Below are 113,699 nucleotides of genomic sequence, written 5' to 3'. Positions count from 1 at the left end.
GCTACATGTCGGTGAACGCATTGACGTCGATCTGGTGGTGGGACGCAACCTGACGGGGGAACGTGATCAGTGGCTGACCACCGGCGCAACGCTGCGGTTTTGAACGATATCGGGCGCGGATAACGCATCGACAGGGAACTCCTGACCTTCGCCGGGCATCCTAAATGATGAGGTACTTCCTTTTTTGCTTCACGCTTCAGAGGACACCGCTATGCGCCGTCTGATTATCATCTCCTCTTTCATGTTGTGTTTGCCCGTCGGTTCGGCCTTCGCCAAAGTGGACGCAGGCGATGTCGCCACCTCTGCCGGGGTTTCCGCATCGCTGTATTCGACGTTCAAGGATAACAAACTGGCGATTCCCGCCCGTGATGACGCCTCCAGCTTCGTGGCCAGTGGCGGTACGATTCGCGGTGTGTACCTGGAGTCGGTGTTGAATCAGATTCGCCAGGAAAATCCCGGACTCAAAGCCAGCGACGAAGAGCTGGCCAGAGCCATCCTCATCCAGGAAGGCGCTGCTGCTGGCCAATGAAGATTTGAAAAGGTAACGGTGGGGCTCGCGACAACCGGATAGTCTGCAGCCCTGCCTTGCTTCACCCCGCGGACAAGCGCGCCCATCCGGCCACCAACTGCGCGCTGATGCTGACCCCGCCACACACCACAATCACCACGTCATGGGCTTCGGCGATCGCCGGATGGTCCAGGTACGCCACCGCCAATGAAACGCCGCACGCCGGTTCGACCAACTGGCGCAGGTCGTTGGCGAAACGCACCACGCCCATGATTGCCTCGTCGTCACTGAGCACCACGCATTCGTGAGAAAAGTCGAGGATGTGCTGCACTGGCCACGCGGCCACTTTGGCAGCGCCCAGCGATGTCGCGACGGTGTCGATGCGCGGTAGCCTGACGGGATGTCCGGCTTCGATGGCGGCGGCGAAGGATGCCGCGCCTTGGGTTTCGCAGGTGATGATCCGGCAATCCATGCGCCGGTGGCGAATCAATCCGGTCAGCAGGCCCGCCAGCAAACCGCCGCCGCCCACCGACGTGACGAACGCATCGACTTGGGGACAATCCTCGAGGACTTCATCAATCAGGGTGCTGTGCCCTTCCCACAACACGGGATGATCGAAGGCTGGCACGTACTCGGTTTCCGCGTCCTGTGAAAGCGCTTTGGCCCGTTGATTGGCCTCGTCCCAGACCTTGCCGTGGACGATCACCTCGGCGCCGGTTTTCCTGATCCTGGCGCGGGTGGTTTCCGGGGTGGTGTGCGGCACAATAATGCAGGCTTTCAGCCCGAGGGCTGCGGCCGCCATGGCGGTGGCAAACCCGGCGTTGCCGCCGGAAGGACAGACGACTTTGCGTTTGCCCTGGGCCTTTGCCTGACTGCACAAAAGGCCCATGCCGCGCAATTTGAACGAGCCGCTGGGTTGCAGGTTTTCCAGCTTGAGCCAGATGCGCCGGGTCGACGTTGACAAACCTGGGTGCAGAATCAAAGGCGTTCTGATGTGAAGCATCGCGAGCTCCCTTTGGCAGCACCGGCCTGTCGAGATTTCGACGAGCCGGTGATGAACGATCCTTATCCAAGCTTAGTTCACCCTGCCCCAGGCTTATCGGTTCAGCGGTAACGCGGTGCCGCCGATGAGTGGCCGAACGAGCCTGACAGCACCTGGCGCTGGGCTTCATAAGCGTCCCATTTGTCGCCCTCGTGCAGACCCGGAATGGTCACCACTTCACCCTTCGCCAGACCGACCAACGCGGCATCGACCATGTTCTCGGCAGACATAACGATCTCTTGCGGCAGGTTTTCCACCGGGTTGCCGGCCTCGCTCCAGAAGTCGGTGGCGGTGGCGCCGGGCAACACCGCCTGAACGCGAATGCCCTTGTCGGCCAACTCATGGTGCATTGATTGACTCAGGCCCAGCACGAAGGCCTTGGTCCCGCCGTAAACGCCGTTGAGGATTTCCGGCACGACTGCGACGATGGAGGAAATGTTGATCACGGTGCCGGTGCCTCGCGCGATGAAGCCAGGTACCACGGCATAGGACAGACGCATCAGCGCAGTGACGTTGAGGGTAATCATGTCTTCCATGTCGTCCACCGGACTGCCGAGCAACGGCATGACACCGCCAACACCGGCGTTATTGACCAGCAAGGTGATGCTCGCGTCGTTTCGCAGAATGCTTTCAACCCGCAGCAGGCCGGCCTTGTCTTTCAGGTCGGCGGCGACCACTTCCACGGCGCGGCCGGTTTCGTTGCTCAGGTGGTTGGCCAGGGCGTTGAGTTTGCCTTGGCTGCGGGCGACCAGGATCAGGTCGTAACCCTGTCGGGCGAGACGGTCGGCGTAGACCGCGCCGATGCCGGAAGAAGCGCCAGTGATCAGTGCAGTGCCTTTGGATGAAAGAGCCATGTTCAATTTCCTTCACAGTGAGGCGATAAGGTCGCCGGGTGTGAACCGTTATAAATTGACTGACGCTCGTCTCAAATGACGTTTAAAGTACGTTTTTCGGACATTGGCTTTTGAGGGCACCATCATGACTTCCGTGGCGTTCGTGGTTTTTGAGGGGTTCCAGTCCATGGCGCTGGCGGCCATGCCGGTGTTCGAGTACGCCAATTTCAGCGCTGGCGAAGCGCTTTATGAGGTCAGCGTGATCTCTGAGGAGGGTCGCTCCCTGCGGGCTTCCGGCGGTTTGAGTGTCGGCACCCAGGCGTTCGATGAGCGGGTGTTCGACACGGTGATTGTGGTCGGCGGCGATTCGATCCTCGAGCAGGCGCCCGAGGGTGTGCTGGCGTACCTGCGCGACAACGTGAAAACCGCCCGGCGCACGGCGTCGATCTGTTCGGGGGCGTTCGTGCTGGCCCAGGCCGGCCTGCTCGACGGACGACGAGCCACCACACATTGGGCCTATGCGCGAGAACTGCAAGCGCGGTTTCCATCGATCAAAGTGGAAGAGGACCGTATTTACGTGGTCGACGGTTCCATCTGGACCTCCGCCGGCATGACCGCTGGTATCGACCTGGCGCTGGCCATGGTTGAAAAGGATCATGGCGCCGACCTGGCCCGTGCCGTGGCGCAGAAACTGGTGATGTACCAGCGCCGCGCAGGCGGCCAGTCGCAGCATTCGGCCTTGCTGGAACTGGAGCCCAAATCCGACCGCATCCAGACCGTTCTCGGCTACGCCCGGGAACACCTGACATCTGCGTTATCGGTGGAGCAGCTGGCGGAAGTGGCACGCCTCAGCCCAAGACAATTCAGCCGGACCTTTCGCGCCGAGACCGGACAGTCCCCGGCCAAGGCCATCGAAAACCTGCGCCTGGAAGCGGCGCGGCAGATGCTCGAACGCGGGCGCCTGACCCTCGACCAGATCGCCGCCGAGGCCGGCTTCACCGACCGTCGCCGCATGCGCGAAGCCTTCCTTCGCGCGTTCGGCCAACCACCACAGGTGATTCGGCGTAATGCCAGGTCGCAGATGACAGCGTGAGCGTTAGCGCGCTGGACTTTTGAATGGGTACCTGCCGATTTTCGTCAGGCGGATATGGTTGTCGGGGGCCACTTGCGCCGCAACGGAGTCATAGCCGGCCAATGTCGCATGCGCCGTCTGAATCGGATGGTCGTGGGTTGAAGTGATTATCACAAGGTCCGCCCCAGCCGCCTCCGCCGCAAGAATCCCCACTGTGGCATCTTCAAAGATCAGGCAATCGGTCACCTCGACACCTAACCGTTGAGCCGCCAGTCGATAGCCCTCAGGATCCGGTTTGCCGGCGCTGACATCTTCGGCGGTGACCATGACTTCGGGTTCGGGAATCCCCGCCGCCGCCATCCGCCGCAACGCCAGTGCCCTTGGCGCAGAGGTGACGACCGCCCATTGCTTCGCCGGCAAAGACCTGAGGAAATCCGCCGCGCCGGACACCTCGACAATCCCTTCCACGTCTTCGATTTCCGCTTCGGTAATCCAGTTGGCTTCTGCCTCGGCATCCACCCCGGGCAACGCCAGACGGTTGATGGTGTCGATGGCGCGGGCGCCGTGAATGGTCGGCAGGAAAGACTCGACATCCACACCGTGGCGCAAGGCCCAGGTGGTCCAGATCCGCTCGGCGGCGGCGATGGAGTTGAGGACAGTGCCGTCCATGTCGAACAGGAACGCGCGATACGGCGTACTAAAAACGGATTCGTGGGCAGACAAGGATGAGCTTCCTTCGTATGTCAGGCAGGTCCGTCAATGTACACGACCTACACCGACCGCCGCGACTTGAAGGCCCCTTCGACACAATCCAGCAGTTGCCCCAACGCCCAGGGTTTCTTGATGAACGACACCGCATGCCGCACCCCGGCGGATTCGGGGGTTTCAAAACCGGACATGATCATGATCGGCTTTTCAGGCCAGCGATCGCCGAACTCATTGGCCAGATCCGCGCCGTTACGCTTTCCGGGCATGGTGATGTCCGTCAGCAACAGACCCACCTCGTTGGCGTGCTGTTCCAGGTACTGGGACGCGGCGTCCGCGCTGACGTGCGGTTCAACCTTGAAACCTTCTTCCTGAAGAATTTCGCAGAGAAATTCAAGAATCAGCGGGTCATCTTCAACCACCAGAATCAACCCATCAGGAAGTTGCTCGCCCGCCATCGATATTGGACACATGACCTTGCCACTCCCTGATCGCATAAATGATTTCGCGGGCTCAAATCCGCTGCCTACAGGTATGAGCAGCGGACTCGGCGGAAATTCATTTTTGATACAGGAAGGTGATGAAATCAGGCGTCCTGCAGAATCAGATCGGCTCCTTTCTCCGCCACCATCAACACCGCCGCGTGGGTATTGCCGGAGGTTACGTTGGGGAAAATCGATGCATCGACAATGCGCAAACCGTCCAGACCATGGACCTTGAGGCGCTTGTCGACCACCGACCGCTGCTCGTCCGCGCCCATCGCGCAGGAGCCGCACAGGTGATAAATCGAACCGCTGTTCTCCCGAAAATACTGCAGCATCTGTTCATCGCTTTCGATGGCCGGGCCGGGCAGCACCTCATCGACGGTGATGCGTTTGAGCGCCGGCGCCTGCATGATCCTGCGCATCAGGCGGCTGCCCTGGATCACTTCGTCGATATCCTTTTGCGTGCTCAGGTAATTGGGGTCAATCAGTGCGGCGTCCCGCGGGTTTTTCGAGGCGATCTCGATGTGCCCGCGACTGGTTGGCCGGCACGGGTTGAAGCACAGCAGGAAGCCTGAGTACGGTTCGGGCTTGAGGCTGGCTTTGTTGTTTTTCGGGATCTGGTAAGACAGCGGGTTGAAGTAAAGCTGCAGGTTCGGATGGTGCTGCTGCTCGTTACCCCGGAAGAACCCGCCGGCCTGGTTGACGCTCATCGCCAGTGCGCCCTTGCGGGTGAACAGGTATTTGAGGCCCAGTTTGAACTGACCGAACAGCGAGCTGAGTTGGTCATTGAGCGTCGGGATGTTGGCCTTGTAGTAATAACTGGCGCACAGGTGGTCTTGCAGGTTCTGCCCCACCGCCGGCAGGTGTTTGACCAACGGGATGCTGTGCCTGGCCAGCAGCGCCTGATCGGCGACACCGGACAATTGCAGAATCTTTGGCGTGTCCACGGCACCGGCACACAGAACTACTTCCTTGTTCGCGGCGAAGGTGCGCACCACGCCGTGCTGGGTGATGGAGATCCCGGTCGCACGACCATTGTCGAACAGCACCCGGTCCACCAGCGCGTAGTGCTCGACCGTCAGGTTCGGCCGGCTCAATGCCGGATGCAGGTGCGCAAAGCTGCTGGAACAGCGTTGGCCGTTGCGGGTGTTGACATCGTAGATCCCCGAACCTTCGAATTTCGGCCCGTTGAAGTCGTCGCTGTGCGGGTAGCCGAGTTCGTCGCAGCCTTTGAGGAACACATCGCAGATCGGATGGGTCTGGCCCTTCATCGGCGTGATGCTGATCGGGCCGCTGCCGCCGTGGTATTCGCTGTCGCCCAGCGGATGGTTTTCCAGTTTGCGGAAGTACGGCAGCACATCCTTGAAACCCCAGCCATCGTTGCCGTTGGCCGCCCAATCGTCGAAGTCATGGGCCTGGCCGCGAACGTAGATCATCGCGTTGATCGAACCCGAACCGCCCTGGACCTTGCCACGCGGGGCATAGATTTCGCGGTTGCCCAGCTGCTTTTGCGGCTGGCTGTAGTACATCCAGTTGAAGGTCGGGTTGTAATACATTTTGGCAAAGCCGACCGGGATCTTGAACCACAGGGAACTGTCCTTGCCACCCGCCTCCAGCAGCAGCACCGAGTACTTCCCGGATGCCGAGAGCCGATTGGCGAGAATGCAGCCCGCGGCGCCAGCGCCAGCGATGATGTAGTCGTAAGTCATGCACGGTTACCGCGTAAGTCGTTGTACAAAAAAAACCGAGCGCCCCTCCTGTAGGAGCGAAGCTTGCTCGCGAAGGCGTCGCATCAGTCAACATTGATATTGGCTGACCCACCGCTTTCGCGAGCAAGCTTCGCTCCTACAGAGGGGTTGCGCCCTCTCCCGTCAGCCTCTGGCTGGCGAAGTGTCTTTGACGTCTGCCGGGGTCGGGGTCATTTGCAAATGCAAACGCTCACCGTTGTACGGCGAATGCCGGCGCACCACGTCCATATTCAGCTCTACACCCAGACCCGGTTCGGTGGACGGAATGATGTAGCCGTCCTCCCATTGCAACGGTTTTGTCAGGACTTCGGCATGGAAACCGCCCCAGGTCATGATGCTTTCCTGAATCAGGAAATTCGGCGTGCAGGTGGCCAATTGAAAACTCGCCGCCGCGCCAATCGGCCCGTTGTAGAGATGCGGCGCGATCTGCGCGTAATAAGCCTCGGCCATGCTGGCGATTTTTTTCGCCTCCAGCAGACCACCGCAACGGGCGACGTTCATTTGCAGAATCGACGCGCCGCCAGCCTGCAGTAATTTGAAAAATTCGTACTTGGTGGTCAGCCGTTCGCCGGTGGCAATCGGGATGCTGGTCTTGGCCGCGACTTGCGCCATGGCTTCTTCCTGTCCCGGCGGCACCGGTTCTTCGAACCACAACGGATCGTATTTCTCCAGGCGTTTGGCCAGGCGAATCGCCGAGGACGGCACCATCTGCCCGTGCGTGCCAAACAGCAAATCGCACTTGTCGCCCACCGCTTCGCGGATCTTGCGGCAGAAGGTTTCGCAACGTTCCAGCACTTCCAGGGAAATCTGGTGCCCGGAGTACGCTGTGTACGGTCCGGCCGGGTCGAACTTCACGGCAGTAAAGCCTTTGTTCATGTTCTCGATGGCGCACTCGGCCGCCAGGTCCGGGTCGTCGTAGTCGTACTCGCCCTTGCTGTTGACCGGGTACAAATAGGTGTAGGAACGCAGGCGTTCATTGACCTTGCCGCCGAGCAATTCGTAAACCGGCTTGTTTGCCGCTTTGCCGATGATGTCCCAGCAGGCCATCTCCAGGCCGCTGACCACGCCCATCATGGTCAGGTCCGGACGCTGGGTGAAACCGCTCGAATAGGCCTGACGGAAGAAGCGTTCGATGTGATGCGGGTCGTGGTTGAGCAGGTAGCGTTCGAACACGTCTTCGATGATCGGCAACATGGCTTTTGGGCCGAAGGTCGCGGCGTAGATCTCGCCCACGCCTTCGATACCGCAATCGGTCTTGAGCTTGACGAACAGCCAGTACATGCCGCCGATGTGCGGTGGCGGTACGGCAACAATATGGGTTTCAAGGGCGACGATTTTCATCTCAGGCACCTGTCTTGTTCAAAGATTGACGATTGATTCGAGCACGCAGGATCAGGGCCGCCAGGGTCCCGAGCAGGCCGACGAAAGCGATGTAACCGAAATACAGCTTGTAACCAAAGGCCCCCGGGAAATGCTCGGTGAGGTAGCCGTTGATCAACGGAATAAAGGCATCCGGCAGGTAACCGACCACTGAGACAATGCCGATAGCCAGACCGGTGATGCGCAACGGAATGTTGCAGGTGTCGAGGATCGCCCAGTACAAGCCGCGAATGGCATAGGTCATCAAACCGATGAAAATCACCGTTCCGATCAGCAGACCCATGCTGTTGAGTGCCGGGAACACGATCAGGCCGATCATCGCCAATGTCGCCAGGAACAGCGCCACGATCAGCACCGAAATGTTCGAGAACTTGTCACCGAGCCAGCCACCGCCAATCCCGCCAATCGGACGCATCCACAATTTGATGGTGGTGATGGTGCCGGCCATGACCGCGGTCATGCCGCCGCCCTGCAGGTAATCGGAGAAACTGTAGGTGGCCCAGAAGATGTGATAGCCGCAGAACACGATGGCCGTCACCAGCCACAGCTCGGGGATTTTCACCAGCGTGGTCAGGTCGCTGAGCAGGTTGTACTTGCCCTTCTCCACCGCCGCCGTGTCTTCCATCGACTTCGGGTCCTTGATCAGCACCAGCACACAGCCGATGGCGATACAGGTGAAGGCGTAGAGGTAGACCACGTGCTTGAAGCCTTCAGCGGCGGACTCGCCACGGGTTTCGGTGGCGAAGGCAAACAGCCCCAGCGCGACGGTCGCCAGCAAGGCTTCGACCAGTCCGCGACCGCCATCGAGGATGCCGAAGAAACGCCCTTGTTCAGTGTGATGAGCGATCATTTTCACGCGCTTGAGCACCGAGGCCCAGAACGTCAGGCCGGTGGTCAGGCCCCAGCAACCGAAGATGATCATCAAACCGGTCATCGACGGCGCGGTGGAATACCAAAGGCCCAGGGCGCCAGTGGCGACCAGCGAGAAGAAAATCAGGAATCGTGGGGCAATGCGATCCGCCAACCAACCGCTGGGCAGATACGACAACAGGAAAATCGTGCCGAGCATCGAGTACAGATAACCCAGTTCGCTGTGGTTGATCTGGAACACTTCGAGCATGGTGGTCTGGTAGACCTGGCGCAGGTACAGGATCGGATAGATCGCACCGGCGGCCAGCACTAATAGCATCAGTTGGAAATAGCGACTTCCCTTGTCACTGTGGACTTTTGAACCCGCGTTCGAACCCTGAACAGCGGCAGCAGTGGATGCATGCTTGGACATCTAGGAGACCTCGGGCAGCCCGGTGGTCCGGGCGCCCCTGATAATTGTTTTTATGGGTGCAGCGTGAGGCGTGTTGCGGGTGGATCAATACTTCATCACCACAAGACGGGTCTGGGTGAATTCGAGCATCCCGTGCTTGCCGTCATCGCCGCCCAGGCCCGAGCGTTTCCAACCGGCGTGGAAGCCCTGATACGGGTCCGCCGGGGTGCGATTGACGTACAACTCGCCGGCTTCGATGGCGTTGGCGACTTTCATCGTGGTGCGGTAGTTCTCGGTGTACAACACTGAGGACAGGCCGAACTGATGGTCGTTGGCCATGGCCAACGCTTCGTCGATGTCACGGTACTTGAGCACCGGCAGCACCGGGCCGAAGATTTCTTCCTGGATGATTTCCATGTCCTGACGGCAACCGCTGAGCAGGGTCGGCGGGTAGAAATGGCCGGGGCCTTGCGGGATAAAGCCGCCTGTTTCCAGTACAGCACCGTCGGCGACGGCGCGCTCGACCATGGCGTGGATGTTCTGTTGCGAGCTGGCGTTGACCAACGGCCCCATCAGGCCGGCATCGGTGGCACGGTCGCCGAATTTCACAGCGCTGATTTTGGCTTTGAGCAGGGCGAGGAATTTTTCGTAGACGCTTTCCTGAACATAGACCCGCTCCACCGCCGTGCACAACTGGCCACAGTGGGTGGTCTTGGAGGCGACTATCGCGGTGGCGGCGGCTTCAAGATCGGCATCGGCCTCGATGATTGCCGGGGTCTTTCCGCCCAGTTCCAGCGACGGCTTGGCGATGTTGGCCTTGCAGTAGTCGAGCACGATGCGCCCGGCGTTGACGCTGCCGGTCAGGGTGATCAAGCCGACGGCTTTGTGAGTGCACACCGCAGCGGCGGTGGCGTGGTCCATGGTCAGGATGTTGACCACGCCGGCCGGCAAACCGGATTGCTGCACGGCTTTGGCGATTTCGAACGCAGAGGTCGGGGTGTTGTTGCTCGGACGCACCACCACGGTGTTGCCGGCAATCAGCGCTGGGGCGATTTTGCGCAGCAAGGTGTAGACCGGGTAGTTGAACGGGATCAGGCAGGCGACCACACCGATTGGCTCACGGTGCAGAAAGAGGTTTTCGTTGGGGGAGTCGCTGGGGATGATCTCGCCTTCTATCCGCCGCGCCCACTCGGCGTGGTAACGGGTGATCTGTGCGGCGTAACGGGCTTCGTTGCTGGCGTCGCTGACGCTCTTGCCGGATTCGGCGGCCAGGGCTGCACCGATACGATCGGCACAGGCATCGAGGGCGCCGGCGAAGGAACGCAGGTGTTCGGCGCGTTCGATACTGGTGAGTTTGCCCCAGACTTTCTGGGCTGCGGCGGCGGCTTCGACCGCATTGACCGCTTCATCGGCGGTCGCGGCCGAGACGTGGCCTACCAGCGCTTCGGTCGCCGGGTTGAAGACTGCGATCAGCGCTTCGCCGGCAGGCTCTATGAAGTGACCATTAACAAAATTTCGCTCGAGTCGCATGTGCATCGCCCATCGTTGTTTTTATCCAGTGAATGCAGTCTTGTCATTGGACCGGTGTTGAACAAACGATTTATTGAGCGATGTAACATTCTAAAAATGCAGGTTACTTCCGAAAGTGATGGGATTCCCTGTAGGAGTGAGCCTGCTCGCGATGGCGTAGTGTCAGGCGATGACGTTGTCGACTGATACACCGTCATCGCGAGCAGGCTCACTCCTATAGGGGTTGTGTGTGAATTAGAGCGCGGCGGTAGACGGTTCGAGCTGCCGTTGCGCCAACCAGATCTCTTCCTGCAACCACTGACTGAACACCTGCAATTGCGGCATCAGCGTCTGCTCGGGCCGGGTCACCAGCCAGTAGGATTGATGCCCTTCCACATGCACGTTCAGCACCTGGGTCAGCTGCCCGTTGGCCAGTTCCGAAGCGACCATGTGCCAGTCGGCAATGGTAATGCCCAGGCCGTCGATGGCCGCGCGGATTGCCAGGTCCAGCAGGTCGAATTCATAACCGCCCTGGGTATCGACGCCGGTAATGCGCGCCGCGTCCAGCCAGTGTTTCCAGGTCAGGTAGCGTTGGTCTTCACGGGCCAGGACGTGCAACAACGTCAGGCGATTGAGGTCGATGCCCTGCCCGCTCCACTCCCGCGCATACAAGGACGGCGCGCACACCGCGATGTGCCGTTCCTGGATCAGCAGCGAGCTGTCCAGCCCGTCCCATTCGCCGTCGCCGAAACGGATCGCGCAATCGAGCGTGCTGGTTTCGGCCAGGCTGTCCTGCAACCGTGTGGTGATGCTCAGTTCCAGTTCCGGATGCTTTTCCCGCAATCGCCCCAGCCGCGGCATCAGCCAGCGATTGGTGAAGGTCGGCGGCGCGTTGATGTGCAGGCGATTGGAATGGGTTTTCTGCTGGATGCTGCGCACAGTCAGTTCGATCTTGTCGAAGGATTGATGCAGTGCCCGCAGCAGAATTCGCCCGGCGCTGGTCAGTTCGAGGTGATGGTGGCGGCGTTCCAGCAGCGTCTCGTCGAGCTGTTCTTCCAGCTGACGCACCTGGCGGCTGACGGCGCTCTGGGTCACGTTCAACAACTCGGCAGCGCGGGTGAAGCTGCCCGTGCTGCCAGCCACTTCAAAGGCTTTCAGCGCGTTGAGGCCGGGCATTTTGCGTTTCATGGAGGGCTCTCAATAGGGGTTACAAGGCACAAAGCATCCCACGCTCGCCGTGTATTGTCCTACAGGATTTTCTCAGTAACATGCATCTGGCGAAGGTTTACTCGCATTTTTTATCGTTTGTTCAACGCATCGCTGATCGCAAGACTTGCCGGCATCTCTAATAAAAATAACCGAGAGCTGCCCCATGCCCTTCCCTGCTTCTTTGCGCCTCAGTCCTCTGCACATCGCTCTACTATGCACCTTTTCGGCGCCTGCCATGGCGGTACAAGTGACCGACAACCTGGACCTCGGCGGTGCCATTCGTGCCCGATGGGATTACGACCCGGACCGTGACATTCAAAAGTTCGGCCTGGACACCATGTTCCTCAGCGCCAAGTACAACTCCGACACTTGGATCGGTGAGGCTCAATACCGTTTCTACGGGCGGTCCTACCCTTACCAGTACACCAGGAACTACGGTGACATCCAGTTCGCCAAGTTCGCGTGGGCCGGCTACAAGTTCAACACCGATCAGCAGGTGCAAGTGGGCCTGAACACGGTGCCGTTTGGTTTGCAGCCGTACTTCGGCAGCACGTTCTACGAAACCCTGGGCAACGTCATCGGCCTGGAAGATGTGCAACAGGTTGGCGCCAAGTACATCCAGCAATCGGGCGACTGGAACCTCCAGGCCGGTTACTACCTGCGCCCGGCGTGGCAAGGCAAAGGCACCAGCAACGGGGTCACCTACTCCAGTGTGGTGTCCGAAGCCGACAGTTACGTCGCCGACGGCAGCAACAACCAGGAGCGCAACACCGTGGTGCTGCGCGTGGCCAAGGCGCTGGACTTGGGACCATGGAACTCTGAAATCGGCCTTTCCGGCCTGACGTCGTCGCTTCAGAACAGGGACACCAATGACGATGGCCGGCGTAACGCCGTGGCCGTTCACTATTTGGGCAAGAACGGTCCCTGGGGTGTTCAGCTGCAAGCGGCGCGGCAACAGGTGTCGCCGCGCAATGCCGGCACTGATGAACTGGTGACGCTGGGCGGTTACGACGGCACGTACAACGTCGCCAGTCGCGGCAATCTGTATGTGGCGGATGTGAGTTATGACGTGGCCGGCAAATACCTGTTCGATCAGGTCAGCGGCGTGAAGCTGTACGTCAACTACAGCGCCTTCGATAAATCCGCCAACGACTTCAAGACCTCGCAACGGATGATCCTCGGCACCTCGTTCTCGTTGAGCAAACTCTGGATCGCGACGGAATGGATCTACGGCAAGAACGACCCGTACATCGGAGGCAGCAGCTACACCCAGAGTCTGGGTGCGGGTGGTAGTGACCAGTGGGAAAACCAGTTGTATATGAACATCGGCTATTACTTCTGATCCGGCATTTTTGGCGTCCTTGAGGACGCCATCGCGGGCAAGCTCGCTCCCACAGGATCACCGAACCTGTGGGAGCGGGTTGCCCGCGAAGACGCCCGTCCAGACAACACTTGCATCAGCCCCTTCCTGATAGTCAGATAGGCACCACAAACCCATCCAAAAACAATAAGCCGACCCGACGCAACACCCGAGGCCGGTGCGGAGCCATCCTCCCATGCGTCAACTGCCCTCGCTCAACATGCTGCGTGTCTTCGAGGAAGTCGCGCGGCATCGCAGCTTCAGCCAGGCCGCCCTGGGCCTGAACGTCACTCAGGGTGCCGTCAGTCGCCAGATCAAACAGCTCGAAGACTACCTCGGCGTGGCGCTCTTCAAACGGACGCCCCAAGGCTTGTCACTGACCGAAACCGGCACCGCCCTCTCCCCGCATCTGGCGGAGGCCTTCGACCACATCGAACGCGCCCTGCAAGCCGTGCGCGTGCCGAACCTGCGTCAGCGCCTGCGCATTCTCGCGCCACCAACCTGGGCCACGCGCTGGTTGTCGGCGCACTTGCGCGTGTTCTGCCAACGTTACCCGGACATCAGCCTGAGCGTGACCAACCAGGCCAGCCACGACAACCTCGCGGAAATTGATTGCCACATCCGCTTCGGCCTCGAAGCCGCCAGCCATTGCAGCAGTCAGTTACTGGTGATGGAACGGCACATCGCGGTGGCCAGTCCGGAACTGTTCAACGACGGGCAACCGCCGGACCTGAGGCAGTTTCCGTTGCTGCACATTTTGCACGACGGCAAGCGCTTGAAAGTCTGGGAAAACTGGCTGGCGGCGATGGACCGCGACGATGTGGATGCCGGGCAAGGGTTGGAATTCAGCACACTGGATCAGGTGATCCATACCGCGCTGGCGGGGGGTGGATTGGCGGTGATTGACCGGCAGATGATCGAGAAGGAACTGGCCAATGGCAGTTTGTTGCCGATCACCCCGGTGGAAGTGATCGGACCGTATGGCTATTGGCTGGATGTGGCGAACGACAAGCAAGGGTTGTCGAAAGTGCGGTTGTTTACCGATTGGTTGGGATTGGTCAGTAATCCCTGAAGCCACCGACATTGGAACTTTGACAGTCTGTTAAACCGGGGCAACCACTTTCACTGCCACCGCTGCCCCAGCTTCCACCGGACTCTGCGCCTTGCACGCCTGGCTCAACGTCAACGATTTAGTCTCCGGCGCCCAGGCCCAGGACAGCAACGCCCCCAGCGCCAGGATCGCCGCCAGAATGCCCATGGTCGGGCTCAAGCCGATACCCGCCACGCTGACCGGCAACAGAAACGTACTCACCGCCGAGCCCAAGCGACTGACGGCTGTCGCCAGGCCAATCCCGCTGGCCCGCACTTCGGTCGGGAAGCTCTCGGCCGGGAAGACCCCCACCAGGTTGCTCACCGCCGACAACACCAGGGTAAACAAGCCAAACACCAACACCATCAGGAACGCCGCGCTGCTCGGCAACACGGCCAACATGAACAACGCGACCGCCAGAATGATGAACGAGTTGATCAAGAACCCGCGGCGGGAGAATTTAATCGTGCACCAGATGCCGATCAGCGCCCCGAGGATCAGCAGCATGTTCAGCATCAGCTCCGTGCCAAAGCCTTCGGCCAAACCCATCTTTTGCAGGATCGAAGGCAGGAAGGTGTAAATGGCGAAGTACGGCATCACGATGCAGACGAAGAACAGGCAATTGAACGCGGTGCGTTTGCGGTATTCACGGCTGAACAGCACGGCGTAGCCGGAACGGGTTTCGGTGGATTGGGTTTCGTCGAGTTCGACGTTGTCACCCAGGTGTTTCTTGACGATCGCTCGCGCCTCGGCGATTCGACCCTGGTTCACCAGCCAGCGCGGCGACTCCGGTGTGCCAATGCGGGCAATCAGGATCAGCGCCGCCGGGATGGCCGACGAGGCCAGCATCCAGCGCCAGGCATCGTCGCCGAGGCTGAGCATGGCGGTGCCGACGAACGTAGCGGCAACGTAGCCGAAGGTCCAGATCACGCTGAACGAACCGAGCAGCACACCGCGATGTTTCTTCGGTGCAAACTCGGCCAGCATGGCGTGACCGACGCTGAAATCACCGCCCAACCCGATACCGATCAACACTCGGCACAGGAACAGTCCCATGGCTGTCTCGGCGTAGAACTGCATCACCGAGGCAATGGTAATCAGCACGAAGCTGACCAGGAAGATTTTCTGCCGGCCGACCTTATCGGAGATCCAGCCAAAAAACAGACTGCCGAGAAACAGGCCGATCAGTGCCGAAGCGCCAATCAAACCTTGCCAGAACGCATCCAGCTGCATTTGCGGACTGAGCAACGTGAACGCGATACCGATCAGGCCGAGGATGTAGCCGTCGGTGAAGTGTGCGCCGAAGGTCAGTCCGGCGATTTTGAGGTGAAAGCGCCCGATGGGCAGGTCGTCGATTTTTACCGGTTGTACGGACATGTAAGTCTCCAATTGTTGTTATTGACGGAGAAATGAAACCGATAGCTTTTTTGTGGGAGCGGGCTTGCTCGCGAAGAGGAAGTGTCAGTCGACATTTATGTTGCCTGACACGCCGCTGTCGCGAGCAAGCCTTCCCCCACAAGGTTTGGCGCCGCTACAGCCCGCCCATTAACAGGTATTTGATTTCCAGGTAGTCATCCAGACCGTACTTCGAACCCTCACGACCGAGGCCCGATTCCTTGATGCCACCGAACGGTGCCACTTCCGTGGAAATGATCCCTTCGTTGATTCCGACCATGCCTGCTTCCAGGCCCTCGGCCATGCGCCAGACACGGCCGATGTCACGACTGTAAAAGTAAGCAGACAAACCGTAGGGCGTGTCGTTGGCCTTTTGCAGCACTTCGGCTTCGTCCTTGAAGCGGAAGCACGCCGCCACCGGCCCGAAGGTTTCGTCCTGGGCGATCAGCATGTCGCTGGAGGCTTTGGCGAGGATGGTCGGCTCATAAAACGTACCGCCGAGTGCGTGGCGACGACCACCGCACAACAGCTTGGCGCCCTTCTCCAGCGCATCGCCGACATGCAGTTCAACCTTGGCCAGCGCCGCCGCGTTGATCAGCGGACCTTGCTCGGTTTCACCGTCCAGCGCACTGCCGACGCGCATCGCCGCCACGGCTTCAGCGAGCTTGCCGGTGAATGCTTCGTACACGCCGTCCTGGATAAAGAAGCGGTTCACGCAGACGCAGGTTTGCCCGGTGTTGCGGAATTTCGAGGCCATGGCGCCTTTGACCGCAGCGTCCAGATCGGCGTCGTCGAAGACAATGAAGGGCGCGTTGCCGCCCAGTTCCAGCGAGACTTTTTTCAGCGTGTCCGCTGCCTGGCGCATCAGTAATTTGCCAGTGCGGGTAGAGCCGGTGAACGACAGTTTGCGCACGATGCCGGAGGCTTGCAGCGCACCACCGATGGCCACGGCATCGCCCGAAACGATATTGAACACACCCGCCGGAATCCCGGCCTGTTCGGCCAGTACTGCCAGCGCAAAAGCCGACAACGGCGTCTCTTCCGATGGCTTGAGGATCATTGTGCAACCCGCCGCGAGTGCCGGGCCGACCTTGCGGGTAACCATCGCCAGCGGGAAGTTCCAAGGGGTGATCGCCGCGACGACACCGATGGCTTCCTTGACCACGATGATCCGCGCGTCAGTCTTGTGGCTTGGGATCACGTCGCCGTAAGCGCGCTTGGCTTCTTCGGCGAACCACTCCAGAAAACTCGCGGCATAAACCACTTCGCCCATGGCTTCGGCCAGTGGCTTGCCCTGCTCGCGGCTGAGCAGCGTCGCCAGATCCTTCTGGTTGCTCAGCATCAGCTCGCTCCAGCGCTTGAGCTTCTGGCTGCGTTCCTTGGCGGTCAACTTGCGCCAGGCTGGCAAGGCACGGTTGGCGGCATCGATGGCGCGGTTGGTTTCTTCGGCGCCAGCCTTTTGCACGTCGGTAATCAACTCACCGTTTGCCGGGTTGAACACCGGGTAGGTCGAGCCGGCGCTGGACCACTGACCATCGATAAAATTGCCATTGCGGATCAGCGCACTCATGCCACAGCCTCGGTCAGGTTGAAGCGTTCAAGACCTGGACGGGCCGAACGCAAGATTCGTTTGCCGGCGGTGTAATCGTTGATCACGTCGCACGGGGTGTAATTGCGTTCCAGTTCATGCAGTTCTTCGGCATCGAGTCGGGTTTCCAGCGCGGCCAGAGCGCTGTCGAACTGCTTGGTGGTGTCGGCGCCGACCAGCATGCAATCCACACCCGGATGGTTGGCGACCCAGGCCTGGGCGATCTGCGCGTTGGACACACCACGGGCACGGGCCACGCGCTGAACCGAATGCGCGATCTCGAACGAGGCTTCGTCGCTGTACATCTGCTGAGTAAAGAAGTCGGTCTGGTTGCGGGTCGACTGCACGTCACCGGTCAACAAGCCACGGGCCAGCGGGCTGAACACCGAGACGCCCAAGCCCTGATCGCGGCAGAACGGGAGCATCTCTCGCTCTTCCTCGCGGTAGGCGCAGTTCAGTTGCAGCTGCATGTTGATAGGCTTGACCCAACCATTGCGTTCGCAGGCCATGAGAATCTTCGCCAACTGCCCGGTGAGCATGGTCGACACGCCAATGTAGCGGGCCTTGCCGGAACGCACGATGTCGTTCATGGCGCTCATGGTTTCTTCAACCGGCGTATTCACGTCGAAGTAATGCAGCATGAACACATCGACGTAATCCATGTTCAGGCGCTTCAGCGAGGCGTCGATGCTGTCCATGATGTGCTTGCGTGAATGGCCGCTGGCGTTGATCCCGGTGCGGGTGCCGTAGCCGACCTTGGTGGTGATCACCAGGTCTTCGCGACGGGCCAGGCGCTTGACGATGCGCCCGACCACTTCCTCGCCGACGCCGGCGGAATAGAAGTCGGCGAGGTCGATGAAGTTCACACCGTTGTCCAATGCGTGCGCGACGATCGGCTCGCTCTTCTTCTCATCGAAGATCCACGGCTTCCAGTCCGGGGTGCCCATGTTCATGGTGCCCAGGCACAAGCGGGAGACTTGCAGGCCGGAGTGGCCAAGACGAATGTATTGCATGGCGCGGACCTCAGGCTTTTGGCGTGTAGAAAGGGTTGCTGATGTGATCGACCACATCCGCGAGTTGCGCGGTTTCCGGTTTGCCGGTCAGCGCAGCACGGATGGCCGTGCGGCAGGCGTTGTAGTTGTTGAGGTAGACCGCATCCAGGTCATCGCAGGCCGGGTTGACCCAGTTCGCGGTGACGATGGCCCACTCATCCTCGGCTTCCGGCGGCAAGGTGCCGTCGAGAAGCGCTTCCAGAACAGCCTTGGCGATCCCGGCCTGCGACGCGCCCCAGGTAGCGTTGCCATGCAAGTCGCTGCTGATCGCAGCCTTGTTGACATAAAGGGTCATCGGCTTGACCGGAATGTTCGGCTGGGCGATCACCATGAACGGACAATGGCCCTGGCTCGGCGACGCCAGGCTATTGGCAAACGCCTGCCCCGCCGGACCGTTACGCGGGCCGATCAGAATGTTGATATGCGCGGCGTTTATGCCCGGGCCTTCGAAACCTTCACCGATGTACAGGTCGAGTTCTTTCATGGGTCATTACTCTTCAGTGATTTTTTGGATGATCAGAAATGCACGCAGACTGTGGAGGTCGCATGGCAAATGTCAGGGGGCGAAGAGCGCGGGTCGTGGCGTAGAGAATCAGTCATAGGTGCAAACGCTCTTTTTTGTTGTTGATGAGCTGTGTTTGCAATTTTTTAACATTGGGGGATTGAGGGGCTGTAACCATTAAATGTCATGGGGGCATGAGGTTTGGTAATGCCCCGCAGAAACCCGGCGCAATTGTGTTTAAAATGCCGCCCCCCATCAAACTGCTGGCCCTGCCCGATGAACGCTGACGCTCTCTCCACCCTTCACGACCATTTGCTGAAAGCCCTGGCCGATGCACCCGCAGAAACCCGTCGGTTGTTCCATGGCCGGGGCCGGTGCTGGCCGGGGCTGGAACAAGTGACCGTCGACTGGCTGCAGGGCGTGCTGCTGGTGTCGCTGTTCAAGGAACCTGAAGCGGCGCAGCTGGAAGATTTGAAGCAATTGCTGATGGCGATCACTGAGTCGGCGCAGTGGCAACAATCAGGGGCGCAGACCCTGTTGCTGCAACACCGCTACCTGCTGCAAAGCACCACCGAGTGGTTGCTTGGGGAAGCGATCGAGGAACTGATCATCACCGAGGGCGGCCTGCGTTATCGAGTGGACCTGGGCCGCAAGCAGAACACCGGGTTGTTCCTCGACATGCGCTATGGCCGTGATTGGGTGCGCGCCAATGCCGAGGGCAAGCGCGTGTTGAATCTGTTCGCCTACACCTGTGGCTTTTCGGTCGCCGCCATCGAGGGGGGCGCCGAACACGTGGTCAATCTGGACATGTCCAGCCCGGCCCTGAACAGTGGTCGCGACAATCATCGACTCAACGGCCATGACATGAGCAAGGTGAGTTTTCTCGGCCATGACTTGTTCAAGTCCTGGGGCAAGGTGATCGGCAAGGGCCCTTACGACCTGGTGATCATCGACCCGCCGTCCTTTCAGAAAGGCAGTTTCCTGCTGACCAAGGATTACCAGCGTGTGTTGCGTCGGCTGCCGGAGTTGCTTAGCCCTGAGGGTACGGTGCTGGCGTGCATGAACGATCCGGCGTTCGGGGCGGACTTCCTCATTGATGGTGTGATGCGTGAAGCGCCGGGTTTGCGGTTTGAGCGGCGGCTGGAGAATCCGCCGGAGTTTCCGGATGCCGATGTTGAGTGCGGGTTGAAGGCGTTGGTCTTCACACTCGGGAGCTAAGTGCTGTTCACTGTGGGAGCGGGCTTGCCCGCGATGAGGCCGTCAGATCCAACATTCATTTCGTCATTACACTGCCATCGCGGGCAAGCCCGCTCCCACAGGGATCTGTAGCGGACCCAAGATAGGTGGGCGGCCTCGAATTCAACGCGGCTGCAACACCAGCGCAAACAGCTCGCCGTGACCGTTCACGTTGAGCTTGTGATAGAGATTGCGTCGATGCACTTTCACCGTCTCCGGCGAGATGCCCATTTGCTGGGCAATGGCTTTGCTGGAGAAGCCCTGGAGAATCAGTCGAGCCGTTTCGACTTCCCGTACTGACAATCGCGCATCGAAGCGATCCAGCAGGGTTGCCAGATCGCCGGCCACGGCTTCGGCAGTCGTGCCCTGCGGCGGCATCACTTGCAGGTGCCGGCGCATGGCCGACAGCACCCAGTCCCGCACGCACAGCAACCGCCCCTGCTCTTCGAGGGTGAACCGTGTCGAGCGCCCCAACGACAAACCGAGCACGGCGCCGTCGACGTTGACCATGAACTGCAACTCGTCACCGCCGACCACCGAACGAAAGTAGCTCAGGTAATACTCGCTCTGCTGAAACTGGTCGGGGGCCACCGAATCGAGGCTGTGCAAGCCATCGGCAATGCCCGCGCAAGCCGCTTGGTAAAACGGATCAAGCAGGTACATGCCAGCGCTGTAGTCCGCCAGTTCTTCGTGTTCGGTGGCGCCACCTTTTGAGTCGAAGTCGATCAGCAAGCGCGGCACTCGCCCCTCCCGCATCACCGCCACCAACGCGTTGTCCAGCGGCACCAGCAGCCGCAACGTGTCGACCAGCGCGCGCCAGAAACCGTCGTGACCCAACGCGCCAAATACCCGCGCCAGCCCCTGGTGCACCGGCAACTCTTTCAACAACGCGTCCACGCACTACCCCTTTCGAGTAACCCATGATGGGAATGGGTGTGTAACCCGCCTGCCGATACGCTGCAAGCACCTGTTCATCACCGGCCTGCAGCAGGCCAGGAGTGCCGCAACATGAGTCGTCGCCGTCAACAGATCAATCTTGGACTGAGCGCCTGTTTGTGCGTTTCGCTGTCGGCGGTCGCTGCCGAGGGTCCCACGGTTCATGTCTACAACTGGTATGACTACATCGGCCCCACCACCCTGCACGACTTCAAGCGCGACACGGGTATCGAGCCGGTTTACGACACCTTCGACAGCGCCGAAGTGCTGGAAGGCAAACTGCTGACCAGCCGCAGCGGATACGACGTGGTGGTGGCGAGTAACTTCAGCCTGCCGACCCTGATCAAGGCCGGTGCGCTGGCACCACTGCCTCGCGCACAGATGCCGGATTTCAAGAACATGGACACCGAGCTGCTGGCGAAACTGGCCCACAACGATCCGGGCAACCAGTACGCCGTGCCGTACCTGTGGGGCACCAACGGCATCGGCTACAACATCGACAAGGTTCGCGCCGCGCTGGGTGACAAGGCGCCGGTGGATTCCTGGGACCTGGTGTTCAACGAAGAGAACCTGGCCAAGCTCGGCCAGTGCGGCGTGGCGATGCTCGACTCGCCGTCGGAAATGCTACCGGTCGCCCTGCACTACCTGGGCTTGCCACCGAACAGCACCAACCCCGAGGACTACAAAAAGGCCGAAGCGTTGCTGCTCAAGCTGCGTCCGCACATTGCATACTTCAACTCCTCCAAGTTCATCAGCGACCTGGCCAACGGCAACATTTGCGTGGCGGTGGGCTGGTCCGGCGCGATGCTCGAAGCCAAGACCAACGCCGAGCAGGCCAAGAACGGCGTGAAGATCGCCTACAGCCTGCCGAAGGAAGGTGCGCCTGTCTGGTTTGACACGCTGGTGTTGCTCAAGGACGCACCGCATCCAGAGCAAGGCCTGGCCTTCATCGACTACCTGATGCGCCCCGAAGTCATCGCCCCGGTCAGCGATCACCTGTCTTACCCCAACGGCAACCGCAGCGCGACACCGCTAGTGGCCGAAGCGACCCGCAACAACCCCGCTGTTTATCCGTCGGCCGAAGCGCTGGCCACGTTGTTCACCCTTCAACCGTTGCCACCGGCCACTGAGCGAGTGCGCACGCGGATCTGGAGCAAGGTGAAGAACGGGCAGTAATGCGTAGATCCTGAGCTGGCAACAATCTGTGGCGAGGGGGCTTGCCCCCGTTGGGTCGCGAAGCGGCCCCAGTATCTGTCACCGAGGAATGTCAGACATACCGCGTGTAATGGTTTGCGACTGCTACGCAGCCGAACGGGGGCAAGCCCCCTCGCCACAGGTTCCGTGTCCACCGCGCCAGCTTTTCTGTCCGGCAATACCCTTTTTTCTGCCACGAATTGAAGATGAGAGAAACGATGAAACCACGTGCCCGCGACTTGAACATCCAGTTCGGCCAACTGCAACCCGGCCCCCTCAACGCCATCACCGATGTGCCCGGCGTGCGCGTCGGCCACAGCGATGTGCGCGGACGGACCGCCAATGGCCGCGACATCTTCACCGGCGTGACCCTGATCGAACCGCGTGCCGGGTCCACCAATCAGCAACCGTGTTTTGCCGGCGTCCATGTGCTCAACGGCAACGGCGACGCCACGGGTCTTGAGTGGATTCGTGAAGCCGGATTACTGACCAGCCCGATCGCCTTCACCAACACCCACAGCCTGGGCGTGGTGCGTGATGCGCTGATTGCCCTGGATCGTCAGGCCCAGCCCGATGACGGGCGACTTTACTGGAACATGCCGGTGGTGCTGGAGACCTTCGACGGTCTGCTCAGCGACATCAACGGTTTTCATGTGAAGCCCGAACATGTGGCCGAGGCCCAGCGCAATGCCGTCGGCGGACCGGTGACCGAAGGCGCGGTGGGCGGTGGCAGCGGGATGATCTGTCACGAATTCAAGGGTGGCATCGGCACGTCTTCGCGCCAATTGAGCAAGGCGCAGGGAGGCTGGACCGTCGGTGCGATCGTCCAGGCCAACCATGGCATTCGCAATGAGCTGCGTGTCGACGGTTACCCGGTCGGTCGCTATATGGAACAGGCTGACTCACCGTTCCTCAGGGCATCGCTGCCTTATCCGGGGATGGGCTCGATCGTCGTTTGCCTGGCCACCGATGCACCGCTGCTGCCGCATCAATGCACGCGCCTCGCACAGCGTGCCAGCCTCGGGCTTGCCCGTACCGGCGGCGGTAACGAAGACCACAGCGGCGACATTTTCATCGCCTTCGCCACCGGCAACCAACACGTGCCACCAGCCGCTTATGAAGGGAAAGGTGCGCCCACCTGCAACAACCTGAGCATGGTCAACAACGACCACATCAGCGAGTTGTTTTTGGCCGCGACTGAAGCGGTGGAGGAAGCGATCATCAACGCCGTGCTGGCCGCTGAAACGACTGAAGGTAACGGCCACACCGTGCCGGGGCTGGACGCTAAAACACTGCTCAAGGCATTGCGTCAGGCCGGTTGGCCGGGGGATTCAACGGTCGGGATCTGAAGACTCGGTTTAACGATGACGCCCGATGCAGTGCATCGGGCGGCTATCGCTTATTTTTCCAGGATCAACAGCGGTGTGTCTTTTTTCACGAGGTACGTCGCCAGCTCAGAGGCTTTGCCGTCACCGACGTTCTTCGCGACATGCGCAGTGCCTGCGGGGATGTACAAGGAGTCACCGGCCTTGAGCGTGACTGGCGCCCGCCCTTCGAGCTCATACACAAATGTGCCCGAGATGACGTAAGCGACTTCCACGCCTGGATGCGAATGCTTGGGGGATACGACGCCCGGGTCGAAATCGACACGAACCTGAATCACCTCACCCTTGGAAATGTCGAGGTCCTGGCGCACCAGGTCCGTGCGGTGAAGGCCTGTCTGCCAGCTTTTTGCCGGAGTGGCCTGCGCGGGAGCTTTTGCTTCTTCAGCCGCGAATGCGTTGAGTGATACGGCGGCAGCCAGGGCGATGCCGAGCAGGCCTGCGGTGTGACGGGATTTGATACGGGACATCGCAATTCTCCAATGAATGCCGCGGTTGCGGTGGCTTCATTACGAGGTCGCTGTGTATCGGGCAGGTGTCGGGAAACGCAGGGATTTGTATGCGCAGGTAACCCACGGCGCTGAGGATACGTTCGGATACAAACGTGGGCGCAACGTCAGTGCGGTACGCCCAGTTTGGTCACGATGTCTTCTGGCTTGAGATGTCGTCCGTCCGTTGAAACCAACTGCAGTTTCTGGATCGGCTGACGATCCTGTGCGTCGACCATGACGGATCCCGCTTCGCCGGGTTCGTACAAAAACTCGTTGCCCCACTGCGACAAGGCAATCAGGACGGTTTGCAAGGCCCTGCCCTTTTCAGTCAGCACGTATTCCTTGTAGATGCTCCCGTCAGCCGCCGGCTCCATCCGCATCACACCTTCAGCCACCAGGCCTTTGAGGCGGGTGCTCAGAATGTTTTTCGCGACATTCAGGCTTTTCTGAAAATCGCTGAAGCGCCGCGTGCCAGAAAGCGCATCACGAATGATCAACAACGACCACCAATCGCCAATGAGATCCAGGGATCGAGCAACCGGACACGGACTGCCCTGCAAGCTTTTGCGCTTCACGTAAACGAACCTCCACCAAAAGGGTGCCAACGCTGACGCTAATCCGTCAGATGGCAGGTGGTTGCATAATACAACCCATGCTGGTAAAAATCACTTCCATTGGTTTCATAATGAAACCGACAACCCGATTTCGAGTGATTCCCTGTGCCAGACGCACAGTGATTTCGCCCTCAATGGTTGCATGATAAAACCGTAGGAGATACCCAATGAAACTGGCTGGAAAAACTGCATTCATCACCGGCGGCAACAGCGGCCTGGGCCTGGCTACCGCCAAACTGTTCATCGCTGAAGGCGCAAAAGTGGCAATCACCGGGCGCAGTCAAAAAACCCTGGATGAAGCCCGGGAGGCGCTGGGGCCAAACCTGCTGGCGATCAAGGCAGACCTGACCGACGTGAAAGAGATCGAGCGCGCCGTATCAGAAGCCGTCGCGGCATTTGGCAAGCTGGATATTGTGTTCGCCAATGCAGGCATTGCGGGGTTGACCCCGGTTGGCGGCACGACGCTCGAAACCTTCCAGAACATCATCCAGACGAACCTCACCGGCACGTTTTTCACCGTGCAGGCAGCCGAGCCGCATCTCAACCCGGGCGCTTCGATCATTTTGAACGGCTCGGTGCACGCGGACATGGGCTGGCCTGCCTACAGCGCATATGCAGCCACCAAAGGCGCCGTTCGCTCCATGACCCGGGTGATGGCCGCAGAATTTGCCCCGCGTGGCATTCGCGTCAACCAGATTACGCCCGGGGCTGCGCGCACACCGGTCTGGAACCCTCACGCCGCCAAGGTTGGAATGGATGCGCTGGAGGAAAAACTGAAGACCACCATCCCGCTCGGTCGAATAGGTGAAGCTCATGAAGTCGCCACCGTCGCCTTGTTCCTCGCCTCCAGCGACTCTTCAAACATCGTAGGCGCTGAGATTGTCGTCGACGGCGGTGCAACCAGTTCGCCATTGGGCGCACCGGCTCACCGAAAAAACTGGCAGGCGTAACGGGTTTGTATCGGCGTGTATGTTCGCTGGCGATCTTACACAGCGATACACAACCACCGGATCAGGACACATAGGCATTACATAAAGGTGGAAAAGTGGGGGCTTCTCCCGTTCGTCCGTAAAGCGGCGACATAAACGGTGAGGCCCCCACCCCTTTAGCAGGAACCCGTCATGATCAATGAAATCGACACCGTGCTGTATACCGGCAAGACCCACACCACTGGCGGCCGCGACGGCCAATCGAAGAGTTCGGATGGACGTCTGGACATCAAGCTTTCCCCGCCTGGCTCTTCAGGGGCTGGCACCAACCCGGAACAGCTGCTGGCTGCCGGCTGGTCGGCCTGTTTCATCGGCGCGATTGGTAAAGCGGCTGCCGCGCTGAAGGTGACCCTGCCGAGCGGCGTCGCCGTTGATGCCGAAGTGGATCTGGGCAAGACCGAAAACGCCTTTTTCCTCCAGGCACGTCTCAACGTCAGCCTTCCGGGCCTCGATCCTGTCATCGCACGGACGTTAGTGGATGCCGCGCACCAGACCTGCCCGTACTCCAAAGCGACCCGTGGCAACATCGACATCACCCTCAACCTGGTTTAAGCCGGGGCCACATTGCGGCCGGCCTTCCCGGCAGGCTGTACCGGGTTGTTCCCTATAGCGTTTATCCATCCTGCCGACCTTGCCCAAGGACGAAATCGGTCTAAAAAGTCCGGCTTGCGTTTCGCAGCCTTTGCTATTCTAAACCTGTAGGTGAAGACGCAGACTGATGCGCAAGAGGATAGCGAGGAAGCGTGGGGCGCGCTCCTAAGGGTACACGGTTAGAAAGATCTCCGAGGTGAGGTCCAGCCCTTATGCCGTGTGAAGCAGGACAGCACAAAACTGTTCTGTCAGAAGCCTGATAAACCTTGTAAGCCAGAGACCAGCGCTGGCCACCTACTCAATTCCAAAGCCCGCCCTGTGCGGGCTTTTTCGTTGTGCTCTGAAAACGGGAGTCAATGCCACCTCCCCTAAATCTGACCGCTCGTCGCCAAGCAGGCCGTTCCCCTCTTGACTTCGACTGGCGACTGCGCGAATATTATTTCCATCGCATACGATACACGCGTATACGTCAGACAACCAAACCCTATTGCACCTTTGAGGATTCACCCCATGAGCAAGATTGAAAAAGTCCTGGCCTCCGGCAAAACCCACACCACCATGAGCAGCACCGGTACCACTTCGCGCGGCCATAACGGCAGCCTCGACATCGTGCTTTCTTCGCCCGGCAGCACCAAGCCAGTCCATGAATTCGAAGGCACCCAACCGCACCCGAAAGCCGAACAACTGTTTGCCGGTGCCTGGTCGGCCTGCTACATCGCCGCCGTCGGTCTTGCCGCCAAGCAGCGCAACGTTGAGCTTCCATCCGATTTGTCCGTCGATATCGAAGTCGACCTGGGCCAGACCGGCGCCGATTACTTCCTCCAGGCACGCCTGACGCTGCGCGCTCCAGGTCTGGATCAGGGCGTCGCGACAGAAATCGCCCACGCCGCAGACCAGATCTGCCCGTACTCCAAAGCAACACGCGGCAACATCGACGTGGCCCTGAACGTTCTCACGGCCTGATACACCGCGAAGCTTTGACATCAATTGGCTTTCTAGAAACATCACACATATCGCATGCGATGCAAGCGCATACGAACACAAACCTTATTGAAACATTCAGGTAATCATCCATGAGCAAGATTGAAAAAGTACTGGCCACCGGCAAAACCCACACCACCGCCAGCAGCACCGGCAACACCTCGCGCGGCCACAACGGCAGCCTCGACATCGCCCTCTCGTCGCCCGGCAACGCCCGGCCTGCGCATGTGTTCGCCGCCACCCAGCCGCACCCGGCCGCCGAGCAATTGTTCGCCGGCGCATGGTCGGCCTGCTACACCGCCGCCGTCGGGCTGGTGGCCAATGACCTGAACGTGGTGCTGCCGGCGGACATGTCCGTCGACATCGAAGTCGACGTCGGTCAGACCGGTGCGGAGTACTTCCTTCAAGCTCGCTTGACCCTGCGCGTACCCGGCCTGGCGGACGATATTGCAAAGACATTGGCGCACACCGCTGACCAGATCTGCCCGTACTCGAAGGCGACGCGTGGCAACATCGACGTGGACTTGAACGTCCTCACGGCGTGATGCATCGCGCGGCGGGTTCGACGTTGCCCTGCACGTCGACCCGCCGGAAAGCAGAAACGAGGTTCTCGGACGCGACCGGTCTGATGCAGAATGAGTTCACATCACTGCAGACGTCGATCAAGACTCTGTGCAACAACCTGATCACATCAATGAACACTGAGGAGCAAGCGATGACCACGCACACTGAAACCGCAATCCTGGCCGGTGGCTGCTTCTGGGGCATGCAGGACCTGATAAGGAAACAAAAAGGCGTGCTGTCGACGCGAGTCGGCTACTCCGGCGGCGATGTGCAGAATGCGACTTACCGCAACCATGGCACCCATGCCGAAGCGATCGAGGTTGTGTTTGATCCGGCCGTCACCAGCTACCGCCAGATCCTTGAGTTTTTCTTTCAGATCCATGACCCGTCGACCGCCAATCGCCAGGGCAACGACATCGGCCTCAGCTACCGTTCGGCGATTTTTTATCTGAACGAAGAGCAACAAGCAGTAGCCGAAGACACCGCGGCCGACGTCGATGCCTCTGGCCTGTGGCCCGGCCGGGTCGTGACTGAAATCGTCCCCGCCGGCCCGTTCTGGGAGGCAGAACCGGAGCATCAGGACTACCTCGAAAGACTGCCGACCGGCTACACCTGCCACTTCATTCGGCCGAACTGGAAACTGCCGAAACGAGCGTGATGCTTTGAGGCCTGGGTTCCGTTAATGGAACCCAGACACCTTTGCGTCAGGTATTGGTTTTCAACTTGGTCCACAGCCGTGTGCTCAGCCGTGCGATTGCGGCGGGCAGATCCTCTACCGTAAACAATTTATCCATCACGGTTTTCGGCGGGTAAATCGCCAGGTCCTGCTTCACCGCCGGATTGACCAGCGTGTCCGCCGCCAGGTTCGGGTTGGCGTAGTGAATGCTGTTGCTGATGTTGGCGATGACGTCCGGCTTCAACAGGTAATTCATGTAGGCGTAGCCGTTCTTCTCGTGGGGTGCGCTCTTGGGCATGACCACCATGTCGAGCCACAGGGTCGAGCCTTCGTCCGGGATCGAATAGGCGATCTCGATGCCGTTGTTCGCTTCCTTGGCGCTGGCCGCCGCTTGCACCACATCACCGTTGAAGCCAATCACCACGCAGACATTGCCATTGGCCAGGTCACTGACGTACTTGGACGCGTGGAAATACTGAACGTAAGGCCGGATCTTGAGCAGCGCCTGCTCGGCTTTCTTGTAATCCGCCGGCTCGTGGCTATGGGGCGGCAACCCCAGGTAATTAAGGGTGATCGGCAGGATTTGCGTTGGATTATCGATAATCGCCACGCCACATTCACTCAACTTCTTGATGTTGTTCTCATCAAAAATCAGGCTCCAGGAATGGGTGACGTCGGTGGTGCCGAAGATCGCCTTGATTTTCTCGACGTTGTAGCCAATTCCCGCCGTGCCCCACATGTACGGGTAGCCGTACTGGTTGCCCGGATCATTGACCTCGAGTTTTTTCAGCAGCGCCGGATCGAGGTTTTTCCAATTCGGCAACTGGCTCTTGTCCAGTTTCTGAATTGCGCCGGCCTTGATCAATCGCGACAGAAAATGGTTCGACGGGCTGACCACGTCATAACCGGTATTGCCGGTCATCAGTTTTGATTCCAGGACTTCGTTGCTGTCGTGGATGTCGTACGTCGCCTTGATCCCGGTTTCCTGGGTGAAGTTGTTCAAGGTGTCGTCGGCGATGTAGCCGTTCCAGTTGGAAATGTTGACCTCTTCAGCCGCATGAGTGGCGGCCGAAAATGCCGTGAGCGCAACCATCAGGGAAACAGTATGGACCTGCATGTTGAATCACCTTTTTGTTCTTTTGTGATAACCGGAATCTAGATTTCTGTCCTGGCCCGGACCGCTTCGACGCGCATCCGAAACAGGGCGCCGATGTCGAGCAAGGGGCGCGGCGGGAGCCAGCCGGGCTGGGCTCTGTCCATCACGGAGTCGAGCAACGGCGAGCCAACGCCCGATGCAAACTCGGCGAGCAATCGGCCCCAAAGCGTGCCGCGCGCCACGCCCGAGCCGTTGCAGCCGGCCACGGCAAACACGCCCTCTTCCACCCTGGAAAAAAACGGCTGCCCGGAGCGTGAGGCGCTCAGGTGTCCGGTCCAGGTGTGCTGGATATCCTGCTCGGTCAGCCACGGGAAACGCCGCTGCAAACCCAGCACATGATGCTGGCGACGGATCGCCAGTTCATGGCCGGACAAATCCCGCGAACGGTATTCCGCAGTGTTGCGGATCATCACCCGGCGATCAGGTGTCAGCCGCACCGTGGCGCCAAGCGGACGGGTGGACAGCACGCCCCAGGGCTCGACACTGCCGATGTTGCGAAACTCTTCCTCGCTCAACGGCCGCGTAAGGCTGGCGCTGAGTTCCATGGCAAAGGTGCCGCTGTCCTGGATGCCGGCGCGCGGCACGAAGGCGTTGAGGCAGATCAGCACCTGCTTCGCCTCAATGCTGCCATCGATGCCGTTGGCCCGCACCCGCCCTTTACCCAGACGATCGAGGCCGGTGATGTCGGTGTTTTCGTAGACGCTCACGGTCTCCGGCAGCGCTTCCAGCAAGCCCTTCACATATTTCGCCGGTTGCAGCAACGCATTGCCCTTGCCGCACCAGATCGCGGCGCGGTAATGCGGGGTGCCGAGTTTCTGCTTCAGTTGTTCGCCTTCGAAAAACTCCGCCGATGCACCGAGCGCCCGCAGGGTGTGCAGCTTGGCGTCGATGTGAGTCAGCTTGCCGGGATCACTGACGGCAAAGAAATAGCCCGAGTCCCGGAAGTCGCATTCAATGCCATGAAGGGCAATCACTTTGCGCACTTCCGCACTGGCGGCACGGGAAATCGTTGTGTCGACTTCAAACCCGGCGAACCCGGCGTTGCCGATCAGCTCATCATTGGCGGGATGTTCGTGGGCCACCACGAATCCGGAATTACGTGCCGAAGCGCCCTGCGCCGCGCGCTGCCGGTCGACCACCACGATACGCGCCAAAGGGTGCATCTGCGCCAGCGCATGGGCGGCACTCAGGCCGGTAATGCCGGCGCCGATGATTAGCCAATCGGCCTTTTGCGCGCCGATCAGACGATCACGCGCCGGAGCACTTCCTGCTTGCGCGATCCAGCCACATTCATTATTCATGCGTCACCTGCCTAAACTGTGGTTCTGCTAACCGACACATGCACTAATTGCATAGGCAATGGGTGATGGCGGCTGCTAGCGCTAGAATCTATTAGGTCTTCGGTGCTACAACCAACGTTATTAACTCATTGAGCCATTCATAAAACGCATGGATAAAATTCGCCACGTCCCTTCGCTCCACGCCCTGCAGGCGCTGGTGGAAGTTGCTGATTCGGGCAGCTTCACCCAAGCGGCGCATAAGCTCTGCCTGACCCAAAGCGCCGTCAGCCGGCAAATACAGCAGTTGGAAAGTCACTTCGGCGTGCCGATGTTCGTCAGGAGCAGCCGCAGCATTCGCCTGACACCGGAGGGCGAACAGGTATTGGCCAGCGCGCGCAATATCCTTGAACAACTGAAAACCCTTGAGGATCGGCTGTCGCCACAACAACGCCCGTTTCGCATCCGCATGCATGTATCGCTCGCGGTGCGCTGGTTACTGCCGAAACTGAGCGATTTCTATCGCTGTCACCCGGACATTTCCCTGTCGATCAAAACCGTGGCAACCGAGATCGTCGAACCGGCCAGCGACAGCGACGCCTACATCCTCTACCTACCCGAACCGTCCAGCGATCCCGCGTGCATGACCCTGTTCGAGGAAGCGCTGGTGCCGGTGTGTGCGCCCGCTCTGGCCAGCGCAACCCGGCCGCTGGCGTCGGTGGAGGATCTGGTGCGCTTCCCGCTGCTGCATCGTTCGGCCGACCAACAAGCCTGGATCGAATGGCTGGCGGCCAATGACGACAAGCCACTGGGAGACTATCGGCACATTCCCTTCAACCTCGACGAACTGGCGCTCGATGCTGCGGCGCGAGGGCTTGGGGTGGCGGTGACCGACCTGACCCTGGCGCAGGAATCGATCGATCGCGGGGTGCTGGTCGTTCCATTCGGCAGCCCGTTGAAGACCCAAGGCGTCTATTCGCTGTGCCTGCAACCATCGGCGACGACGCATCCGGCTTGCGCGCTGGTCATGCAATGGTTTGCCGCTCAGGCCGAATGACGCACGTATGGAGACCAATGTGGGAGCCAGCCTGCTGGCGATGAGGGTGTGTCAGTCAAAGAATTCATGACTGTCAGACCGCTATCGCGAGCAGGCTCGCTCCTACAGGGATTTGCGTCAGGCTTCTTGTTGCACCACACCGCGCTCTTCGAGCAAGCGCACAAACATGGTCAGGCTCTGCGACACCGTCCCTCTGCGCCACACCAGCCAGGTACACAAATACCGGAAGGATTGCGACAACGGCCAGACGCTTACGGTGGTGCAGCCCGGCATGCTCTCGAGCATGCTGCGTGGCATCAACGCCAGGCCGGCACCGGCGCTGACGCAGGCCAGCATGCCGTGATAGGACTCCATTTCGAAAATTTTGCCGGGCACCGCCGCGTCCTTGCTGAACCAGCTTTCGAAGTGGTGGCGGTAGGAGCAATTGGAACGGAACGCATAGATATTTTCGCCATTGACCTCCCGCGCGCGGTGGATCGGGGCATGGTGGAGCGGCGCGATCAATACCATTTCTTCCTCGAACGCCGGCACCCCTTCCAGTGCCGGGTGCAACACCGGTCCGTCGACAAACGCGGCGGCCAGTCGGCCCGACAGCACGCCGTCGATCATGGTCCCGGACGGTCCGGTGGACAGGTCCAGCTCGACCTTGGCGTGCTTCTGGTTATAGGCGGCCAGCAGCTCGGGAATGCGCACCGCCGCCGTGCTTTCCAGCGACCCCAACGCGAAGGTGCCCTGGGGTTCTTCACCGGCCACGGTCGCCCGGGCTTCCTGCACCAGGTCGAGAATGCGCCGGGCGTAATCGAGAAAACTCCAGCCGGCCGGCGACAGGCGCAGGCGGCTTTTCTCGCGAATAAACAGGTCCACGCCCAGGTCCTGCTCCAATTGTTTGATCCGCGTCGTCAGGTTCGATGGCACCCGATGGATGTGCTGGGCCGCCACGCTGATGCTGCCGTGCTCGGCCACTGCCTTGAAAATTTCCAGCTGAACCAGATCCACAGTCATTCTCCAAACGTGAACGATATGCTCAGCATTATTCAGTTTCCAGAAAACAAACGCCACCGTAACCTGAGCGCATTCCCACCTAGCAGGACAGTGCCATGACCAATGTTTCCAGCCTCACCCACGCGATTTCGATCAACCCCGCCACTGGCGAGCAGATCGGCCACTACCCGTTTGAATCCGATTCGGCGCTGCAGGCTGCACTGTCCCGTGCCGCTGCCGGGTTCCGCGTCTGGCGCAGCACAGCGGTTGCGCAACGCTCACAACTGTTGACCGCCCTGGCCCGGGCTTTACGCGACAACGCTGCCGCGATGGCGAACATGATCACCCTGGAAATGGGCAAGCCAATCACCCAGGCACGCGGTGAAATCGAAAAGTGTGCGCAGCTCTGCGAGTGGTACGCCGAACATGGCCCGGCCATGCTGACTGCCGAGCCGACCCTGGTTGAAGGTGGCAAGGCACGCATTGAATATCGTCCGCTCGGCCCGATTCTCGCGGTGATGCCATGGAACTTCCCGATCTGGCAGGTCCTGCGTGGCGCCGTTCCCGCGCTGATTGCCGGCAACACCTACGTGCTCAAACACGCACCAAACGTGATGGGCAGCGCTTACCTGCTGCGGGAAGCCTTTAAGCAAGCCGACTTCCCTGAAGGCGTGTTCGAGGTCATCAACGTCACGCCGGAGGGCGTTTCCACAGCCATCGCTGATCCGCGCATCGCCGCAGTGACCCTCACCGGCAGCGTGCGCGCCGGCATGGCCATCGGCGCGCAGGCCGGTGCCGCATTGAAGAAATGCGTACTGGAACTGGGCGGTTCCGATCCGTTCATCGTGCTCGACGATGCCGACCTCGACGAAGCGGTCAAAGCCGCCGTGATCGGTCGTTATCAAAATACCGGGCAAGTCTGCGCAGCCGCGAAACGCTTGATTGTCGAGCAAGGCATCGTCGAAGCATTCACGCGCAAGTTCGTCGAGGCCACACGCAAACTGGTGGTCGGCGATCCACTGGCGGCTGACACATACATTGGCCCGATGGCGCGCTTTGATCTGCGTGACGAACTGGATCAACAGGTGCGTGACACCTTGGAAGAAGGCGCGACGTTGTTGCTGGGCGGCAAGAAGGCTGAAGGCCCAGGCAACTTCTACGAGCTGACTGTTTTCGGTGATGTCACCGACCAGATGACCTCGTTCAAGCAGGAACTGTTTGGCCCGGTGGCCTCGATCATCACCGCACGCGATGCAGCCCATGCGCTGGAATTGGCCAATGACAGCGAGTTCGGGCTCGCCGCGACGATCTACACCGGCAACGTCGAACGTGCCCAGCAGATGGCCGGCGAACTGGAAACCGGTGGCGTGTTCATCAACGGCTACTGCGCCAGCGACCCGCGCGTCACCTTTGGCGGCGTGAAGAAAAGCGGGTTTGGCCGCGAGCTGTCGCACTTCGGCGTACGTGAGTTCTGCAACGCGCAGACCGTGTGGCTGGACCGCCGCTGATCGCCTCCAGTGGCCCGGGAGTCTTTCAACTCCCGGGCCACGCTTTACTCGTTCAAAAAATACACCTTGTTCACAATCATCCAGCGTTCATTGATTTTCAGAAACGACAGATAATCCGTGAACCGCATGCCGACGTAATCATCAATGACTTTCACGGCGGCGGCGTCACCCGTTATGTCGACGCTAACGATTTGCCAGAACGGTTCGACCTCTTTGGCCGCCGGGCCTTCGGCCTTGATCGCGCTGATAAAGTCCTCCAGCGATAACCATTCCAGCTTTTGTTGAAAGTGACCGATGATGCGACAAGCGGGATGAAAAGCCTGTCGCAACAACGCTTCGTCCGCGAAAACCATGCCCTCCACGTAGTGGCGCACCACAACGCTGATGTGTTCCTTGTCCATCGATTGAGCCGTCATGTCATACCTCCAACTGACTCATCCCACCTGAAAAGTCTAGCACTGCGCCCCGGACATTCTCCGGCGGTGGACAGAGTGATGAGGGCGCCTAACCGACGATATCGATCAACTGCTCGCGCTGCGCACCGGTCAGCATCGGCCCGAAACCGGCGCCGGCGTTGTCCGCCATGTAGCGCGGGTTGCCGGTGCCAGGGATTACGCAGGTCACCGCTGAATGCGACAGCAGGAACTTCAGCGCCATTTGCGCCCAGCTGTTGACCCTCACGTCCGCCGCCCAGCGCGGCAAGGATTTGTCCTTCAAGCGCGTGAGCAGGTTGCCGCCGCCGAACGGCCGATTGCAGATCACCGCCACCCCGCGTTCACGACACAGCGGCAGGATGCGTTTCTCGACGCCACGATCATCCAATGCATAGTTGATCTGCAAGAAATCCAACGGCTCGGCCTTGAGCACTGCTTCGACCTCGTCATACGCCGACGCCGTGTAATGGGTGATGCCGATGTAGCGGATGCGCCCTTCTTCCTTCCATTTACGCAAGGTCGGCAAATGGGTTTGCCAGTCCAGCAGGTTGTGGATCTGCATCAGATCGATGCGATCGGTTTGCAGCAACTTGAAGGACTGCTCCATTTGCGCGATGCCCTCTTCACGGCCCTGGGTCCAGACTTTGGTGGCCAGGAAGGCCGGTGAACGCGGCTCATGAATTGACAGCAATTCACCGGTCGTCTCTTCCGCCCGGCCGTACATCGGCGAGCTGTCGATCACCGTCCCGCCCTTCTCGAACAACGCACGCAGAACCGCAGGCAACTGCTTATAGGCAGGGCTCGATGGCTCGACATCAAACCCGCGATAGGTGCCCAACCCGACGATGGGCAATGGTTCGGAACTGGAAGGAATGGCGCGGGTCAGCATGGTCTTGCCTCCTGTTTCCTTCGACGGCGTGGTTGCAGCAAAGGCTGGGCCGAAGGTGAAAACCGCCGAAGCAGCGGCAGCCAGCGTGAGTATTTGGCGACGCGTGTATTCATCAGTGTGGCTCATGGAATGGCCCTTCCACCTTTTTGCTTTCAGCCCTTTGTCCCTGGCGCCTGGCCAGCCACAGGCATAACCAGCCCCACAGCCCGGCAAACGGCACGATCATCAGCGCCACCAGACCAAAACCGGCGCCCAGAGCCGTCAGACCGACCGACAACCAGCCACTGGCAGCATCTCCACCGCGGTACACCAGGGTTTCGATCACATTCTTGGCCTTGTACTTTTCCTCGCGGCTCACCACGGTCCACAACACTTCGCGCGCCGGCCGCACGATGGCGAACTCGACCGCACGACGCAGCCCCTGCGCCAGAGCGACGGTGGCGGGCACGGGCGTCAGGGCCATGGCGGTAAACGCCACAATCGTCGCCAGAGGCAACGCCACCAGCGCCCCGCCGACACCGACCAGACGAATCAACGGCGCGGTCAGCAGCAGTTGAAAGATTAAGGTCAGCGCCGACACGATCAAATCGACCACGGCGAAGAATTGCGTCCGGCTGGCCACATCAGCATAGCTACCCGCCACAATCCGTCCCTGCTCGAAATACAACAAGGTTGCGGCGCTGGTGTGCAGCAGCATGAACAACACCAGCCCCAGCAGATAAGGCGAACACACAATCAACGTGATCCCGGCCAGTATGCTGCCGCCCATGCGTCGATCATCCAGCAAGCGGCTACCGGACTGCGATTGGGTCCGGGAGAGCAGCGCCCGATAGCAGCGCACCGCGACTTCCAGCAGCAGCGCCGCCGCGACGGTCAACGCCACCGGGCCCAATCGCGTGGCCATGGTCGCGGCCAGCAACGGCCCGATGAACGTGCCCAGGGTGCCACCCGCCGCGATGAACCCGAACAGCCGCCGTCCTTGTTCGCTGGAAAACCGGTCGACCAGCACGCTCCAGAAAATGCTGACGATGAACAGGTTGTAAATGCTGATCCAGACAAAAAACACCCGCCCGACGGCGACCGGCGCGATGTGATTGGCGATCAACACACCAAACACCAGCATCGACGCGGCGATCACGCGATAGATCAGCGGCACGAAACGCGTCGCCGGCAACCGCGACGCCAGCGCGCCAAACACCGGGACCATCAACAGCATCACCACGAAGGTCGCCGTGAACAGCCACTGCAATTTGTCGGCTCCGCCCTCAAGACCCAAGGCATCGCGCAACGGTCGCACCAGGTAATAACTGGCCAGCACGCAGAAATGGAACGAGAACCCCAGCATCAGGGCGGTTCTTTCGCCGGGTTGCACGTTGAGCCACTTTGCAGCGATGGGCATGGGCGCCCTCCTCTGTAGCCGGGCTCGGTGTGCCCCGCTACCGATGAACTAAACTCTGGCTCCGATCCAGTGGATTGGGTTCTTCAGCCCAGAGCCGTCAATGTCGCCCACTAAAGTTAGCCGAATGCCACGAACCCTGGTGTTAATCGTCGTCATCCTTGCCGCGTTGTACCTGGCGCTCTGTGCGGCGCTGTTCGTGTTTCAGCGCGCGTTGATCTACTTCCCGCAGCCCAGCGCCATCGAGACACCCGAAACGCTGCTCAAGCTGACGGTAGACGATGCGGACGTGCGGGTGTCGGTCAGGCCCCACGACGGGCCGAAGGCGTTGATCTATTTCGGCGGCAATGCCGAGGATGTCTCTCGCAACCTGCCCGGGTTCGCCCAGGCTTTCCCGGACCATGCGATCTATTTGCTGCACTATCGAGGTTTCGGGGGAAGCTCGGGCTCGCCGTCGGAGGAGTCGATTCAGCGCGATGCCATGACCTTGTTTGACAAGGTCTACGACACTCATCCGCACATCGCCGTGGTCGGACGCAGCCTCGGTTCGGGCGTCGCCGTGCGCCTCGCCAGCCAGCGCCCGGCCTCCAGCCTGATTCTGATCACGCCCTACAACAGCCTGGAAGACCTCGCCGTGCGCCAGTTCCCGTGGTTTCCGGTGAAGTGGTTGCTACAGGAGCGCTTTGAATCATGGAAGTACGCGGCGCACATCACGATACCGACGCTGCTGATCGCGGCGGAGCACGACGAAGTCATACCGCGTTCAAGCACCGAGCAGCTCTACACGCATTTCGCCAAAGGCGTGGCCACACTGCGGGTCATACCGGGGGTGGGCCATAATTCCATTTCCGAGAGCCCGGAATACCTCAAGCTGTTGGGCGCTGCGCTGTGAACAACCCCACACCGCGAGGCTGCGCTCCGGCCCTGTGGCGAGGGGGCTTGCCCCCGTTGGGCTGCGAAGCAGTCGCAGATCGGCAAAAGCGATTTGCCTGATAAAACACGGTGCCTGGGTTGGGACTGCTGCGCAGTCCAACGGGGGCAAGCCCCCTCGCCACAGGAGACAAACGCAGCCTCGCAGGTTCTGCAGCTGCTACACAGTACGAGAGGGAGTGAGTCATAGAGACCATCGATCACTTGGTCATCAACAGTGATTGGACGGATTGCCCGCACGCTCTTTAGCCTGCGCCCGTTTTCTCCATAGGCGGAACACCATGATCGTCAGAACAAAACCGACTTTCCTCAACATAGCGAGTGCGATCAAGGGCTCAATCGCGAAAAAGATCGCCCTGCGCTGCCTGATGGTGACACTGCTCGCTTCGGGCATCGTGCTCGTCGAGACATTGCATCCAAGTTACTTCTCCAAGGTCAGCGCGACGCCCTTCACACTGCTGGGTTTGTCCCTGTTTTGCAGCAGGTCGGCCAGCAGCGCTCGACACTCAGCGAGTCCGGGGTGATCAACGAATGGCGCTACACGATCATGAGCAATCACCTGGCGCACCTGACCCAGGCCGTGTGTGAACGCATCAAACACACGCCGCTGCCCTTCGCGATGGCCGAACCGCTGGGATGGCTGACACCGATTTTCACCGCGATTGTCAGCTATATATTTTTCGGTCTGGATGCGATTGGCGATGAACTGGAAGACCCGTTTGGTCGCGACGAAAACGACCTGCCCATCGACGCAATCGTGCACAACATCGAGCGGGAAATTCTTGCAGCGCTGGGAGAAACACAGCTGCCTCCAGCACTCGAAGCGGTGGATTTCGTGTTGGAGTGAAGCAAAGACTCAAACCTCATAGAAGTCGCGATACCACTGCACAAATTGCCTCACGCCCGCTTCAACCTCCACGTGAGGCGAGAAGCCGACCCAGTCTGCCAACGCCGACACATCGGCCCACGTCTTGATGACATCACCCTGTTGCATCGGCAAATAGTTGCGCTGAGCTGTTATGCCCAATACGGTTTCCAGGCATTCGACAAAATCGAGCAACGCGACCGGTTGACCACGCCCGATGTTGAAAATCCGGTTGACGCCATTAGCCTCCTTGTCCGGGACCGGCGGCTTTGGAAGCAACCGGGCGATGCCTTCGACAATGTCGTCGATATAGGTGAAGTCACGCGCCATCTGGCCATGGTTGTAAATATCAATCGGCCGGCCCTTGAGCATCGCTTCGGTGAACGTGAACAGCGCCATGTCAGGACGTCCCCAAGGCCCGAACACGGTAAAGAAACGCAGGCCGCTGGCGCGAAGACCGTAGAGATGGCAGTAGCTGTGAGCAAGCAGTTCATTGGCGCGCTTGCTGGCGGCGTACAGCGAAACCGGTTGATCCACCGGGTCGTCGACGCTGAACGGGAGTTTGCTGTTGGCGCCATACACCGAACTGCTCGACGCATAGATCAGGTGCGCAGGCCGATAGTGTCGGCAGGCTTCCAGCACGTTCAGGAATCCCACCAGATTCGATTGTGCATACACATCCGGGTTATCCAGCGAGTAACGGACCCCCGCTTGCGCCGCCAGATGCACGACCTCGGTGAACTCACTGTCTTTGAATAACGCCATCAAGGACGGTTTATCGACAATATCCATCGCCTGAAAACGGAAACCGTGCAATTCGCTCAGTTGCTTGAGCCGAGCGTGTTTCAATTCCACGCTGTAATAATCGTTGAGGTTGTCGATACCAACAACTTCTCGCCCTTCCAGGCACAATCGTTTGACCGTGTGATACCCGATGAAACCTGCCGCGCCAGTCACGAGAATAGTCATAATGCCGCCCCCCTTGCCTAACTACAGGCAGTTAGTTATAGCGTTGCAATTGCAATGGATCCAGGTTTCATAACAGGCCCCATTATTGGGGAATCGTACCGGATTGTCCTGACCCTGCGACGACTACAAATAGCTAAAAAAGTTTAATCCGCTCGACGGAAAATAAATTGGCTTTAAAAACAATTGGTTGAGCACTACCGAATGCACTATTGGATGGAAGGCATGTTTTTTGACAAGGAACATTTGACAGTTTATCTAGAGTGGGCAATAACTACACAGGTCTGATGAAACAGAATACGAGTGCAGTTTGTTTGTTTATCGCTGCTTCCTCAGGCAACTTCTGAAGTCTTTGTTTTTTGCGGCCCCTTCGCAGGGACCGTGCGGTAGCTTTGTCTTCGGATAACGAATCAAGCCTTATATCCGACAGGCTGTCAGATATAGCGCAAACTCATTATCCTGCTGTTACACCCATGTAACACATTCTGACTCATTATTGACACACACCTTCTCACTTCACCTAAAAACAACAACTCTGTCTCGCTTAAATACTTCTCAGGCCTCAATAGAGCCACTGCCTGCCTAAACTTTCGATATTCACGGAGTTTACCAGCATGCCAGCAATCAATTCCGAACGCTCTAACTGGTACCTTCTACAGTGCAAGCCTCACCAGGATGAACGTGCCCGCCTCAACCTGCTTCAACAAAACTATGTGGTATTTCACCCTCAACTGTTGAGTGAACGCGTGATTCGCGGCAAACAACAGCGAGTGCAGGAATCCCTCTTTCCCGGGTATCTGTTTATCCATCTTGGCGGTAATGACAACTGGGCGCCCATACGCTCCACTCGGGGCGTCAGTCGTTTCGTCGAATTCAATCATGGTCCTGCGACGGTGGCCGAGAACGTCATCGAGCATCTGCGTGCGCGCTGTTTCGAATCCTCGATATCCCACGATGACCCGCCCCTTACGCCCGGCGACCACCTGCAAATAATCCGCGGCCCACTGTCGACACTCGAGGGGATTTTCATCACCTCGCATGGAGCTGAGCGCGTCATGATCCTGATGCAGTTTCTTAATCGGGACCAGGCGATCTGCGTGCCGTTAAATGACCTTGAACGTCAGCACCCCTCGTTTCAACCCAATATCTGACTGATAGCTTATTCCAGGAGCCAGGACATGGCCTTGAACTCACGCTGCCCTTTTGCACTGATCATGGCCTCTCTCTACCCTGGAATGGCCTGGAGTATTGATCCGGCACCTATTGATGTCTACGGGTTCGATTTCACACCCACCTTTCTGTTTTCAGAAAGCTATGACGATAACTTTCGAGAACTGGAGAACAACAAACAGTCCTCGATGATCACGAAGCTGGCGCCCTCCTTCGAACTCAAGGCCGAAGACCGCAACAGCGCCACCCGACTGATCTGGCAGCCCACCCGCTACATTTACCACGACGAGTCGGATGCCTCGAACACCGCACAACGGGTGCGGGCGGACAGCATCATGGAGTTCACCGACCGGCACCGTCTGAAGCTCGAAGCCGAATACCGCAAGTGGGAGCGCACCGAGGACACGGCGGTCGAAGACGTCAACGACAAACTCAACAACAAAAAAGTCGGCGGCCTCTATACCTATGGCGCCAAGAGCGCTGACAACCAGATCGATTTCGGCGCCAGTTACGCGGAACTTCGCTACGACAACGCCGACGGCGTCAATGACGACAAAGAGCGCAATACCACCGCCCTGACCAGTACCTGGTATCACCGCATCGGTAGCAATACCCGTGGCCTGCTCGAGTACGACCACACCAATTTTGACTATCTGGAACCCAACAGCCCGCGTAGCAGCAAATCCAACGCGGTACTTGCCGGTGCCGTCTGGGACGTTACCGCAAAGACCACCGGTAAAGTCCGTGTCGGTTATGAGAAAAAGGACTTCGACAGCAGCGAATCCAAAGACCTCGACAACCCCACGTGGCAAGTGGACTTGCAATGGAAGCCCCGCACTTATTCAACGTTCACCTTTGTGGCCCGCCAGGCCCTTGCCGAGGGCGACGACGGTGCCGATGCCGTCAAGTCCACCTTCACCCAGGTCGGTTGGCGCCATGGCTGGACCGAACGGATCACCACGGTGGCACAAGCCGGGTACGGTCGTTATGTCTACGAAGGCCAAAGCCGCACGGACGACTTACAGGACTACCACCTGGCCATGGTGTACGCGATGCGCCGATGGCTGGATATCGAACTCGGCTATCGGTTCCGCGATAACGACTCCGATGCCGACAACGAAAGTTTTACCCGCAACGTGGTTCAGATCAGTTTTAACGTAAGCCTCTAAGAGGGTTTCGACATGAACTCACATACGCTTGGCTTGTTGTTCGCACTGGCGGTTGTACCCAATACGTATGCAGCAGACCCCGGCACTCAATACAAACTGGCCGCTGGCGATGTCTTGCGCATCATCGTGTTCGGCGAGCCGGAGCTGAGCATTAAAAAAATCCGCCTCAGCGATGCCGGCACATTTTCCTATCCGTTCCTGGGTGAGATTTCCGCAAAGGGACTCACACCCGGCCAGGTCGAAAAGATCATCGTCAACGGGCTTAAACAAGGCTATCTGAACGACCCGAAAGTCAGCTTGAGCCAGATCGAATACCGCTCGTTCTATATCAACGGCGAAGTGAAAAAACCCGGCAGCTATCCCTTCATACCCGGATTGACCCTGGAAAAAGCCATCGCTCTGGGTGGTGGACTGACCGAACGAGCCTCCATCAAACGCGTGACCATCTTGCGCGGTGATGACGGCCCGACCCTCACCGATGAGGTCACACGAAACACCACGATTGCCCCCGGCGACACCATTTCCATTGCACAAGGCTTTTTCTAATCATGGACAACAGCCCTAGCACCTACGTCGAACGTCCTCTGCAAACGCATCTGCATCAGCAGTACAGCGAAGACAAGGACACCATTGATCTTCTAAAACTCTGGAGGGTGATCTGGCGCGCCAAATGGAGCATCGGATGGTTCGTCCTGCTGAGCGGTGTGCTGGCGGCCGTTGTGGTCTCGAACATCACCCCGCAATACATCGGCAGCACCACCTTGCTGTTCAACGATAAAACACCGCCGCTAATGTCCTTCCAGCAAGTCAAGGACTCAGGCAGCAACGCCACTGATTACTTGCAGACACAACAAGCGCTCCTGCAATCGCGGGACCTTGCCGAACGAGCGGTGAAAAAACTCGAGCTGACGACCCACCCGGTCACCGACCCGCGCCAGCAACCGAAGCCATGGTTCACGCCGCGCAAATGGCTGGCCGACCTGGACCTTGATCAATGGATCCCGGGACTGGGCGGCGTGTTGAAGCCGGTGAAAGCTACGCCAAGTGAAGAAGATGTCTTCAATGAGGTCACGCAGAACCTCATGCTGCACACCAGCGTCAAGTTCGTCGGCAAGAGCCAACTGCTCGAAATCGAGGTCGAGCTGCCAGACCCTGTCCTGGCGGCAGCGGCGGCCAACGCGCTGGCCCGTGGCTTTACCGACAGCCAGCTCGACACCAGCGAAAAGTCCTCGCAGACCACCACCGCCTGGATGAACACACGACTGGTCAAGCTGCGCGACAACCTGCGTGTTGCCGAGAAAAAGCTTCAAGGCTATCGGGAGGAGCAAGGCCTGGTGGACGTTGGCGGGGTTGCCACCATCAGCGCCAACGAACTGGAAATGACCGGCAATCGCATGGTCGATGCCCGTCGCAACCGCGCTGAAGCCGAGAGTGAATACCGGCAGGCGAAAGCCCTGAGCAACGGCGACCTGAGCCGACTCTCTAGCGTACCGGCGGTTTTGAGTAACCCGCTGGTCCAGCAATTCCAGGCGGATCGGGCCAAGGCGCAAGCCAAGGTCGATGAACTGTCGGGACGCTATGGTCCGAAACACCCCAGCCTGATTTCCGCACAGTCGGAATTGCGCGCCGCCACCACCAGCCTGCAATTGCAGGTGCAGCAGGTCGTCGCCGGGATCGAACGCCAATACCAGCTGGCCTCGGCCAGTGAAGCTTCGCTGCGCCAATCCTTCAACAGCAACAAGGCGCAGATCCAGGACATCGCCCGCAAGGAATTCCAGTTGCGCGAGTTCCAACGTGAAGTCGACAGCACCCGCGCACTGTATGAAACCTTCGTCACCCGCTTGAAGGAAACCGCGGCCACCGCCGACATGGACTCCACCAAAGTGCGCATTGTCGACCCGGCGATTGTGCCTGTGGAAGCGAGCAAGCCCCGTAAAACATTGATTGTGGGGATCGTCGGGTTAGTGGCAGCGGTGATCGGTGTCGCGTTGGCGCTGCTCTTCGACAGCCTGAGCAACACCTTTAAAACCGACGAAACGATTGAAAGCACGCTTAACATTCCTCTGCTCAGCGTGGTGCCGTTGGTGATGAAGAAAAGTCGTCGGCAACTGGCGCGCTTGTTCGAAGACAACGACAACCCGCGCTTTTCCGAGACCATTCGTAATCTGCGCACCTGGCTGATGTTGCAAAGCAGTGAAATGCCGTCGCAGGTGGTACTCGTGACATCGACCGTCGCCGGTGAGGGTAAAAGCACCATTGCCACCAACCTGGCCAGTTCGCTCACTTCGCTGGAGCGAGTGTTGCTGATCGATGCTGACATGCGCCAGCCAACCCTTTCGCTGAACTTCGATTTTCCGCCTGACAGCCCGGGGCTGGCCAATGTCATTGCGGGCACCGCCAGGCTTGAAGACTGCATCGTTTCGGTGGGCAATCTGGACATGCTCCCGGCCGGTATGGTCATGCCCCTTTCGCGGGATCTGTTCAGCGCGCCGCGCCTGCCTTCCCCCGCCGAATCGCTTAACCCGTCACGCCAGCCTCCGCCGCAGGATCTGCTCAGCTCGCCGCGCATGGCGCGCATGCTTGAGGCGCTGAAGTCGCGTTACCGCCACATCATTATCGACTCACCGCCTGCGGAAATGATCAGCGATGCACTGTTGCTGGCCCAGCATTCGGATGCGGTGATCTATGTGGTCAAGGCCGACAGCACGCCGATCAGTCAGGTGCAGAGGGGCATTGCCATGTTGCAGCAGAGCCATGTGCCGGTATTTGGCACCGTGCTCAACCAGGTAGACCTGCGCAAGGCGCGCAAGTACGGCTACCACCATTCCAAGACGTTTTATAACTACGACTTCGCCCCCCGGTAACGGCCGACGTCCGAGCCTGTCGTTACCCCTTTTTCTGCCAACACAACACAACACAACACATCGCTTCACCTCTGCCGAGCTACGGAAAAGCCTGCGGGAGCCACGCCGTGCGCGTCCATCAGCGCTGATGCATTAATTCTGCCTTGAGGTTAAGCCCATGACTCCTCTCTATACCGCTCACATGACACACCGCCGAGGCCTGACGTTCTGGGGGCAGTGGTTGTGTGCGCTGACGCTGGCGACTTCACTGCTGATGCTGCTCGTGTATTGGCGCGTTGGCAGCCTGACCAGCGAATACCGCATCCTGATGATTCTGACGGTGCTCGGCTCGGTGCCGATCTACAGCGTGATGCAGGTTTACCACAAGCGTCATGGCCTGGTGGTCGGGCTCGGCCGCTTACTGGCCGGCTGGTTGATCCTGCTAGCCGTTCTGGCGGCTATTGCCTTCATTACCCAGACCAGCGCGATTTACTCGCGCCAGGTCATCGTGGTCTGGGCGGTGCTGGGTTTCCTCGTCCAGGCGATGAGTTTTCTGCCACTGCATTACTTCGCCCGACTGCACTCGCGGATGGTCTGTAACGAGCGTCGTTCAGTGATCATCGGAACCTGCCCGACCGCCCATGAGCTGGCGAAAAAACTCTCCAGACCGAACCGCGCGCTGGCACTGGGGTTCATCGCCGCAGCCGATGACAGCGGCCCGGCCCCCAGCATTCTGCCGCTGCTCGGCCACGTTGACGCCATCCGCGAAATCATCACGCGCCTGGAGGTACGCCGCGTCTACATTGTCCTGACGATGGCGCATGCCGCCACCATCGAAGCGCTGTACATCGACCTGCTGGACATGAATGTCGATGTGGTGTGGATCCCGGATTTCGGCAGCATGGTATTGCTCAACCATTCGATCTCGGAAATCGAGCGAATGCCTGCGATTTACCTCAACGAGAGCCTGATCAGCTCGCACCCCGCCAGCCTGTTCTGCAAGGACCTGTTCGAACGCAGCCTGGCCGCCGTGGCCATTATTGTGCTCAGTCCGTTGCTGTTGGTGGTGGCGGTCATCGTCAAGCTGACCTCCGCAGGCCCTGTGCTGTTCAAACAGAATCGTCACGGTTGCAACGGTGAAGTGATCAAGGTCTGGAAGTTTCGCTCGATGCACGTCCATGACGATCTCGACGTGCATCAGGCCACCCGTGACGATGACCGCGTCACACCGTTTGGCCGCTTCCTGCGCCGCAGTTCCATCGACGAACTGCCACAACTGTTCAACGTATTGTTCGGCCAGATGGCCCTGGTCGGGCCTCGCCCGCATGCCGTCACCCACAACGTTTACTACACCGGCAAGGTTCACGCCTACATGGCCCGGCATCGCCTCAAGCCGGGCATCACCGGGTTGGCCCAAGTGACCGGCCATCGAGGCGAAACCGAGACGGTGGAAAAGATGCAGCTACGCGTCGCCCAGGACCTCAACTACATCAACCAATGGTCGCTCTGGCTCGACATCAAAATCCTCATCAAGACCCCCTTCACGTTGTTCTCGAAAAACATCTACTGACCCCTGCCCCCTCGTTGATCACTGTCACGCCGACCCGAGGTTTGATCATGAATGTGAGCGTATTTGGTATTGGTTACGTGGGCCTTGTCCAAGGCGCCGCACTGGCAGAGGTCGGGCACAGCGTGCTCTGCGTCGATATCGACGCTGCCAAGGTAGAGGCCCTGAAGGAAGGGACGCTGCCCATTTACGAGCCCGGCCTGAAAAACCTGGTCCGCGACAATTACCACAGTGGGCGACTGCAGTTCGGCACCGACCTGGCGAGCGCCGTTCACCATGGTGATGTGCTGTTGATCGCGGTCGGTACGCCGCCTGACGAAGACGGCTCGGCAGACCTCAGCTATGTGTTGAGCGTGGCACACACCATCGCGCTGAACATGGACCGTCACCACATCATCGTCAACAAATCCACTGTGCCGGTGGGCACCGGCGACCTGGTGCGCGCGTGCATCGAGCAGGTGCTGGCCGACAACGATCGCAGCGACCTGACGTTCGATGTGGTCTCCAATCCGGAGTTTCTCAAGGAAGGCTGCGCGGTCGACGACTGCATGCGCCCGGACCGGATCATCATCGGCACCGACAGCACGCACGCCGAAAGCGTCATGCGGGAACTGTACGAACCGTTCAATCGCAACCGCGAAAAAATCATCGTCATGGATGTTCGCAGCGCCGAACTGACCAAGTACGCCGCCAATTGCATGCTGGCAACCAAGATCAGCTTCATGAACGAAATGGCCTGCCTCGCCGAAAAACTGGGTGCTGATATCGAGCGGGTGCGCCACGGCATCGGCTCCGACCCACGCATCGGTTATCAATTTATCTACCCGGGCCTCGGCTATGGCGGTTCGTGCTTTCCCAAAGACGTGAAGGCCCTGATACATGCCGCCACCCACGTCGACTTTGACGCCCGGCTGCTCAAGGCCGTCGAGGCACGCAACCACGACCAGAAAGCCAGCCTGTACAGCAAGATTTTCAATCACTTTGACGGTGACCTTCGCGGCAAAACCTTTGCCCTGTGGGGGTTGAGTTTCAAACCCAACACCGACGACATGCGCGAAGCCCCCAGCCGGGTATTGATGGAGGCTTTGTGGCAGGCCGGCGCCAGCGTGCAGGCGTTCGACCCCAAAGCCATGGAAGAAGCCCAGCGCATTTACGGTTCGCGTGACGACATGTCCCTGGCCGGCACCAAGGAGGCCGCCCTGAAAAATGCCGACGCGCTGATCATCGTCACCGAGTGGCAATCGTTTCGGGCGCCGGATTTCGACTTGCTGAGTCAGCGGCTCAAGCAACCGCTGATTTTTGACGGACGCAACCTGTTCGATCCGCAGCGTATGAGCACACGCGGCTTCACCTACGTATCCGTGGGCCGAAAGACCCTTCCAGCCCTTTGAGCGGAGCCGCGCCATGATCAGGCTGGAATTAGTCGGGCAATTCTCACCGAAGTTACTGGAGGCCAACCAGGCCTATTCCTTCATCAACTTTGCGTCCATCGGCAGTGTCTTCGAGCAGGCCCCGGGCGCCGTCACTTATTTTTGCGACGGCATGCTGATGTCGACATTCATGTCGCGTGTCACCGGCAGGAGGATCGGACGGGTCAGCTTTGATTTCACGTCCATCGCCGACCTTGTCCTGCGCAGCGCCGAGCAACAGGGTAAGCGTGTTTATTTCGTCGGGGCCCGGCAAACGGAACTGGAACTGTTCGTCAGCAAGATCAAGGCCCTTTACCCGCGGCTGACCCTCGCCGGTTACCACAACGGTTACTTCAATGCGTCCCAGGCCGAGGGCATTCGGGCCGACATCTGCCGCAGCGAAGCGGACATCCTGATCGTGGGCCTGGGTGCCGGACTGCAAGAGCAGTTCGAGCAGGACGCGTTGCGAGCGGGGTTTCGCGGTGTCGCCTTCACCTGTGGCGGGTTCATTCGCCAGGAAGCCCTGGCCACGCACAACTATTACCCGGCGCTGATCAATCGCCTGCATATGCGCGCGTTTTATCGCATGTATCGCGAGCCCCATACGATCAAACGCTACCTCATCGACTACCCGAACAACTTTGTGCACCTGTTGGCGCTCATCGCGTCACGCAAAGTCGCCATCAGCGTTGAGGAATGACCATGCACATTCTGTTTATTCTCAAGGATTTCAAGGCGGGCGGCGGCGTAGAGCGCGTCCAGCAACGGCTGTCCGAGCAGTTTCTCAAGGATGGCCAGCGCGTGAGTTTTTTCGTCATGAACGGTGAGACGCCGGACACTGAAGGCGATCAACGCCACAACAACGGCGGTGGGAGCGGCATCGTCGGCCTGCTCAGGTCGATCGTACTATTGCGCCGGCTCATTCGTCGTGAGGACGTCACCCACCTCATTTCCGCCAAGGAACAGGCCAACATCTGCACCTGGTTCGCAACCTTGGGCAGTGCCTGCAAAGTCATCTATAGCCGGCACATTACGCTTGATTGCACTGAGCAGAAAACCGGCCCTTCAAGCCTGCGCCTGCTCTATGCCTTGTACCTCTGCGGCAGCGGAAAAGTGGTGACGGTCTCCACGGTACTGCGCCAGGCTCTCGTCGACTTACTCCCATGGGGCCAGCAGCGAGTTCGCTATTGCCCCAACGCGGTCATTACCGAACAACTATTTCAAGCCTCACAGGCGCCGCTGCCCGCCGGGTTACCCGGCGACTACTGGTTGGGCCTGGGTCGGCTGGCGGAGCAGAAAGGTTTTCACCTGTTGCTCGATGCTTACGCCCTGGCGTTGCACCGCCAAGCGCTGCCGGATTTGGTGATCGCCGGCGACGGCCCCTTGCGCGACGCACTGACTGCTCAGGCGCATCGCCTGGGCATCGTGCACCGGGTGCACTTTACCGGATTCCTGAGCAACCCCTATCCACTGCTCAGGCATGCACGCCTGTTCATTCTGAGTTCCCTCCATGAAGGCATGCCGACCGTACTGATCGAGGCGTTGGCATTGGGTACGCCCGTGCTGGCATGCGACTGCGAGACAGGCCCCAGAGAACTGCTGGACAACGGCCAGCTTGGCCAACTGGTCAAGGCCAACGACATACCGGCATTGGCCAATGGAATGCTGCGAAGCCTGACATCACGGGATCACGTTGCTCCAAGCGAAAAAATGGTCACCGACGCCATCCGCCCGTACACCAGCCAGCACGCGGCGCAGGCGTATTACCAGGTATGGAACCAATGAAAAAATTGCTGATTATCCTGCATGACCTCAGCGCGGGCGGGGCTGAAAAAATGATGACGCGCCTGGCCGGAGCGCTGGTCGACGCAGGCAATGACGTGACGTTGTTGATGCTTACCGGCGGCGGCATCAATGCGGCGCACCTCGACCCACGCGTCAAAAAGGTTGAATTGCGCAGCCCGCGCAGCTTTCGTGCGGTGCCGGCACTCGCGCGATTTCTTCGCGCCAATCGCTTTGATGCGCAACTGGCGGCCCTCACTCACGTCAACGTGGTGGCGATCGCCGCAGCCGTGCTGTCCGGCACGCTGGCACGGCTGCACGTCAGCGAGCGCAATGCCTTTTCCCATGACAAACACGTTAACCCCGACTTTATGGTGCGGGTTGCGTATCTGGTGGCCCCGCTGCTGTATCGGCTTATTCCCAACCCGGTGATCTGCGTCTCGCGCGGTGTCGCCCAGGACCTGGTCGATACCACCCTTGCGCGCCGTCAGGACGTGACCATTGCCGACAACCCGGTACTCGACAACGACTTCCGCGACAAGACGCCGGGGCTGCCCAGCCACCGCTGGCTGCTGGAAAAGTCCAGCGCGGTGATTGTCGCCGTGGGTCGCCTGGCATCGCAAAAAGGCTTCGACACCTTGATCACAGCGTTCGCCGCGTTGCCGGATAGCAGCGTCCGTTTGATCATTTTTGGTGAAGGCACACTCAGGGTTCGATTACTTGATCAGGCACGCACATTGGGCGTCGCCGATCGCGTCGACCTGCCGGGTTACACCCATGATCCCCTCGCAGAAGTGGCGGCGGCCGATTGCTTTGTGCTGTCGTCACGCTTCGAGGGCAGCCCCAATGCGCTGGTAGAGGCCTTGTCCACGGGCACGCCGGTGGTGGCGACCCGCTGCCCCCATGGTCCCCAGGACATCTTGATCGGCGGCCTGGTTGCGCCGCTCGTCGCCGTCGACGACCCGCTCGCACTGGCGCAGGCGATTGCCCTGCAACTCTCCACACCGCGGAATTTGCAGCGTCATTCCCGCGTTGAGGCGGCCGCCCGCTTCATGAATGCCAGCGCGGTGCAGACCTACCTCGCCGCGATGCTCGGGAGCCCATCATCATGAAACCACTGGAGATTAGATATTCGACGTTACGCGATGGCTTCACCTTGTTCGGCGTGCTGTTTTACATCCAGGTGATCACGTTTGTCCTCGGACTGGGTGGCGCATCCAGCTTCGGCGACATCGGTAAAGACCTCGAAGGCAACGTCGCCAACCAGATCTGCGGCCTCATCACACTGTTGGTGCCCTTGTTCTTCTTCATCCGCAACAAGGTGTTCCTCAGCAAAACCTTTTACCGCAGCAACTTCTTTCTGCTGGTGTTCATGCTCTGTGTCATCGCATCGATCAGTTGGTCCTACGACCCGATACTGAGTTTCAAGCGGTTTATCGCGATGCTCAGCGTGGTATTTTTTGCCGGTTTCATTGCCTATAACTACCCGCTTGAAAAAATCACCTTCATGCTCGGCTGTGCCATCGGCGTGGCGGCGTTGATCGGGTTGATACTCGCCGTGGTCATGCCTGACGTCGCGTTCTTATCCGGAGGTATCCGCGACGGCGCATTCAAGGGGATCTTTACCGAAAAGAACGCCGGCGCACGGCTCAACGCGATCGCCATCCTGCTGTTGCTGCCGATGATCCGCCAAGGCAACCGCTTGGCCCTCTTCTGCTCGTTTTTTTCACTGATCGCCATCCTGCTCGCCCAGTCGGCGACCGGCGTGGCATTGATCGTTTCCGGTACGGTGAGCTACTGGTACTTCCTCACCCTGATCCGCTTACGTATCAACCGCTCGCAGTGGATGTTCTTCGGTTGCACGCTGGTGTTCCTGCTGGTTTGCCTGTTGCTGTACAACCACGTTGCGTGGCTGCTGGAGATCGCCGGTCGCGATCCGTCACTCACTGACCGCACGTTGATCTGGGAGCTGCTCGCGCCGTTTGTCGACCAACAATGGCTCAAGGGTTACGGCTTCGGCGCCTTCTGGGCCAGTCCCGACGCCGATGCTTTCATCAATCGCTGGGGCTACATCGGCAACGCCCACAGCGGCTACATGGAGACCCTGCTCAACGGCGGCGTTATCCAGTTGACTGCGCTGGCGTTGCTGCTGGGCGAAGCGCTGTTCAAACAATACCGCGCCGTGACGGCAAACCAGGCGGCACAGTTTCGCGCCAGCGCCCTGGTGATCATCGGTTTGTTCGTCGTCACTAACTATGTGGCTTACGTAATCCCCAACTACCGCTCCGCCGAGTTTCTGGTGTTTTGCACCCTCGCCCTGTCCTTTCGGCGTCAACACGCGACCTACCCCGAATTATCACCGACAACCCTGCGCCAGCGTCCGTCTGGTGAGGGATTACCGCGCGACCCAGCCCAGGCGTAACAAAAGGAGAAACACCCGTGCCCAATCAAACCTCCCCTTCACCGCATTCAGTGTGCGTCGTGATACCGATGTACAACGGCGCCGGCAGCATCGAGCAAACGCTGGCGTCCCTGGCCGAGCAAACCCGACTGCCCGATCACGTCATCGTCGTCGACGACGGTTCCACCGATGACGGACCACAACGGGTCAAAGACTTCGTGGCGCCGTTTCGCCTGACGCTGTTGCAGCAAGCCAACGAAGGCCAAGCCAGCGCCCGTAACCACGGAATGCGGCACTCTCAAGAAACTTTTGTAGCGATGCTCGATGCCGATGACCAATTTCGCCCGCAAAAACTGGAGCTACAACTGGCCCTGTATGACGAACTCAGTCTTCAGGGCCGGCCGGTAGGGCTGATCGACTGCTACACGCAGGTCAACTACAGCGACGGCAGGCGGCAACTGGACGCCATTCGCAAGCACGGCATGCACTTCTACGATTTCATCCGCGCCAACGTCGTCAATGGCGTCTCCACCGCGCTGGTCAAGCGTGACGTGATGATGCAACTCGGCGGCTTCGATGCCGGCCTGCGTTACTGCGAAGACCGCTTCATGTGGACTCGGATTGCAGAACACTGGGAGATCCACACGGTGCCTCAGGTGTTGCTGGAGCGCACGGTCAACAGCGGCAACATGACCGCGCAACCGAAAAAGCACTACCAGAACAAGATCAGGTTCACCGAGGTGTACCTCGCCCGCTATGGCGCGCAGTTGAGCGAGCAGCAGAAGATCGAATTCGTGCTGGCCAATCACACCGACTTTCTCAATACCTTTTCCCGAGGCGGCGAGCATGTCGAGGTAATCGACGTGTACCAGCGAATGCTCAAACATTCCTGGCAAACACTGATCTTCGACCACGGTAAACCGACCTTGCGCTACCTCTATGCCCGCGCCAGAACATGGCGCAAGGCACCGGCGTCAACCACCGCTCATTGAATCGGTATCGGCCATGGCCAATCGTCGCCTCACTACCCTGGGCTGGATCTTCACCGAGAAATTCGGCCTGATCTTCCTGTCGATGATTACCTTCGTCGCGTATGCCAGGCTGCTGTCACCTGCCGAACTGGGTGTTGGCACGATCATCATTGCCATCGTCGAGTTGATCGGCCTGATTTATTCATCGGTTCTGGAAGACCCGCTGGTACGACTTGAGCGCCTGGAGGACAAGCACATCAGCACGGCCTTCTGGGCGGCGGTGCTCGTCAGCCTGGTGTCCATCGTCGTCATCTCGGGCGCAGCGATGCTGTACACGCCCGACCCGGTGTTGCAATGGATGACGGCGGTGGCCTCGGTGAAAATCCTGTTCACCATGATGGCGCGTGTCAATGTAGCGCAGATGCGCCGTAGCGGCGACTTCCGGACGCTGGCGTCGCGCACGTTATTGGGCAAGGTGTTTGGCGGCGTCGGCGGCATCGCTGTCGCGCTTTGGGGGTTGGGGGCCTGGGCAGTCATTGCCCAGGCACTGATCATGGAGTTCGTGGCCATCATCGTGTTGATGCGCGCAGACCCACGGCGCATTGCCTTTTACATTGACGGCCCGTTCCTGCGCGAACTGTTGAAGGCCGGCGCACCGGTTGCAATCAACTCACTGAGTTCTCAAACACTTCAGCGCGGGGTCAACGTGGTGCTTGGGATGACGGCCGGCGCGAACGCGGTCGGCATGTTCAACATGGCGATGCGCATCATCGATCTGCCACGCACTGCGATTTATAACGGCCTGCTGAGCTATGCGCTGCCGGTGTTCGCCCGGCGCAGCGCAGAGCCGTTGCGACTGCTCGGGATCATTGGCGACTCAACCGCCGTGAGCGGCTTTCTGTTGACGCCGCTGTTCATGGGTATCGCGCTAACGGCGAACGACCTCATCCTGTTGATATTCGGCGCGAAGTGGGCCGAAGCCATTCCCCTGTTGCAAGTGCTGGCCTGCACGGCGGCCATTGGCAACACCGCCATGTACGCCACCACCGCACTGGTAGCGGTCAACCGCAGCCACCTCACGATCAGGGCTGAAGTAGTAACCACAGTGCTGGCGCTGGCGCTGGTCTACGGCTTCGGCAACGTTTATGGCGGCATGGCCGCGGCCCTCGCTCTACTGGCCCGGATGTTGATCATCACACCGTTGCAAATCCGCGGACTTAATGCGGCCATCGGTTACGGCTGGCGCCGGTTCTTCGACTCCAATTACCGCAGCGTGATTGCCTCACTCGTCATGGCAGCAACCGTCTTGTATGTGTCACCGCAGCTAGGTTTTCAAGGCTACCTGCACCTGATCTGCAACATCGTGGTTGGCGCGCTGAGCTATGCCGTGGCGTATAGCGTCATGCACCCGCGCTGGCCGCAAGAATTCAAATCGGTTTTCACCACCCGCTGAATTCAATCCCTGAGACAGGAAGACCTCACCATGCGCAAAACTACGTTGATTACTGGCGGGGCCGGCTACATCGGCTCCCATACCGCTTTGGCGCTCATCAATGCCGGGCACAATGTGCTGGTGCTCGACAACCTGTGCAACAGCTGTCGAGAGTGCATCGCGCGCCTTGAGCAACTGACCCAGACCCGGGTCGATTTCATCAATGGCGATATTCGCGACTCGATCCTGCTAGACGACATCTTCAGCCGCTATGACATCGATGCCGTGGTGCATTTTGCCAGCCTCAAATCCGTTGAAGAAAGCGTGCGCAAACCGCTGGACTACTACGCCAACAATGTCGCCGGCACGCTTAACCTGTGCCGGGCAATGGCTCGCAATAACGTATTCCGACTGGTGTTCAGCTCATCGGCGACGGTGTACGGCGAGCCCACACGAACACCGATTGCCGAAGATTTCGGCACCGGCAAACCGGTCAATCCCTATGGCCGCACCAAGCTCATGATCGAAGAGTTGCTCACCGATTTGTGCCACTCCGATCCACGCTGGAGCATCGGGTTATTGCGCTACTTCAACCCGATTGGCGCTCACGAAAGCGGGATGATCGGCGAAGATCCCAGAGGCCGACCCAACAATCTGTTGCCATGCCTGACACAGGTCGCCATTGGCCGGACACCCGAACTCACGGTGTACGGCAGCGACTATCCCACCGTGGACGGAACCTGCGTGCGTGACTACATCCACGTGGTCGACCTTGCCATCGGCCACCTCAAGGCGCTTCAGGTGTTGGAGCACCACAACGGCATCAATTTCTGGAACCTGGGCACTGGCATTGGCTACAGCGTGCTGCAGATCATCCATAGCTTCGAGGACATCACCGGCATCACCATTCCCTACCGCTTCGCCCCGCGACGCGAAGGTGACATTGCCAAATGCTGGGCCGATCCCAGCAAGGCCGGGCGAGAACTGGGCTGGAGCGCACAACGCGATCTTCAACAGATGATTGTCGATAACTGGCGGTGGCAGTCGTGTAATCCGCAGGGGTATCAGTCTTCATTCGAAATTCCAGCGCTGATTGCGGTCAAATGATGTTTAAAGGATCGCTGCTGGTAATGCTGCTGTCGATTTCGATGGCTTGCAACGCAGCACAAGCGTCCCCCGGTGCACCCAACACCGGGCTCGTGCTGTGGCTGGACGCGGCCGATGCGTCAACCATCACCCTGGATGCGCAGAACCGCGTCCAGCAATGGAAAGACAAATCAGGCAAATCCAATCACGCCAAAGTCGACGGTGCCGCCTCGCAGCCACAGCGGATGTTAAACGCCCTGAATGGTCATTCGGTTGTGCGATTCAGTGGCGTATCGGCGTTTCTGGGTAAAACCATCCGCAGCGCCAAAGGCCCTGTGACGGTATTGATCGTGTCCCGTCGACCGCCCGAACAAGCCGAGGTTGATCCCTGGCAACGCTTGTTCAGCTCAAGCCCGCAAAACGCCCACAACGATAACGTCTTGCCGAACTTCGCCATCAGTCTGCAACAGACCACCGCGTATGAACCGACCGTTTCCGTTCTGGAGCTTTACGATGTGCCGATTGGTCCGTATGCAGTCGGGCGCAATGCCGTCGGCAATGCCGATAACTTTCGCGGCGACATCGCGGAAGTGTTGGTGTACGACCGTGCGTTTGCCTCCCTCGCAGAACGCCAGCATGCATTTCAGTACCTCGCGGATAAATGGTCCGTTGCCATTCCCAAACAAGCCGATACCTGGACCCGTGTCGGACCACTAGGCACATTGCCGACCCGGACCAACGCCAATCTGCCGTTGTCCGATCAGACCAATGCCGGTCAGTGGACGCTCAACACGACACTGTCCGACGACTTCAATGGCACAACCCTCGACCGCACACGCTGGCACGTTAACAACGCCATAGGGAACGAGTCGCTCGGACGTAAACCGGCGCTTTACACGCCGAACAATGCCACCGTCAACAATGGCAACCTGAACATCGTCTTTCGCAAGGAAACCTTGCCGCAGAAGTACGTCAAACTCGGTTTCAAGGACTACACCTCAGCGATGGTGCGGACCCTTGAACGCGGCTTTTACGGATACTACGAAGCACGTGCCAAACCCATGAACTCCGCAGGCTCCAGCGCATTCTGGCTCGCGTGGACAGGCATGGCCGACAACGCCACCGAAATTGACATCTTTGAAATCGCCGGCAAGACCAAAGACGCGGCCCTGGACCGTTCGTACAACATGAATGCCCACCTGTGGGCCACGCCGCAAAGCACCGAGCACATCGCCGATGGCAGCGTCTGGATCAGTCCGTGGCGCCTGGCGGATGCGTTCCATATCTACGGCTTCGACTGGCAGCCCGATACCCTGCGTTGGTACGTCGATGGCGTGCTGGTCAGGGAATCGAAGAACAACCACTTCTTCTTTCCCATGGAGATCGTCTTTGACAGTGAGGCCATGTGGAAATGGTTCGGCGTGGTCGACGATGCTGACCTGCCCTCTACCTTCAGAGTCGACTACATCAAGGTGTGGCAACGGCGTCGATAGCCGTCCAGCCCTCGCCTGACTGACGTCGGGTCAGGTGATAGAAACGACCTGTTTATCCTGGCAGCGCCACCGTCCTGAACTTTCGTTCGACCGTATGGGTCGACCGAGTTCCAGCCCCCTCCATGCGACCGATGATTCCCGTACCGGGCGTCTCAACCGGCTCACGGGCGACGGTTAAAAAACAAGAATGGATGATAACGATGAATTGCCTTATCTGTGTCGGCGTAGCGGAACGCATTCAGTGTCAAGGCCCTTGGGAGGAAAGGGATTGCCCCGACTGCGGGCGCTATCGGGTTTCCGATGAGCTCCTTTTGACCTTGATGGATCAGGGTCAGATCTTCGATATAGACAAAACCAGACGCTGGCTCGACAGCCGACGCAAAAAAGAACGCATGACACCCTCAATTGAAGTCCACGAAGCGCTACTGCTGCTTTAGCGTTCAGCCCGGGTCAAATTTCAATCGGCAGCGTGGTCAGTTTTCAATAAGCGCTAACACGTCTGGAGCGCATAGACATGATCAAACGCCGACTGAAAGAACTGGATTTGCTGCGCTTCCTCGCGGCAATCGCAGTCGTGTTTTTTCACTACGCTTTTCGCGGGTATGCAAAGGGCGACATGTCTGTAATGCCCTACCCGTTATTGGCCGAGCCTGCCAAGTACGGTTATCTGGGCGTCGAACTTTTTTTCATGATCAGCGGATTCGTCATTCTGATGACCGCATCGAGCAATAATCTCAGGGTATTTTTTATATCCCGCGTTGTTCGTCTCTGCCCTGCTTTCTGGGTGTGCTGCACCCTCACGTTCCTGATCACGCTTGCCATCGGACAGCCAAGATTCACGGCTGATCTTTACCAATACATGATTAACATGACATTCCTTGGCGAATTGATGGGTGTGGCGCCGATTGACGGGGTCTACTGGTCCCTGTTTGTAGAAATCAAGTTCTATCTGATGATATCCATTCTGTTGGGCTTCAAGAAAATAGAAAAAATAGAGATCTGCCTCGTGCTTTGGCTGTTGATCTCAGCCACCGCAGAAGTACTCGCTTTTGAAAAGCTGCGCTCGATATTAATTACCGATTACGCGGCCTACTTCATCGCGGGCTCGACGTTCTACATTATCTGGGCCAAGGGATTCACAACGACACGTGTGCTCCTGTTGGCAGGTGCATTGGCATTGGCCAACTACACCGCCATTGTCTGGGCTAAATTGCTCGAAACAAAATATTCAACCGAATTCGATCTCCTGATCGTATGCAGCATGATTATTCTGTTCTTCATGACGTTTCTTTTGATCGCAACGAATAAAACGGCAGCCATAGGTGCGATGAACTGGACTGCATTAGGCGCGCTAACTTATCCACTTTATCTGTTACATCAAATGATCGGCTTTATGATCTTTAACATTGCTTATCCGGCGATGAACCCGCACCTGCTGCTTTGGGGCACCATCGTCTTGATGGTAGGTGCGTCTTATATTGTCCACAAAAAAATAGAAACCCCCATAGCCAGACAAATGAAAAAAATCCTTTCATTATCCTTCAAGCGTGTCGAGGCTGATTAGCGCCCCACTTGGACGGCAGACGACAGGCGTCGGGACCTTGTCTCCTGACGCCTGCCGACGCCCTTAAATCATCGGCGAACTGCTCACCACGCGCAGTGCCAACCCTTCATAGGCATCCAGGGTAATGGTGAAATCACCCTCAGGCGTGAGATCACCTTCGACTCGCTCGTTGATGATGTCGACCACCGGGCCCGGCGCGATGTTGGGCAGGTGCAAGGTTTCGGTGATCGGCGTCGAGCCGAAGTTCAGCGCGGTGATTTGCGTGCCTTTACCGGCCGGCAATTCGTGGACCATGACCAGCAGCCCTGGATGCTGCACATCCGGAATCAGAATCTGCCGACTGGCAGCGATATCGTAGGCGCGGCGCGCGGCGAGGATTCTTCTGAGTTGCGAGACAAAGGAATCCGGGTCTTTCAATTGGCTGGGCAGGCTGCCATACAAAGTCTTCGGACGTGGCATCAGACCCGCGGACAGCGGCGCATCCGGATTGAGGTCCACCAGATCGTAGGCGCCACGATGAATCCAGCGGGTGTCGCCGTCACCCATCAAGTGCTCGACCTGTTCGGCCGGCAACGGCAGCGCGCCGACCAGGTCCCAGCCGGACAGCGCAAACACGCCCGGTTGCATGGCGTTGTACATCACCAACAGCAAATGCACCTGGCGAACCTGTTGGATATCCGCCGCCGTCATCGCGTCGAGATCACGAATCCCCAGCGCTGCCGTGATGATGCTGGCGGTGGTGCAAGACACGCCATTGGTGACAAATTTCAGATTGTAGGGCGCGTGCTCGCCCGCCAGACGTTCGTACATCTGCTCGCGAATGTGTTCACGCAGGATGTTGCCCGGAAAGGTCTGGCCCTGGTAGAGGTAGGTGTCATGGGCGTGCAACGTCCAGAAATGCACCAGTTCCAGGGTCAGTTCGTCGTGGTTCTGCAAGGCATGGATCAGCGAACCCGGGTCAATGCCGAGGGTGTGCATCTGCCGCAGCATCAGGCGCAGGAACTCGGTATCGCCCATCAGCAACGCGTGCTGGTAGGCCGGTCGGGTGATGAAGTCATACGAGAGATCGGCGCCGCCATGGGACATGTTGGCGATGTCGTCGACGGTCAGGTTTAGCTCCTGGAAACTGAAACCGCCGGCCTTGCGGATCGCACCGGCCAGCAACTGGTTACCGGTGATCGATAACGGATGGCTTTCAGACCAGGCCGTGCCGTCGAGCTTGCGCTCCACGCCGAGGAATCCGTTGGCGTCCAGACGCAGGATTTTCGCGCCCATGACGTCAATGGCGTGCAGCGCATCGCCGATGATCATCTGCTGCGCGGCGAAGGTCGGGTCCAGCCAGTTCAGCGACGGCTGGCCTTCCTTGAAGTAATGCAGATAGACCCAGCGTCGCGGCTTGCCATCGACGCCGATCACAATCGGTGTCGCGCTCCAGTCGGTTTCCTTGACCCCGGGCTCGAAGAAAATCACCCGCTGCAACTGGCCGACGATGTAGTGCTTGTCCCGGAGCACGTCGACCTGCAGCGGACTGAGGTTTTGCGCATCACGACCATCAGCAATGTCTGGCAGCAACGGCCAGTCCTCTTCGCGGATTTCGACCATGTGGTAGAGGCCCGGATAGTCTTCATAGGCCATCTCGGCCAGGCGGAAATCCGCGCCCTTGCCGGTGTGCGAAGGGATCACGTCATCGATGATCACCGCATTGTGCGCGGCGGCCATGCGCACCAGTGCCTGGAGCTGCACCTCGGTGCCCAGTTGCGGGTCGATCTCGAAACTGATGCGGTCAAAATTGCCATCAATGGTCGGTGTGCGTTGGGTGCCCGTCAGGCCGCCTGACATTTTCAGCGGCCCATTGTGAATGCCCTGGATGCCGATTTTCGACAGGGCATGCCATAAGGTTTCATCGCCCAGGGCTTCCAGTACGCTGCCGTCTTCACGGGTGACGATGGACGCCGGGTAGGCGGTGAACCACACCGAGGCCAGGGCTGAAGCATCACGGGGCCGGGTATGGGCGTAAGGCTGTTGCCATAGCCGACCTTGCCCCGAATAGAGCTTGGCCCGTTGCCTGGCGGCATGCAGCATCGATTGCTCAACCAGCCAGGTCACATGGTTTTTGTCAGCCGCGGTCATAAAAGCAGTCACCTGTTGTCGGGGGTAAATGTGCGCGTGGCCATCCCATGCGTACCTGCACCGGTGGACCCGTCCTTTTCATATGAGGCCCTGAGGCGGCATTCGTTGCATTGACGCTTGACGATTCAGAACCCGCGCCCAGTGGCAAGCCATACCTGAGGATTGTTGAAGTTGTCTCATGCGCTGTTGATCGGCGGGCTGATCATGCGGGTGGTCGGGATCATCCTGGCCTACGGCTGTGACGCCTGGATTTACGCCACCACGCGCTCACTTTTCAAGGCGGGCAACGCGATGGCGAGCGCCAGGCCAATCAGCCCCGCCGCGACCGCAAAGGTGACTGCCATGCCATGGGCGATCGCTTGCGGGGCAGCGCTGGTGACGTCGGTCGCCGATGCCGCCAACGCAAACACCGCGCCCATGACCGAGGCGCCGGTGATGAGCCCGAGATTGCGTGACAGACTAAGCAGACCGGCAACAACGCCGCGCTGATCCTGGCTCACGCCGGTCATGATTAACGTGTTGTTGGCCGCCTGAAACAGCGCATAGCTGGCGGTGATCACCGCGATGGGCGCGAGGTAGCCGAGGATGCCAACACGCGTCGGTATCACCGACAGAACACACGCACCGAGCGCCATCGCGACGAGCCCGCAGACGCTCATGCGCTGAGCGCCAAAACGGTCCACCAGGCGGCCGGCGGGCACGCCAGTCAACGCGGCAACCAGCGGGCCGACGGACAACGCGAGCCCGACCAAAACGGCATTCAAACCGAGAGCGCCCGAGAGATAAAACGGCCCGACCACCAGCGTCGACATCATCACCGTCGAGACGAGCATGCTCATGGCCAGGCTCGCGCTCAATCCCCGATCACGCAACAACCCCAGTTTGATCAGGGGCGATGCAACCGTCGCTTCGATGAACAGGAAAACCCCGGTCCCGGCCACCGCGATCAGCACGAACGCGAAGTTGAGCGCCCCCCAATCGCCTTCACCCCATGTCATTGCCAGCGCATACGCACCGAGTGTCAGCGCCAGTACCAACGTGCCTGCTACGTCAAAACCAACGCGTTGAAGCTTCGGCATTTGGCGATCCACAGGCAAGTAGAGATACGCGAGCACACCGTTCAAAACACCCAGGGGCAGGTTGAGCAGAAAAATCGCCTGCCAGCCGAATCCGCAAATCAACACGCCGCCGAGCGACGGACCCAGCGTAGTGCCGATCGCCGACACCGTGCCGAGCAATCCCATGGCGCTGCCGGTCTGCGCTTTCGGCACCGTCTCACCGACAAACGCCACGGTGAGCGCCAGCATGATCGCCGCGCCGAGGCCTTGCACTGCTCGTGCGGCGACCAGCCACCCCAGCGAAGGAGCGAGGCCACAGGCCAGCGAAGCCAAGGTAAAGATGCCGATCCCGCTCAACAGCAAGCGACGGCGACCGACGATATCGCCCAAGCGTCCAACGCTGACGATCAACGTGGTGATTGCGAGCAGATACGCGAGGACGATCCACTGCACTTGCTGGAAAGAAGCGTCGAGTGCGCGGGACAAGGCCGGCAAGCCCGCATTGGCAATGCTGGTGTCGAGCGAAGGGATCAACATCGACAACGACAGGCTGGTGAGCGCCCAGCGGACCGAGCGGGATTGCGTGGTGAGTTTCATGGTTGGGGCCTCGATGAAGTGTCGGCCTTCAGCGTATGCCCGCGCCTGATATGGCGGAAGACGCACCAGTTGCACTTGATACCTGCACACGACGCCATGTCATCGCCCAGCCGTGCTAACGTTGAAGCATGACGACTCCCGACCTGAACCTGCTGATTACCCTCGATGCGCTGCTCACTGAAGGCAGTGTGGCGCGTGCCGCCCAACGACTGCGGCTGAGTTCGTCGGCGATGAGCCGGGCGCTGGCGCGACTGCGTGAAACCACCGGCGACCCCCTGCTGGTCCGCGCCGGGCGCGGCCTGGTGCCGACACCCCGAGCCCTGGAACTGCGCGAACAGGTCAGCCAACTGGTCCAGCACGCCGAAGCGGTACTGCGCCCCGCCGAGCAGCTCGACCTCAAGCAACTGGCGCGAACCTTCACCCTGCGCACCAGCGACGGTTTTGTAGAAAACTTCGGGCCGGCGCTGATTGCTCGCCTCAGCGAAGAAGCACCCGGGGTACGGTTGCACTTTTTACAGAAACTGAACCAGGACAGCTCGCTGCTGCGGGACGGCACGGTCGATCTGGAAACCGGCGTTGTCGCGGACACCACCAGCCCGGAAGTGCGCACCCGCGCTTTGTACCAGGACCGTTTCATCGGCGTGGTACGCCCGGGGCATGCACTGAGCAAGGGCAAGATCACACCCGCCCGGTATGCGGCCGGCCGGCATGTCCTGGTTTCGCGACGTGGGCGGGACAAAGGGCCGATGGATGACGCCTTGAAACCACTTGGACTGGAGCGAGAGATCGTCACCATCGTCGGCGGTTTTTCTGCGGCGCTGGCGCTGGCCCGGGCCTCGGACCTGATCGCTACGGTGCCCGAACGCCACACTCACACGCTGCGCGCCGGCCTGCACAGTTTTGCCCTTCCGGTCGCCACGCCGGTGATCACCGTTTCAATGCTCTGGCACCCGCGCATGGACGCCGACGCCGCGCACCAGTGGTTGCGCGGATGTCTTCGGGAGGTGTGTGCGGGGTCGTTGGATTAGCAACTGATTTTTGCCGCCGTCAGGTCTAGACTCAACCCGTTGCTTCGGGCCACACCGGTCGGGCCAGCGATCTGGATATGAGGGAACGTCATGAGCGACAAAGTCGATTTACGCAAGTACTCCTCTCAAGTGGTCGACGGCGTGGAGCGCGCACCCGGCCGTTCCATGCTGCGGGCCGTGGGCTTCACGGATGAAGACTTCAAGAAACCGCAGATCGGCATCGCCTCGACATGGGCGATGGTCACGCCGTGCAACATGCACATCGATAAACTCGCCATCGAGGCCGAAAAAGGCGCGAATGCCGCCGGCGCCAAGGGCGTCATTTTCAACACCATCACCATCTCCGACGGCATCGCCAACGGCACCGAAGGCATGAAGTATTCGCTGGTGTCACGGGAAGTGATCGCCGATTCCATCGAAGTGGTGGCCGGTTGCGAAGGCTTCGACGGACTGGTCACCGTGGGCGGTTGCGACAAGAACATGCCAGGCTGCCTGATCGGCATTGCCCGGCTGAATCGCCCATCGATCTTCGTCTATGGCGGCACCATCCGCCCGGGCGCTGGCCATACCGACATCATTTCCGTGTTCGAGGCCGTGGGTCAGCACGCCCGCGGTGACATCAACGAGATTCAGGTCAAGCAAATCGAGGAAGTGGCGATCCCCGGCCCCGGCTCCTGCGGCGGCATGTACACGGCCAACACCATGGCTTCGGCCATTGAGGCATTGGGCATGAGCCTGCCCGGTTCGAGTTCCCAGGACGCCGTCGGCAGCGATAAAGCCTCAGACAGTTTCCGCGCTGGTCAGCAGGTCATGGAACTGCTCAAGCTGGACCTCAAGCCGCGCGACATCATGACCCGCAAAGCATTCGAGAACGCCATCCGCGTGGTGATCGCCCTCGCCGGCTCGACCAATGCCGTGCTGCACCTTTTAGCCATGGCGCATGCAGTGGATGTCGAACTGACGCTGGATGATTTCGTCGAGCTGGGCAAGATTTCTCCGGTGGTGGCCGACCTGCGTCCCAGCGGCCAATACATGATGAGCGAGTTGGTGGCCATCGGCGGCATCCAGCCCTTGATGAAGCGCATGCTTGCGGCCGGCATGTTGCACGGCGATGTGTTGACGGTGACCGGCAAGACCCTGGCAGAAAACCTGGAAAACGTGCCCGATTACCCCGAAGGTCAGGACGTGATCCTGCCGTTCGATCAGCCGGTCAAAAAGGACTCCCATCTGGTGGTGCTGCGCGGCAACCTTTCGCCGACTGGCGCGGTGGCCAAGATCACCGGCAAGGAAGGCTTGCGCTTCGAAGGCACGGCGCGCGTCTATCACGGTGAAGAAGGCGCGTTGGCCGGGATTCTCAATGGCGAAGTCCAGGCCGGCGACGTCATCGTCATTCGCTACGAAGGGCCCAAGGGTGGGCCGGGCATGCGTGAAATGCTCTCGCCCACGTCGGCGGTCATGGGCAAAGGGCTGGGCAAGGACGTCGCGCTGATCACCGACGGCCGCTTCTCCGGTGGCTCCCATGGTTTCGTGGTGGGGCATATCACCCCGGAAGCCTTTGAAGGCGGGCCGATTGCGCTGATTAAAGACGGCGACAAGATCACCATCGATGCTGAAACCCGGCAGATCACCATGGACGTCTCCGACGCCGAACTGGCCGAGCGCAAGACCCGCTGGGTGCGGCCGGAATCCAAGTACAAACGCGGGGTGTTGGCCAAGTATGCGAAGACTGTGTCCAGTGCTTCGGAGGGGGCGGTTACGGATAAGTACCTTTAAGATCAAAAGATCGCAGCCTCGTTTCACTCGACAGCTCCTACAGGGGAATGCAAAACCCTTATAGGAGCTGTCGAGTGAAACGAGGCTGCGATCTTTTAACGATGCTTACAGTCGAAACCGATCCACCGACTGCGACAGCTTGCCCGCCAAAGTCGACAATTCATCAGTCGTCGAAGCCGTCTGGCCAATCACCTTGCTGTTGCCTTCCGACATACCGGCAATCATGTCCACCTGATGGGCGATTTCGTTACTGGCCAGGCTCTGCTCGCCGATCGTGCGGGTGATGTCATTCACCAATTCAGTGGTATTGAGCGTGGCTTCGAGGATTTCGCGGATCGCGCGTTCGACGTCGGCGGTCACGGCCATGCCTTTGTCGACCTGTGCAACGCCCGCCTCCATGCTGGTCACCGCCTCGCGGGTGCTTTGCTGGATGCGCGAGACCATGCTGGCAATTTCCTGGGTGGAAGCGCTGGTGCGTCCGGCGAGGCTGCGCACTTCGTCGGCCACCACGGCAAAACCACGGCCCTGCTCACCGGCGCGAGCGGCCTCGATCGCGGCATTGAGGGCCAGCAGGTTGGTTTGATCGGCGATGCCCTTGATCACCTGAATGATGCTGAAAATCCCCTCGGACTCCTTGTCCAGCGTGCGGATCACCTGGGCTGACTGCTGCGCCGAACGTGCAATGCCGTCCATGTCGCTGACCACTTGATGAATGACCCGACCGCCATCTTTGGCCAGTGCCTCGGCCTGATTGGCCATGTTTAGTGCGCGTTCCGCGTGGCGGGTGATTTCCTCGATGCTCGCGGTCATTTCACTGGCGGCCGCGGCCATGGTGCTGGCGGCGACGCTTTGCTGCTGGCTGCTGTCGGCGACCTGATGGCAGCCGCTGCTCAATTGCACGCTCATGCCGCTCACGCCATGCGCATTGCTGCGAACCACTTCGATCATGCCGCGCAAGTCACGCTGCATGGTCGCCAGACTGCGGATCAATGCACTGGCTTCGTCTTTGTGGGTCGGTTCGACGATAGGTTCGCTGAGGTTGCCATGGGCGATGCTTTGGGCAATGCGGCTGGCGGTCTGCAAGGGACCCATGATGCTCAGAATCACCCAACGACCCTGGATCAGCAGCAACAACAGGCTGGCGATGAGCACGATACCCAAGGTGAAATTGGCGCTGCTGATGGCTTGCTCGGTGCCTTGGCTGGTCTGTTGGGTGTTGGTTTCGATAAGTTCGCTGAGGGCCGCCATCTGGTCTTCCAGTTGGCTGAACGCGGTATTGAAGGTGCCGAGTTCCTTTTGCGCGGAATCCGGATTTTCCAGCGCCAGACCGACAATGCGCTCCGCCGCGCTGATGTAGGTGTCGAGGCTCGGCTTGACCTTGTTCAGGCCCGCCTTGATGGTGTCGTTGACCGGCAGCTTGAGGTTTTCACCCAGCACTTCACGAAAATGCGCCGCATGCTCCTCGATGGAACTGCGCACTTCGGCTTTGCTGCTGGTGCTTTTGCCCAGCCCGACCACCATCGCGGACAGCACATCGGCGCGCAGTGCGTCGTGCATCATGTCGGCTTCGAGGTGATTGCGCAGCGCGGTCATGCTGACCTCGTTGTCTTTCACCGCTTCGGCCATTCGGATGTTTCCCACGTAACTGACCAGGCTCACGATCAGCGCGGTGAGCAAGCTCGTACCAATCAGCAGCAACAAGCGTAATTTTATAGACATGGGGTAGCCCTCTCGGTACGTCGCTTTTATGAACACGTTATCGGCTGCGCCAACCACTCTTTGAAGCCTGACGCCGTACTTTCGGTGTTTTGCGACATGCGGTAGGTGCGGCCTGGACTTCAGTTTGATTGCGCGCCGTCGATTTCTGAGCGACGCAGCATGGCCAAACCTTGCGCCGGACCCAAAGGCGTCACACCGCAGTTCTGCTCCCACTGCGGCTCTTCGCTGTTCTAGCTAGCGCTTGCGCGCCAGACGCTGTTGCCAATTGCCGCCATTGGCGCGCTGGCATAGTTCTTCCGAATCAAACTGCACATGGGACGAGACCAAGCTGACGTGAACATCCGCTTCGCTTAACGCTGTTGCCGTCAGTTCGACCATGCGCTCGCCCTCCCCGTTTGCCAGCGCCTGATCCATGTTGGCCTGCGTATCGAAAACCCAGACAACCCTCAGGCTGGAAGGAAAATCCTCGTAATCGACTTCGTGAGTCAGCCATTCAAACCCGACGATCTGTGCTTTGGCCGTTTCGCATGCCTCAGTCAGGGTGGCAATCAATCGACGCTCAATGTGTGCCTGATCGCGTTTGCTTAAACCCATGGGAAATCCTTTGATGGTCGAAAGGTTAAACCGCTCTCAATCGTTCACTTCGTCGGGCACTCGATGCTCCCGGCAAATCAAATTGATTTCGCCGGACTCAAGAGGTTCTTGAGTCAGTTCACAGAAAGCCGCGCCTGCCACTGTCCGATGAAAGCGGCAGCTTCGGCAAAGACCGAAACTCGGCACATTTTCGCCTTGCTGGATATTCCTCAACAGCTCCAGTAACAACCCTTCCAGATCTTGTGATCGAGCACCCATGCGCTTGGCGGCTGCGACCAGAAAGTCCGGTGGCATCACATCGTCCAACAGGGCTCTCGCTGGCGCGGTCAGTTCCAGATGCACGCTGCGTTTGTCCTTGGCGTCCGGGGTCTTGATCAACAGCCCATGGCTTTCCAGCGCCTTGAGCGATTGCGACACCGTTCCCTTGGTCAGCCCCAGGTACTCGGTCACCGCCAACGGCGTGTTGGAGTAACGATTGCAGCGGCCCAGATACAACAGCGCGCTCAATTGAATCGGCTGCAGATCCGTCAGTTTCGGGTGCTCGCGAAACCAGACGCGCGTCAGGCTCGACAGTCTTTCCAGCAAATCGAACAACACGGGGTAATTCCAGATCAAGAGAGTTGATAAATAGTATCGGATAAAAACCATATTGACAAAACCCAGCTTTGCCTTAGGCTAGTCGGTATCGATTCGAAACTATAAATCACGATCAACCGAGATGGAGGTAATCATGAAATCTGCACTGGCACTGGCCATCAGCACCCTGCTGGTAGCACCGGCATGGGCCCACGATTCGGCAGGCATCAGCAGTGAGAAGAGCAAGACTGACGCCGCGTTCGATCTCGTCCATACCCGGGTCTTCAAGGAAGGCAACAACCTGGTGTTCGAACAATTGGTTGACGGCAAGGCCGGTAGTCGGGTGCCGACGCCTAAAGGCGCGTTCGCCGGTGCAGACGTTTATAGCTATGTCTGGCCGACCAGCCTGGACAGCGAAGCCGTAGGGTTCGAAGCGAAGTCGGGCATTCTCGCCTTGGCACTGACCTCGCACCCGGACTTCGACGACACCCCGCAACTGGACGAAAACAAGGACGGCAAGAAGGACAACGACGGCGGTTTGTGGCATTCCCACTGGGTCGTGCTGACCAAAGATGAAAGCTGCGGCCCCGGAGGCTTGAAGGTTCGCGACATCCCCAAAGATGCCAAGCCCAAGTTACCGGCGACCTGGCCTGGCGCGCCGATCTACATCGACTCCCCCGGCTACGACCTGAGCGTCGAGAAAAACGCCGCGAAAATTCGCGTGCCGCTGGCAGCCGTGGGCTTCCCTGAAAGCTTCAATTATGACGGTGTGACTGCGGCACTGAAGGTCAATGCCGACCTGCATAACCCACTGCTTTGCGTAAGCAGCGTCTATGACATTGCCTCGGGAGACCTGTCCCTGCCCGGCACCTGGAAACTGAAGGAGAGCAAATGATGAGCGTTAAAGTATTCGATACCCACGTGCGTACCAAAGATGGCCGCTACCTGCATTTCGATGTGTTGATCGACAGCAATGACCCTGAACTGGCGAAGTCCTACGCCCGCCGCTTCCTTGATGAACAGGGCGTTCAGGACGAAGATATTTCCCAGAATGAATGCCGGTTCTGCCACGTTGAACCGAGTAATCCGGTCGTCGCCGAGGCGATCAGCAAGCAAGGTCACTTCATCATCAAACTGCAAGGTTGCCAGGAGTAACGAGATGAACGCGTATCAGCCTTTGAACTGCGATCTGCACGACTATCTGGAGATCGCCTGCCTGCACGGTTATCGCCTGGATATCGAGTTGAACGACGGCGCACGCCTGGACGCCAAAGCGCTGACGACGCGAACCTCCAGCGCCAAGGAAGAGTTTCTCTGCCTTGAAACGGCTGACGGCCCGCAGGAAATCCGTCTGGATCAACTGCTGGCTGTCACGCCGCTGGACGCCAATGCGCAGTTTGGGCGGGTGGTGTTTCAGGGAGACGTTTGCAGTTTTTGAGCATCCATCACGGGTGTTTCAATACAACACGGCCCCGGCATCACGCATGAAAATTTCAATGGTCCTGGGCCCTACCCCTTCGAATGCCGCCAAGCGTTTTTCGAACGCCTGGCGGCTTTCACTGGCGCGCTGAATGTTGCCGATCTTCCCGGCGTATTCTTCTTGCAGTCTGGCGCTCAACTTTAGCAATCGCCGGGCCGTGGTTTCGTCATAACGCACGTAGTGGGCTTCGCCCAACATGCCCACCAGTTGCCGGTGTGTGCAGTGCCCAAGCTTGAGCGCGGAATCGCGTGCATGTTTTTCAACGATGACGCGATACGCCTGCGCAGCGATTTCAGCCTGAATCCGCTTGCCCATCAGAAAGCTGGCGATGAACCATTTGAACAGCGCACTTTCGCCCTCGTGCTTCAGATCGATGCCCAGATCGGTGGCGTTGATGGTTTTGTTCATGCTGTTGAACCCCCGGTTCACGCAAACGAGATCACCGAATCCTCTAACCCCGCTCGCCGTTGAGCATGGCCTGATGAAACGTCGGCAGTTCTTTCAAGGCATACAATGACGCCTGCCGGAGCACGGCATCCCGACTGCCGGAAAATCGCTGCTTGCGGCTGAACACCGTCATCTGCTCCCCTGCCATGAAGGCCCAGGCGAAGCAAACCGTGCCTGCCGGAATGCCATCAACGTCCTCCGGCCCCAACAGACCCGTCGTGGACACCGCGACGCTCGCCGGGCTGTCGCGCAGCGCGCCGATGGCCATTTCCCGGGCCACTTCGCAGCTGGTGAGATTAAAGGTCTCGATGGTGATCGCACTGACCCCAAGCAACCGCTGCTTGGCCTCGGGTGAGTACACCACGTAGCCGCTTTCAATCAGCTCACCGCTGCCGGGCACCTGTGCCAGCAGCGTAATAATGTTGCCCGCCGTGCAGGATTCGGCGGTGGTCAGCCGCAAGTCGTGCTGACGCAGATAATCGACGACTGTTTCAACGATCGACATTGCAGTTAACCCGTTTTGCGCGTTTGAACCCCAATCGAACTTCAGCCTCAGCTGTGCACCAGCGAAGTTCATCAACCGGTCCCCTTCCTGACTGCTCGGTGATAATCCTCACCCGCGATGGCGAGCAGATACGCTTGATCCGCCTCAACCCTGAGGTCGCGCCATTCCTGCCAGCTCACGATGCCCAGACGATCCATTTCGTCAGACTGACGAATCAGCTCTTCGTGATAGGCGTCGGGACACTCCATGCGCAGCCTCAAATCCTCAAGGGCAAGATGCCAGGCGTTGAGCGCTCGCAGCTTTAGCTCTTGAGCCGGTGTCAGCAGATTGGCAAACGAGTGCATGGCAGCGCCCCCGAGAGTTCTTTCAGAATGGATCAACCCATCATGAAAGCGGTTCAGGCACGCCGACCAAAGGCAGGTTTTTCGAGACTGCGCCCCAAGTGTGAGGCGCTGTCCAGACACGCATAAGACCATCGATCACCAAGTATTCGGGTAGGTCGTTGATTTCCGGTAGCCCCGAGTCAAAACCGCATCAGCGCCAACATCTCTGATTCATGATTGTTCTCCCGTAACCCGTGTTTTGCTCTTCGTCAAACTCAGGCTCAACAGTACCGAAATCAATATGACGCCGCCGACTGTGGTCAGCGACCATTGGATCGGCACGTGCCACCACGGCGCGATCAGCATCTTGCCGCCGATGAACACCAGTACGATGGCCAGACCATATTTGAGCAAGTGGAAGCGATTGGCCATGTCGGCAAGCAGAAAATACAGTGCGCGCAGGCCCATGATGGCGAAGATGTTGGAGGTGAACACGATGAAGGGGTCGGTGGTGACGGCGAAGATAGCCGGGATACTATCGACCGCGAACACCAGGTCGCTGGCCTCGATCAGTACCAGCACCAGGAACATCGGCGTCGCCCAGCGCAGGCCGTTCTGGCGCACGAAGAAGCGCTCGCCGTGAAAGCCGTCGGTGATGCGAAGATGGCTACGCATCCAGCGCAGCAAAGGGTTCTTCTCGAGGTCTGGCTGCTGGTTGGCAAAGATCAGCATCTTGATGCCGGTGATGACGAGGAAAGCACCGAAAACATAGAGCAGCCAGGCAAACTCCTGCACCAGCCAGACACCGGCGAAAATCATACCGGCGCGCATGATGATGGCGCCGAGCACGCCATAGAGCAGGACGCGGCGCTGCAACTCTGGCGGCACGGCGAAGTAGCCGAAAATCATCACGAAAACGAACATGTTGTCGATCGACAGCGACTGCTCGATCAGGTAGCCCGTCAGGAATTCGAGCGTTGTACGTTGGGCCACTTCGGCGCCGAACATGCTGCGCAGATACCACCAGAGCAGGATGGCGAAGACCAACGCCAAACTGGTCCAGGCGATGACCCAGGCCAGCGCTTCGCGCACCGAAACACGATGCGCCTTGCGTCCGCCGAAGACGAACAGATCCAGCGCCAGCATGGCAAGGACGAACACGATGAAGGCGGCCCACATCCAGGATTGGCCGACGCTGATGGCGGTCATTTACTGTCTCCGCATGAAGCAGCAATAGGCTGGAGGAGTCATGCTAACGAGCCAGTTACATCAACAAAAATCGTTTATTCGTTGTGAATAGTTCGTTTTTTACGAAGTATTGATTCAGGTGCTCAACCAGCGGCAATCGCATTGGTCCTGCTCCATGGTCAAGGCGGGTGGCATGGTGCGCAGTTCCAGCACTCCCCTTTCCTGCTCGATCGTGATGAAAAGGTCTGCTACACCGTTCGACAGGCTTGGCAACTGCTAAACCGGTGATGCAGGCGTATATTGATAGTGTCGATTCAGGTAGTTGAGGCGATATAAGATCGCCAATGGTGAGACAAGCGAGAGTGCTGGGGGCGCAAGCGGATAACCCGGAACGTTTGGAGGTGTCACATGAGGCAGTATCAACGACTCTTTCTGATCGCAGGTCCAACCATGCGTCACTCGCCCGCGATGGAGCGGGCAATCGCACTGGCCGACGCCACAGGCGCAGCGCTGCATATCGCAGTGTTCATTGAAGACTTCGACCTTATGAGGCTGATGAACAACAGTGAACAACTTCGTGAGAGTTGCCGGCAAGAGAACCAGCAGTGGTTGACGGATGAGGCCGAACTCCTGCGCAGGAAGGGCATCAATGTGACCACCGAAGTTGCATTGACCCGTGACCCGCTGCAAGAAATCCTTAGGCATGTGGCTGAAATGCAGCCGGACCTGATTATCAAGGACGTACACCATGTATCAGCGCTCAAGCGCGCATTCGTCACGCCTTTGGATTGGCAGTTGTTGCGCGAATGTCCGACCGCCATACATCTGGTCAGCGAAGTCAGGTGTCCGCTGCCTCGGGTGATAGTGGCGGCGGTTGATCCATCCCATCCAGAGGGTCAGATCAGCGGAATCAACGACAGCGTCATTCAGGCGGCGAACGAATTGGCGGCGCAATGTGATGCTGAGTTACACATGCTGTATGCCTATGAACTGACACACACACATTTTTCGGATGCAGGTACTGGCGCCGTGACGATGCCAGGCTTCAGCAACGACGTACGCCGGTCACTTGAAAAGTGCTTCGTTGCCTTGGCTGGACGCTATGGCGTGCCACCTGAGCGACAACACTTCATTGCAGGGCCGCCAACCAAAGCGATGGCCGACTTTGCGACTCATACTCGAGCGGATGTCTTCGTAATGGGAAATACCCATCACAAAGGGGTGGAAAAGCTGGTTGGCAGCACAACGGAGCATGTTCTGTATCGGGTGCCTTGCAGCGTTTTGGCCATCAAGGGTGAAGTGGATCAATGAACGAAATAACCGCCACTATTGCAGCCGGCTGTCGGGGATGAGGTGGTTTTGACCCAAGCTGCTGACGTCATGGGCATCGTCGGCAAAAAGGCCAACTGACCTATATACCCTCTTATTTTGAAGCGATGAGCATGAGCTCAGTAGATGCCCGACTGGTGGAGCGTGAATGATGAGTTTGTCACCGGTATAGATGACTCTTTAAACCGCTGACCCTTACCGCAATTGACCCAAACATTAATATTGTAAGAGAGTGTTTCCGGGGGCAATACCTTATTACATACAAGATTTCCAACTACATTCAGTCATCACCCTCCAAATGCCAGTTTTCTGCCTAGACTTGCTCTTGTCCGCCGTGCACATGCTTTTCAGAGCGTGGAACTGTACGAAGAACTAAAACAAGAGGAATCCCCCCAATGTTCAAACCTATGTGGAAAGCTGTCGCCTGCGCCTTTGCCCTTGGCACCATGAGCATGGCCATGGCTGCAGATCCGGTGATTATAAAATTCTCCCACGTCGTTGCAGAGCAGACTCCTAAAGGCCAGGGCGCCCTGTTGTTCAAGAAACTGGTGGAAGAACGCTTGCCCGGCAAGGTCAAAGTCGAGGTCTACCCCAACTCCTCGTTGTTTGGCGATGGCAAAGAGATGGAGGCGTTACTGCTCGGGGACGTACAGATGATTGCACCGTCGCTGGCCAAGTTCGAGCACTACACCAAGACCATTCAACTGTTCGACCTGCCTTTCCTGTTTGATGACATCACCGCTGTTGACCGCTTCCAGCTGAGCCCGCAGGGCCAGGGACTGCTCAAGTCCATGGAAGACAAAAACATCACAGGACTGGCCTATTGGCACAACGGGATGAAACAACTGTCCGCGAACAAAGCGCTACGAGTGCCGGGTGATGCCCGTGGCCTGAAGTTCCGGGTGCAAGCCTCTGCCGTGCTTGAGGAGCAGTTCAAGGTCATACGCGCCAATCCGCGCAAGATGAGCTTCGCCGAGGTTTATCAAGGCTTGCAGACCGGTGTCGTCAACGGCGCGGAGAATCCTTACTCGAACATCTACAGCCAGAAAATGCATGAAGTGCAGAAGTACATCACCGAATCCAACCACGGTGTACTGGACTACATGCTAATCACCAACACCAAGTTCTGGAGCGGTTTATCGCCGGAGCTTCGTGGCGAGCTGGAAAAGATCCTCGTCGAAGTCACCGCCCATGTGAACAAAGAAGCCGAGCAACTCAATCAGAACGCCAAGCAGAGCATCATTGCGGCCAAAACCACCGAGATCATCACCCTGACGCCTGAGCAGCGCGACCAATGGCGTGTCGCGATGAAGCCCGTGTGGAAGAAGTTCGAAGGCGATATCGGCGCCGAGCTGATCACTGCTGCTGAAGCTGCCAACCAGGCCCAATGATCGGTGGACGACAGGTGTTGCCGTCCTGGCAGCACCTGCCTGTCATCCGCTACAGGAGATGCCATCCATGAATGCTCTTCGGCGCATCTGGGAACACTTCGAGGAAGGCTTCATCGTCTTCCTGCTGGCCGCCATGACGTTGGTAACATTCGTCTACGTTGTCCTCAACAATCTCTACACCCTGTTCTACAGCCTCGCCGAGAGCTGGGAAGGCGCCAGCGAGTCGCTGTTCGCCATCGGCGACGGGGTCATGGGAATGGCCCAGGCGATGACCTGGAGCACCTCACTGACCAAGGCCCTGTTTGGCTGGCTGATATTTTTCGGGTTGTCGTACGGTGTCCGCACGGCAGGCCATATCGGCGTGGACGCGCTGGTCAGGCTGGCCAGCAAACCGGTGCAACGGTTGATTGGCATCATCGCCTGTCTTTTCTGCCTGACTTATGCCGGACTGCTCAGCATTGCCAGTTTCGGGTGGATCCAGACCCTGATGGTGGCCCAAATAGGTGCCGAAGACCTGGGCCAGTACGGGATCATGCAATGGCACATCGGGTTGATTGTTCCCGTCGGGTTCGCCTTGGTCTTCATCCGTTTCGCGGAAATTCTCGTGCGCATCCTGCAGAACAGGCAGACCGGCCTGGGCCTGGCTGATGAAGCCGCAGATGCGTTGAAGCTGACTGAACACGAGGATGACAAGTCATGACTATTGCCTTCCTGTTTGTATCACTGTTCGTGCTGATGTTCATCGGCGTTCCCATCGCCATCTCCCTGGGGTTGGCGGGCTCACTGACCATCGTTTTTTTCAGTCCTGACTCCGTGCGCTCGCTGGCGATCAAACTGTTCGAGACGTCCGAGCACTACACGCTGCTGGCCATCCCGTTCTTTCTGCTCGCAGGGGCCTTCATGACCACCGGTGGCGTCGCTCGACGGCTGATTGACTTTGCCAATGCCTGCGTCGGCCATATCCGTGGAGGTCTGGCCATCGCTGCCGTGCTGGCGTGCATGTTGTTCGCTGCCCTTTCCGGATCGAGCCCGGCCACTGTCGCCGCGGTGGGTTCAATTGCCATTGCCGGCATGGTCCGCTCCGGCTATCCGCAGGCCTTCGGTGCGGGGATCGTCTGCAACGCGGGGACCTTGGGCATCCTGATCCCACCCTCGATCGTCATGGTGGTCTACGCCGCCGCGACCGAAACGTCTGTCGGTAAATTGTTCATGGCTGGCGTATTACCTGGCCTGCTTTTAGGGCTGGCGTTAATGGTGGCAATCTACATCGTCGCCGTGAAGAAAAATCTGCCCGCCATGCCGCGCGCCACTTTGCGTGAATGGCTCGCCACGGCACGCAAGGCGATCTGGGGCCTATTGCTGATGCTCATCATCCTGGGAGGCATCTACTCCGGGATGTTCACCCCCACAGAAGCGGCGGCGGTGGCAGCCGTGTACTCGGCCTTCATCGCCTTGTTCGTCTACAAAGACCTGACGTTTCGCGAAACGCCAAAAGTCCTGCTCGACTCGGCCAAGCTGAGCATCATGCTGATGTTCATTATTGCCAACGCCATGCTCTTTGCCCATGTGCTGACGACCGAGCAGCTACCGCAACAGATCACCGCGTGGGTGCTTGAAGCGGGGCTGACACCGGTGATGTTTCTGTTGGTGGTGAACATTGTGCTGTTGATTGCAGGGGCCTTCATGGAACCCTCGGCCATCATCCTGATCCTGGCACCGATCCTCTTCCCCATCGCCATGAAGCTGGGTATCGATCCCATTCACCTGGGTATCATTATGGTGGTGAATCTGGAGATCGGCTTGATCACGCCGCCCGTGGGTCTCAATCTCTTCGTGACCTCTGCTGTGACGGGCATGACACTGCCGGCAACCATCAGAGCCGCCATGCCGTGGCTGATGATTCTGCTCCTGTTCCTGATTCTGATTACTTACGTGCCTTGGATTTCCCTGGTTTTGCCAAACTGGCTGGGCATGAGTTGAAGCCTGCCTGTCCGGGTAATGGACGTTCCTACCCGGACAGGGCTTTCGCGCTTGCTTCTGGCTACTTATTGTTGTCCGAGTCCGTCCAGCAACTCCATAACTCCACTGAGGACGGATTGCTGACGGGTGGCCCCAGCCACTCGCTCATCTCATGACATTGCTGATCGAAGCATAACTGGTAGTCACCTGCTTGCGGGGTACGTCCCAGACTCAAAGGCTGCAAGGGCGGCAAGTGGCGTTGATAGTGCCAACTGCCTTTTTCCAACCTGGCCTCTGGGGGAATTTCCATGCCTGCGCCATTCCCTTTGACCCTGGCCTCGGTGAGCACAAGTCCCTGTTCCGAGACGCGGTAGTCTTCTTCCCAACGAATTCTTTCAATGGTGTGATTCCAAGCCAGTGTAAAGCTTGAAACAGGGAGTTCGGCCCAGGCGACGCCAGCCAGCCCAAGGCACAAGCCAATCATGCTATGGCCGGTCCGACACGACGAGACCGCCAGACATGCTGAAGTATGATCAACACACCCAGCACGAAACCGATTTCGTCAGTCAACGGCAGCGCAACGACCAACAAGGCACCTGCGGCAAAACTCAATAAACGCTCCCAAATCGGCATCTTCTGTTGCAGATAACCTGTGGACGCCATTCCCCAGAGGCCAACGGCCAACACCGTCTTCACCAACATATAGGCCGTCATCCACAAATTGTCGCCTTGCATCATGAGCGCAGGGTTGTAGACCGCCATGAAAGGAATGACAAAGCCAGCCAGTGCAATACGAACCGCCCACAGACTGATCTTGAATCCTGTTTCCTTGGCGATGGGCGCTGCGGCAAAGCATGCCAAAGCGACCGGTGGAGTTAGGTCTGCAAGAATTCCGAAATAGAAAACGAACATGTGCGACACGATCAGTGGCACACCCAACTCCAGCAAGGCAGGTGCTGCAATCGAACTGGTGATGATGTAGTTGGGAATCGTTGGAATCCCCATACCCAACACCAGGCAGGTCACCATCGTCAGTATGAGTGACAACAACAAGTTATCCCTGCCAATCGCCAGTATGTAACCGGCGAAGGTCGAGGCTATGCCCGTCAATGACACTACACCGATGATGATTCCTACCAGCGCGCAAGCAATCCCGACCGGCACAGCATGACGAGCACCTTCGACCAAGGCATGCAGGCAAATACTCAGGGTTTCTCGGCCTCCCTGAATGAACCAGCAGATGACCACCAACGTGGCGATCACCGCAAAGATCACGCTGATACCCAACTGGAAAAAACCGACGCAGAGGACACCAAGAGCGATCCAGAACGCACACCGCAACGCGAAACTGGACACCTGAAGAATGATTGCCGAACCGAGAATAACGATGGCTGTCAGCGCCAGACCCACCATTCCGGAGAACAGGGGGGTACGTCCGGAAAACAGCAGGTAGACCAGGACAAAAAGCGGAATCAGCAAATACCAGCTTTCCTTTACTGCACCCCATGCGCTGGGACATTGGTCTTTGGGTAACCCCTTAAGGTCGGAGCGTTTTGCCTCAAGGTGAACCATCCAGAACACCGAACCGAAATACAGGATGGCTGGAATCAACGCAGCTTTGGCGATCTCTACAAATGGGACATTAATGGTTTCCGCCATAATGAAGGCGACAGCCCCCATCACAGGCGGCATCAGTTGGCTGCCCATGCTCGAAGTCGCCTCTACGCCGCCAGCAAATGCTGCCTTGTAGCCGAAGCGCTTCATCAATGGAATCGTGAACTGTCCGGTCGTGACAACGTTGGCAATGCCTGAGCCGGTGATCGTCCCCATCAACGCCGATGACGCGACCGATACCTTTGCCGGCCCCCCGAGTTTGTGGCCAAACAATCCCATCGCGAAGTCAGTGAACAATTTGATCATGCCCGCCTGTTCGAGAAAGGAACCGAACAAAATGAACAGGAAAATATAGGTAGCGGAAACGTAGGTTGGTGTGCCGTAGAGCCCCTCGGTGCCGAATGACAACTGGTTGACGATTTGATCGAATCCGTAGCCTCGATGTGCCAGGTCGCCTGGCAGGTATTCGCCCAATAGACCGTATGCCAAGAACAGTCCACAGATGACAGGCAACGCGATCCCCATTACCCGACGAGCCGCCTCAAACACCAATGCGATCAATACCAGCCCGACCACCATGTCTGCAGATGTCAGGTCACCTGAACGCTGGATCAAATCCGCCTCGAAGAACCATTGATACAAGGCCGTGGTAATCCCGGCGAGGCTCAATATCCAGGCCAACGGCTGCCAGGGACGTGCTCTGCCATACGCCGGGAAACTCAGAAACACCACCCACAGCAGGAAACCAACGTGCACCGCGCGCAGCACCTGGCTGGAAACAGGCGCAAACGCCGCGGTGACAATCTGGAAAACTGAAAACAACAACGCCACGTAGAACAGCGCCTTAGGCCAGTCGCGTGGGTTGGCGGCGATGCCATGATGATCTTCGCTCATTGGGTACCTGCCTCAAAACTACATAGAAGGGTACGAACCGCTCTATCGCTCCAGCGACCATCCCCGTGGCGTATTTCTGGATTACAGCGCTCCAGCTTCCTTGTAGTAGCGCTCGGCGCCGGGGTGAAGTGGAATGGGCAGATTCCTGGCAGCGTTTTGCAGCTTGATGTCCTTGGCGGCGGAGTGAGAATTACCTAGGCGAGTGAGGTTTTCGAACATCAGCTTGGTCATCTGGTAGGCAACGTCATCCGAGACATCCTCGCGCGTCACCAAAATATTAGTGATCGCCACCGTAGGCACTGACTCAGGTTGTCCATCATAAGTATTGGCTGGAATTTGTGCAGGTTGATAAGCGGCATTGCCGATTTTCGCAACCACATCGGGAGGGATGGAGACGTAGTTCAATGGCATGGTTGAGGAAAGGTCGCGGATGGCCGCCATTCCTAATCCCGAGGACTGAAGTGTGGCATCTAACTGACGGTTTTTGATCAGCTCGACCGACTCCGCAAAGGGTAGGTATTGGACTTTGCTCATGTCTTCGTACGTCAATCCCGCCGCTTTGAAGATCGCACGCGCGTTCAGTTCGGTACCGGACTTCGGGGCGCCGACGGAGATGGTTTTCCCTTTCAGATCCGCCAAGGTTTTGATGCCGGACTCTTTGTTCGCAACAATTTGAATGTAATTCGGATAGGCTCCGGCAATTGCTCGCAACTTTGTCAGCGGGGCCTTGAATCCGGCCTCTTCCACTCCGTTTTTTGCATCAGCCACAGAGTCCCCAAGCGCCAGAGCGAGCTCCCCACGACCAGCTTGTAAAAGGTTGAGATTCTCCACCGAGGCTTTGGTCGCCTGGACAGAAGTCTTCGCCCCCGCAATCCCATCGCTGTAGATCTGTGACAGCCCGACCCCAATGGGGTAATAAACCCCGCTAGTACCCCCTGTAAGGATGTTTATGAACACAGGTGCGGCGTTTGCTGCGCACGAGACTGTCAACACAGCGGTGGCCGCAATGAGGCTAAAGCGTTTGTTTACTCGCATGAAAAACTCTCCGTCTTGTTATGGCTTTATGCAGAGTCTTTCAACTGTAGTCGAAACCAACGCCTTGAGCGGGATGCTGAGTTGGACATCTGCACCGCACTCGGCCCAAGCTCACAATTTGGTCGGCTAATACCTCCAAAAAACCGGTGTAATAAGCACCAGCACGGTCAGGATTTCCAACCGTCCCAGTAACATGCCAATGGTCAGTAACCATTTCGCTGCATCAGGTAAGGATGAGAAGTTACCGGCAGGCCCGATAATCGTGCCCAGGCCTGGCCCAACGTTACACACTGCAGTAGCAGCGCCACTTAATGCAGTCGTCCAATCCAGCCCGATCAGAGCCAGCCCCAAGGCGATTATGGCAATGGTGACGGTGAAGAAAAACGAGAAGGTCAATAGTGAGCGCAAGATCTCCTCGTCAATGGGGTGGCCGTTGTACTTCTTTTGAATAACAGCTCGAGGATGAATCAGTTGCTTCAAACTGCTCACAAGTAGCGCAGCAGCAACCTGAAAACGGAAGATCTTCAGTCCACCCGCCGTCGAGCCTGAGCATCCGCCCACAAAGGTCAGATAGAAGAACAACAGAACGGCAAAACTACCCCATAGCGTGTAATCGCCAACCGCAATTCCTGTGGTCGTGACGACGGAGGTCACGTTGACCGCCACGATACGAAATGCGTCCAACCAGACGTAGTCGCTGTGAAAGCACAGCCATGTACCTACAGCCAGCCAGGTGACAATCAAGAACCCAAGGAATCCACGTACCTGGTGATCTTTCAGTAGCGCACGCCGATGGCCGCGCAACGTCGCGACATACAAGGTAAAGGGTAGGCTTCCCACAATCATGATGACCACGGCGACCCAGTGAATCGCTGGCTGCGCCCAATGCCCAAGTGAAGCGTCCGAAGTGGAGAATCCCCCAGTCGAGATCAACGACATTGCGTGGTTGACCGCTTCAAACGGCGTCATCCCCACGATCCAGAGCGCCAGAGCCCCGGCGCCAGTAAGCCCCAAATAGAGCAAAAGAATATATTTGGCTGCCACATGGGAGCGCGGCGTCACTTTCTCCGACCAGTCTGAGGACTCTGTCTGGAAAAGACGCATGCCACCTACTCGTAGCAGCGGAAGAATCGCCACAGCCATGCCGATAAAGCCGATGCCACCCAGCCAGTGAAGCATCGAGCGCCAGATCAACAATCCTGGTGAAGCGGTATCCAAACCACTCAGAACAGTCGAGCCAGTGGTCGTGATACCGGACATTGTTTCAAAGAACGCGTCGGTGTAACTGATGTGACTGATGAACACCATCGGCAACGCCGCGAAAATACATACCACCACCCAACTGGCAGTCGTCAGCAGGTACATGTCCCTCGGACGAAGCTGGGTAGTTTCTGGGCGCCCCCGCACGATCAACAGGATGCCACAGATGAAGGTAATCAAACTCGACCAGAGGAAGGCCGACAGATCGTCGCTACGCTCGAAGACCACCAGTGTGATCATTGGAATAGCCATGCTTACGGCCAGCGTGATCAGAAAAATACCTAAGATGAAACCGATAAGTCGCATTGCCGCGAGGGACATAGAAGTAGCCTGCCAAATCAACGCCGCGCAGTATCAGATATGTACCCTCATCTTCCCCGTAATTTTTGCGTAAAATTTCGACGGGAATCTTGCTCACTGACACAGGTTACTAAACCACTTTATTTCTTTGCCTCAAGGAATACTGCGCTCCTCTCAAGCGAGATTACTTGGCAACGGCTGCACTCGCCTGGGCGCTGCAGCGGCGCAGAACGGTGACGCCACCAATCGCAGCCAGAATCGAACCGATCAATACCCCTACTTTGACTTCATCGACCAAATGAGGCGATCCAGGGAACGCCAGATTGCCGATGAACAAGCTCATGGTGAAGCCAATGCCACACAAGAGCGCTACGCCATAAAGTTGTATCCAGCTACTCCCTTCCGGCAATTTGGCCAGGCCAAAACGAATAGCCAGCGCAGCCGACAGAAAAATACCGACCTGTTTGCCGACCAACAGACCCAGCGCGACACCCAGCGGAACGGGGTCGACCAGGTTTTCCATGGAAATACCGGCCAATGATACACCTGCGTTGGCGAAGCCAAATATCGGCACTACAGCAAATGCTACCCATGAGTGCAGCTTCTCTTCGAGGAACATCAATGGGGAACGTGCTTCTTCTTCCGGCTTGCCCATGGGAATGCACATTGCCAGTGCGACGCCCGCCAAGGTGGCATGCACACCCGATTGCAGCACGAAGAACCACAGCACGCCCCCCACCAGGAGATACGGGAGCAGCCGTCTTACGCCCAATCGATTCATTGCGACAAGAATGACCAGAGTCGCAAGTGATGCCAGCAACATCGGCATGGAAAGGCCCGATGTGTAGAAAAAGGCAATGATCACGACCGCGCCGAGATCGTCAATTATCGCCAAGGCGGCGAGGAATACCTTCAGTGAAATTGGGACTCGCTTGCCCAGCAGCGATAAGACACCCAAGGCAAATGCGATGTCGGTAGCGGCGGGTATGGCCCACCCATCCAAGGTCTCAGGATGACCCCAGTTGATTGCGATGTAGATCAGCGCAGGGACAACCATGCCACCTAAGGCACCAAATCCCGGTAAGGCGCGCTGCCCCCAAGTGGAAAGCCCGCCCGCCAGCACCTCTCTTTTGATCTCGAGACCGACCATCAGGAAGAAGATCGCCATCAGCCCGTCATTGACCCAGTGCGCAACAGACATGCCCAACCAAACCGTGTGCAAGGCTGCAAAGTAACCCTGGGATAGAGGGGAGTTAGCAACAATGAGAGCTGCCAGCGCTGCGCCCATCAGCACAAGACCTCCCGCGGATTCCGACGATAGGAAGCGGGCCAGAATTGCGGCAGCTCTAGGGGTTTCGGCTTTAGCTTGCTGCTTGGTCATCAACGTCCCTGGATCACTTAAAAAATATTTTGTCAAACTATCGAACGCTAAAAATCTGACCTAAATCAATCATCATCAAACTGTTTTTTGCATGGATCTTCTAGTTCGTATCAACTGAAAAATAGAGAGAATGTAAGAACATCCAACGATTTTTAGCCGTTCGGCTACATCCACGCCTACCCATGACCACCTCAGCCCCGCTCAGTCGAGCCATGCGCACAGGAGATATTCATTGAAGAAGCCGGTGGTCGACGCAGCAGCTCGAATCCGCTTGTCCGAGTAGAACGGGTTGCAAGCTGGCCATACTCTGACGACAAGCATCTTCATGCCACTGAAAGAGGATTTAGAAAATGCATAAAATACTTGTAGCTGTCGATGGTTCCGAGCATTCGGAACGGGCGGTACGTTACCTTATCGGGCTGATCCAGGATGGCGGATTACTGGGAGGGAGTGTTGAGGTAAATCTGGTGAATGTGCAGCCACTTTTACCAACTCGAATCGCACACGACATGAGCCAGGATGAGCTTGACCGTTACTACGGTGAAAAGAGTGCTGAAGACTCACAAAATGCTGTCGAGCTTCTGAATCAGGAAGGGATTGCATTCACACTCCATACGTTACAAGGCGATGCAGCCAGCCGAATCGTGGCGTGCTCCCAATCCCTTGGATGTGACAGCATCATTTTAGGCTCACATGGTAACGGTTTTTTGGCGGGGATCTTTCTGGGCTCTGTCGCGGCCAAGGTGATTCAACTTTCGGATATACCAATAACCTTGGTCAAATAATAGATCGTGAATTGCTCGTTGCTGGCACGACCCAAGCTGCACAGAGCATCCTGCTACAGGGCGTTCGGTTGATAATTTTTGTATTGAATATGTTCTCGACAAAGACTTCATATCGCGTAGGTTTAGAACTGACCGTACAAGAAATCCTAGGTGGATAACTATTGCTTAGGGTCTTTTGAAGCCGCATCACCGCGATGTATGCGTTTTGGGCGGGGTCGCGTCGGCACCCGCAAGGGTGGTCGGCCCTAGTGGTCGATACGCCAACCTTCGCGGCTTTGCCCACCCCCAGGGCGCCGCCACCCGGATGATGAATCGATAACCCATCATGTGAACGACACCGATTAACTGAGGGAGCGAGGCTTACCCCGAGCGGCGTTCCAATGAAGAAGCCGGAACAAACAGCTCAAAACCCGATGACTCTCTTGTTACGGCCCTGACTTTTGCGACCAGCGGCGGAACAGCTCCCCGACTACACATAATCCCTCTAGGGCAACACTCTCAGCCCCTCAATAAAATCCCGCGCACCGACATGGACGCTTGCTACAAATACCTGCTTACAATTTAGCAAATCATAAAACCCGATCGTGTACTACGGAGTGTTACGTTGGGCGCCTAATCAGGCCATGAGATGCCAACGTAGTCATGCGCATCAAGCTTCCCAGTATTCCTGCCTTCTGTGCTTACCTCGCGCTTTCCTGCCTTTTTGCGACCGCTTGGTTGATCAATCCTGCCAATACGCATTCTTCCTTTGCTCTGATCAGTCCAGTGATGGCAGTGGCCGGCAAAGTGGCCGAGCCCATTTATACCAGCCGGTTTGCCTCCTCTGGACTGGTGGATTTCGTGCATTCCTCGGCGGTCACCGCCCTGCCCGACGGCAGCCTGATGACGGTCTGGTTCGCCGGCTCGCGCGAAGGCGCCGCCGATGTGCAGGTGCGCTCCGCCCGGTTCGATTCGAAAACCGGCGAATGGGGTGCGGAGCAGGTCCTGGCGACTCGGGACTCGACCCAACAGGGCACTCGAAAATACATTCGCAAACTGGGTAACCCGGTGGTGGCCCTCGCGCCGGATAACCGCGTGTGGTTGTTCTACGTGTCGGTGTCCATGGGTGGCTGGGCCGGTAGCGCGGTCAATGTGATGGTGTCCGACGACTTCGGTGAACATTGGTCCGCTCCGCGCCAGCTGATCACGTCGCCCTTTCTGAACATCAGCACCCTGGTTCGCTCGGCACCAGTGTTTCATGCCGACGGCTCCATCGGCCTGCCGGTCTACCACGAGTTTCTGGGAAAGTTTGCCGAGTACCTCTACTTGAGCGCCGACGGCGATGTGATCGACAAATTCCGCATCAGCCACGGCATGAATTCATTGCAACCCACGGTGGTTCCGCTGGACGGTCAGCGCGGCATCGCCTTGCTGCGATATGCCGGCAACACCCACCACAGAGTGCTGGCGGCCCGCACCGAAGATGCCGGGCAAACCTGGAGCGAACCTTATCCGCTCGATCCCTCGAACCCGAATTCCTCGCTGGCGGCCGTCGCGACACCCGAACACGGATTGTTGGTGGCGCTCAACGACCTGCAGGAGGGACGTTTCAAGCTGAGCCTGTACGGGACCGATGCCAAAATGGACGACTGGCGCTCGTTGCGCGACCTGGACAAATCACCTGATCCACAGGGCGCTCCGTTTTCACCGGAAGCCTACAAGGAGATCATCGGCCGGGAGTTCCGCGGGTCCAGCGGTGCGCGCCGCCAACCGCTGGAAGCGGAGTTCCTGGATAACCTCGACAACCGTGTCTGTAAAAACCAAGGGTGTGAATTCGAATACGAATACCCCTACTTCATCCGCAGTCCTGATGGCATGTATCACTTGGTTTATTCCTGGAACAACACCTTCATCAAACACATTACTTTTAACGATGCATGGCTCAACGAGCGTCTCAAATGATCAGCCTGTGGCAAGCCCATGTCAGCTTCGCAATGATCATCTTCCTGATGCTGCCTTCGTTCGGTCTGTCCAGGGTCTGGCGGATCACGCTGTTGGCCGCGTTGCTGGCCGCCAGCTTCATATCAATGGAAGGGTTATCGTTGGCCGCGTATTTGCGCAGTCACATTGATGACCTGGCGATCACCACTCTGGTGCTCATGGCGTGGGGCTGCTTGCGGCGGCTGGACATGCTGCCACCGGCGAGGGGCAAAACCGGCGTATTGATTCTCTTCGCCGCGATGGCCCTGGTGTTGTACCCGGCCACCCTGGGCATGAGTGATGTGGATCCCTATCGGTTAGGCTACAGCCCGCGCCCCATGTTGATTTTCTTCGCAGTGCTCACGCTGGGTCTGTTTTACCTGCGCAATGGCCTGGCTGTCTTGATGCTGGCCAGCGCAACCCTGGCCTTCATCGCCGGGATCAAACCTTCGCAAAACTATTGGGATTACCTGGTAGATCCGCTGCTGGGTCTGTATTGCTGCGGGGCCCTGCTGATGCTTGCCCTGCGCTGGACGTATCGCCGCTCAAGCAAGCGGCGTGGTGCGGTGGGCGACGAATTCAAATCCGTTTGAGATTTAACGACTTTTTAACAGGGGAACAGGGATGGGTTGGCTGCACTCGAGACGTTTACATTATTGGCTAGGCGCTACAGCGATTGCGTTTGTGCTGTTTGCACTGCTGAGGATGGTGTTCTTCTTCGGCTTTTCCGGGTTCGAACCCAAAGCCCTGATCGACACAAAGAGCGTCTGGGAAACCCTGAGCATCGGCTTCAGTTTTGATCTGCGCCTGGCCATCCTGATCATGTTGCCGTTGGCGTTGCTGGCCTGGATTCCTCGCTGGAACCTGCTCCGCAGCCTTCTGCTGCGGCGCATTGCACGCATTTACCTGGTCGCAGCCCTGAGCGTGCTGCTGCTGATCTACATCATCGACTTTGGCCATTACGCCTACCTGGGCGTGAGGATCAACGCCACCGTCTTGCGCTTCATCGAGGATGCGCAGATCTCCCGCGACATGGTCTGGCAGACTTACCCGGTGATCTGGATTTCACTGGGTTGGCTGGCGACGGTCGCGCTGGTGACACTGGCCCTGGTGCGTCTGGAACGTGTCACGCTGGACCGCCCTCGCAAAGCCATTCGCAAGCTCTCCGCGACGTGGGGCGGTGCGTTGATGGTCGTCTTGGTGTTGCTGGGCATTTTGGGTCGTGTCGAAAACATGAACCTTGAGAACCCCGTTCCGTTGCGCTGGAGCGATGCGTTCTTCTCGGGTAACAACCAGATCGCCGCGCTGGGCCTGAACCCGGTGTTGTTCCTCTACGATACGGGCAAAGTCGGGCAGTCGCGTTATGACGAGGCGCAAGTGCGCGAACATTACGCGGTCATGGCCAACTACCTGGGCGTCGACAAGCCCGACCCGCAGACCCTTGATTTCGTGCGGCACCAGGCGCCCCAATCGTACAAAATCCCGGGCTCGCGTCCCCCAAACGTGATGTTCATCATGCTTGAATCGCTGGGCACCAGTGCCGTCGGGGCCTATGGCAACCCGATCAATCCGACGCCCAATCTCGATCGCCTGGCCACCCAGAGCTGGTTCTTCGAGCACTTCTACGTGCCAGTGACGGGGACCGCGAAAACCGTCTGGGCCAGCATCAGCGGGGTGCCTGATGTCACTCGACAGGAAACCGCGACGCGTAATCCGCTGATCACCCAGCAAAACACGCTGATCAATGCCTTCACCGGTTACGAGAAGATCTACACCATCGGCGGCAACTCCGGCTGGGCCAACATGAATGCCCTGATCCGGCAGAGCATAGACGGCGTGCGCCTGTTCGAAGAACGGGACTGGAAATCGCCTGTGGTGGATGTCTGGGGCATTTCCGATCTGGACCTGTTCAAGGAAACCGACCAGATCCTGCAAGCACTGCCCAAGGACAAACCGTTCTTTGCCTATGTGCAGACGGCCGGCAATCACCGTCCGTTCACGATCCCCAAGAGCAATGACGGCTTCGAGGTCAAGCACCCTACCCTGGCCGAAGTACAGGCCGCCGGATCGCGCAGTGTCGAGCAGTACAACGCCGTGCGCCTGCTGGACTTCAACCTCGGCCGCTTGATGGAAATCGCCAAGGCCGGTGGCTGGTACGAAAACACCATCTTCGTGATGTTTGGCGACCACAACACCCGTATCGCGCAGATCCCGTTCCTGGCACCGGCCTACGAACAACTGGGCCTGGAAAGCAACGCGGTGCCGATGATCATCCACGCACCGGGCCTGATCGGGACGCGCAAGGTCAAGGAAGCGGTCGGCCTGGTGGACTTGCTGCCTACCGTGGCGGGCATGGCCGGCCTTGAGTTTCGCAACAGCGGCATGGGCCGTGATATCCAGCAACCCGCGCCCGAGGGAGAACGCGTGGTGCCGCTGGTATTGCGTGAGGGCACGTTCCCGCTGATTGCCGGCGTGACTCAACACTACATGGTGCAGATGGAGCACGACGGCAGCTCGCCGACCCTTCACGACCTGGCCTCGATGACGCCCCGAGACAACGTTGCCGAGAAAAACCCTGAGGAGTTCAAACGCCTGTCGGAGCTGACCCGTGCCATGCATGAAACCTCACGGTTGATGCTGTACCAGAACGTGCGCAAGTAACCGCTCAAGCCTGCAAACCCGCGTCTATGCTCCAGATAGACGCGGGTCCTCCCCGCGACACCCGTAAAAGACTCTGCCTATCACTCCCCAATACTCCACCTATTAGCTGACTTCCCAAGTGGGGTCTAACCTGTATCCAGCGCTGGCGGAACAAGCTGGCCGGTTTAGTGCTGATAAGGAGACAGGAATGAGTCCGAAGCTTGACTAGGCCACCCGTGGGCCACCGCCGCTGTCCAGAATCCCGTGTGGTCCAGACAATCAGTTGATCCAACTGTTGGTCCTGCAGCCTATGTCATTGAATTCGCTCGTTGCTATCTAACGCCCACCCCGGGCCGATAGCCGGATGAAACACGACCAAAGGTAGCTCACACATGGCAAATGAATCGAAATGCCCGTTCAATCACGCCGCTGGCGGTGGCACGACGAACCGCGATTGGTGGCCGAACCAACTGAATCTGAAGATCCTGCACCAGCACTCGTCCCTGTCCGACCCTACGGATGAGGGCTTCAACTACGCCGAAGAATTCAAGACCCTGGACTTTGAGGCGGTCAAGCGTGACCTGACGGCGCTGATGACCGATTCCCAAGACTGGTGGCCGGCGGACTTCGGTCACTACGGGCCGCTGTTCATTCGCATGGCCTGGCACGCCGCAGGCACGTACCGCACGGGCGATGGTCGTGGCGGTGCCGGCTCGGGCCAGCAACGCTTTGCACCCCTCAACAGCTGGCCGGATAACGTCAGCCTCGACAAGGCGCGCCGGCTGCTCTGGCCGATCAAGCAAAAGTACGGTCGTAAAATCTCCTGGGCAGACCTGATCGTCCTCACCGGCAACGTCGCGCTGGAGTCCATGGGCTTCAAGACCTTTGGTTTTTCCGGTGGCCGTGCGGACGTCTGGGAACCCGATGAAGACGTCTATTGGGGTTCGGAAAACAAATGGCTGGGCGGTGACACTCGCTACGGCAAAGAAAACGAACCGATGCAGGAACCCGGCGAAGGCCCCCTCGTTGCCGAGCCGGGGGAAAACGAGGAGAGCCGTACCGAACAAGGACGCAACCTCGAAAACCCGCTCGCCGCCGTGCAAATGGGCTTGATCTATGTGAACCCGGAAGGCCCTGAAGGCAACCCGGATCCCGTCGCTTCGGCCAAGGACATCCGCGAGACCTTCGGGCGCATGGCGATGAACGACGAAGAAACCGTGGCGCTGATCGCCGGCGGCCATGCCTTCGGTAAAACCCACGGCGCCGGACCTGCCGACAACGTCGGGGCCGAGCCCGAAGCCGCGGGCCTCGAACAACAAGGCTTTGGCTGGAAGAACAGCTTCGGCACCGGCAAAGGCCCGGACACCATCACCAGCGGCCTGGAAGTGACCTGGACCACGACGCCCACCCGGTGGAGCAACAACTACCTGGAAAACCTGTTCGGCTTCGAGTGGGAACTGAGCAAAAGCCCGGCCGGTGCGCACCAGTGGGTTGCGAAAAACGGCGCAGGCGCCGGCACCATCCCGGATGCCCACGACCCGTCCAAACGGCGTAATCCGACCATGCTGACCTCGGACCTGGCCCTGCGACTCGACCCGATCTACGAACCGATCTCGCGGCGTTTCCTGGAAAATCCGGATCAGTTGGCCGACGCCTTCGCCCGTGCCTGGTTCAAACTGATCCACCGCGATATGGGCCCCCTCTCCCGCTACCTCGGCCCGGAAATGCCCAGCGAAGAATTGCTGTGGCAAGACCCGATCCCGGAGGTCGACCATGCTGTGGTCAACGACAGCGACGTCGCAGCACTCAAAAGCAAAGTGCTTGCTTCGGGCCTGAGCGTCTCGCAACTGGTGTCAACGGCGTGGGCGGCGGCTTCCACTTTCCGTGGCTCCGACAAACGTGGCGGTGCCAACGGTGGTCGTCTGCGTCTGGCGCCGCAGAAATCCTGGCAAGCCAACCAGCCTGATCAACTGGCGAATGTGCTGGCGAAACTCGAGAGCATCCAAAGCGAGTTCAATAACAGCGGCAAGAAAATCTCGCTGGCGGATCTGATCGTGCTGGCGGGTGATGCAGGTGTCGAACAGGCGGCGAAAAATGCCGGCCACAGCGTTACGGTGCCGTTCACACCAGGGCGGATGGACGCCTCGCAAGAGCAGACGGATGTCGAGTCTTTCGGCTTCCTCGAACCCATCGCCGATGGCTTCCGTAACTACCTCAAATCCCGCTACAGCGTGTCGGCCGAGCATCTGTTGATCGACAAGGCGCAACAGCTGACATTGACCGCGCCAGAAATGACCGCGCTCGTGGGTGGCCTTCGCGTGTTGAACACCAACGTCGGGCAATCAAAACACGGCGTGTTCACCCAGCAGCCAGAGGCGTTGACCAACGACTTCTTCAAGTACCTGCTGGACATGGGGGTGGAATGGAAACCGACCTCGCAGACCAATGAGGAGTTTGAAGCACGCGATCGCAAAACCGGTGAAGTGAAGTGGACCGGCACGCGAGTTGATCTGGTCTTTGGCTCTCATGCGCAATTGAGGGCATTGGCTGAGGTTTACGCGAGCAGTGATGCGAAGGAGAAGTTTGTGAAGGACTTCGTGGCGGCGTGGACCAAGGTGATGAACCTGGATCGGTTCGATGTGAAGTGATGCAAACGTCAAGACGATGAGGTCTGGAATGGGCCACCTTGATCCGGAAACAGGGATTGGGGTGGCCCATATGGGTCATTCGCGGATGCCTGTCACCGTACACCTTTCGCAGCCTGCTCAGGGCGCGCTGATTAATGCCGTTCGACCCTCGCGCTTCAGGCGACACCCAACCGGCGGGTGACGGATCAAAACACGACCTTCAATCGAACCCCTCCCAACCTGAAAGGTCTGCTGCTTAGTACTTCTCTGGAATCAGCCCCCATGTCTGCACACCAAAGCCTTGTTGTACTCGCTCGGGGAGGGTATGCCGCTCGAGGCGTTCTTTACCTGATCATTGGCATCTTCGCGCTGCTGGCGGCTCAAGACTCGACAAAACCGAAGGACACTCACAGGAGCCTGGAGGCCGTGTTAAGCCAGCCTTTCGGTTACGTTTTAGTCGGGTTAGTGGTGGCAGGCCTGCTCGCCTTCGCCTGTTGGCGAGTGTTGCAAGCCCTGCGCGACGTTGATCATCACGGTCACGAAATGAAGGGTTTGGTCATTCGGGCAGGTTTGTTGGCGGGCGGTGTAGTCAACGGCGCGCTGGCGTTTTTTGCGTTGGGCTTACTCATCAGCGGCATCAAAAACTCGGGCGATACCGGCGGCGGGCAGACCAAGGATTTACTGGCGCAACTGTTGTCCTGGGAGCACTCGAATGTACTGGTGTACCTCGTTGCTCTCATCCCTCTCGGCGTAGGCATTGCTCACATCATCAAGGGATGGAAGTCCACGTTCGAGAAATATTTCGAAGCTGACGAAGACGTCATGCGCTACGTCCGTCCGGTCTCTCGGTTCGGTCTGATCGCCCGGGGCGTCGTGTTTATCGAAATCTCTCTATTGCTGATCATCAGTGGCTCCCGCTATAAGGCCATGGATCCGCCCGGCATGAAGGAAGCCCTCGATGCGCTACAGAACCTGCCGGCCGGCGGCGTCATCTTGATGGTGATGGCCTTGGGGTTGATCGCCTTTTCGGTTTACAGCTTGTCCGAAGCCGTCTGGCGCAAGATCAACATGGATGTGCCTGGCGTACCGGGCGCATAGCGGCATGATTCCGAACAGGCTGCCAAGTGAAACGAGTCTGCTGTCGATTCACGACTCGCCGTCGACAAGTCTCACCCTGTGGCAGTCTGACGGTCCCAGCTTTTCCCCGCTTGATGAGCGAACATCCATCGGCATCAGGGGCTGGCCGGACTTGTTGTCCAACAGCAAAGAACGCGTCTCCTGCGGTTGGAACAGGAAACGTTCGCCCCACTGCCTCATGCTGACCACCACCGGAAAGATCTCACGTCCTTTGTCCGTAAGGACGTACTCCTTGTAGGCGCTTCCATCTGAAGCCGGTCGAACGTCGAAGACGCCGACCTCAACCAATGCTTTCAGTCGCGAGGCCAGAATATTTTTGGCCACGCCCAGGCTCTTCTGAAATTCGCTGAATCGGCGAATATCGTCAAATGCGTCGCGAAGGATCATGAGCGACCAGCGATCCCCAATGACCTCGAGTGTTCTTGCTACCGGGCATTCGCTGCTTTGCGGTGAAGTGCCTTCGACCATCGTATTTACCTTTTGGATGAGGGTTGCCAAGTCTGCCGATCAATCTGGTTGCAATTTGAAACCTGGTTCAGTAATAATCGAAACCGGTTTTAAATTGAAACCAGCTTAACGCCACGGAGGCCAACATGACAGCAGATGCCGACTCAGCCACCAAACGATTCTCCAGGCAGCCTTCGGGATTGCCGCTGACGGATACCGGACAAAGCAGCAGGAACGCCCAGCCTGCGGGGCTTTCTCCGTCACTCACGTTATTGTTTTCTGTCACCTGCGCACTGGCCGTCGCCAATGTTTACTTTGCCCAACCCTTGCTCGCTTCAATGGCTGAAAGCCTTGGCGTCAGCTCAGGATTGATCGGGGTCGTGGTGACGGCCACTCAGGCTGGATACGCGATGGGGTTGCTGTTCATCGTACCGCTGGGTGACAAGGTCAACCGTAAACGGCTGATTTTGACTCAAGTAATGCTGTCTGCCATAGCGCTGGCCGCAGCCGGCGCATCACAGCAGTGGCTGGCCCTGCTGGGCGCCATGATCGTGATGGGCTTGCTGGCCGTGGTTGTTCAGGTGCTCGTGGCCTATGCCGCCGCGCTGGCAACGCCATCACAACGTGGGCAGGCGGTGGGAACTGTTACAAGTGGAGTTGTCCTGGGCATTCTTCTTGCGCGGTTTACCTCAGGGCTGATCGCAGATCTGGCGGGCTGGCGCGCCGTTTATTTCGTTTCCTCAGGATTGATGCTGACCCTCGCGGTGGTGTTCTGGAAAGTGGTGCCTGCCGCCGTGTCGCCACGCAACTCTGAGTCCTACCCAGCGCTTATCCGGTCGCTCTTCAAGCTGTTCCTGACCGAACCGGTTTTGCGGATCAGGGGCCTGTTGGCCTTGTTGATCTTTGCCGCTTTTTCCGTGCTGTGGACCTCCATGGTGCTGCCGCTGAGCACTCCGCCGCTGTCGCTTTCACACACGGCCATCGGCCTGTTTGGCCTGGCCGGTGTCGCCGGCGCCCTGGCTGCCAGAAGCGCCGGCCAGTGGGCGGATAGAGGTTTGGGACAACGCGTTACCGGCATTTCGCTGGGGCTCCTGACACTTTCCTGGTTGCCCATCACTTTTGCCGAGACGTCCCTGATCGCGCTGGTCTGCGGTGTCATTGTGCTCGACTTCGCGGTGCAAGCCGTACACGTCACCAACCAGAGCCTTATTTTTGCGGCACGACCCGACGCCCAGAGTCGCATGGTCGGCGCCTACATGTGCTTCTACTCGGTCGGCAGTGCGCTTGGGGCAGTCGCCGCGACCCAGGTTTATGCGCGCTGGGGTTGGACGGCTGTGAGCCTGCTGGGCGCATTAATCAGCGCTGCGGCTTTGGCGGTTTGGATTTTTACGAGTCATCTATCACCGACCAATCAAGGAAGATCAGCATGAAAGCCAGACACCTGCTACTCGCCATCTCGATTACGGCCATTTGGGGCGTGAATTTTTCAGTGATCAAACTGGGCCTCACCACCATTGACCCGCTGATTCTTGCCGGTATTCGCTTCACGCTTTGCGCACTTCCAGCGATCTTTTTCATTCCGAAACCTGATGTGCAGTGGCGCTACATCATTGGTTACGGCCTGGTCTTCGGCATAGGACTCTGGGGCGTCGTCAACCTTGGCATCAAGTCGGGCCTCTCTGCAGGCATCGCTTCGCTGGTGCTTCAGTTCAGCGCGTTTTTCACGATCCTGCTGGGCTCATGGATATTCAAGGAAACCATTTCCCGCTACCAACTGGCGGGCATGGGCATCGCCTTCTGTGGCTTGTTGAGCATCATCTCGATTGTTGACGGGACAGTGACGACGGCCGGGCTGATCCTGGTGCTGCTGGGCGCGGTGGCCTGGAGTGCGGCCAACGTAATCAACAAAAAAGCCAGGACCACTCAGGTCTTCGCTTTCCTGGTGTGGTCCAGTGCGTTTTCGCCCATCCCTCTTTTCGCGCTTGATTACGCGGTCAACGGCTCGACGGGTTACAACGCGTTGGTGAATCAGCTCGACTACCGTGCCGTCCTGTCGATCCTGTTCCAGGTCTACCCCAACACCCTGTTCGGCTACTGGGTGTGGAATTCACTTCTGAAACGATACCCAGTGTCTACCGTCGCGCCGTTATCGTTATTGGTGCCGGTATTCGGACTGCTGGGTTCAGTCATGATTTTCAATGAGCCCCTGTCATTCAACAAAATCGTTGCAGTCGTTCTCATCGTATCGGGGCTTGGCGTCGGCTTATACGGAAAGCGTTTCCTCAGCGCCGTGCTCAGACATCAACCGGCTTGATTCACGACCGTAATCTGCGTCAGCCCTACCCGCTCGGCCTGTTCCAGAATCTGCGCCGGCGTCGCGTCTGCGGTGGGCATGATCAGGCTGTTTTCACCGTCGCCATAGTGCAGCTGAAGCAAGTGCATCGCGGCCTCATGGACGGGCAACCGAGGTTGCTCCAGTTCGAACAGGTAGGTGCGGGGCTCGCCGTTGAACAGGTAATTCAGGGTCCATTCATGCATGGTTCGATCCTCTTATGGAAAAAGAACTGCTGATTATCCTGACCTGTTGGTCAGCTCGTGGTTCAACTGTTCGTCCACGAAACAGTCACACGAAAATTCTTCTAATGCTGAGGCAGCGGTCGTTACGATGAACACTGGTTCAACAGGAGGAATGCAATGGAGCTGAAGTTCAGTCACGTCGATGTACTGGTCAAGAACCTCGAAGAAGCCTGTGCTTACTACGCACAGATTCTGCAAGCCAGGATCTCTAAAACGCTTGTCTGGGAACGCGGTGGTCTGCACGTGCGCTACGCGATTGCGTTGATCGGTCAGGAGCGATTCATGCTGGTACAACCGCTGGCGGGGAACCTGAAGGAGCTCCTGGATTCCCTGGGCGAAGGCATGATTTACCGCCACTGCTATTCCACGCCGGACATCGAGAAGGCCTATGACGATTTGATGGCCGCGGGTGTTCAGCCAGAAGATGAAAATGGAAAACCACTCGCCCGCGCGAACCTGCAATCTCCGTCCGGGACTCGCATCATCTGGCTGCCAAAGCGCTTCGGGCACTTCTCCATCGAGATATTGGAAGACAAGGCGTTGGAGGCCTTTATCGAGGATGCGTTTGCCTGAATGGGGCTGCGGTGAATGTCCGGTTTCGCCCGGGCGGGGCATCGATTGTCCCATCCGAGTTGACAGTCAAACCGTTTTCACCCTCTTTTTCCCCTTCCTGCAGATCATTAATCTGAGCCCATGTTGAACGAAGCCACTTACCCCTCCCGAGAAAGGATTTCATCATGAGCAAAGCCACTTACAACCGCCTGAACAAAGACGACGCCGTAGTCCTGATGATCGACCACCAGACCGGTCTGATCTCGCTGGTGCAGGACTTCTCGCCGAACGAGTTCAAAAACAATGTGCTGGCCCTGGCTGACGTCGCCAAATTCTTCGAACTGCCGACCATCCTGACCACCAGTTTCGAACAAGGCCCCAATGGTCCGCTGGTCCCGGAGCTCAAGGAAATGTTTCCCGACGCGCCCTACATTGCCCGCCCTGGCCAGATCAACGCCTGGGACAACGAAGATTTCGTCAAGGCGATCAAGGCGACCGGTCGCAAACAGCTGATCATTGCCGGTGTCGTGACCGACGTGTGCGTGACCTTCCCGACGCTGTCGGCCCTGGCTGAAGGGTTTGAAGTGTTCGTGGTCACGGATTCTTCCGGCACCTTCAACACCACCGTGCAACAGGCTGCGTGGAACCGCATGACGCAAGCCGGTGCGCAAATGATGAACTGGTTCTCGGTAGCCTGCGAGTTGCAGGGTGACTGGCGCAACGACATCGAAGGCCTGGGCAACTTGCTGTCCCAGCGCATCCCGAACTATCGCAACCTGATGAACAGCTACTCGGCATTAGCAGTCCGTCAGGCGTAAACCTGACGCGCAAAACCCAAGGCCCGCTTTTGCGGGCTTTGGCAATCTTCTGATTTTTCATATCCGAAAATCGTGTAGGAAACCACCCACTGTGGCGAGGGAGCTTGCTTCCGCTGGGCGGCGAAGCCGCCCCAACCCCGCCAAAATTTTAAACATGCCCACCTCCCGTAGCAGCTGGCGAAGCCTGCGTTCGGCTGCGCAGCAGCCGTAAATCCGGCACGCACGGTCCACCTGACACTAAACAACCTCTGGATTCACGTCAGTTACTCAACCGGATGCTGCTCCCGTCATCTCCCACAAATCCGATTTTCCGTCCTACAACCCCGTTTGCAGGCACCAAAATCGGCGCCTATATTCGACCCCTCGCTGACCAAAGTTAGCGATTGGGTTTCGCAGCCCTACAGAAGTGATCACACCGCTAAAAACAACTGTGGCAAACTTTGCCGCCGTTACGTTTTATGGCGGCTGTGTGTGGGAGACCTTCGGGTCTGCCGGCTTCGATCTCTTCTCCGGTCTGCGAACCCGCACATAGCTGCCACCCCTTTGTTTCGCAGCAGAAAGGTGGCGTCTCATAATTCCTTGAAGAGCTCATCCTTATGTCCACAAACAACACGCCCCGCCGCTTCACCCCCATGTCCCAACTCGCCACCGACTACCCCGTCCTGCTCATCGACTACGACGCTCCCCTGCGCGAACTCCACAACTGCCTCAGCGAACGCCTCAACGCCGTCCTCAAATACCTCAACCTCATGGCCTGCACCAGCCTCCCCGACTACGCCGAACACGACATCAACACCGTCACTAACATCGCCCGGATCATGGTCCAGGATGTGAGCGATGTGTTTCGGGTGATTGAGCAGCGTGGGTTTGATGTCCCCAAGAGTCAGTGATCAACGTTGAGTCGTAAAAAAACCCGCACTGAGTTGCGGGTTTTTTTTGGTTCAGGCCTGTCGAGTTGGCGAGAGGATTGTCTTCTCTATCAGCGCAGCGACGTCCTTCGCACCAAAACAACGAAATTTAACGCTGCCAGCGTTGGTATCCAGACGGATGATCTTCGTCATGAACCCGCCTTCAATCGTGACCTTTCGGATGAAGGCCAGTGGGAGTTCAATATCCAGCGTCCCGTCCTGAACGAGGCGGTTCATGGCATTGGCACTCAAACGAACCACATTTTGGGTCAGCTCCATCTTCCCGCCAACCCAAAGTCCTCCGTATGCTTCCTTGAAGGCCTCCAGCACATCGCCCAACGCGTCCACATCCCCAGCCTCGGCCATGGAATACAAATCGTCCACGTTGCCGTAATTCACCTCGGCATCGTCCACCAGAAAATTCACCAACTTTGACTTCAAAATCTGTCCAGTCATCTTTGCCTCTCCATTATTGGAAAAGGCGACAGGTCTATTTATTCAAATAGTTCTATCACCTTTTTCCTGTCACCTTTTTTCTTGCCTTTTCTGCCTGGAACTTTACTACAAAATGATGTCGATATGATGGCGCGCCACGACATCTTGTCAGTGGGGCACCAGAGTCAGGCTGTTTCCTGGCAAACCATGGACGTGTGTAATGAGACTGATCATTGCGGTGTTTTTGATGCTTAGCGGGTATGCCTATGCGGGTTGTGCCAACATCGATGACAGTGACCAACGTAACTACTGTAATGCCAAACAAAGTGGCGGCAGCTGCGCGATTATCAACAACGCTGACTTGCGCAATACCTGCTACGCGGAAACCGACGGTCGTAGTTGCGCCCTCATCAGCGACAGTGACCAGCGCAACTATTGCTATGCAAAACAAGATGGCCGTAGCTGCGCGATTATCAATAACGCTGACTTGCGCAATACCTGCTACGCGGAAACTGACGGCCGTAGTTGCGCCCTCATCAGCGACAGTGACCAGCGCAACTATTGCTATGCAACACAAGATGACCGTAGCTGCTCGATTATCAGCAACAGCGACCTGCGCAAACAATGTGAAGCCACGAAGCCATGAAGCCCGGCTCACAGAGCGAGTCTTGAGCCTATTCTTCAGCCACATAAAACCCGCATCACTGCGGGTTTTTCATAACCTGTTTTTACCCCTGCCCGCCTTTCCCAATCAAAGCAAAAGCCCCTTCACCATTGGCACACACGCCAACTGGAGCCCTGAAGGCGCATGGTAAATAGCAGGTTCGTCACCCACGAAACCGCAGCGCCGGTAAAAATCAGCCGCGTTCAACGTAGCGTCCAGATTGACCGCCTTCAGGCCCAACTCCCGCGCCAGGCATTCCAGATGGCTGAGCATCTTCAAGCCGATGCCTTGTTGCATGAAACCCGGCAGCACAAAGATCGCGCCGATTTCGCTGTTGTCCAGATCAAGCATCCCTGTCGCCACCGGTTCACCCTGAATGCAGCCCAGGTAAAAGTGCTTCTCCATCAAGTCGCTGTACCCGTCGTTGGCCGCGCCTGCCGTCCAGGCAAGCATCTGTTCTGTGGTATAGGCGCCGATGCATTGGTGCCGTATCGCTTGAAGGCGGATATCGAATGCGGTTTGGGCATCGCTTGGCTGGGCGCGTCTGATCTCGAACATTTCATTCTCCTTTTAGCCATCGGTGGGCGGAGAACTAAAAAGCCCCGTCCATTTCTGGCGGGGCCTTGGGTAACTACGTCAAATCCTGTGAACGCGTGACCTCACAGCCCGCCAGCGGCGGTCATGGAAGTGCACATCATGTTCAAGCGGGGGATGTAGGTCATGGGTCGATAGTGTTTTGGATGATCGGGCTTGTCAATTTTGAGGAAAATAAATGCGTCCCCTTTTACCGCTCTTTTTCTGTCTTGGAACTTTTTAACCAACTGATGTCGATATGATGGCGCACCACAACATCAATCAGTGGGCCAACCAGCGCCAGGCTGTTTCCTGGAAAACCATGGACGTGTGTGATGAGACTGATTATTGCAGCGCTTTTGATGCTTAGCGGGTATGCCCACGCCAGTTGTGCCAGCATCAGTGACAGTGACCAGCGCTACTACTGTAATGCTAGAGCAGGTGGCGGGAGCTGTGCGGGTATCAGTAACAGCGACCTGCGCAGCCAATGTTATGCCTTGAATCACTGAGTAAACGGCTCATCCGAGTCCCCATTCATCCTGGGCCACTACGCGCCATGCGGCTCCCTGGCAATCAAGGAAGTGTGCAATGAGACTAATACTCGCAGTGATGCTGATGTTCAGCGGCTACGTTTACGCCAGTTGCGAAAACATCAGCAACGATGACCAGCGTAACTATTGCAAGGCGCGTGAGGGCCGGGGCGGTTGTCAGAATATTAAGAACGACGACCAGCGCAACGCTTGCAAAGCGGAAACGGAAGGTACGGGTGATTGTGGAAACATTCGCGATGATGACCAGCGCAACTATTGCAAAGCCAAGCAAGGCTCCGGCGGTTGCCAAAACATCAAGAACGACGACATGCGCAATGCCTGCAAAGCGCAAACAGAAGGTACGAGTGACTGTGGAAACATTCGCGATGATGACCAGCGCAATTACTGCAAGGCCCAGCAAGGCTCCGGAGGTTGCCAGAACATCAAGGACGACGGTCTGCGCAATCAGTGCAAATCCATGACGCCTTAGCTGAACGGCACAGCGACAGCCGCGTGATAAAGGTGACAGGTCTTTTATTTAAATAGATCTGTCACCTTTTTCTGGTTCAGCTTTTTCTGGTTGCGTCACTGCGGGTTATTCATGACCTGTATTTCCCCCTACCCGCCTTCCCCCCAATCAACGCAAAAGCCGATTTTGTACTATTTTTGTAGATTCTCTGGATTGACCTGCACCTGATCAGAACGGGCTGAAGGTCATCAATGATCCGTAACAGGAGATCGCCTCATGAAGCTTTTGCTTAGGTCCTTTGGATTCTCATTGCTCCTGGTGGCATCGGCGGTGTTCGCTCATCACGGCTGGAGTGAGTACGACTCGAGCAAACCCTTGCAGCTGGACGGAACAATCGAGGAATTCGGTTATTCCCACCCGCATGGGTTCGTTCGCCTGAAGACCGACGACAAGACTTGGAGCGTCGTGCTGGCGCCGCCATCGCGCATGGAAAACCGCGGGCTTTCCAAAGAAATGCTGAGTGTCGGCAAGCGGGCCATGGTGGTTGGCTATCAGAATCGCAACAAACCCGATGAACTGCGCGCAGAACGCATCACGGTCGACAACAAAACCACTGAGTTACGCTGATGCAGACAACCAGCACCAGTGGTGGAACGGGTCTGGAGGGATGGCTGGACTATGTGGGTGACTCGCAACTCGGTTCGGCCATGCGCAGCGAGTTATGGCTGTATCCGATAGTCGAGGTGGTTCACATCATTGGTTTCGTGGTGCTTGCTGGCTCGGTCATCATGTTCGATCTGCGGGTTCTCGGGCTGTCGAGAGATCTTGCGGTGACGGCACTGGCTCGCCACCTCCTGAGGTGGGGAGTCGCAGCTCTGCTATTGATAGTCCCAGCGGGGCTGATGATGTTTTCAGCCCATCCACACGACTTCGCATCCAACGGCGTTTTTATTCTGAAGCTTTGCTTGATCGGTATTGCGGGGCTCAATGCGGCTCTTTTTCATGTTGGTGTGTTCCGTTCAGTAGACCGGTGGAACACCGACACCGCGGCGCCTGGAATAGCAAAAATCCAGGCGATACTTTCGATTATGTTATGGATCAGCGTGGTGCTCTGCGGCCGCCTGCTGGCCTACACCTGACAGGGCGACATGGAAAAAAGAGACCAGGTCTATTGATTCCACTTCCAACAAATAGTATTAGAGCGCCCACCTCAAAGCGCTACGGACAGAAACGCCCATGAAACCGTTGTATTCAGGCTCGCTACTGCTTCTGATTACGGGTTGCTCGCCGATCCCGCAATACGAAACCCCTGCCAATGCTCCCCAAGCGCAGATTCGCAGTGAAATGGACGCACTCATCAACCGCCGTAACTACTTGACCCTTAGCGCAGCGCCGACCATTGCCTGCAAGTACGGCAGGTCGGTACCCGTGACACCCGCTCGGGAACTATTCTCGGTCAGAGGCGGGTACCCCTCGGAACCCGAAGGTTTTCGAGCCATTGAAGCGGGCAAACCGATCCACCTGGTGCTGGAGGGCGGGGCCAGCGGCAACCGCAGATGCACGGTCGATTTTGTAACTGAGTTCATGCCGGGGGGCCGCTATGTGATCAAGGGCGGCATCACCGATGGCCCCGATGTCATGAGCGGCTGCCAGATCAACATCGTTGATCTGGATTCCGGAGCGCGACTTTTACAGGCTAAGCAATCAGCGGCCAACGGCTGTGCCCTGGATCGGTTATCACTGCCGACGCCTTGAGCGCGCCGACCGATTGAGCGCTGTCATCTATTCGTTTACTGATCGTCGGGCCCTCGACCGCGCCGGCATCAGCGTTAAAACGGATAGCAACCGCCTGGTCAAGGACAGAGCTAACTGCTCCGCGAACTAATCAAGGCGTTTAAGACAAGGTGACTGACCTATTTGTTGAAATAGATCTGTCACCTTTTTTTACGATTTTCTTCAGCAACTCGTATAGCCCAGCAGGAACCAGCGGCGTTTCGCCAGTAATACTGTCGAGCGCCAGCCACTTCGCAACAAAGGCAGCGCCATCGCTTTCTTGAGCATCCAAGTGAGGCAGCTCGTAGACGCTGGCATCCACGAATTTCGCATCGTAGACCTGCACGATTTCGTGCCCGGGCGTGCCGGCATACGTGAAGATGTTTTCGAGTGTGCCGAGCAGGCGAACATCGGTGATGGATAAACCGAGTTCTTCATCGACTTCACGTAATACCGCTTGGGCGCTGGTTTCGCCGAACTCTATTCCGCCACCGATTGGGCGCATGAAGGGCTTTCCAGTAACGGGGTCGAGTGCTTCGTTGACCAGTATCTTGCCATCGTGATGGAAGATGCAGAGTGCTAGCGGGCGGATGCGGAGTGCGGTCATGATTTGAAGTCCATTTGCTTTGATCAAACTCTGTAGCAGGTGCGTCCATTGGGCAAGGGTGGTGGCCGCGGGCGCAGCCTTCGGCAGCTGCTACAGGGTGTCCGTTTTGATATCAGAAGTTGGCCGGGGTGTTGGCACTGATGATTTCCGCTTCATCCTGGCCAATATTGCGAAACCGGTGCGGCAGCGTTGTCGGGAAGTAGTAGCCGTCGCCCGCGTTGAGCACACTGATCTGCCCATCCACCGTCAGTTCAACCGTGCCCCGGGTAACGAGCCCACACTCCTCCCCTTCCGAATGCACAATCGGCTCTTCCCCCGAACTCGCCCCCGGCGCGTACTGCTCGCGCAAAAAGCGCATCTGCCGGCTCGGCACGGGCGCGCCAATCAGCAACAACCGCAGCCCATGACGGCCAAGATCCGGCTGTTCATTAGCCCGAAACACGTATTGATGCTCGCGCGGCGGTTGGTCGAAGGTGAAGAAGTCCGCCAAAGACATCGGTATGCCTTCGAGCAGTTTTTTCAGGGAGCTGACGGAGGGACTGACGCGATTCTGTTCGATCAGGGAGATGGTGGCATTGGTGACGCCGCTACGCCGGGCCAGCTCGCGCTGGGACAGTTTGTAGCTTTCGCGTACTAATTTGAGTCGTGAGCCCGTGTCCATGACAGCCTTATGCGAGAAATACTTAAGGGTTATGGGGGTGGATGGCGGGCGACTTTTGGCCGCGAAAGTACCGCTTCCCTGTCCCGGAATTGTGAAAGGCGGGTATTAAATCACGTTTGGTGGAGTTGCTCAGCAGGTTCGATAACTGGTTAGTGAAAAAGCGGAAGTTGCTCATGCCAGAACGTTTGGCGATGTAGGTTTTGGGGGTGTCAGGTGGCGTTGATGGTGGCTGATGTGGCCTCATCGCGAGCAGGCTCACGCCTACAGTTTGGGCCGGGGCGTATGCACCTTTTGTGCACGTCATAGATCTACTGTAGGAGTGAGCCTGCTCGCGATGGCGGTGTGTCAGCTACATCAATGGTGGCTGATGTGGCCTCATCGCGAGCAGGCTCGCTCCTACAGTTTGATCGGTGGTGTGGCTTAGATCCCGAACCGATCACGCAGCGCGTAATACGCGGCGCCCATGGCGGTGAGTGGCGCCTGGAAGGTACGGCCGCCGAGCATCGGCATGTGCGGGAGCGAGGCAAACGCGTCGAAGCGTTCGGCGTCGCCGCGGATCATTTCCGAGATCAGTTTGCCGGCCAGGTGCGAGCAGGTGACGCCGTGGCCGCTGTAGCCTTGCATGTAGTAAGCGTTTTTCTCGATGCGGCCGAATTGCGGCATGCGTGACATGGTGAGCAGGAAGTTGCCGGTCCAGCGGTAGTCGATCTTCACGTCCTTCAGTTGCGGGAAGGTCTTGAGGATTTTCGGTTTGATCAGTTGCTCGATGTCGTCCGGTTCGCGGGCGCCGTAGACCACACCGCCGCCGTACAGCAGGCGGTTGTCGGCGGTGAGACGGTAGTAGTCGAGCAAGTAGTTGCAGTCTTCGACACAGTAGTTGTTTTTGATCAGGCTGCGCGCGACTTGCTCGGACAACGGCTCGGTGACGACGATTTGCGAGCCGCACGGCATGCTTTTGCGTGTGACGCGGTTGTCGAGGTCTTGCGGCAGGTAGGCGTTGCCGGCGATCAGCAGGTATTTGGCGCGCACAACGCCTTTGGCGGTGCGCACGGTGATCGGTTCGCCGTAGGTGATTTCCACCGCTGCCGATTGTTCGTAGATCTTGCCGCCGAGGCCGATGATGGCCGAGGCTTCGCCGAGGGCCAGGTTCAGCGGGTGGATGTGGCCGCCCTGCATGTCGAGCAAGCCACCGACGTAGTTGTCGCAACCGACTTCGCGCTTGATGTCCGCGGCGTCGAGCAGGGTCAGGTTTTTGTTGCCGTAACGCTCCCAGCTGCTTTTCTGTTCGGCCAGGCCTTTGAGCTGCTTTTTGTTCAGCGCGGCGAAGATGCCGCCCGGCTTGTAATCGCACTGGATGTCGTAGTGTTGTATGCGCTGCCGGATGATGTCGGCGCCTTCGAAGATCATGCTGCCGAGGACTTCAGCGGTCTTGTCGCCGTAGCGTTCTTCGATGACATCGACGTCGCGGCTGTAGGAGTTGACCAGTTGGCCACCGTTGCGACCGCTGGCGCCGAAGCCGACTTTGGCGGCTTCGAGCACGGTCACGCTGTAGCCCGCTTCGCAAAGGAACAGGGCCGAGGACAGACCGGTGTAGCCGGCGCCAATGATGCAGACGTCGCAGTCCACTGCTTGTTCCAGGACGGGGAAGTCGCCGGTGAAGTTGCGGGTGGCGGCGTAGTAGCTGTTTACGTGGGTTTGTTTCACAGAATCTTGTTTCATAGCTTTCTCCGATGGCCACCGGCAGTGCCGGCGACCGTCGCTTTTTTTTATAGGTATTAGAGCTTGATCCAGGTCGCTTTGAGTTCGGTGTATTTGTCGAACGCGTGCAGCGATTTGTCCCGACCGTTACCCGACTGCTTGTACCCGCCGAACGGCGCGGTCATGTCGCCGCCGTCGTACTGGTTGACCCAGACGCTGCCAGCGCGCAAGCCGCGGGCGAAGGTGTGGGCCTTGCTCAGGTTGCTGGTCCAGACGCCTGCGGCCAGGCCGAAGATGCTGTCGTTGGCGATGGCCAGCGCTTCTTCAGCGGTGTCGAAGGTGATCAGCGACAGCACCGGGCCGAAGATTTCTTCACGGGCGATGGTCATGGCATTGGTCACACCGTCGAAAATCGCCGGTTCCACGTACAGGCCACCGGTGCTTTCAAGGGTGCGGCTGCCGCCGGCGATCAGTTGCGCGCCCTGGTCTTTGCCGACCTGGATATAGCGCAGCACGTTGTCCAGTTGGCGCTGATCGACGACTGCGCCGACGGTGGTTTCCGGGTCCAGCGCGTGCCCCGGTTTCCACGCTTGCAACGCTTCCACCAGCAGCGGAATGAACTGCTCGCGAATCGAACGTTCCACCAGCAAGCGCGAGCCGGCGGTGCAGACTTCGCCCTGGTTGAAAGCAATCGCACCCGCCGCCGCTTGTGCTGCCGCGCGCAAATCCGGTGCGTCGGCGAACACCACGTTCGGGCTCTTCCCCCCTGCTTCGAGCCAGACGCGTTTCATGTTGCTTTGCCCGGCGTAGATCAGCAGTTGCTTGGCAATCGCGGTCGAGCCGGTGAAGGCCAGCACGTCGACGTCCATGTGCAGCGCCAGCGCCTTGCCGACGGTGTGACCGTAACCCGGCAGGACGTTGAACACGCCTTTCGGGATGCCCGCATCCAGGGCAAGCTGCGCGATGCGGATGGCGGTCAGTGGCGACTTTTCCGAAGGCTTGAGGATGAACGAGTTGCCGGCTGCAAGCGCCGGGGCGAACTTCCAGCTGGCCATGATCAACGGGAAGTTCCACGGCACGATGGCGGCGACCACACCCGCTGGTTCGCGGGTGATGAGGCCGAGTTGGTCGTGCGGCGTAGCGGCGACTTCGTCGTAGATCTTGTCGATGGCCTCGGCGCTCCAGCGGATCGCGTTGGCGGTCGCCGGGATGTCGATGTTCATGGAGTCGTTGATCGGCTTGCCCATGTCGAGGGTTTCGAGCAGGGCCAGTTCTTCCTGGTTGGCCAGGATGAGATCGGCGAAGCGAATCAAAATGCGCTTGCGTTCTGCGGGTGCCAACCGCGCCCAGATGCCGGATTCGAAGGTGCGGCGTGCGACGACGACGGCCGCATTGGCGTCGGCTTCGTCGGTGCTGACGACGTTGGCCAGGAAACGGCCGTCGACCGGGCTCATGCACTCAAAAGTGGCGCCGCTGAGTGCCGAGCAGTACTGGCCGTCGATGAATGCGCGACCTTCGATTGTTAGGGACTGGAAGCGTTGCTCCCAGTCGCTGCGAGTGTTTGTCATGGTTGTGACTCGACGCAGAGGAATTGGTGGTCGTCAGTTAAAACTTGAAACGCAATCCCCTGTAGGAGTGAGCCTGCTCGCGATAGCGGTGAATCAGGCGACATCAATGCTGACTGATGCGCCGCTATCGCGAGCAGGCTCACTCCTACAGTTGATCGGCGTTGTTCGTCTTAGACGGTATGCAAGTACCAGTTGTACTCAAGGTCCGAGATGGAGTTCTCGAACTCGGCCAGCTCGCTTTCCTTGCACGCCACGAACACGTCGATGTACAGCGGGTCGATGTATTTGGCCATGACTTCGCTGTCGTCCAGCTCACGCAATGCATCGCGCAGGTTGTTCGGCAGGCTCTGCTCGTTCTGCTCGTAGCTGTTGCCTTCAACCGGTGCGCCCGGCTCGATTTCGTTGGTCAGGCCGTGGTGGATACCGGCCAGCACCGAGGCCATCAGCAGGTATGGGTTGGCATCGGCGCCGGCGACGCGGTGTTCGATGCGTACCGAATCCGCGGAACCGGTCGGCACACGCACCGCCACGGTACGGTTGTCGATGCCCCAGCTCGGCGAGTTCGGTACGTAGAACTGCGCACCAAAACGGCGATACGAGTTGACGTTCGGGCACAGGAACGCCATCTGCGCCGGCAGGGTCTCGAGCACACCGCCGATCGCGTGTCGCAGCGCGGCGTTCTGCTCGGGATCCTCGCTGGCAAAGATGTTGTTGCCTTCTTTGTCGAGAATCGAAATGTGCACGTGCAAACCATTACCCGCCTGGCCCGGATACGGCTTGGCCATAAACGTGGTGTCCATCTCGTGGTCGTAGGCGATGTTCTTCACCAGACGCTTGAGCAACACCGCGTAGTCGCAGGCCTTGATCGGGTCATTGACGTGATGCAGGTTCACTTCGAACTGCGCCGGGGCGCTTTCCTTGACGATGGCGTCAGCAGGAATGCCTTGCTCTTTCGCGCCTTCGAGGATGTCTTGCAGGCAATCGACGTATTCGTCGAGGTCGTCGATCAGGTAGACCTGGGTCGACACCGGACGCTTGCCCGATACCGGCGAACGCGGCGACTGCGGACGACCGTTCACGTTGTCCTGGTCGATCAGATAAAACTCGAGTTCGAATGCCGCGCAAATGGTCAGGCCAAGTTCGTCGAACTTGCGCACCACATTGGCCAGCACTTCGCGCGGATCGGCGAAGAACGCCTCGCCTTCCAGTTCATGCATGGTCATCAGCAACTGAGCTGTTGGGCGCTTCTGCCACGGCTCGATGCTCAGGGTGCCCGGGATGGGGAAACAGATTCGGTCCGAGTCGCCGATGTCCAGACCCAGGCCGGTGCTTTCCACCGTGGAACCGTTGATGTCCAGAGCAAACAGAGACGCCGGGAGGTTGATGCCTTTTTCGTAAACCTTATGAAGACTGGTGCGTTCGATGCGCTTGCCGCGCACCACACCGTTCATATCCGCAATCAGAAGGTCGACGTACAAAACCTCAGGATATTTCTTAAGGAATGCGTTTGCTTCGTTGAGTTGAACGGTACGCAGAGGGACCGACATGATGCACCTATTAGCTGTTAATTATTATGTTCACTACCTTGTTGCGAGCCCAGTCAATCCGAAAGGCAAAGTGAAGTCAATAGCGAACACTTGGCCTTTCAACCTTTATTTTCGGGCCTTTTTGGGGGACGAGAGTGCCAGATCAGCCTTGAGCACCGTGTAAATCCTGAGCATTGGACGATCGGCGTTTAGAATTTTTTACATGAGAGTTGTTAATTAAAATCAACAAGGCTAAGCTCCGGAAAAGCTCGTTCAAGTGTGAAACTTCGAGGTGATAAAAATGGCATTCAAGCCATTGATCGGCATTACAGCGTGCGTCAAACAGATTGGCCTGCACCCCTACCACATCAGCGGCGACAAGTACTTGCGTGCTGTCAGCGTCGCGGCTTTGGGGCTGCCTGTGGTCATTCCTTCCTTAGGCGAATTGACTGAAATCGAGGATGTGCTCGCGCATCTCGACGGTCTGCTGCTGACCGGCTCTCCCTCGAACGTGGAACCTTTCCACTATCAAGGCCCGGCCAGTGCCCCCGGCACGGATCACGATCCGGCGCGGGACGCCACCACCCTTCCTTTATTGCGTGCGGCCATTGCGGCGGGTGTGCCGGTACTCGGCATCTGCCGCGGCTTTCAGGAAATGAACGTGGCATTCGGCGGCAGCCTGCACCAGAAGGTGCATGAACTGCCGGGCATGCTCGATCACCGGGAAGCGGACAGTCCGGAGCTGGCGGTGCAATACGCCCCGGCCCATGCGGTGACGGTGCAACCGGGCGGCGTGTTCGAAGCGCTGGAGTTGCCGGCCGAGTTCAGGGTCAATTCGATTCACAGTCAGGGCATTGATCGACTGGCTCCGGGCTTGCGCTCGGAAGCGGTTGCGCCGGACGGTTTGATCGAGGCGATTTCGGTGGAGCACAGCAAGGCGTTTGCCGTCGGCGTCCAATGGCACCCGGAATGGCAGGTGCTTTCGAATCCGCCTTATCTGAGTATTTTCCAGGCGTTCGGCGATGCGTGCCGGCAACGGGCTGCGCTGCGTAAAACCCGCTGACTTAAAACAACCCTTTACTGCCCCCGCGAGTCAGGCGGGCGTGCCTTTGCGCGTCCGTGACTTGCGAAACAACACACTGCAATAACAACAAGTACGACCCAGGCAGCCAGGATGGCGGCGCCGAATAAGCCCGAGCGATATGGATCCGGCGAACGCAATCCTTTGTAGGAGCGAGGCTTGCCCGCGAAGGCGGTGTATCAGGTAACGATGATGTCGACTGACACTCCGTCTTCGCGGGCAAGCCTCGCTCCTACAGGGTTCGCACTTCGACTGAAACTATCCGGGCTTGCAATCCACTCTTAAGTCAGGCCGCGTTGGCCCGACGACTGAAACCTGTTGGGAGTTTCACATGGCAAACGCCTCCAGCACTTACAGGAAGGCTCTTGAAGGTCACCAGACATCGAAAAAGGTGTTGGTGAAAGTCGACCGCGTCACCAAGAAATTCGACGAAACCTGCGCAGTAGACGATGTCTCGCTTGAGATTCATCAAGGCGAAATTTTCGCCCTGCTCGGCGGTTCCGGCTCCGGCAAATCGACCCTGCTGCGCATGCTCGCCGGCTTCGAACGCCCGACCGAAGGACGGATTTTCCTCGATGGAGTCGACATCACCGACATGCCACCGTATGAACGGCCGATCAACATGATGTTCCAGTCGTACGCCTTGTTCCCGCACATGACGGTAGCGCAGAACATTGCCTTCGGCCTCAAGCAGGACCGTTTGCCCGCCAGCGAAATCGACGCCCGCGTTGAAGAGATGCTGCGCCTGGTGCACATGACCCAGTACGCCAAGCGCAAACCCCATCAACTGTCTGGCGGTCAGCGTCAGCGCGTCGCCCTCGCCCGCTCCCTGGCCAAGCGTCCGAAGCTGTTGCTGCTCGACGAACCGATGGGCGCACTGGATAAAAAGCTGCGTTCGCAAATGCAACTGGAGCTGGTGGAGATCATCGAGCGCGTCGGCGTGACCTGCGTGATGGTGACCCACGATCAGGAAGAGGCCATGACCATGGCCCAACGCATCGCGATCATGCACTTGGGCTGGATCGCCCAGATCGGTAGCCCGGTCGACATCTATGAAGCCCCGGTCAGCCGCATGGTCTGTGAGTTCATCGGCAACGTGAACGCCTTCGAAGGCACGGTGGTGGAAGACCTTGAAGGTCACGCGATCATTCACAGCAAGGATTTGGAACAGAAGATTTACGTCGGTCACGGCGTCAGCACTTCGGTGCAGGACAAGTCGATCACCTACGCGATCCGCCCGGAAAAAATGCTGGTCAGCACGATCAAGCCGGACACTCGCTACAACTGGTCCGAAGGCAAAGTGCATGACATCGCCTACCTCGGCGGTCACTCGGTGTTCTACGTGGAATTGCCTGGCGGCAAAGTCGTGCAATCGTTCATGGCCAACGCCGAACGCCGTGGCGCGCGACCGACCTGGGACGACAAAGTCTACGTGTGGTGGGAAGACGACAGCGGCGTGGTACTGCGCTCATGAAAACACTCAATCAGCAGTTCATGCGGCTGATGCCGAGTGGTCGAAAGCTCGTCATCGGGATTCCTTTCCTGTGGCTGTGCCTGTTTTTCCTGTTGCCGTTCTTCCTGGTGATGAAGATCAGCTTCTCGGAAGCGGCGCTGGCCATTCCTCCTTACTCCGAGATCTACACCTTCGCCGAGCAGAAATTCCAGCTGCTGCTGAACATCGGCAACTACTCGTTGCTGACCGAAGATGAGCTGTACATCTCGGCCTACTTCGGTTCGTTGAAGGTTGCGTTTTTAAGCACGCTGATGTGCCTGGTGCTCGGTTTCCCGATGGCCTACGCGATCACCAAGGCGAACAAGGAAACGCAAAACGTTTTGCTGTTGCTGATCATGATGCCGACCTGGACCGCGATCCTGATCCGCGTGTATGCGTGGATGGGCATTCTCAGCAACAACGGTTTGCTCAACGGTTTTTTGATGTGGACCGGGCTGACGGATCACCCGATCGAGATTCTCAACACCAACACCGCCGTCTATATCGGTGTGGTGTATGCGTATCTGCCGTTCATGGTGCTGCCGCTGTACGCCAACCTGGTCAAGCACGATCAAAGCTTGCTGGAAGCTGCGTCCGACCTGGGTTCGAGCAACTTCAACAACTTCTGGAAAATCACCGTGCCGCTGGCCAAGAACGGCATCATCGCCGGTTGCATGCTGGTGTTCATTCCGGTGGTCGGTGAGTTCGTGATTCCGGAACTGCTGGGCGGCCCGGAGACGCTGATGATTGGTCGGGTGTTGTGGCAAGAGTTCTTCAACAACCGCGACTGGCCGGTGGCGTCTGCCCTGGCGGTGGTGATGCTGTTGATCCTGATTGTGCCGATCCTGTTGTTCAACCGTAGCCAAGCCAAAGAGATGGAGGGTCGGGGATGAAACGCTTCGGATTTTCAAAGTTCATGCTGATTTTCGGCCTGTCGTTTATCTACCTGCCGATGCTGATTCTGGTGATCTACTCGTTCAACGCTTCCAAGCTGGTCACCGTATGGGGCGGCTGGTCGTTCAAGTGGTACGCCGGCTTGCTCGATAACTCGCAACTGATGGGCTCGGTGTTGCGCTCGCTGGAAATCGCCTGCTACACCGCGATTGCCGCGGTGGCGCTGGGGACGTTGGCGGCGTTTGTGCTGACTCGCGTGACGCGCTTCAAAGGTCGTACTTTGTTTGGCGGTCTGGTGACCGCGCCGCTGGTGATGCCGGAAGTGATCACCGGTCTGTCGCTGTTACTGCTGTTCGTGGCCATGGCACAACTGATCGGCTGGCCGCAGGAACGCGGCATCGTCACCATCTGGATCGCCCACACCACGTTCTGCGCGGCGTATGTCGCGGTGGTGGTCTCGGCGCGCTTGCGTGAGCTGGACTTGTCCATCGAAGAAGCGGCCATGGACCTCGGGGCAAAGCCGTTCAAGGTGTTTTTCCTGATCACCATTCCGATGATCGCGCCATCACTGGCGGCCGGCGGCATGATGTCGTTTGCCCTGTCGCTGGATGACCTGGTACTGGCGAGCTTCGTGTCCGGCCCGGGTTCCACGACCCTGCCGATGGAAGTGTTCTCGGCGGTGCGTCTGGGCGTGAAGCCTGAGATCAATGCCGTGGCCAGTTTGATTCTGTTGGCCGTTTCGATCGTGACCTTCATGGTCTGGTACTTCAGCCGCCGCGCTGAAGCCACCCGTAAACGTGCGATCCAGGAAGCGATGGACCAGACCGCCAGCGAGTCGTGGCAGCAACCTGAAAAGCGAATGGTGGAAGCAACGGTTTAGGTTGATGAGTTAACTGTGGCGAGGGGGCTTGCCCCCGTTCGGCTGCGCAGCAGTCGTAAAACCAGTGAATGCGGTGTACCTGATACACCTCGGTTGCAGGTTTTGGGGCCGCTTCGCAGCCCAACGGGGGCAAGCCCCCTCGCCACAGGGTTTGCGTGTATTGCACAGGTTGTGTGTTCGCCGCATTTTTGCTGTGTGTTTTTGAATAAAAAGAATGGAGTTGTACCGATGAAAATGTTTGGCAGGACTCTGCTGACACTGTCCTTATTGGGCGCAATGGCTACTGGCGCCCAGGCCAATGACAAGGTTCTGCGCGTCTATAACTGGTCGGATTACATCGCCCCGGACACGGTCAAGAAGTTCGAAGACGAGACCGGCATCCGCGTGACCTACGATGTGTTCGACAGCAATGAAACCCTTGAGGCCCGCTTGCTCGCGGGTAAATCCGGCTATGACATCGTTGTGCCGTCCAACAGCTTCCTGGCCAAGCAGATCAAGGCCGGGGTCTATCAGGAACTGGACAAGTCGAAGCTGTCGAACTGGAAGAACCTCAACCCGGTGCTGCTGAAAAATGCTGCCGCCAGCGATCCGGATAACGGCCACGCCTTCCCATACATGTGGGGTTCGATCGGCATTGGCTTCAACCCGGCCAAGGTCAAGGAAGTGCTCGGCAACAACGCCCCCACCAATTCCTGGGACTTGCTGTTCAAACCGGAAAACGCGGAAAAACTGAAAGCCTGCGGCATCAGCTTCCTCGACTCGCCGACGGAAATGCTCCCGGCGGCGCTGCACTATCTGGGTTACCCGGTGAACTCCCAGGACAAGGCTCAGATCGCTGAAGCGGAAGCGCTGTTCATGAAGATTCGGCCGTCGGTGGCGTATTTCCATTCGTCGAAATACATCTCCGACCTGGCTAACGGCAACATCTGCGTCGCGGTCGGTTACTCCGGCGACGTGCTGCAGGCCAAGGCACGCGCTCAGGAAGCGGGCGACAAGGTGAAGATCGATTACAGCATTCCGAAGGAAGGGGCCGGCAGCTTCTACGACATGGTCGCTATCCCGCGGGACGCAGCGAACG

108 protein-coding genes and 2 pseudogenes (2 of these 110 only partly in view) are annotated in these 113,699 nt (G+C 58.3%); 62 read left to right on the top strand and 48 right to left on the bottom strand.

Annotated elements, in window-relative coordinates:
- A protein-coding gene (locus ACIQV9_RS13370) for a hypothetical protein (RefSeq protein ID WP_403101893.1) crosses the window boundary here: on the top strand, positions 1-103 show its 3' portion. 668 nt of this gene lie to the left of the window's left edge; the window shows 103 of its 771 coding nt (coding positions 669-771); its start codon lies off the left edge, out of view; the stop codon is at positions 101-103.
- A 108-nt stretch (positions 104-211) separates the two neighbouring features.
- Positions 212-529: a DUF2388 domain-containing protein gene (locus tag ACIQV9_RS13365; protein ID WP_403101891.1), complete on the top strand. Its 318-nt coding sequence runs from the start codon at positions 212-214 to the stop codon at positions 527-529.
- A gap of 61 nt (positions 530-590) precedes the next feature.
- Here ACIQV9_RS13365 and ACIQV9_RS13360 read toward each other — a convergent pair whose 3' ends face one another.
- Entirely contained in the window at positions 591-1,511 is a 921-nt protein-coding gene (locus ACIQV9_RS13360) for a pyridoxal-phosphate dependent enzyme (protein ID WP_403101890.1), read from the bottom strand.
- A 101-nt stretch (positions 1,512-1,612) separates the two neighbouring features.
- Complete coding sequence (locus ACIQV9_RS13355) at positions 1,613-2,404, bottom strand: SDR family NAD(P)-dependent oxidoreductase (RefSeq protein WP_403101889.1); 792 nt, start codon at positions 2,402-2,404, stop codon at positions 1,613-1,615.
- Between the two features lie 124 nt (positions 2,405-2,528).
- Here ACIQV9_RS13355 and ACIQV9_RS13350 point away from each other — a divergent pair, with 124 nt between their 5' ends.
- Positions 2,529-3,476, top strand: coding sequence for a GlxA family transcriptional regulator (locus ACIQV9_RS13350; protein WP_403101887.1), 948 nt, complete (start codon positions 2,529-2,531; stop codon positions 3,474-3,476).
- A gap of 3 nt (positions 3,477-3,479) precedes the next feature.
- On the opposite strand, the gene ACIQV9_RS13345 is transcribed toward ACIQV9_RS13350, so the two are convergent.
- The 7 genes from ACIQV9_RS13345 to ACIQV9_RS13315 form a co-directional block, all read right to left on the bottom strand.
- Entirely contained in the window at positions 3,480-4,178 is a 699-nt protein-coding gene (locus tag ACIQV9_RS13345; protein WP_403101885.1) for an HAD-IA family hydrolase, read from the bottom strand.
- A 47-nt stretch (positions 4,179-4,225) separates the two neighbouring features.
- Positions 4,226-4,633 carry a response regulator gene (locus tag ACIQV9_RS13340; protein ID WP_403101882.1) on the bottom strand — a complete coding sequence of 136 codons (408 nt, stop codon included), beginning with the start codon at positions 4,631-4,633 and terminating at the stop codon, positions 4,226-4,228.
- 113 nt (positions 4,634-4,746) lie between these two features.
- Positions 4,747-6,354 carry a GMC family oxidoreductase gene (locus tag ACIQV9_RS13335; RefSeq protein WP_403101879.1) on the bottom strand — a complete coding sequence of 536 codons (1,608 nt, stop codon included), beginning with the start codon at positions 6,352-6,354 and terminating at the stop codon, positions 4,747-4,749.
- A 162-nt stretch (positions 6,355-6,516) separates the two neighbouring features.
- Positions 6,517-7,734, bottom strand: coding sequence for a mandelate racemase/muconate lactonizing enzyme family protein (locus ACIQV9_RS13330; protein ID WP_403101877.1), 1,218 nt, complete (start codon positions 7,732-7,734; stop codon positions 6,517-6,519).
- Between the two features lies 1 nt (position 7,735).
- The gene (locus tag ACIQV9_RS13325; RefSeq protein WP_403101874.1) at positions 7,736-9,055 is read right to left on the bottom strand and encodes a nitrate/nitrite transporter; all 1,320 of its coding nucleotides are present in this window, start codon (positions 9,053-9,055) and stop codon (positions 7,736-7,738) included.
- Between the two features lie 84 nt (positions 9,056-9,139).
- On the bottom strand, positions 9,140-10,564 hold the full coding sequence (aldA, locus tag ACIQV9_RS13320; protein ID WP_403101871.1) for an aldehyde dehydrogenase: 1,425 nt from the start codon (positions 10,562-10,564) through the stop codon (positions 9,140-9,142).
- 234 nt (positions 10,565-10,798) lie between these two features.
- The gene (locus tag ACIQV9_RS13315; protein WP_403101868.1) at positions 10,799-11,731 is read right to left on the bottom strand and encodes a LysR substrate-binding domain-containing protein; all 933 of its coding nucleotides are present in this window, start codon (positions 11,729-11,731) and stop codon (positions 10,799-10,801) included.
- A 184-nt stretch (positions 11,732-11,915) separates the two neighbouring features.
- On the opposite strand from ACIQV9_RS13315, the gene ACIQV9_RS13310 reads away from it, so the two are divergent.
- Positions 11,916-13,094 carry a hypothetical protein gene (locus ACIQV9_RS13310; RefSeq protein ID WP_403101865.1) on the top strand — a complete coding sequence of 393 codons (1,179 nt, stop codon included), beginning with the start codon at positions 11,916-11,918 and terminating at the stop codon, positions 13,092-13,094.
- Between the two features lie 214 nt (positions 13,095-13,308).
- A complete protein-coding gene (locus ACIQV9_RS13305; protein WP_403101862.1) occupies positions 13,309-14,184 on the top strand; it encodes a LysR substrate-binding domain-containing protein in 876 nt (291 codons plus the stop codon).
- A 30-nt stretch (positions 14,185-14,214) separates the two neighbouring features.
- Here the strand turns inward: ACIQV9_RS13305 and ACIQV9_RS13300 are convergent, their stop codons facing one another.
- From ACIQV9_RS13300 to fae, 4 genes are all read right to left on the bottom strand, one after another.
- Complete coding sequence (locus ACIQV9_RS13300) at positions 14,215-15,579, bottom strand: MFS transporter (RefSeq protein ID WP_403101860.1); 1,365 nt, start codon at positions 15,577-15,579, stop codon at positions 14,215-14,217.
- A gap of 154 nt (positions 15,580-15,733) precedes the next feature.
- Positions 15,734-17,167, bottom strand: coding sequence for an NAD-dependent succinate-semialdehyde dehydrogenase (locus ACIQV9_RS13295; protein WP_403101857.1), 1,434 nt, complete (start codon positions 17,165-17,167; stop codon positions 15,734-15,736).
- Complete coding sequence (locus tag ACIQV9_RS13290) at positions 17,164-18,198, bottom strand: aldo/keto reductase (RefSeq protein ID WP_403101854.1); 1,035 nt, start codon at positions 18,196-18,198, stop codon at positions 17,164-17,166. Before ACIQV9_RS13290 ends, ACIQV9_RS13295 begins: the two co-directional genes overlap by 4 nt.
- A gap of 10 nt (positions 18,199-18,208) precedes the next feature.
- Positions 18,209-18,721 (bottom strand): formaldehyde-activating enzyme, encoded by a 513-nt coding sequence (gene fae, locus ACIQV9_RS13285; RefSeq protein ID WP_403101851.1) that lies wholly within the window; start codon positions 18,719-18,721, stop codon positions 18,209-18,211.
- Positions 18,722-19,015: 294 nt separating this feature from the next.
- On the opposite strand from fae, the gene ACIQV9_RS13280 reads away from it, so the two are divergent.
- Positions 19,016-19,957, top strand: coding sequence for a class I SAM-dependent methyltransferase (locus ACIQV9_RS13280; protein WP_403101849.1), 942 nt, complete (start codon positions 19,016-19,018; stop codon positions 19,955-19,957).
- 141 nt (positions 19,958-20,098) lie between these two features.
- Here the strand turns inward: ACIQV9_RS13280 and ACIQV9_RS13275 are convergent, their stop codons facing one another.
- The gene (locus ACIQV9_RS13275) at positions 20,099-20,872 is read right to left on the bottom strand and encodes a LuxR C-terminal-related transcriptional regulator (protein WP_403101847.1); all 774 of its coding nucleotides are present in this window, start codon (positions 20,870-20,872) and stop codon (positions 20,099-20,101) included.
- A gap of 111 nt (positions 20,873-20,983) precedes the next feature.
- Between ACIQV9_RS13275 and ACIQV9_RS13270 the strand changes: the two genes are divergently transcribed.
- Together ACIQV9_RS13270 and ACIQV9_RS13265 are read left to right on the top strand one after the other, a co-directional pair.
- Positions 20,984-22,087, top strand: a complete 1,104-nt coding sequence (locus ACIQV9_RS13270; RefSeq protein WP_403101845.1) for an extracellular solute-binding protein — start codon at positions 20,984-20,986, stop codon at positions 22,085-22,087.
- Positions 22,088-22,323: 236 nt separating this feature from the next.
- Positions 22,324-23,454: a P1 family peptidase gene (locus ACIQV9_RS13265; protein ID WP_403101842.1), complete on the top strand. Its 1,131-nt coding sequence runs from the start codon at positions 22,324-22,326 to the stop codon at positions 23,452-23,454.
- Positions 23,455-23,504: 50 nt separating this feature from the next.
- Here the strand turns inward: ACIQV9_RS13265 and ACIQV9_RS13260 are convergent, their stop codons facing one another.
- Both ACIQV9_RS13260 and ACIQV9_RS13255 read right to left on the bottom strand, forming a co-directional pair.
- A complete protein-coding gene (locus ACIQV9_RS13260) occupies positions 23,505-23,957 on the bottom strand; it encodes a cupin domain-containing protein (RefSeq protein WP_403101839.1) in 453 nt (150 codons plus the stop codon).
- A gap of 146 nt (positions 23,958-24,103) precedes the next feature.
- Positions 24,104-24,553, bottom strand: coding sequence for a winged helix-turn-helix transcriptional regulator (locus ACIQV9_RS13255; RefSeq protein ID WP_403101837.1), 450 nt, complete (start codon positions 24,551-24,553; stop codon positions 24,104-24,106).
- Positions 24,554-24,759: 206 nt separating this feature from the next.
- Here ACIQV9_RS13255 and ACIQV9_RS13250 point away from each other — a divergent pair, with 206 nt between their 5' ends.
- The 5 genes from ACIQV9_RS13250 (at position 24,760) to msrA (ending at position 28,375) form a co-directional block, all read left to right on the top strand.
- Positions 24,760-25,542 (top strand): SDR family NAD(P)-dependent oxidoreductase, encoded by a 783-nt coding sequence (locus ACIQV9_RS13250; protein WP_403101835.1) that lies wholly within the window; start codon positions 24,760-24,762, stop codon positions 25,540-25,542.
- A 171-nt stretch (positions 25,543-25,713) separates the two neighbouring features.
- Positions 25,714-26,133 carry an organic hydroperoxide resistance protein gene (locus tag ACIQV9_RS13245; protein ID WP_403101834.1) on the top strand — a complete coding sequence of 140 codons (420 nt, stop codon included), beginning with the start codon at positions 25,714-25,716 and terminating at the stop codon, positions 26,131-26,133.
- Positions 26,134-26,682: 549 nt separating this feature from the next.
- Positions 26,683-27,135 (top strand): Ohr family peroxiredoxin, encoded by a 453-nt coding sequence (locus tag ACIQV9_RS13240; RefSeq protein ID WP_403101832.1) that lies wholly within the window; start codon positions 26,683-26,685, stop codon positions 27,133-27,135.
- A 110-nt stretch (positions 27,136-27,245) separates the two neighbouring features.
- Positions 27,246-27,698 carry an Ohr family peroxiredoxin gene (locus ACIQV9_RS13235; RefSeq protein ID WP_403101829.1) on the top strand — a complete coding sequence of 151 codons (453 nt, stop codon included), beginning with the start codon at positions 27,246-27,248 and terminating at the stop codon, positions 27,696-27,698.
- 170 nt (positions 27,699-27,868) lie between these two features.
- Positions 27,869-28,375, top strand: coding sequence for a peptide-methionine (S)-S-oxide reductase MsrA (gene msrA, locus ACIQV9_RS13230; protein ID WP_403101827.1), 507 nt, complete (start codon positions 27,869-27,871; stop codon positions 28,373-28,375).
- 46 nt (positions 28,376-28,421) lie between these two features.
- Here the strand turns inward: msrA and ACIQV9_RS13225 are convergent, their stop codons facing one another.
- Positions 28,422-29,510, bottom strand: a complete 1,089-nt coding sequence (locus ACIQV9_RS13225) for a polyamine ABC transporter substrate-binding protein (RefSeq protein WP_403101825.1) — start codon at positions 29,508-29,510, stop codon at positions 28,422-28,424.
- A 38-nt stretch (positions 29,511-29,548) separates the two neighbouring features.
- Positions 29,549-30,850, bottom strand: coding sequence for an NAD(P)/FAD-dependent oxidoreductase (locus tag ACIQV9_RS13220; protein WP_403101822.1), 1,302 nt, complete (start codon positions 30,848-30,850; stop codon positions 29,549-29,551).
- A 148-nt stretch (positions 30,851-30,998) separates the two neighbouring features.
- Between ACIQV9_RS13220 and ACIQV9_RS13215 the strand changes: the two genes are divergently transcribed.
- The gene (locus tag ACIQV9_RS13215) at positions 30,999-31,883 is read left to right on the top strand and encodes a LysR family transcriptional regulator (protein ID WP_403101820.1); all 885 of its coding nucleotides are present in this window, start codon (positions 30,999-31,001) and stop codon (positions 31,881-31,883) included.
- 117 nt (positions 31,884-32,000) lie between these two features.
- Here the strand turns inward: ACIQV9_RS13215 and ACIQV9_RS13210 are convergent, their stop codons facing one another.
- A complete protein-coding gene (locus ACIQV9_RS13210; protein WP_403101817.1) occupies positions 32,001-32,879 on the bottom strand; it encodes a LysR family transcriptional regulator in 879 nt (292 codons plus the stop codon).
- Between the two features lie 101 nt (positions 32,880-32,980).
- Here ACIQV9_RS13210 and ACIQV9_RS13205 point away from each other — a divergent pair, with 101 nt between their 5' ends.
- Positions 32,981-34,372: an aldehyde dehydrogenase family protein gene (locus ACIQV9_RS13205; protein WP_403101815.1), complete on the top strand. Its 1,392-nt coding sequence runs from the start codon at positions 32,981-32,983 to the stop codon at positions 34,370-34,372.
- A gap of 44 nt (positions 34,373-34,416) precedes the next feature.
- On the opposite strand, the gene ACIQV9_RS13200 is transcribed toward ACIQV9_RS13205, so the two are convergent.
- From ACIQV9_RS13200 to ACIQV9_RS13190, 3 genes are all read right to left on the bottom strand, one after another.
- The gene (locus ACIQV9_RS13200; protein ID WP_403101812.1) at positions 34,417-34,788 is read right to left on the bottom strand and encodes a nuclear transport factor 2 family protein; all 372 of its coding nucleotides are present in this window, start codon (positions 34,786-34,788) and stop codon (positions 34,417-34,419) included.
- An 88-nt stretch (positions 34,789-34,876) separates the two neighbouring features.
- Positions 34,877-35,821: an aldo/keto reductase gene (locus tag ACIQV9_RS13195; protein WP_403101809.1), complete on the bottom strand. Its 945-nt coding sequence runs from the start codon at positions 35,819-35,821 to the stop codon at positions 34,877-34,879.
- Positions 35,808-37,094 (bottom strand): NTP/NDP exchange transporter, encoded by a 1,287-nt coding sequence (locus tag ACIQV9_RS13190; protein WP_403101807.1) that lies wholly within the window; start codon positions 37,092-37,094, stop codon positions 35,808-35,810. The genes ACIQV9_RS13195 and ACIQV9_RS13190 overlap by 14 nt, the downstream gene beginning before the upstream one ends.
- Before the next feature lie 124 nt (positions 37,095-37,218).
- Between ACIQV9_RS13190 and ACIQV9_RS13185 the strand changes: the two genes are divergently transcribed.
- Together ACIQV9_RS13185 and ACIQV9_RS13180 are read left to right on the top strand one after the other, a co-directional pair.
- A complete protein-coding gene (locus tag ACIQV9_RS13185; RefSeq protein WP_403101805.1) occupies positions 37,219-37,983 on the top strand; it encodes an alpha/beta hydrolase in 765 nt (254 codons plus the stop codon).
- A gap of 319 nt (positions 37,984-38,302) precedes the next feature.
- A pseudogene (locus ACIQV9_RS13180) lies at positions 38,303-38,868 on the top strand (bestrophin family ion channel).
- A 9-nt stretch (positions 38,869-38,877) separates the two neighbouring features.
- On the opposite strand, the gene ACIQV9_RS13175 reads toward ACIQV9_RS13180, so the two are convergent.
- Positions 38,878-39,855 carry an NAD-dependent epimerase gene (locus ACIQV9_RS13175; protein ID WP_403101803.1) on the bottom strand — a complete coding sequence of 326 codons (978 nt, stop codon included), beginning with the start codon at positions 39,853-39,855 and terminating at the stop codon, positions 38,878-38,880.
- Between the two features lie 611 nt (positions 39,856-40,466).
- On the opposite strand from ACIQV9_RS13175, the gene rfaH reads away from it, so the two are divergent.
- The 15 genes from rfaH to ACIQV9_RS13100 all read left to right on the top strand — a co-directional run bounded on the left by rfaH (position 40,467) and on the right by ACIQV9_RS13100 (position 58,739).
- Positions 40,467-41,003 (top strand): transcription/translation regulatory transformer protein RfaH, encoded by a 537-nt coding sequence (gene rfaH / locus ACIQV9_RS13170; protein WP_403101801.1) that lies wholly within the window; start codon positions 40,467-40,469, stop codon positions 41,001-41,003.
- A gap of 27 nt (positions 41,004-41,030) precedes the next feature.
- Complete coding sequence (locus tag ACIQV9_RS13165) at positions 41,031-42,191, top strand: outer membrane beta-barrel protein (protein WP_403101798.1); 1,161 nt, start codon at positions 41,031-41,033, stop codon at positions 42,189-42,191.
- A gap of 12 nt (positions 42,192-42,203) precedes the next feature.
- Positions 42,204-42,737, top strand: coding sequence for a polysaccharide biosynthesis/export family protein (locus tag ACIQV9_RS13160; RefSeq protein ID WP_403101796.1), 534 nt, complete (start codon positions 42,204-42,206; stop codon positions 42,735-42,737).
- Between the two features lie 2 nt (positions 42,738-42,739).
- Positions 42,740-45,055: a GumC family protein gene (locus ACIQV9_RS13155; protein WP_403101794.1), complete on the top strand. Its 2,316-nt coding sequence runs from the start codon at positions 42,740-42,742 to the stop codon at positions 45,053-45,055.
- Positions 45,056-45,212: 157 nt separating this feature from the next.
- The gene (locus tag ACIQV9_RS13150; protein ID WP_403101792.1) at positions 45,213-46,604 is read left to right on the top strand and encodes an undecaprenyl-phosphate glucose phosphotransferase; all 1,392 of its coding nucleotides are present in this window, start codon (positions 45,213-45,215) and stop codon (positions 46,602-46,604) included.
- Between the two features lie 47 nt (positions 46,605-46,651).
- Positions 46,652-47,992, top strand: coding sequence for a UDP-glucose dehydrogenase family protein (locus ACIQV9_RS13145; RefSeq protein WP_403101790.1), 1,341 nt, complete (start codon positions 46,652-46,654; stop codon positions 47,990-47,992).
- A gap of 13 nt (positions 47,993-48,005) precedes the next feature.
- On the top strand, positions 48,006-48,710 hold the full coding sequence (locus ACIQV9_RS13140) for a WecB/TagA/CpsF family glycosyltransferase (RefSeq protein ID WP_403101787.1): 705 nt from the start codon (positions 48,006-48,008) through the stop codon (positions 48,708-48,710).
- 2 nt (positions 48,711-48,712) lie between these two features.
- Positions 48,713-49,795: a glycosyltransferase gene (locus tag ACIQV9_RS13135; protein ID WP_403101785.1), complete on the top strand. Its 1,083-nt coding sequence runs from the start codon at positions 48,713-48,715 to the stop codon at positions 49,793-49,795.
- Positions 49,792-50,904 (top strand): glycosyltransferase, encoded by a 1,113-nt coding sequence (locus ACIQV9_RS13130; protein WP_403101783.1) that lies wholly within the window; start codon positions 49,792-49,794, stop codon positions 50,902-50,904. Before ACIQV9_RS13135 ends, ACIQV9_RS13130 begins: the two co-directional genes overlap by 4 nt.
- Positions 50,901-52,214 carry an O-antigen ligase family protein gene (locus ACIQV9_RS13125; RefSeq protein ID WP_403101781.1) on the top strand — a complete coding sequence of 438 codons (1,314 nt, stop codon included), beginning with the start codon at positions 50,901-50,903 and terminating at the stop codon, positions 52,212-52,214. The genes ACIQV9_RS13130 and ACIQV9_RS13125 overlap by 4 nt, the downstream gene beginning before the upstream one ends.
- A 17-nt stretch (positions 52,215-52,231) precedes the next feature.
- Positions 52,232-53,185 carry a glycosyltransferase family 2 protein gene (locus ACIQV9_RS13120; RefSeq protein ID WP_403101779.1) on the top strand — a complete coding sequence of 318 codons (954 nt, stop codon included), beginning with the start codon at positions 52,232-52,234 and terminating at the stop codon, positions 53,183-53,185.
- A gap of 13 nt (positions 53,186-53,198) precedes the next feature.
- Positions 53,199-54,617 (top strand): oligosaccharide flippase family protein, encoded by a 1,419-nt coding sequence (locus ACIQV9_RS13115; protein ID WP_403101776.1) that lies wholly within the window; start codon positions 53,199-53,201, stop codon positions 54,615-54,617.
- A 30-nt stretch (positions 54,618-54,647) separates the two neighbouring features.
- Positions 54,648-55,703 (top strand): UDP-glucose 4-epimerase GalE, encoded by a 1,056-nt coding sequence (galE, locus tag ACIQV9_RS13110; RefSeq protein ID WP_403101772.1) that lies wholly within the window; start codon positions 54,648-54,650, stop codon positions 55,701-55,703.
- 23 nt (positions 55,704-55,726) lie between these two features.
- Complete coding sequence (locus ACIQV9_RS13105; RefSeq protein ID WP_403101770.1) at positions 55,727-57,175, top strand: family 16 glycosylhydrolase; 1,449 nt, start codon at positions 55,727-55,729, stop codon at positions 57,173-57,175.
- A gap of 514 nt (positions 57,176-57,689) precedes the next feature.
- Positions 57,690-58,739: an acyltransferase family protein gene (locus ACIQV9_RS13100; RefSeq protein ID WP_403101769.1), complete on the top strand. Its 1,050-nt coding sequence runs from the start codon at positions 57,690-57,692 to the stop codon at positions 58,737-58,739.
- A 63-nt stretch (positions 58,740-58,802) separates the two neighbouring features.
- On the opposite strand, the gene treS is transcribed toward ACIQV9_RS13100, so the two are convergent.
- The gene (gene treS, locus ACIQV9_RS13095; RefSeq protein WP_403101767.1) at positions 58,803-60,869 is read right to left on the bottom strand and encodes a maltose alpha-D-glucosyltransferase; all 2,067 of its coding nucleotides are present in this window, start codon (positions 60,867-60,869) and stop codon (positions 58,803-58,805) included.
- Between the two features lie 251 nt (positions 60,870-61,120).
- Positions 61,121-62,524, bottom strand: coding sequence for an MFS transporter (locus ACIQV9_RS13090; RefSeq protein ID WP_403101765.1), 1,404 nt, complete (start codon positions 62,522-62,524; stop codon positions 61,121-61,123).
- Between the two features lie 128 nt (positions 62,525-62,652).
- On the opposite strand from ACIQV9_RS13090, the gene ACIQV9_RS13085 reads away from it, so the two are divergent.
- Both ACIQV9_RS13085 and ilvD read left to right on the top strand, forming a co-directional pair.
- Positions 62,653-63,552: a LysR family transcriptional regulator gene (locus tag ACIQV9_RS13085; RefSeq protein ID WP_403101763.1), complete on the top strand. Its 900-nt coding sequence runs from the start codon at positions 62,653-62,655 to the stop codon at positions 63,550-63,552.
- Positions 63,553-63,642: 90 nt separating this feature from the next.
- Positions 63,643-65,325 carry a dihydroxy-acid dehydratase gene (gene ilvD, locus ACIQV9_RS13080; RefSeq protein ID WP_403101760.1) on the top strand — a complete coding sequence of 561 codons (1,683 nt, stop codon included), beginning with the start codon at positions 63,643-63,645 and terminating at the stop codon, positions 65,323-65,325.
- A 105-nt stretch (positions 65,326-65,430) separates the two neighbouring features.
- Here the strand turns inward: ilvD and ACIQV9_RS13075 are convergent, their stop codons facing one another.
- The 4 genes and pseudogenes from ACIQV9_RS13075 to ACIQV9_RS13060 all read right to left on the bottom strand — a co-directional run bounded on the left by ACIQV9_RS13075 (position 65,431) and on the right by ACIQV9_RS13060 (position 68,235).
- Positions 65,431-66,156 (bottom strand): methyl-accepting chemotaxis protein, encoded by a 726-nt coding sequence (locus tag ACIQV9_RS13075; protein ID WP_403101997.1) that lies wholly within the window; start codon positions 66,154-66,156, stop codon positions 65,431-65,433.
- A gap of 132 nt (positions 66,157-66,288) precedes the next feature.
- A pseudogene (locus ACIQV9_RS13070) lies at positions 66,289-67,044 on the bottom strand (MCP four helix bundle domain-containing protein); the annotation flags it as partial.
- A 234-nt stretch (positions 67,045-67,278) separates the two neighbouring features.
- The gene (locus tag ACIQV9_RS13065) at positions 67,279-67,638 is read right to left on the bottom strand and encodes a hypothetical protein (RefSeq protein WP_403101758.1); all 360 of its coding nucleotides are present in this window, start codon (positions 67,636-67,638) and stop codon (positions 67,279-67,281) included.
- A 36-nt stretch (positions 67,639-67,674) separates the two neighbouring features.
- Entirely contained in the window at positions 67,675-68,235 is a 561-nt protein-coding gene (locus ACIQV9_RS13060; protein WP_403101756.1) for a MarR family winged helix-turn-helix transcriptional regulator, read from the bottom strand.
- Positions 68,236-68,368: 133 nt separating this feature from the next.
- On the opposite strand from ACIQV9_RS13060, the gene ACIQV9_RS13055 reads away from it, so the two are divergent.
- The 3 genes from ACIQV9_RS13055 to ACIQV9_RS13045 are packed head-to-tail and all read left to right on the top strand — an operon-like array spanning position 68,369 to position 69,652.
- Positions 68,369-69,109: a hypothetical protein gene (locus ACIQV9_RS13055; RefSeq protein ID WP_403101754.1), complete on the top strand. Its 741-nt coding sequence runs from the start codon at positions 68,369-68,371 to the stop codon at positions 69,107-69,109.
- The gene (locus tag ACIQV9_RS13050; protein ID WP_109632290.1) at positions 69,109-69,369 is read left to right on the top strand and encodes a DUF2024 family protein; all 261 of its coding nucleotides are present in this window, start codon (positions 69,109-69,111) and stop codon (positions 69,367-69,369) included. Before ACIQV9_RS13055 ends, ACIQV9_RS13050 begins: the two co-directional genes overlap by 1 nt.
- A 4-nt stretch (positions 69,370-69,373) precedes the next feature.
- Positions 69,374-69,652: a Rho-binding antiterminator gene (locus tag ACIQV9_RS13045; protein WP_403101752.1), complete on the top strand. Its 279-nt coding sequence runs from the start codon at positions 69,374-69,376 to the stop codon at positions 69,650-69,652.
- 18 nt (positions 69,653-69,670) lie between these two features.
- Here ACIQV9_RS13045 and ACIQV9_RS13040 read toward each other — a convergent pair whose 3' ends face one another.
- The 4 genes from ACIQV9_RS13040 to ACIQV9_RS13025 all read right to left on the bottom strand — a co-directional run bounded on the left by ACIQV9_RS13040 (position 69,671) and on the right by ACIQV9_RS13025 (position 72,178).
- Complete coding sequence (locus ACIQV9_RS13040) at positions 69,671-70,102, bottom strand: DNA methylase (RefSeq protein WP_403101750.1); 432 nt, start codon at positions 70,100-70,102, stop codon at positions 69,671-69,673.
- A 43-nt stretch (positions 70,103-70,145) separates the two neighbouring features.
- The gene (locus tag ACIQV9_RS13035; protein WP_403101994.1) at positions 70,146-70,646 is read right to left on the bottom strand and encodes a CinA family protein; all 501 of its coding nucleotides are present in this window, start codon (positions 70,644-70,646) and stop codon (positions 70,146-70,148) included.
- A gap of 71 nt (positions 70,647-70,717) precedes the next feature.
- Entirely contained in the window at positions 70,718-70,990 is a 273-nt protein-coding gene (locus tag ACIQV9_RS13030) for a hypothetical protein (RefSeq protein WP_403101748.1), read from the bottom strand.
- Between the two features lie 210 nt (positions 70,991-71,200).
- On the bottom strand, positions 71,201-72,178 hold the full coding sequence (locus ACIQV9_RS13025; RefSeq protein WP_403101746.1) for a TerC family protein: 978 nt from the start codon (positions 72,176-72,178) through the stop codon (positions 71,201-71,203).
- A 387-nt stretch (positions 72,179-72,565) separates the two neighbouring features.
- Between ACIQV9_RS13025 and ACIQV9_RS13020 the strand changes: the two genes are divergently transcribed.
- The 4 genes from ACIQV9_RS13020 (at position 72,566) to dctM (ending at position 76,857) form a co-directional block, all read left to right on the top strand.
- Positions 72,566-73,468, top strand: a complete 903-nt coding sequence (locus tag ACIQV9_RS13020) for a universal stress protein (RefSeq protein WP_403101744.1) — start codon at positions 72,566-72,568, stop codon at positions 73,466-73,468.
- 413 nt (positions 73,469-73,881) lie between these two features.
- The gene (locus tag ACIQV9_RS13015) at positions 73,882-74,877 is read left to right on the top strand and encodes a TRAP transporter substrate-binding protein (protein WP_403101742.1); all 996 of its coding nucleotides are present in this window, start codon (positions 73,882-73,884) and stop codon (positions 74,875-74,877) included.
- A 67-nt stretch (positions 74,878-74,944) separates the two neighbouring features.
- The gene (locus tag ACIQV9_RS13010; protein ID WP_403101740.1) at positions 74,945-75,577 is read left to right on the top strand and encodes a TRAP transporter small permease; all 633 of its coding nucleotides are present in this window, start codon (positions 74,945-74,947) and stop codon (positions 75,575-75,577) included.
- Positions 75,574-76,857, top strand: coding sequence for a C4-dicarboxylate TRAP transporter large permease protein DctM (gene dctM / locus ACIQV9_RS13005; RefSeq protein WP_403101738.1), 1,284 nt, complete (start codon positions 75,574-75,576; stop codon positions 76,855-76,857). The genes ACIQV9_RS13010 and dctM overlap by 4 nt, the downstream gene beginning before the upstream one ends.
- A gap of 61 nt (positions 76,858-76,918) precedes the next feature.
- On the opposite strand, the gene ACIQV9_RS13000 is transcribed toward dctM, so the two are convergent.
- The 5 genes from ACIQV9_RS13000 to nhaA all read right to left on the bottom strand — a co-directional run bounded on the left by ACIQV9_RS13000 (position 76,919) and on the right by nhaA (position 83,320).
- The gene (locus ACIQV9_RS13000) at positions 76,919-77,320 is read right to left on the bottom strand and encodes a DUF1850 domain-containing protein (protein ID WP_403101736.1); all 402 of its coding nucleotides are present in this window, start codon (positions 77,318-77,320) and stop codon (positions 76,919-76,921) included.
- A complete protein-coding gene (locus ACIQV9_RS12995) occupies positions 77,317-79,344 on the bottom strand; it encodes a TRAP transporter permease (protein ID WP_403101734.1) in 2,028 nt (675 codons plus the stop codon). Before ACIQV9_RS12995 ends, ACIQV9_RS13000 begins: the two co-directional genes overlap by 4 nt.
- An 81-nt stretch (positions 79,345-79,425) precedes the next feature.
- Positions 79,426-80,379 carry a TAXI family TRAP transporter solute-binding subunit gene (locus tag ACIQV9_RS12990; RefSeq protein ID WP_403101732.1) on the bottom strand — a complete coding sequence of 318 codons (954 nt, stop codon included), beginning with the start codon at positions 80,377-80,379 and terminating at the stop codon, positions 79,426-79,428.
- A 126-nt stretch (positions 80,380-80,505) separates the two neighbouring features.
- Positions 80,506-81,960 carry a TrkH family potassium uptake protein gene (locus tag ACIQV9_RS12985; protein WP_403101731.1) on the bottom strand — a complete coding sequence of 485 codons (1,455 nt, stop codon included), beginning with the start codon at positions 81,958-81,960 and terminating at the stop codon, positions 80,506-80,508.
- A gap of 163 nt (positions 81,961-82,123) precedes the next feature.
- Positions 82,124-83,320 (bottom strand): Na+/H+ antiporter NhaA, encoded by a 1,197-nt coding sequence (nhaA, locus tag ACIQV9_RS12980; protein WP_403101730.1) that lies wholly within the window; start codon positions 83,318-83,320, stop codon positions 82,124-82,126.
- A gap of 350 nt (positions 83,321-83,670) precedes the next feature.
- Between nhaA and ACIQV9_RS12975 the strand changes: the two genes are divergently transcribed.
- The 6 genes from ACIQV9_RS12975 to ACIQV9_RS12950 all read left to right on the top strand — a co-directional run bounded on the left by ACIQV9_RS12975 (position 83,671) and on the right by ACIQV9_RS12950 (position 92,429).
- On the top strand, positions 83,671-84,105 hold the full coding sequence (locus ACIQV9_RS12975) for a universal stress protein (RefSeq protein WP_403101728.1): 435 nt from the start codon (positions 83,671-83,673) through the stop codon (positions 84,103-84,105).
- A gap of 642 nt (positions 84,106-84,747) precedes the next feature.
- Positions 84,748-86,046 (top strand): exo-alpha-sialidase, encoded by a 1,299-nt coding sequence (locus ACIQV9_RS12970; RefSeq protein WP_403101726.1) that lies wholly within the window; start codon positions 84,748-84,750, stop codon positions 86,044-86,046.
- Positions 86,043-86,657 carry a hypothetical protein gene (locus ACIQV9_RS12965; protein ID WP_403101724.1) on the top strand — a complete coding sequence of 205 codons (615 nt, stop codon included), beginning with the start codon at positions 86,043-86,045 and terminating at the stop codon, positions 86,655-86,657. The genes ACIQV9_RS12970 and ACIQV9_RS12965 overlap by 4 nt, the downstream gene beginning before the upstream one ends.
- Before the next feature lie 31 nt (positions 86,658-86,688).
- The gene (locus tag ACIQV9_RS12960) at positions 86,689-88,725 is read left to right on the top strand and encodes an LTA synthase family protein (RefSeq protein WP_403101722.1); all 2,037 of its coding nucleotides are present in this window, start codon (positions 86,689-86,691) and stop codon (positions 88,723-88,725) included.
- Positions 88,726-89,096: 371 nt separating this feature from the next.
- Entirely contained in the window at positions 89,097-91,352 is a 2,256-nt protein-coding gene (gene katG, locus ACIQV9_RS12955) for a catalase/peroxidase HPI (protein ID WP_403101720.1), read from the top strand.
- 261 nt (positions 91,353-91,613) lie between these two features.
- Positions 91,614-92,429, top strand: a complete 816-nt coding sequence (locus ACIQV9_RS12950; RefSeq protein WP_403101718.1) for a DUF1206 domain-containing protein — start codon at positions 91,614-91,616, stop codon at positions 92,427-92,429.
- A 48-nt stretch (positions 92,430-92,477) separates the two neighbouring features.
- Here ACIQV9_RS12950 and ACIQV9_RS12945 read toward each other — a convergent pair whose 3' ends face one another.
- Complete coding sequence (locus ACIQV9_RS12945; RefSeq protein WP_403101716.1) at positions 92,478-92,936, bottom strand: winged helix-turn-helix transcriptional regulator; 459 nt, start codon at positions 92,934-92,936, stop codon at positions 92,478-92,480.
- 125 nt (positions 92,937-93,061) lie between these two features.
- Here ACIQV9_RS12945 and ACIQV9_RS12940 point away from each other — a divergent pair, with 125 nt between their 5' ends.
- Entirely contained in the window at positions 93,062-94,345 is a 1,284-nt protein-coding gene (locus tag ACIQV9_RS12940; RefSeq protein ID WP_403101714.1) for an MFS transporter, read from the top strand.
- Positions 94,342-95,229, top strand: a complete 888-nt coding sequence (locus ACIQV9_RS12935) for an EamA family transporter (protein ID WP_403101712.1) — start codon at positions 94,342-94,344, stop codon at positions 95,227-95,229. Before ACIQV9_RS12940 ends, ACIQV9_RS12935 begins: the two co-directional genes overlap by 4 nt.
- Here the strand turns inward: ACIQV9_RS12935 and ACIQV9_RS12930 are convergent.
- Positions 95,217-95,453, bottom strand: a complete 237-nt coding sequence (locus ACIQV9_RS12930; protein ID WP_403101710.1) for a hypothetical protein — start codon at positions 95,451-95,453, stop codon at positions 95,217-95,219. The genes ACIQV9_RS12935 and ACIQV9_RS12930 overlap by 13 nt on opposite strands.
- Positions 95,454-95,609: 156 nt before the next feature.
- On the opposite strand from ACIQV9_RS12930, the gene ACIQV9_RS12925 reads away from it, so the two are divergent.
- The 3 genes from ACIQV9_RS12925 to ACIQV9_RS12915 all read left to right on the top strand — a co-directional run bounded on the left by ACIQV9_RS12925 (position 95,610) and on the right by ACIQV9_RS12915 (position 97,752).
- Positions 95,610-96,065: a VOC family protein gene (locus ACIQV9_RS12925; RefSeq protein ID WP_403101708.1), complete on the top strand. Its 456-nt coding sequence runs from the start codon at positions 95,610-95,612 to the stop codon at positions 96,063-96,065.
- 164 nt (positions 96,066-96,229) lie between these two features.
- Positions 96,230-96,862, top strand: a complete 633-nt coding sequence (gene ycaC / locus ACIQV9_RS12920) for an isochorismate family cysteine hydrolase YcaC (protein ID WP_403101706.1) — start codon at positions 96,230-96,232, stop codon at positions 96,860-96,862.
- A gap of 596 nt (positions 96,863-97,458) precedes the next feature.
- Entirely contained in the window at positions 97,459-97,752 is a 294-nt protein-coding gene (locus ACIQV9_RS12915; protein WP_403101704.1) for a fructose-bisphosphate aldolase, read from the top strand.
- A 51-nt stretch (positions 97,753-97,803) separates the two neighbouring features.
- On the opposite strand, the gene ACIQV9_RS12910 is transcribed toward ACIQV9_RS12915, so the two are convergent.
- Positions 97,804-98,226, bottom strand: a complete 423-nt coding sequence (locus ACIQV9_RS12910; protein WP_403101703.1) for a hypothetical protein — start codon at positions 98,224-98,226, stop codon at positions 97,804-97,806.
- Positions 98,227-98,425: 199 nt separating this feature from the next.
- Between ACIQV9_RS12910 and ACIQV9_RS12905 the strand changes: the two genes are divergently transcribed.
- Positions 98,426-98,851, top strand: a complete 426-nt coding sequence (locus ACIQV9_RS12905; RefSeq protein ID WP_403101701.1) for a hypothetical protein — start codon at positions 98,426-98,428, stop codon at positions 98,849-98,851.
- 105 nt (positions 98,852-98,956) lie between these two features.
- Here the strand turns inward: ACIQV9_RS12905 and ACIQV9_RS12900 are convergent, their stop codons facing one another.
- Both ACIQV9_RS12900 and ACIQV9_RS12895 read right to left on the bottom strand, forming a co-directional pair.
- Positions 98,957-99,427, bottom strand: a complete 471-nt coding sequence (locus ACIQV9_RS12900; RefSeq protein WP_403101699.1) for a GNAT family N-acetyltransferase — start codon at positions 99,425-99,427, stop codon at positions 98,957-98,959.
- A 226-nt stretch (positions 99,428-99,653) separates the two neighbouring features.
- On the bottom strand, positions 99,654-99,842 hold the full coding sequence (locus tag ACIQV9_RS12895; protein WP_403101697.1) for a hypothetical protein: 189 nt from the start codon (positions 99,840-99,842) through the stop codon (positions 99,654-99,656).
- 188 nt (positions 99,843-100,030) lie between these two features.
- Between ACIQV9_RS12895 and ACIQV9_RS12890 the strand changes: the two genes are divergently transcribed.
- From ACIQV9_RS12890 to ACIQV9_RS12875, 4 genes are all read left to right on the top strand, one after another.
- Positions 100,031-100,462 (top strand): hypothetical protein, encoded by a 432-nt coding sequence (locus ACIQV9_RS12890; RefSeq protein WP_403101695.1) that lies wholly within the window; start codon positions 100,031-100,033, stop codon positions 100,460-100,462.
- A 255-nt stretch (positions 100,463-100,717) separates the two neighbouring features.
- Entirely contained in the window at positions 100,718-101,068 is a 351-nt protein-coding gene (locus tag ACIQV9_RS12885; protein ID WP_403101693.1) for a DUF6152 family protein, read from the top strand.
- Entirely contained in the window at positions 101,068-101,580 is a 513-nt protein-coding gene (locus ACIQV9_RS12880; RefSeq protein WP_403101691.1) for a DUF6644 family protein, read from the top strand. The genes ACIQV9_RS12885 and ACIQV9_RS12880 overlap by 1 nt, the downstream gene beginning before the upstream one ends.
- Before the next feature lie 97 nt (positions 101,581-101,677).
- Complete coding sequence (locus ACIQV9_RS12875) at positions 101,678-102,196, top strand: hypothetical protein (RefSeq protein WP_403101689.1); 519 nt, start codon at positions 101,678-101,680, stop codon at positions 102,194-102,196.
- Between the two features lie 139 nt (positions 102,197-102,335).
- Here ACIQV9_RS12875 and ACIQV9_RS12870 read toward each other — a convergent pair whose 3' ends face one another.
- The 5 genes from ACIQV9_RS12870 to ACIQV9_RS12850 form a co-directional block, all read right to left on the bottom strand.
- Entirely contained in the window at positions 102,336-102,821 is a 486-nt protein-coding gene (locus tag ACIQV9_RS12870; RefSeq protein WP_403101687.1) for an NUDIX hydrolase, read from the bottom strand.
- 112 nt (positions 102,822-102,933) lie between these two features.
- Entirely contained in the window at positions 102,934-103,482 is a 549-nt protein-coding gene (locus tag ACIQV9_RS12865; protein ID WP_403101685.1) for a cupin domain-containing protein, read from the bottom strand.
- A 420-nt stretch (positions 103,483-103,902) separates the two neighbouring features.
- Positions 103,903-105,186, bottom strand: coding sequence for an NAD(P)/FAD-dependent oxidoreductase (locus tag ACIQV9_RS12860; protein WP_403101991.1), 1,284 nt, complete (start codon positions 105,184-105,186; stop codon positions 103,903-103,905).
- A 71-nt stretch (positions 105,187-105,257) separates the two neighbouring features.
- A complete protein-coding gene (locus ACIQV9_RS12855; RefSeq protein WP_403101683.1) occupies positions 105,258-106,748 on the bottom strand; it encodes an aldehyde dehydrogenase in 1,491 nt (496 codons plus the stop codon).
- A gap of 170 nt (positions 106,749-106,918) precedes the next feature.
- Entirely contained in the window at positions 106,919-108,295 is a 1,377-nt protein-coding gene (locus ACIQV9_RS12850; protein WP_403101681.1) for a glutamine synthetase family protein, read from the bottom strand.
- Between the two features lie 280 nt (positions 108,296-108,575).
- Between ACIQV9_RS12850 and ACIQV9_RS12845 the strand changes: the two genes are divergently transcribed.
- The 5 genes from ACIQV9_RS12845 to ACIQV9_RS12825 form a co-directional block, all read left to right on the top strand.
- Positions 108,576-109,337: a gamma-glutamyl-gamma-aminobutyrate hydrolase family protein gene (locus ACIQV9_RS12845; RefSeq protein WP_403101678.1), complete on the top strand. Its 762-nt coding sequence runs from the start codon at positions 108,576-108,578 to the stop codon at positions 109,335-109,337.
- A gap of 349 nt (positions 109,338-109,686) precedes the next feature.
- Complete coding sequence (locus ACIQV9_RS12840; protein ID WP_403101676.1) at positions 109,687-110,829, top strand: ABC transporter ATP-binding protein; 1,143 nt, start codon at positions 109,687-109,689, stop codon at positions 110,827-110,829.
- Between the two features lie 29 nt (positions 110,830-110,858).
- On the top strand, positions 110,859-111,740 hold the full coding sequence (locus tag ACIQV9_RS12835) for an ABC transporter permease subunit (protein WP_403101988.1): 882 nt from the start codon (positions 110,859-110,861) through the stop codon (positions 111,738-111,740).
- Complete coding sequence (locus ACIQV9_RS12830; RefSeq protein ID WP_403101674.1) at positions 111,737-112,621, top strand: ABC transporter permease subunit; 885 nt, start codon at positions 111,737-111,739, stop codon at positions 112,619-112,621. The genes ACIQV9_RS12835 and ACIQV9_RS12830 overlap by 4 nt, the downstream gene beginning before the upstream one ends.
- A gap of 228 nt (positions 112,622-112,849) precedes the next feature.
- Positions 112,850-113,699, top strand: the 5' portion of a protein-coding gene (locus ACIQV9_RS12825) for a polyamine ABC transporter substrate-binding protein (RefSeq protein WP_403101672.1). 248 nt of this gene lie beyond the right edge of the window; only the first 850 of its 1,098 coding nucleotides appear in the window; it begins with the start codon at positions 112,850-112,852; its stop codon lies beyond the right edge, outside the window.

The organism is Pseudomonas sp. NPDC099000, assembly GCF_044759925.1.
In the GTDB taxonomy this organism is placed as follows: Bacteria; Pseudomonadota; Gammaproteobacteria; order Pseudomonadales; family Pseudomonadaceae; genus Aquipseudomonas.
This window is presented reverse-complemented; position numbering and strand designations above follow the sequence as displayed.

Bases quoted from the DNA above. Each gene is read 5' to 3' on its own strand.
- ACIQV9_RS13125 (WP_403101781.1), top strand. From the start codon at position 50,901: ATGAAACCACTGGAGATTAGATATTCGACGTTACGCGATGGCTTCACC.
- ACIQV9_RS13330 (WP_403101877.1), bottom strand. From the start codon at position 7,734: ATGAAAATCGTCGCCCTTGAAACCCATATTGTTGCCGTACCGCCACCG.
- ACIQV9_RS13140 (WP_403101787.1), top strand. From the start codon at position 48,006: ATGATCAGGCTGGAATTAGTCGGGCAATTCTCACCGAAGTTACTGGAG.
- ACIQV9_RS13135 (WP_403101785.1), top strand. From the start codon at position 48,713: ATGCACATTCTGTTTATTCTCAAGGATTTCAAGGCGGGCGGCGGCGTA.
- rfaH (WP_403101801.1), top strand. From the start codon at position 40,467: ATGCCAGCAATCAATTCCGAACGCTCTAACTGGTACCTTCTACAGTGC.
- ACIQV9_RS13270 (WP_403101845.1), top strand. From the start codon at position 20,984: ATGAGTCGTCGCCGTCAACAGATCAATCTTGGACTGAGCGCCTGTTTG.
- ACIQV9_RS13280 (WP_403101849.1), top strand. From the start codon at position 19,016: ATGAACGCTGACGCTCTCTCCACCCTTCACGACCATTTGCTGAAAGCC.
- ACIQV9_RS13015 (WP_403101742.1), top strand. From the start codon at position 73,882: ATGTTCAAACCTATGTGGAAAGCTGTCGCCTGCGCCTTTGCCCTTGGC.
- ACIQV9_RS12865 (WP_403101685.1), bottom strand. From the start codon at position 103,482: ATGGACACGGGCTCACGACTCAAATTAGTACGCGAAAGCTACAAACTG.
- aldA (WP_403101871.1), bottom strand. From the start codon at position 10,564: ATGCGACTCGAGCGAAATTTTGTTAATGGTCACTTCATAGAGCCTGCC.
- ACIQV9_RS13085 (WP_403101763.1), top strand. From the start codon at position 62,653: ATGACGACTCCCGACCTGAACCTGCTGATTACCCTCGATGCGCTGCTC.
- dctM (WP_403101738.1), top strand. From the start codon at position 75,574: ATGACTATTGCCTTCCTGTTTGTATCACTGTTCGTGCTGATGTTCATC.
- ACIQV9_RS13190 (WP_403101807.1), bottom strand. From the start codon at position 37,094: ATGCCCATCGCTGCAAAGTGGCTCAACGTGCAACCCGGCGAAAGAACC.
- ACIQV9_RS13290 (WP_403101854.1), bottom strand. From the start codon at position 18,198: ATGCAATACATTCGTCTTGGCCACTCCGGCCTGCAAGTCTCCCGCTTG.
- ACIQV9_RS13035 (WP_403101994.1), bottom strand. From the start codon at position 70,646: ATGTCGATCGTTGAAACAGTCGTCGATTATCTGCGTCAGCACGACTTG.
- ACIQV9_RS13355 (WP_403101889.1), bottom strand. From the start codon at position 2,404: ATGGCTCTTTCATCCAAAGGCACTGCACTGATCACTGGCGCTTCTTCC.
- ilvD (WP_403101760.1), top strand. From the start codon at position 63,643: ATGAGCGACAAAGTCGATTTACGCAAGTACTCCTCTCAAGTGGTCGAC.
- ACIQV9_RS13300 (WP_403101860.1), bottom strand. From the start codon at position 15,579: ATGTCCGTACAACCGGTAAAAATCGACGACCTGCCCATCGGGCGCTTT.
- ACIQV9_RS13235 (WP_403101829.1), top strand. From the start codon at position 27,246: ATGAGCAAGATTGAAAAAGTACTGGCCACCGGCAAAACCCACACCACC.
- fae (WP_403101851.1), bottom strand. From the start codon at position 18,721: ATGAAAGAACTCGACCTGTACATCGGTGAAGGTTTCGAAGGCCCGGGC.
- ACIQV9_RS12910 (WP_403101703.1), bottom strand. From the start codon at position 98,226: ATGACTGGACAGATTTTGAAGTCAAAGTTGGTGAATTTTCTGGTGGAC.
- ACIQV9_RS13335 (WP_403101879.1), bottom strand. From the start codon at position 6,354: ATGACTTACGACTACATCATCGCTGGCGCTGGCGCCGCGGGCTGCATT.
- ACIQV9_RS12850 (WP_403101681.1), bottom strand. From the start codon at position 108,295: ATGTCGGTCCCTCTGCGTACCGTTCAACTCAACGAAGCAAACGCATTC.
- ACIQV9_RS13360 (WP_403101890.1), bottom strand. From the start codon at position 1,511: ATGCTTCACATCAGAACGCCTTTGATTCTGCACCCAGGTTTGTCAACG.
- ACIQV9_RS13130 (WP_403101783.1), top strand. From the start codon at position 49,792: ATGAAAAAATTGCTGATTATCCTGCATGACCTCAGCGCGGGCGGGGCT.
- ACIQV9_RS13010 (WP_403101740.1), top strand. From the start codon at position 74,945: ATGAATGCTCTTCGGCGCATCTGGGAACACTTCGAGGAAGGCTTCATC.
- ACIQV9_RS13310 (WP_403101865.1), top strand. From the start codon at position 11,916: ATGCCCTTCCCTGCTTCTTTGCGCCTCAGTCCTCTGCACATCGCTCTA.
- ACIQV9_RS12940 (WP_403101714.1), top strand. From the start codon at position 93,062: ATGACAGCAGATGCCGACTCAGCCACCAAACGATTCTCCAGGCAGCCT.
- ACIQV9_RS13195 (WP_403101809.1), bottom strand. From the start codon at position 35,821: ATGAGCCACACTGATGAATACACGCGTCGCCAAATACTCACGCTGGCT.
- ACIQV9_RS12935 (WP_403101712.1), top strand. From the start codon at position 94,342: ATGAAAGCCAGACACCTGCTACTCGCCATCTCGATTACGGCCATTTGG.
- ACIQV9_RS13165 (WP_403101798.1), top strand. From the start codon at position 41,031: ATGGCCTTGAACTCACGCTGCCCTTTTGCACTGATCATGGCCTCTCTC.
- ACIQV9_RS13000 (WP_403101736.1), bottom strand. From the start codon at position 77,320: ATGATTGGCTTGTGCCTTGGGCTGGCTGGCGTCGCCTGGGCCGAACTC.
- ACIQV9_RS12965 (WP_403101724.1), top strand. From the start codon at position 86,043: ATGATCAGCCTGTGGCAAGCCCATGTCAGCTTCGCAATGATCATCTTC.
- ACIQV9_RS13175 (WP_403101803.1), bottom strand. From the start codon at position 39,855: ATGACTATTCTCGTGACTGGCGCGGCAGGTTTCATCGGGTATCACACG.
- ACIQV9_RS13160 (WP_403101796.1), top strand. From the start codon at position 42,204: ATGAACTCACATACGCTTGGCTTGTTGTTCGCACTGGCGGTTGTACCC.
- ycaC (WP_403101706.1), top strand. From the start codon at position 96,230: ATGAGCAAAGCCACTTACAACCGCCTGAACAAAGACGACGCCGTAGTC.
- ACIQV9_RS13075 (WP_403101997.1), bottom strand. From the start codon at position 66,156: ATGGCCGCGGCCGCCAGTGAAATGACCGCGAGCATCGAGGAAATCACC.
- ACIQV9_RS13265 (WP_403101842.1), top strand. From the start codon at position 22,324: ATGAAACCACGTGCCCGCGACTTGAACATCCAGTTCGGCCAACTGCAA.
- ACIQV9_RS13105 (WP_403101770.1), top strand. From the start codon at position 55,727: ATGCTGCTGTCGATTTCGATGGCTTGCAACGCAGCACAAGCGTCCCCC.
- ACIQV9_RS13045 (WP_403101752.1), top strand. From the start codon at position 69,374: ATGAACGCGTATCAGCCTTTGAACTGCGATCTGCACGACTATCTGGAG.
- ACIQV9_RS12995 (WP_403101734.1), bottom strand. From the start codon at position 79,344: ATGAGCGAAGATCATCATGGCATCGCCGCCAACCCACGCGACTGGCCT.
- galE (WP_403101772.1), top strand. From the start codon at position 54,648: ATGCGCAAAACTACGTTGATTACTGGCGGGGCCGGCTACATCGGCTCC.
- ACIQV9_RS12900 (WP_403101699.1), bottom strand. From the start codon at position 99,427: ATGTTCGAGATCAGACGCGCCCAGCCAAGCGATGCCCAAACCGCATTC.
- ACIQV9_RS13365 (WP_403101891.1), top strand. From the start codon at position 212: ATGCGCCGTCTGATTATCATCTCCTCTTTCATGTTGTGTTTGCCCGTC.
- katG (WP_403101720.1), top strand. From the start codon at position 89,097: ATGGCAAATGAATCGAAATGCCCGTTCAATCACGCCGCTGGCGGTGGC.
- ACIQV9_RS13100 (WP_403101769.1), top strand. From the start codon at position 57,690: ATGATCAAACGCCGACTGAAAGAACTGGATTTGCTGCGCTTCCTCGCG.
- ACIQV9_RS12985 (WP_403101731.1), bottom strand. From the start codon at position 81,960: ATGTCCCTCGCGGCAATGCGACTTATCGGTTTCATCTTAGGTATTTTT.
- ACIQV9_RS13225 (WP_403101825.1), bottom strand. From the start codon at position 29,510: ATGCAGGTCCATACTGTTTCCCTGATGGTTGCGCTCACGGCATTTTCG.
- ACIQV9_RS12895 (WP_403101697.1), bottom strand. From the start codon at position 99,842: ATGCTGGCACAACTGGCGTGGGCATACCCGCTAAGCATCAAAAGCGCT.
- ACIQV9_RS13295 (WP_403101857.1), bottom strand. From the start codon at position 17,167: ATGAGTGCGCTGATCCGCAATGGCAATTTTATCGATGGTCAGTGGTCC.
- ACIQV9_RS13025 (WP_403101746.1), bottom strand. From the start codon at position 72,178: ATGACCGCCATCAGCGTCGGCCAATCCTGGATGTGGGCCGCCTTCATC.
- treS (WP_403101767.1), bottom strand. From the start codon at position 60,869: ATGACCGCGGCTGACAAAAACCATGTGACCTGGCTGGTTGAGCAATCG.
- ACIQV9_RS13200 (WP_403101812.1), bottom strand. From the start codon at position 34,788: ATGACGGCTCAATCGATGGACAAGGAACACATCAGCGTTGTGGTGCGC.
- msrA (WP_403101827.1), top strand. From the start codon at position 27,869: ATGACCACGCACACTGAAACCGCAATCCTGGCCGGTGGCTGCTTCTGG.
- ACIQV9_RS13155 (WP_403101794.1), top strand. From the start codon at position 42,740: ATGGACAACAGCCCTAGCACCTACGTCGAACGTCCTCTGCAAACGCAT.
- ACIQV9_RS12890 (WP_403101695.1), top strand. From the start codon at position 100,031: ATGAGACTAATACTCGCAGTGATGCTGATGTTCAGCGGCTACGTTTAC.
- ACIQV9_RS13115 (WP_403101776.1), top strand. From the start codon at position 53,199: ATGGCCAATCGTCGCCTCACTACCCTGGGCTGGATCTTCACCGAGAAA.
- ACIQV9_RS12925 (WP_403101708.1), top strand. From the start codon at position 95,610: ATGGAGCTGAAGTTCAGTCACGTCGATGTACTGGTCAAGAACCTCGAA.
- ACIQV9_RS12975 (WP_403101728.1), top strand. From the start codon at position 83,671: ATGCATAAAATACTTGTAGCTGTCGATGGTTCCGAGCATTCGGAACGG.
- ACIQV9_RS12960 (WP_403101722.1), top strand. From the start codon at position 86,689: ATGGGTTGGCTGCACTCGAGACGTTTACATTATTGGCTAGGCGCTACA.
- ACIQV9_RS12930 (WP_403101710.1), bottom strand. From the start codon at position 95,453: ATGCATGAATGGACCCTGAATTACCTGTTCAACGGCGAGCCCCGCACC.
- ACIQV9_RS13040 (WP_403101750.1), bottom strand. From the start codon at position 70,102: ATGAACAAAACCATCAACGCCACCGATCTGGGCATCGATCTGAAGCAC.
- ACIQV9_RS12870 (WP_403101687.1), bottom strand. From the start codon at position 102,821: ATGACCGCACTCCGCATCCGCCCGCTAGCACTCTGCATCTTCCATCAC.
- ACIQV9_RS12880 (WP_403101691.1), top strand. From the start codon at position 101,068: ATGCAGACAACCAGCACCAGTGGTGGAACGGGTCTGGAGGGATGGCTG.
- ACIQV9_RS13050 (WP_109632290.1), top strand. From the start codon at position 69,109: ATGAGCGTTAAAGTATTCGATACCCACGTGCGTACCAAAGATGGCCGC.
- ACIQV9_RS13220 (WP_403101822.1), bottom strand. From the start codon at position 30,850: ATGAATAATGAATGTGGCTGGATCGCGCAAGCAGGAAGTGCTCCGGCG.
- ACIQV9_RS12840 (WP_403101676.1), top strand. From the start codon at position 109,687: ATGGCAAACGCCTCCAGCACTTACAGGAAGGCTCTTGAAGGTCACCAG.
- ACIQV9_RS12950 (WP_403101718.1), top strand. From the start codon at position 91,614: ATGTCTGCACACCAAAGCCTTGTTGTACTCGCTCGGGGAGGGTATGCC.
- ACIQV9_RS13305 (WP_403101862.1), top strand. From the start codon at position 13,309: ATGCGTCAACTGCCCTCGCTCAACATGCTGCGTGTCTTCGAGGAAGTC.
- ACIQV9_RS13065 (WP_403101758.1), bottom strand. From the start codon at position 67,638: ATGGGTTTAAGCAAACGCGATCAGGCACACATTGAGCGTCGATTGATT.
- ACIQV9_RS12875 (WP_403101689.1), top strand. From the start codon at position 101,678: ATGAAACCGTTGTATTCAGGCTCGCTACTGCTTCTGATTACGGGTTGC.
- ACIQV9_RS13240 (WP_403101832.1), top strand. From the start codon at position 26,683: ATGAGCAAGATTGAAAAAGTCCTGGCCTCCGGCAAAACCCACACCACC.
- ACIQV9_RS13150 (WP_403101792.1), top strand. From the start codon at position 45,213: ATGACTCCTCTCTATACCGCTCACATGACACACCGCCGAGGCCTGACG.
- ACIQV9_RS13185 (WP_403101805.1), top strand. From the start codon at position 37,219: ATGCCACGAACCCTGGTGTTAATCGTCGTCATCCTTGCCGCGTTGTAC.
- ACIQV9_RS12885 (WP_403101693.1), top strand. From the start codon at position 100,718: ATGAAGCTTTTGCTTAGGTCCTTTGGATTCTCATTGCTCCTGGTGGCA.
- ACIQV9_RS13090 (WP_403101765.1), bottom strand. From the start codon at position 62,524: ATGAAACTCACCACGCAATCCCGCTCGGTCCGCTGGGCGCTCACCAGC.
- ACIQV9_RS12905 (WP_403101701.1), top strand. From the start codon at position 98,426: ATGAGACTGATCATTGCGGTGTTTTTGATGCTTAGCGGGTATGCCTAT.
- ACIQV9_RS12915 (WP_403101704.1), top strand. From the start codon at position 97,459: ATGTCCACAAACAACACGCCCCGCCGCTTCACCCCCATGTCCCAACTC.
- ACIQV9_RS13250 (WP_403101835.1), top strand. From the start codon at position 24,760: ATGAAACTGGCTGGAAAAACTGCATTCATCACCGGCGGCAACAGCGGC.
- nhaA (WP_403101730.1), bottom strand. From the start codon at position 83,320: ATGACCAAGCAGCAAGCTAAAGCCGAAACCCCTAGAGCTGCCGCAATT.
- ACIQV9_RS13020 (WP_403101744.1), top strand. From the start codon at position 72,566: ATGAGGCAGTATCAACGACTCTTTCTGATCGCAGGTCCAACCATGCGT.
- ACIQV9_RS13055 (WP_403101754.1), top strand. From the start codon at position 68,369: ATGAAATCTGCACTGGCACTGGCCATCAGCACCCTGCTGGTAGCACCG.
- ACIQV9_RS12835 (WP_403101988.1), top strand. From the start codon at position 110,859: ATGCCGAGTGGTCGAAAGCTCGTCATCGGGATTCCTTTCCTGTGGCTG.
- ACIQV9_RS13325 (WP_403101874.1), bottom strand. From the start codon at position 9,055: ATGTCCAAGCATGCATCCACTGCTGCCGCTGTTCAGGGTTCGAACGCG.
- ACIQV9_RS13030 (WP_403101748.1), bottom strand. From the start codon at position 70,990: ATGCACTCGTTTGCCAATCTGCTGACACCGGCTCAAGAGCTAAAGCTG.
- ACIQV9_RS12830 (WP_403101674.1), top strand. From the start codon at position 111,737: ATGAAACGCTTCGGATTTTCAAAGTTCATGCTGATTTTCGGCCTGTCG.
- ACIQV9_RS13315 (WP_403101868.1), bottom strand. From the start codon at position 11,731: ATGAAACGCAAAATGCCCGGCCTCAACGCGCTGAAAGCCTTTGAAGTG.
- ACIQV9_RS13340 (WP_403101882.1), bottom strand. From the start codon at position 4,633: ATGTGTCCAATATCGATGGCGGGCGAGCAACTTCCTGATGGGTTGATT.
- ACIQV9_RS12845 (WP_403101678.1), top strand. From the start codon at position 108,576: ATGGCATTCAAGCCATTGATCGGCATTACAGCGTGCGTCAAACAGATT.
- ACIQV9_RS13350 (WP_403101887.1), top strand. From the start codon at position 2,529: ATGACTTCCGTGGCGTTCGTGGTTTTTGAGGGGTTCCAGTCCATGGCG.
- ACIQV9_RS12990 (WP_403101732.1), bottom strand. From the start codon at position 80,379: ATGCGAGTAAACAAACGCTTTAGCCTCATTGCGGCCACCGCTGTGTTG.
- ACIQV9_RS13215 (WP_403101820.1), top strand. From the start codon at position 30,999: ATGGATAAAATTCGCCACGTCCCTTCGCTCCACGCCCTGCAGGCGCTG.
- ACIQV9_RS13205 (WP_403101815.1), top strand. From the start codon at position 32,981: ATGACCAATGTTTCCAGCCTCACCCACGCGATTTCGATCAACCCCGCC.
- ACIQV9_RS12855 (WP_403101683.1), bottom strand. From the start codon at position 106,748: ATGACAAACACTCGCAGCGACTGGGAGCAACGCTTCCAGTCCCTAACA.
- ACIQV9_RS12945 (WP_403101716.1), bottom strand. From the start codon at position 92,936: ATGGTCGAAGGCACTTCACCGCAAAGCAGCGAATGCCCGGTAGCAAGA.
- ACIQV9_RS12970 (WP_403101726.1), top strand. From the start codon at position 84,748: ATGCGCATCAAGCTTCCCAGTATTCCTGCCTTCTGTGCTTACCTCGCG.
- ACIQV9_RS13245 (WP_403101834.1), top strand. From the start codon at position 25,714: ATGATCAATGAAATCGACACCGTGCTGTATACCGGCAAGACCCACACC.
- ACIQV9_RS13260 (WP_403101839.1), bottom strand. From the start codon at position 23,957: ATGTCCCGTATCAAATCCCGTCACACCGCAGGCCTGCTCGGCATCGCC.
- ACIQV9_RS13145 (WP_403101790.1), top strand. From the start codon at position 46,652: ATGAATGTGAGCGTATTTGGTATTGGTTACGTGGGCCTTGTCCAAGGC.